Annotated in this window: 69 protein-coding genes and 4 pseudogenes; 4 read left to right on the forward strand and 69 right to left on the reverse strand. The window is 33.8% G+C overall.

The window, feature by feature from the left end; translation table 11 throughout:
• Nucleotides 1–52: 52 nt before the first annotated feature.
• From rny to ylqF, 45 genes and pseudogenes are all read right to left on the reverse strand, one after another.
• Nucleotides 53–1612 (reverse strand): ribonuclease Y, encoded by a 1560-nt coding sequence (rny, locus tag KA828_RS09530; RefSeq protein ID WP_070855547.1) that lies wholly within the window; start codon nucleotides 1610–1612, stop codon nucleotides 53–55.
• Nucleotides 1613–2225: 613 nt separating this feature from the next.
• Nucleotides 2226–3272 (reverse strand): recombinase RecA, encoded by a 1047-nt coding sequence (recA, locus tag KA828_RS09535; protein WP_053029340.1) that lies wholly within the window; start codon nucleotides 3270–3272, stop codon nucleotides 2226–2228.
• Between the two features lie 175 nt (nucleotides 3273–3447).
• Nucleotides 3448–4590, reverse strand: coding sequence for a CinA family nicotinamide mononucleotide deamidase-related protein (locus KA828_RS09540; RefSeq protein WP_210126127.1), 1143 nt, complete (start codon nucleotides 4588–4590; stop codon nucleotides 3448–3450).
• A 157-nt stretch (nucleotides 4591–4747) separates the two neighbouring features.
• Nucleotides 4748–5323: a CDP-diacylglycerol--glycerol-3-phosphate 3-phosphatidyltransferase gene (gene pgsA, locus KA828_RS09545; protein WP_053029338.1), complete on the reverse strand. Its 576-nt coding sequence runs from the start codon at nucleotides 5321–5323 to the stop codon at nucleotides 4748–4750.
• 33 nt (nucleotides 5324–5356) lie between these two features.
• Entirely contained in the window at nucleotides 5357–5749 is a 393-nt protein-coding gene (locus tag KA828_RS09550; RefSeq protein ID WP_075109161.1) for a helix-turn-helix domain-containing protein, read from the reverse strand.
• A gap of 21 nt (nucleotides 5750–5770) precedes the next feature.
• The gene (locus KA828_RS09555) at nucleotides 5771–6601 is read right to left on the reverse strand and encodes a YmfK family protein (RefSeq protein WP_016930681.1); all 831 of its coding nucleotides are present in this window, start codon (nucleotides 6599–6601) and stop codon (nucleotides 5771–5773) included.
• Nucleotides 6602–6729: 128 nt separating this feature from the next.
• Nucleotides 6730–7434, reverse strand: coding sequence for an elongation factor P 5-aminopentanone reductase (gene ymfI, locus KA828_RS09560; protein WP_210126128.1), 705 nt, complete (start codon nucleotides 7432–7434; stop codon nucleotides 6730–6732).
• On the reverse strand, nucleotides 7434–8723 hold the full coding sequence (gene yfmH / locus KA828_RS09565) for an EF-P 5-aminopentanol modification-associated protein YfmH (protein WP_210126129.1): 1290 nt from the start codon (nucleotides 8721–8723) through the stop codon (nucleotides 7434–7436). Before yfmH ends, ymfI begins: the two co-directional genes overlap by 1 nt.
• Nucleotides 8723–9997 carry an EF-P 5-aminopentanol modification-associated protein YfmF gene (gene yfmF / locus KA828_RS09570; protein WP_210126130.1) on the reverse strand — a complete coding sequence of 425 codons (1275 nt, stop codon included), beginning with the start codon at nucleotides 9995–9997 and terminating at the stop codon, nucleotides 8723–8725. The genes yfmH and yfmF overlap by 1 nt, the downstream gene beginning before the upstream one ends.
• Nucleotides 9998–10022: 25 nt before the next feature.
• Nucleotides 10023–10739 carry a GntR family transcriptional regulator gene (locus tag KA828_RS09575; RefSeq protein ID WP_210126131.1) on the reverse strand — a complete coding sequence of 239 codons (717 nt, stop codon included), beginning with the start codon at nucleotides 10737–10739 and terminating at the stop codon, nucleotides 10023–10025.
• A 3-nt stretch (nucleotides 10740–10742) separates the two neighbouring features.
• Nucleotides 10743–12425: pseudogene (locus KA828_RS09580) on the reverse strand (DNA translocase FtsK); the annotation flags it as partial.
• A 74-nt stretch (nucleotides 12426–12499) separates the two neighbouring features.
• Nucleotides 12500–13160, reverse strand: a pseudogene (locus KA828_RS13425) (cell division protein FtsK); the annotation flags it as partial.
• A gap of 239 nt (nucleotides 13161–13399) precedes the next feature.
• Entirely contained in the window at nucleotides 13400–15073 is a 1674-nt protein-coding gene (rnjB, locus tag KA828_RS09585) for a ribonuclease J2 (protein ID WP_053029332.1), read from the reverse strand.
• Nucleotides 15074–15459: 386 nt separating this feature from the next.
• Nucleotides 15460–17562 carry a polyribonucleotide nucleotidyltransferase gene (pnp, locus tag KA828_RS09590; RefSeq protein ID WP_053029331.1) on the reverse strand — a complete coding sequence of 701 codons (2103 nt, stop codon included), beginning with the start codon at nucleotides 17560–17562 and terminating at the stop codon, nucleotides 15460–15462.
• A gap of 135 nt (nucleotides 17563–17697) precedes the next feature.
• The gene (gene rpsO, locus KA828_RS09595; RefSeq protein ID WP_053018906.1) at nucleotides 17698–17967 is read right to left on the reverse strand and encodes a 30S ribosomal protein S15; all 270 of its coding nucleotides are present in this window, start codon (nucleotides 17965–17967) and stop codon (nucleotides 17698–17700) included.
• A 113-nt stretch (nucleotides 17968–18080) separates the two neighbouring features.
• On the reverse strand, nucleotides 18081–19052 hold the full coding sequence (gene ribF / locus KA828_RS09600) for a riboflavin biosynthesis protein RibF (protein WP_193839411.1): 972 nt from the start codon (nucleotides 19050–19052) through the stop codon (nucleotides 18081–18083).
• A gap of 14 nt (nucleotides 19053–19066) precedes the next feature.
• Nucleotides 19067–19984, reverse strand: a complete 918-nt coding sequence (gene truB, locus KA828_RS09605) for a tRNA pseudouridine(55) synthase TruB (protein WP_075109168.1) — start codon at nucleotides 19982–19984, stop codon at nucleotides 19067–19069.
• A gap of 316 nt (nucleotides 19985–20300) precedes the next feature.
• Entirely contained in the window at nucleotides 20301–20651 is a 351-nt protein-coding gene (rbfA, locus tag KA828_RS09610) for a 30S ribosome-binding factor RbfA (RefSeq protein ID WP_053029328.1), read from the reverse strand.
• 137 nt (nucleotides 20652–20788) lie between these two features.
• Nucleotides 20789–21385: a DUF5780 domain-containing protein gene (locus KA828_RS09615; protein ID WP_210126133.1), complete on the reverse strand. Its 597-nt coding sequence runs from the start codon at nucleotides 21383–21385 to the stop codon at nucleotides 20789–20791.
• A gap of 487 nt (nucleotides 21386–21872) precedes the next feature.
• Complete coding sequence (infB, locus tag KA828_RS09620) at nucleotides 21873–24026, reverse strand: translation initiation factor IF-2 (RefSeq protein WP_210126134.1); 2154 nt, start codon at nucleotides 24024–24026, stop codon at nucleotides 21873–21875.
• 4 nt (nucleotides 24027–24030) lie between these two features.
• A complete protein-coding gene (locus KA828_RS09625) occupies nucleotides 24031–24348 on the reverse strand; it encodes a YlxQ family RNA-binding protein (RefSeq protein ID WP_053029325.1) in 318 nt (105 codons plus the stop codon).
• Nucleotides 24345–24629, reverse strand: coding sequence for an RNase P modulator RnpM (rnpM, locus tag KA828_RS09630; protein ID WP_075108562.1), 285 nt, complete (start codon nucleotides 24627–24629; stop codon nucleotides 24345–24347). The genes KA828_RS09625 and rnpM overlap by 4 nt, the downstream gene beginning before the upstream one ends.
• A gap of 25 nt (nucleotides 24630–24654) precedes the next feature.
• A complete protein-coding gene (gene nusA / locus KA828_RS09635; protein ID WP_210126135.1) occupies nucleotides 24655–25887 on the reverse strand; it encodes a transcription termination factor NusA in 1233 nt (410 codons plus the stop codon).
• A 20-nt stretch (nucleotides 25888–25907) separates the two neighbouring features.
• Nucleotides 25908–26375, reverse strand: coding sequence for a ribosome maturation factor RimP (gene rimP, locus KA828_RS09640; RefSeq protein ID WP_210126136.1), 468 nt, complete (start codon nucleotides 26373–26375; stop codon nucleotides 25908–25910).
• A 175-nt stretch (nucleotides 26376–26550) separates the two neighbouring features.
• Nucleotides 26551–30867 carry a PolC-type DNA polymerase III gene (locus KA828_RS09645; protein ID WP_210126137.1) on the reverse strand — a complete coding sequence of 1439 codons (4317 nt, stop codon included), beginning with the start codon at nucleotides 30865–30867 and terminating at the stop codon, nucleotides 26551–26553.
• Nucleotides 30868–31124: 257 nt separating this feature from the next.
• Nucleotides 31125–32825: a proline--tRNA ligase gene (locus tag KA828_RS09650; RefSeq protein ID WP_210126138.1), complete on the reverse strand. Its 1701-nt coding sequence runs from the start codon at nucleotides 32823–32825 to the stop codon at nucleotides 31125–31127.
• A gap of 18 nt (nucleotides 32826–32843) precedes the next feature.
• Nucleotides 32844–34130: an RIP metalloprotease RseP gene (rseP, locus tag KA828_RS09655; protein ID WP_075108557.1), complete on the reverse strand. Its 1287-nt coding sequence runs from the start codon at nucleotides 34128–34130 to the stop codon at nucleotides 32844–32846.
• A gap of 210 nt (nucleotides 34131–34340) precedes the next feature.
• Nucleotides 34341–35123, reverse strand: a complete 783-nt coding sequence (locus KA828_RS09660) for a phosphatidate cytidylyltransferase (protein ID WP_053029303.1) — start codon at nucleotides 35121–35123, stop codon at nucleotides 34341–34343.
• A gap of 3 nt (nucleotides 35124–35126) precedes the next feature.
• Complete coding sequence (locus tag KA828_RS09665; protein WP_210126139.1) at nucleotides 35127–35897, reverse strand: isoprenyl transferase; 771 nt, start codon at nucleotides 35895–35897, stop codon at nucleotides 35127–35129.
• A 225-nt stretch (nucleotides 35898–36122) separates the two neighbouring features.
• A complete protein-coding gene (frr, locus tag KA828_RS09670; RefSeq protein ID WP_210126140.1) occupies nucleotides 36123–36677 on the reverse strand; it encodes a ribosome recycling factor in 555 nt (184 codons plus the stop codon).
• Between the two features lie 17 nt (nucleotides 36678–36694).
• Complete coding sequence (gene pyrH / locus KA828_RS09675) at nucleotides 36695–37417, reverse strand: UMP kinase (RefSeq protein WP_053029298.1); 723 nt, start codon at nucleotides 37415–37417, stop codon at nucleotides 36695–36697.
• 136 nt (nucleotides 37418–37553) lie between these two features.
• A complete protein-coding gene (tsf, locus tag KA828_RS09680) occupies nucleotides 37554–38432 on the reverse strand; it encodes a translation elongation factor Ts (protein ID WP_053029296.1) in 879 nt (292 codons plus the stop codon).
• A 164-nt stretch (nucleotides 38433–38596) separates the two neighbouring features.
• Entirely contained in the window at nucleotides 38597–39385 is a 789-nt protein-coding gene (gene rpsB, locus KA828_RS09685) for a 30S ribosomal protein S2 (RefSeq protein ID WP_011275944.1), read from the reverse strand.
• 278 nt (nucleotides 39386–39663) lie between these two features.
• Nucleotides 39664–40437: a GTP-sensing pleiotropic transcriptional regulator CodY gene (codY, locus tag KA828_RS09690; RefSeq protein WP_075108553.1), complete on the reverse strand. Its 774-nt coding sequence runs from the start codon at nucleotides 40435–40437 to the stop codon at nucleotides 39664–39666.
• Nucleotides 40438–40458: 21 nt separating this feature from the next.
• The gene (hslU, locus tag KA828_RS09695; protein ID WP_075108552.1) at nucleotides 40459–41862 is read right to left on the reverse strand and encodes an ATP-dependent protease ATPase subunit HslU; all 1404 of its coding nucleotides are present in this window, start codon (nucleotides 41860–41862) and stop codon (nucleotides 40459–40461) included.
• Between the two features lie 57 nt (nucleotides 41863–41919).
• Nucleotides 41920–42465, reverse strand: a complete 546-nt coding sequence (hslV, locus tag KA828_RS09700; RefSeq protein ID WP_053029290.1) for an ATP-dependent protease subunit HslV — start codon at nucleotides 42463–42465, stop codon at nucleotides 41920–41922.
• A complete protein-coding gene (xerC, locus tag KA828_RS09705) occupies nucleotides 42466–43329 on the reverse strand; it encodes a tyrosine recombinase XerC (protein WP_228480623.1) in 864 nt (287 codons plus the stop codon).
• A 174-nt stretch (nucleotides 43330–43503) separates the two neighbouring features.
• Nucleotides 43504–44811 (reverse strand): FADH(2)-oxidizing methylenetetrahydrofolate--tRNA-(uracil(54)-C(5))-methyltransferase TrmFO, encoded by a 1308-nt coding sequence (gene trmFO, locus KA828_RS09710; RefSeq protein WP_075108550.1) that lies wholly within the window; start codon nucleotides 44809–44811, stop codon nucleotides 43504–43506.
• A gap of 24 nt (nucleotides 44812–44835) precedes the next feature.
• Complete coding sequence (topA, locus tag KA828_RS09715; protein ID WP_075108549.1) at nucleotides 44836–46905, reverse strand: type I DNA topoisomerase; 2070 nt, start codon at nucleotides 46903–46905, stop codon at nucleotides 44836–44838.
• 179 nt (nucleotides 46906–47084) lie between these two features.
• The gene (gene dprA, locus KA828_RS09720) at nucleotides 47085–47948 is read right to left on the reverse strand and encodes a DNA-processing protein DprA (RefSeq protein ID WP_210126141.1); all 864 of its coding nucleotides are present in this window, start codon (nucleotides 47946–47948) and stop codon (nucleotides 47085–47087) included.
• A gap of 262 nt (nucleotides 47949–48210) precedes the next feature.
• Nucleotides 48211–49440, reverse strand: a complete 1230-nt coding sequence (locus KA828_RS09725) for an aminoacyltransferase (RefSeq protein WP_210126142.1) — start codon at nucleotides 49438–49440, stop codon at nucleotides 48211–48213.
• A gap of 293 nt (nucleotides 49441–49733) precedes the next feature.
• A complete protein-coding gene (sucD, locus tag KA828_RS09730) occupies nucleotides 49734–50639 on the reverse strand; it encodes a succinate--CoA ligase subunit alpha (RefSeq protein WP_053029278.1) in 906 nt (301 codons plus the stop codon).
• Between the two features lie 21 nt (nucleotides 50640–50660).
• Nucleotides 50661–51827, reverse strand: a complete 1167-nt coding sequence (sucC, locus tag KA828_RS09735; RefSeq protein ID WP_075108546.1) for an ADP-forming succinate--CoA ligase subunit beta — start codon at nucleotides 51825–51827, stop codon at nucleotides 50661–50663.
• Nucleotides 51828–51938: 111 nt separating this feature from the next.
• Nucleotides 51939–52706, reverse strand: a complete 768-nt coding sequence (locus KA828_RS09740) for a ribonuclease HII (protein ID WP_075108545.1) — start codon at nucleotides 52704–52706, stop codon at nucleotides 51939–51941.
• Entirely contained in the window at nucleotides 52687–53574 is an 888-nt protein-coding gene (ylqF, locus tag KA828_RS09745; protein ID WP_075108544.1) for a ribosome biogenesis GTPase YlqF, read from the reverse strand. The genes KA828_RS09740 and ylqF overlap by 20 nt, the downstream gene beginning before the upstream one ends.
• Nucleotides 53575–53809: 235 nt before the next feature.
• On the opposite strand from ylqF, the gene KA828_RS09750 reads away from it, so the two are divergent.
• Together KA828_RS09750 and KA828_RS09755 are read left to right on the forward strand one after the other, a co-directional pair.
• Nucleotides 53810–56404, forward strand: a complete 2595-nt coding sequence (locus tag KA828_RS09750; RefSeq protein ID WP_210126143.1) for a YfhO family protein — start codon at nucleotides 53810–53812, stop codon at nucleotides 56402–56404.
• Between the two features lies 1 nt (nucleotide 56405).
• On the forward strand, nucleotides 56406–59015 hold the full coding sequence (locus KA828_RS09755) for a YfhO family protein (RefSeq protein ID WP_075108542.1): 2610 nt from the start codon (nucleotides 56406–56408) through the stop codon (nucleotides 59013–59015).
• A 160-nt stretch (nucleotides 59016–59175) separates the two neighbouring features.
• Here the strand turns inward: KA828_RS09755 and rplS are convergent, their stop codons facing one another.
• From rplS to KA828_RS13190, 16 genes are all read right to left on the reverse strand, one after another.
• Nucleotides 59176–59526: a 50S ribosomal protein L19 gene (gene rplS / locus KA828_RS09760; RefSeq protein ID WP_002448843.1), complete on the reverse strand. Its 351-nt coding sequence runs from the start codon at nucleotides 59524–59526 to the stop codon at nucleotides 59176–59178.
• A gap of 104 nt (nucleotides 59527–59630) precedes the next feature.
• Nucleotides 59631–60368 (reverse strand): tRNA (guanosine(37)-N1)-methyltransferase TrmD, encoded by a 738-nt coding sequence (gene trmD, locus KA828_RS09765; protein ID WP_075108540.1) that lies wholly within the window; start codon nucleotides 60366–60368, stop codon nucleotides 59631–59633.
• Nucleotides 60368–60871, reverse strand: a complete 504-nt coding sequence (gene rimM / locus KA828_RS09770) for a ribosome maturation factor RimM (protein WP_070855509.1) — start codon at nucleotides 60869–60871, stop codon at nucleotides 60368–60370. Before rimM ends, trmD begins: the two co-directional genes overlap by 1 nt.
• Before the next feature lie 119 nt (nucleotides 60872–60990).
• On the reverse strand, nucleotides 60991–61266 hold the full coding sequence (gene rpsP, locus KA828_RS09775) for a 30S ribosomal protein S16 (protein WP_011275962.1): 276 nt from the start codon (nucleotides 61264–61266) through the stop codon (nucleotides 60991–60993).
• Between the two features lie 451 nt (nucleotides 61267–61717).
• Complete coding sequence (gene ffh / locus KA828_RS09780) at nucleotides 61718–63088, reverse strand: signal recognition particle protein (RefSeq protein ID WP_070855507.1); 1371 nt, start codon at nucleotides 63086–63088, stop codon at nucleotides 61718–61720.
• Nucleotides 63089–63115: 27 nt separating this feature from the next.
• Entirely contained in the window at nucleotides 63116–63448 is a 333-nt protein-coding gene (locus KA828_RS09785; protein ID WP_053029260.1) for a putative DNA-binding protein, read from the reverse strand.
• Nucleotides 63435–64661, reverse strand: a complete 1227-nt coding sequence (gene ftsY, locus KA828_RS09790; RefSeq protein ID WP_210126144.1) for a signal recognition particle-docking protein FtsY — start codon at nucleotides 64659–64661, stop codon at nucleotides 63435–63437. Before ftsY ends, KA828_RS09785 begins: the two co-directional genes overlap by 14 nt.
• Nucleotides 64658–68227 (reverse strand): chromosome segregation protein SMC, encoded by a 3570-nt coding sequence (gene smc / locus KA828_RS09795; RefSeq protein ID WP_210126145.1) that lies wholly within the window; start codon nucleotides 68225–68227, stop codon nucleotides 64658–64660. Before smc ends, ftsY begins: the two co-directional genes overlap by 4 nt.
• A gap of 73 nt (nucleotides 68228–68300) precedes the next feature.
• The gene (gene rnc / locus KA828_RS09800) at nucleotides 68301–69053 is read right to left on the reverse strand and encodes a ribonuclease III (RefSeq protein WP_228480599.1); all 753 of its coding nucleotides are present in this window, start codon (nucleotides 69051–69053) and stop codon (nucleotides 68301–68303) included.
• A gap of 71 nt (nucleotides 69054–69124) precedes the next feature.
• Complete coding sequence (locus KA828_RS09805) at nucleotides 69125–69358, reverse strand: acyl carrier protein (protein ID WP_001830184.1); 234 nt, start codon at nucleotides 69356–69358, stop codon at nucleotides 69125–69127.
• Between the two features lie 177 nt (nucleotides 69359–69535).
• Entirely contained in the window at nucleotides 69536–70273 is a 738-nt protein-coding gene (gene fabG, locus KA828_RS09810) for a 3-oxoacyl-[acyl-carrier-protein] reductase (protein WP_053029252.1), read from the reverse strand.
• Nucleotides 70263–71192: an ACP S-malonyltransferase gene (gene fabD / locus KA828_RS09815; RefSeq protein WP_210126146.1), complete on the reverse strand. Its 930-nt coding sequence runs from the start codon at nucleotides 71190–71192 to the stop codon at nucleotides 70263–70265. The genes fabG and fabD overlap by 11 nt, the downstream gene beginning before the upstream one ends.
• On the reverse strand, nucleotides 71185–72171 hold the full coding sequence (gene plsX, locus KA828_RS09820) for a phosphate acyltransferase PlsX (protein ID WP_053029247.1): 987 nt from the start codon (nucleotides 72169–72171) through the stop codon (nucleotides 71185–71187). Before plsX ends, fabD begins: the two co-directional genes overlap by 8 nt.
• 1 nt (nucleotide 72172) lies before the next feature.
• The gene (gene fapR / locus KA828_RS09825) at nucleotides 72173–72733 is read right to left on the reverse strand and encodes a transcription factor FapR (protein WP_075108534.1); all 561 of its coding nucleotides are present in this window, start codon (nucleotides 72731–72733) and stop codon (nucleotides 72173–72175) included.
• Nucleotides 72734–72868: 135 nt separating this feature from the next.
• Complete coding sequence (recG, locus tag KA828_RS09830) at nucleotides 72869–74920, reverse strand: ATP-dependent DNA helicase RecG (RefSeq protein WP_210126147.1); 2052 nt, start codon at nucleotides 74918–74920, stop codon at nucleotides 72869–72871.
• Between the two features lie 244 nt (nucleotides 74921–75164).
• Complete coding sequence (locus KA828_RS13190) at nucleotides 75165–75980, reverse strand: thermonuclease family protein (protein ID WP_210126148.1); 816 nt, start codon at nucleotides 75978–75980, stop codon at nucleotides 75165–75167.
• Between the two features lie 127 nt (nucleotides 75981–76107).
• Here KA828_RS13190 and KA828_RS09840 point away from each other — a divergent pair.
• Nucleotides 76108–76625 (forward strand): annotated as a pseudogene (locus tag KA828_RS09840) (transposase); the annotation flags it as partial.
• Here the strand turns inward: KA828_RS09840 and fakA are convergent.
• Entirely contained in the window at nucleotides 76601–78259 is a 1659-nt protein-coding gene (fakA, locus tag KA828_RS09845) for a fatty acid kinase catalytic subunit FakA (RefSeq protein ID WP_210126149.1), read from the reverse strand. The pseudogene KA828_RS09840 and the gene fakA sit on opposite strands and share 25 nt — an antisense overlap.
• A 20-nt stretch (nucleotides 78260–78279) precedes the next feature.
• Nucleotides 78280–78648, reverse strand: coding sequence for an Asp23/Gls24 family envelope stress response protein (locus KA828_RS09850; RefSeq protein ID WP_011275975.1), 369 nt, complete (start codon nucleotides 78646–78648; stop codon nucleotides 78280–78282).
• A gap of 282 nt (nucleotides 78649–78930) precedes the next feature.
• On the opposite strand from KA828_RS09850, the gene rpmB reads away from it, so the two are divergent.
• Nucleotides 78931–79119: a 50S ribosomal protein L28 gene (gene rpmB / locus KA828_RS09855; RefSeq protein ID WP_011275976.1), complete on the forward strand. Its 189-nt coding sequence runs from the start codon at nucleotides 78931–78933 to the stop codon at nucleotides 79117–79119.
• Nucleotides 79120–79180: 61 nt separating this feature from the next.
• Here the strand turns inward: rpmB and KA828_RS09860 are convergent, their stop codons facing one another.
• The 6 genes and pseudogenes from KA828_RS09860 to KA828_RS09885 form a co-directional block, all read right to left on the reverse strand.
• A complete protein-coding gene (locus KA828_RS09860; protein WP_075108529.1) occupies nucleotides 79181–79822 on the reverse strand; it encodes a thiamine diphosphokinase in 642 nt (213 codons plus the stop codon).
• 7 nt (nucleotides 79823–79829) lie between these two features.
• Nucleotides 79830–80474, reverse strand: a complete 645-nt coding sequence (gene rpe, locus KA828_RS09865) for a ribulose-phosphate 3-epimerase (RefSeq protein ID WP_075108528.1) — start codon at nucleotides 80472–80474, stop codon at nucleotides 79830–79832.
• On the reverse strand, nucleotides 80474–81349 hold the full coding sequence (gene rsgA / locus KA828_RS09870) for a ribosome small subunit-dependent GTPase A (RefSeq protein WP_193839436.1): 876 nt from the start codon (nucleotides 81347–81349) through the stop codon (nucleotides 80474–80476). The genes rpe and rsgA overlap by 1 nt, the downstream gene beginning before the upstream one ends.
• 203 nt (nucleotides 81350–81552) lie before the next feature.
• A complete protein-coding gene (pknB, locus tag KA828_RS09875; RefSeq protein ID WP_210126150.1) occupies nucleotides 81553–83580 on the reverse strand; it encodes a Stk1 family PASTA domain-containing Ser/Thr kinase in 2028 nt (675 codons plus the stop codon).
• Nucleotides 83577–84320 (reverse strand): Stp1/IreP family PP2C-type Ser/Thr phosphatase, encoded by a 744-nt coding sequence (locus KA828_RS09880; RefSeq protein WP_053029229.1) that lies wholly within the window; start codon nucleotides 84318–84320, stop codon nucleotides 83577–83579. The genes pknB and KA828_RS09880 overlap by 4 nt, the downstream gene beginning before the upstream one ends.
• A gap of 5 nt (nucleotides 84321–84325) precedes the next feature.
• A pseudogene (locus tag KA828_RS09885) lies at nucleotides 84326–84560 on the reverse strand (dual-specificity RNA methyltransferase RlmN); the annotation flags it as partial.

The raw sequence follows: 84560 nt of genomic DNA on the forward strand, positions 1-84560 counted from the left end.
CAATTTATTATAGAGCCAAAAAAACAGATCCAAAAATTGGATCTGTTAAAAATTATTTCGCATACTCTACTGCTCTTGTCTCTCTTACAACTGTCACTTTGATGTGACCAGGATATTGTAGTTCATCTTCAATTTGTGATTTAATGTCTCTAGCCAACCTGTGTGACTTCAAGTCGTCTATTTCCTCAGGTGATACAATGACTCTTATTTCTCGACCTGCTTGGATTGCGAATGCTTTTTCAACACCATCATAACCTTCAGAAAGTGTTTCTAAACGTTCCAATCTACGTATATAATTCTCTAATGTCTCTTTACGAGCACCTGGTCTTGCTGCAGATAATGCATCAGCAGCTGCTACCAAAATAGATATGATTGACGTAGGTTCTACATCACCGTGATGTGAATGAATTGCATTAATGACAGTGTCATTTTCTGCATATTTCTTAGCTAGTTCAACACCAATTTCTACGTGACTTCCTTCAACTTCATGATCGATGGCTTTACCTACATCATGAAGCAATCCAGCACGTTTGGCTAAGCTGACATCTTCCCCTAGTTCAGCAGCTAACATTCCTGATAAATGCGCTACTTCAATTGAATGTTTTAAGACGTTTTGACCATAGCTTGTTCTATAATTAAGACGACCTAAAACTTTAACTAAGTCTGGGTGCATGTTATGAACATTAATTTCAAATGTGGCTTGTTCACCAGCATCTCTTATAATGTCATCTACTTCTTTTCTAGCTTTATCAACCATTTCTTCTATTCTGCCTGGATGGATACGTCCATCTGAGACTAAATTAACTAATGCAGTACGCGCGATTTCACGTCTAATTGGATCAAAACCAGATAAAATGACTGCTTCTGGTGTATCATCAATGATTAAATCAATACCTGTTAATGTTTCTAAAGTTCTAATATTTCTACCTTCTCTACCAATTATGCGACCTTTCATCTCATCATTTGGTAAATTAACTACTGAAACTGTTGATTCTGTCGTATGATCAGCAGCTAAACGTTGTACGGTAGTAGCCAATAATTCTTTTGCTTTTTTATCAACTTTCTCTTTAGCTTCTTTTTCTTTTTCTTTAACAAGTACAGCAATATCTTGTGACAGTTCTTGTTCAACCCTTTGAAGTTGTTCATTTACAGCTTCTTCTTGAGTGAGACCGGAGATGCGTTCTAATTCTTGTTCATGCTTCATTATTAATGTCTGAACACTACTCTCTTTTGCATCTACTTGTTGTTGTCTTTCTTCAAGTTTAGATTCTTTTTGCTCTAAAATCTCATCTTTTTTATCAAGAAGATCAGATTTTCGATCTAAATTTTCCTCTTTTTGAAGAAGTCGGGCTTCTTGTCTTTGAAGCTCACCACGTCTTTCACGTAGTTCTGATTCAGTTTGTTCTCTTATGATTTGGTTTTCTTCTTTTGCCTCTAATAATTTTTCTTTTTTGATATTATCAGCTTCTTTTTGACCTTGCTTAATAATATCATCAGCAGTTTGTCTAGCTTGTAATTGCTTTTGATGCAATAAATTTCGGGCTACAATATACCCCACAACAACCCCTAGAATAATCCCCAGCAAAATGAGTAGGAGGTTTAATAAATTCACATAAACACCTCCTTTTTCTAGGTATTTGCTTTGTATATCAAAATCTCTTCATGATTTTTATGAATGTATAATAATTATACATATCAATTGTACGTTTATTAACTTGTTAGTGTCAAGATATGAAATTGCACTGGTGTGGTGGTCATTCATTCCAAGCCCCGATCCCCACCTTGCTTTGCTTGTTGAATTTCTAATGGAAATTCTCTTTGCTGGGGCCCCGATCCCCACCTTGCTTTGCTTGTTGAATTTCTTGGTGTGATTTCTTGTGTTGGGTCATATACAACCGGGATATCTATTTAATTGAATTCATTTTATTTAAGTGTTTGCTAAATTCAATGCCATACAGCAAATTGCTATGACTATTTATAACGTTTTCTCAAACTATGTATTCATTGAAAGTTCTATTTTTATATAACAAAAAAGTCTACTACATTTTCACTGATACACTACTTCTGTTGACACTTTTTTCATTGTCCATAACGAAAGTAGCTTATCAAATGTAGAAGACTCTTTTCATGTTTCAAGCAACTATTTAAATGAATCGTTTTGTTTACTCATACGTTTCAAGTAAATTAATATACATGTGTTTAATTCAAAATTAAAGTTTTAAACGCTATTCTTCATCAAATAATGTTTGAGGCGCATCTTCTTCTTTATCCTCAACATCACCATCAAAAATACCAAGTTTTTCTCGTAATTTACGATCAATTTCTTCTTTAACTTGTGGATTTTCTTTAAGATACGTTTTTACATTTTCTTTACCTTGACCCATGCGATCACCGTTATAAGAATACCATGCACCTGATTTATCTACGATATCATTTTCAACACCAAGATCAATCAGTTCACCTTCTTTAGAGATACCTTGACCATACATGATGTCTACTTCAGCAACTCTAAATGGAGGTGCAACTTTATTTTTTACGACTTTAATCTTAGTTCTATTACCAACAATTTCTTGTCCTTGTTTTAACTGTTCAGCACGACGAACTTCTAAACGTACAGAGCTATAGAATTTTAACGCACGTCCACCTGGTGTAGTTTCAGGGTTACCAAACATAACCCCAACTTTTTCACGTATTTGGTTAATGAATATAGCCGTAGTATTCGATTTCGAAATGGCACCAGATAATTTACGTAGTGCTTGTGACATTAAACGGGCTTGAAGTCCCACATGTGTATCACCCATCTCACCTTCAATTTCTGCTTTAGGTGTTAATGCTGCAACAGAGTCAACTACTACTATATCTACTGCACCACTTCGAACAAAAGCTTCGGCAATTTCTAAACCTTGTTCACCATGGTCTGGTTGTGATAGATATAAATTATCAATATCTACACCTAGTGCTTCAGCATATACTGGATCCAATGCGTGTTCGGCATCGATGAATGCAGCAACGCCACCATTCTTCTGTACTTCAGCAATAGCATGTAAAGCTACTGTAGTTTTACCAGAACTTTCTGGACCATAAATCTCAATGATTCTACCTTTAGGATAACCTCCTACACCAAGTGCATTATCTAAAGTAACTGAGCCACTTGATACACTTGAAACACGACGTCCTTTGTTGTCGCCTAGTTTCATAACGGCACCTTTACCGAAAGATTTTTCCATATTTTTTATAACTGTATCTAAAGCTTTTTGACGATCATTATCCAAAGCGAAACCTCCTATTAATGAGTTAATCCTCGTATTAATATCTTAACTAATACTATACATTCATTTGAATCTAATTACAAGTTTTTCGCGAATATTTGTTCGCTTTTATTGAAGTGTCCTACCACAAAATCGAACAAACGTACTCAATAAGTGCTCATATTTTCAAAAAGAAACATTATTTAAACCAATTTAATAATTTTATCATGGCATAATTTTGACTTCTGTTTTGTAATATATTTCGTTTTAACGGCATTTTAAATGTTTCAAATTTAAATATACGTTCATCGCTATACCCAAGATAAACTTGCTCTTGATCATGTAATAACGCTATACCCAATTTAGTTTTATATAAATCTTTTACATATTGTGTTGCGTATTTAAGTTTATCTTCAATATTATCTATCTCAGAGATAAAGACACGTGAATCTGGTAATTGTCCCTCTAGAAGATGATTGGTATCATAATTTTTTAATCGTGTGTACAGTGCGCCATTAGTCACACCATCATATAGACTAAAGCGTGTATCCATAGCATTCATTAGTGCTTGTTCAATTACAATATCATCTGAACCATAATAATATTTACCAATTCTATCAAGAATTGCATTCTTAGTAGGTTCAATTAAGTTTTTACACTCGTTTTTCGTATCGGCATTGGCAGTCAATCTTATATATACTTCATGCGTACCAGCTAACGGTGCGATGGTTGGGTTATCTTGATGATCAATTAAATCCATTAATTCAGTTTCAACTTTAGATTCTCCAATTCCAGCAAATCTCAATTGTTCTGAAAAAATAACGCTATCATCATCCATTAAACAAGGTAATAATTCATTTTTGGCCATTGGTTTCATTTCACTTGGCGGACCAGGTAACAAAATAACTTTCTTATCTTCTATTTCCACTAACATACCTGGTGCCATTCCATAGTGATTTTGTAATACTTTAGCACCTTCAATAACTAACGCTTGTTGTTTATTATTCGGCGTCATTTCTTGACCTTGTTCTTTAAAATAATTTTCTATATATTCTAATGCTGTAGCATCAGTTACTAGATTTTTACCAAGCACTTTTGCAACAGTATGCTTTGTTAAATCGTCTTTCGTAGGTCCTAATCCTCCAGTGAACACAATTGTGTCATATCGTTTTAACCCGTCTTTAATCACACGTTCTAATCTTTGCGGATTGTCTCCAATAACCGTATGTTCAACGACACTTTTTCCAATACTGTTAAATAATCTTGATAAATATTGTCCATTTGTATTGGCAATTTGACCCAATAAAAGTTCTGAACCTACAGCAATAATTGAAATATTCATGTTCATTTCTCCCTATAGTGATAATTCTTACACGACATCTATTATTATAATGTATCGAATGACGCTTATTCTAAAATTTAAACTTAAAAAACCAAGAATAACTAGGAATAGCGTTGTCTTTCTATTCACTAGTATTCTTGGTTATATTTTCACTAATTTAATGTTTAAAAACATCTCTACCTTTATAAAAGTATTCAATACCAGATAAAATCGTAAATAAAACACCAATATAAAGTAATACTTGGCCTATTTGAATACCTATCCAAGTTGCTAATAAATCACCCAGTAAAATCCAGATAATTGCAACCATAGTCACAGCAGTTTTAATTTTGCCTAATTGTCCTGCCGCACTTACAAAACCTTGCTCAATTTGTAATAATCGTAATCCTGTAACTGCAAATTCACGTGCAATAATAATAATGGCTACGACAGAATTCGTAAGTCCTAATTGGACCATAACAATTAATGCACTTGAAACGAGTAATTTGTCAGCTAAAGGATCTAAAAATTTACCCATATTCGTTACAAGTTGCCATTTTCTAGCTAAGTATCCATCAAGAAAGTCACTTAAAGAGGCTACAATAAAAATAATTGCAGCAATAAGTTGCTCAATGCGAATGTCAAATCCACCTAAAATAGATACATTGCCAAATCCAAAGTTCACTAGAGCAAATAAAATGAAAACTGGAATTAATATTACCCTAAAAATCGTGATTTGATTTGGTATATTCATGTTAAAGCCTCATTTCTAATTTTATCTCTTACTTTATAATAGTAACACAGCTAAGACCCATAAGATAAACGTAATGACAATGATACCGCCAATTAATATCATTAATTGAAGAGGTTCTTTATCTTTAGTGCGATATGTAGGTGCTTCATCGTTATGGTATCTGTTCAGAAGTTCATTTAATTGATGTTGACTATCCGGTATTTCCTCACGATGCGCTTGTATCAATTGATATGAATCTATATTTACTACACTCGCATAACGGCGAATAAATCCCTCTGCATAGTCCACTTTCGCTAATTCATCAAAGCGGTTTTCTTCGATTAATTTAAGCGTATCACGTTTAATTTGAGTACGTTCTTCTAACTCTGCTAAAGTCATACCTAACCTTTCGCGTCTACCTTTCAATGTTTCACCAATTGTCTTCACTTTCAAAAGCCTCCACAACCACTATTCAAAAAATCCAAAACCTCCGCCAAACATGTCTTCTCCAAAGTCTAGCGAATTTTTACTTTTAACTGTTTGTTGCTTCATTTGATCATATTCAATTTCTTGATTTTCATTCTCTCTCAATTCAATAATATAATCAAAATCATCCATGCTATAGTTCCCTGATTCTACAAATAAATCAGGATGTTCAACCACCTTAATTGATGGTAATGTCATGACTTCACGAACTAATTCTTGATGCTTAGGATTTGATTCTCTAGCAGTGACAGCGCCATCAATAATATAGACATGATTTGAATCATATTCCCCTTTAATAAGTGAACTGCGAACAGTTTGCTTAATTAAAGTAGAGCTTATAAATAACCAACGTTTATGAGCACATACGCTTCCAGCTACTATAGATTCTGTTTTTCCTACACGTGGCATCCCTCTGATACCAATCAACTTATGACCTTCCTCTTTGAAAAGTTCAGCCAAAAAATCAACTAATAATCCTAAATCTTCACGTTCAAAACGAAATGTCTTTTTATCATCAGCATCTTGTTCAATATAACGTCCATGCCTTACAGCTAATCTATCACGCAATTCAGGTACTCTTAATTTGGTTATTTCTATTTCACTCAGTTCATTGATTATATGTTCAAAGCGATTAACTTTTTCGAGACTATCTGTTTTAATTAATAAACCTCGTCGGCCTTGATCTACCCCATTAATCGTAACAATACTTATGCCTAACATGCCAAGTAAACTTGAAATATCACCTAGTAACCCTGCTCGGTTAACCGTGATTTCATACTCAAGATACCATTCTTTTTTTTCGGCTACTGTCATCAATATCCGCCCCTTGTTTTAAATGGTAACCTACCATTGGAATATTAAAAATTAGTAATCATATTATAGCATTTAGAACTTAATACAAACACTAATTTTTTCATTCTGCGTTTTCAATCTGTCTCAAATTAGATATACCAAGCACCATTGACTTTTTGAATTGTTCCAGTAACACTTTTTGCAAGTGGACTCCACAAATAAGCACATGTATGAGCAATTTCATCAGGAGTTATCATTCGCTGTTGTGGTAACTCTGCTAAAATAGACGACATATCTTCTGAATTAAATGATTCTGCCATATTACCACTTACAAAACCAGGCGTAACTGCATTGACAGTGACATTCGTCATTGCTAATTCCTGGCTTAGCGCTTTAACAAAGCCAATTTGAGCACTCTTCATTGTAGAATAAATGGTCTCCATACTTGCACCTGTTTCCCCCCAAATGGACGAAATAACAATAATTCGACCAAATTCACTATGACGTATTGTATCTATAAAATAACGACAACATCGTATTAATTGCTTAACATGAATATTGTAGCTATGATCAATATCTTCATCAGACATATCTTGTAATAAGCCGTACAAAGCTGTACCACTACTATAAATCAAGCAATCAATATGTTTCACATGGCCAAAAGTTTCTTCCAAATCAATATCTTGTGATAAATCAGCTTGTATAAATTCAACAGCTTCTCCTTCATACTTAGCTTGTAACGTACTTATATCAGATTGAAAATATTGAACAATGACTTCGTTACCTTCCTCTAATAACCGTTCTACAATTGCTGTACCAATACTTCCTGAGCCACCAAGTACTAATGCTCTCATTAAGATTTAAGCTCCAAACGACTATCAACCATATTATCAATATTTAAAAACTTAGATGCTGTTTCATTAATACTATCTAATGTTATATTCTCAATAATATCTAACATATCGAACACACTGACACCCTCAAAATATAATTTAGCATATTGATTCGCTATATATTCAGGAGAATTTAAACTTGAAATATATTCACCAATAAATTGTTTTTTCAATAAATCAAATGCTTCTTGGTCTTTCAATTTACCGCGATGCATGTTGAGTTCATTTAATAACACTTCTTTTAACTTATTTGGATGTTGTGTCGCACTCGTAATGATTGAGAAACAATAGGTAGGTTCGAGCACAAATTGATAGCCAAATGATTCATCAATCAAATCTTCATTCAATAATGTTTGATAGAAATCCGTTTCTTCACCAAATACTAATTCGAAAAATAGTGTCATTTCTAAATCATGTTGTACATATTGTTGTGGCGATGCCTTAGTTGGTTCATTTTTAAATCCTAACATTAACCTAGGTGACTGTAGCTTCATTTCTTCAGTTACAAATGGTGTTATCACTTTAGTTGGCTCATCAATAGTTGCTCTTTCAATTTTAGGTTGATTCGTTTTATCTCTTTTATTTTCATGCGTTTCAACAATATCGCGTATATTTTCTGGATTCACATCGCCAACTACAAATAACACCATATTCGATGGATGATAAAATGTTTCATAACATAGATATAAGTCATCTTTTGTAATATTATAGATACTCTCTACGCTACCAGCTATATCCACTTTAATTGGATGATCTTGATACATTGCACGTAGCGTATTAAACATAATTTTATAGCCAGGTTGTTCTTGATACATTTTTATTTCTTCAGCGATAATCCCTTTTTCTTTATCAACCGTTTCCTTTGAAAAGAATGGTGTCTCTACCATTTCTAATAATCTTAGAATATTACTTTCAACATTATCTGTGGCACTGAATAAATAACTAGTACGATCAAAACTAGTAAATGCATTGACTTGCGCATTATCACTTGCAAATGCAGTAAATAAATCTTCAGTGTCATCCTTTTCAAATAATTTATGCTCTAAAAAGTGAGCGACGCCATCTGGTACAGTTACAAACGCATCTTGATTATGTGGTTTAAAAGTATTATCTAGAGAGCCAAATTGAGTCGTATACGTTACGAATGTTTTTTGAAACCCTTTTTTTGGAATAACGAATAAACGTAACCCATTAGCTAATTCATGTTCAAATACACGCTCATCAATGAGTTCATAATATGTTTCTTTCATTAAGAATGACCACCCTTCGTAAGTGCATAAATTGTATCAAGTTTAGCTTTATTGGCCATAGTTACCACATCTTCTTTAGTAACTTTTTGGATGTGATTAATATAGTTTTCATCTGTTTGCACACATTCTAAAAGTAACTGATTTTGCATAACTTCGATAATACTTTTAGGTCGATCGGCAATCTCATGTCTATGGGAGATGATAATTTTTTTGGCGAGTTCTAATTTATTTTCGTCAAATTCACCACGTTTAAATTTATCAAACTCTTCCAAAATTGTATCTTTAGCAAGTTCAAATTTATCTGCTGATACACCACTTAATACAAAGAGATAACCATTTTTACCATCTAATTGTGAATGGATTGAATAGGCTAGACTTTGTTTTTCACGTACTTCATTAAATAAAACGGATGATGGGTCCCCACCAAACATCGTATTTAATACTACTAATGCATAATAATCTTGTGCCCCAAAACGCGTTGGAAAGCGATAGCCCATATTTAATTTTGCTTGGTCCACTTCATCCTCTTCAACAATATATTGTGGTTCTGAGTTTGAATCCATTAAATACGGTTCATTAGATTGCGTCATTTCAAATGGTTTAATTATAAATTTCGACTTAATTAATTGCTTAACTTCTTGTTCATCTACATTGCCAACAACATAAACCGAACATTGATCATTGTTAATCATATTTTGATATGTATGATATAAGCTTTTAGGTGTAATTGTATTTATTTTCTCAATTTGCCCTGTCGCTAAATAGCGATACGGTTCATCTTTAAACATGTATTTTAATAAATTTAAAAATGAATATTGCGCCTTATTATCGATAATAGCTTCAATTTTTTTAGTTAGTAGAGATTTTTCTTGATTGACAAATGTTTCATTAAACGCACTATTTTCAATGAGTGGTTGATTGATTACTTCATATAAGACATTCAATCCTTTTTCAAAAAGTGGTGTTGAATCTTTGAGGTAACGTTCATTAACAATTTCTAATGAGATAGTGATCACATGTTTATCTTTAAATTTAGAAACAAAACTATGTATGTAAGCACCATATAATTCTGACAGTTGTTTACTAAACGCTTTATCAGTTGACCATTTTTGTGTAGCACGAACTAATAATTTACTAAGTAAAGATCGTGCTGTGATGGTTTCGTAATCTAAAGGTGCCATAAATTTGAAAGTAATCATAGTTGTCTTAAATTTATCTGTAGGTAACACATCGATATGTATGTGTTGATCTTGATTGATTTGTTGTTCTAACATTCATCCACACTCCTTAATATCAAATCTATATTTTTGTACGTGTCAGTTTAAATTTAACTAAACTGCTCTTCACATAATTTAAAGAATATAAAATAGGTTTACCCAATTCATCATAATGTACAACCTTTAATAACATTAAACCTTCATGTGGAGAAGCGTTCAGAATATCAGAAATATGTGGCTCATAACTAATTGCTTCAACTTCTGTTTCAGCAGAAGCAACTTTATGACCGGTATTCGTCTCAATTGCATTTAGCATGGAACCATCACTGATTTGATAATCAGTACAGGTAAGATAATCTTTTGAAATTTTATCCAAACAATAAATAACTGGCTGATGATTTGCAGTGCGTAGACGCTCAATAATTGTAATTGGTTGTTTATCTTCAATGCCTAACATTTGTGCATCTAATATGGAGGCAGGTTGTTCCTCTAAACTCAAATATTCAGTTCCTGAGTGGTAACCTGCTTCTTGAATCATATCGTTTATGCTGAATAATTTATTTAATGGATAGAAGAAGGGGTGTAATGACTTTACACTTGGTCCTTCTTCAAAGTTATCAGTCAAAACTTGTTCAGTAATAAGTTCACCAATTGCATCATAGACATCGTCTGTTTTCACATTCAATTCTCTGGCAATAGATAAATTGCTAGGTAGTTTATCACCAGGTTTTAAAGATTTTTCTTTAATTTGCTTTAGAATATACTCCTTAACTTTAAAAGCTGCATTTATCTCTGTCATCATTTACACCTCTTCATCATCTAAATTTACTAATACTTGTCTTGGTTTACTACCTTTTTGCGGTCCGATAACTTGGTTTCGTTCTAAATCATCCATTAATCTAGAAGCACGATTATAGCCAATTCTAAATTGTCGTTGTAATAGCGACGTACTTGCTTTTTGTTGCTCAATAACAAATATATAGGCATCATCATACAGAGTATCTTCACTCTTCATTTCTGATTTGTCTACAGGTGCATCTGGTTCCATTTCTTTCACGTAATTCGCTTTTTGTTGTTCAACAACATAATTAACAACATCTTGAACTTCTTGGTCACTTAAGAAAGCACCTTGTACACGCGTTTGAGATGACTCTCCATTACCTACATAGAGCATATCACCTTTGCCGAGTAACTTTTCGGCTCCACCAGAGCCAATAATTGTTCTAGAATCAGTTTGAGAACTTACGGCAAATGCAATACGTGAAGGAATATTATTTTTAATGATACCAGTGATTACATCTACTGATGGTCTTTGAGTTGCAACGATTAAATGAATGCCTGCTGCTCTGGCCATTTGAGTAATACGTTGAATGGCATTCTCAACTTCTTTACCTGCAACCATCATCAGATCAGCTAATTCATCTACAATAACTACGATATATGGTAATTCTGCTTGTTTCTCATCGAGTTCTTCATTTTGACGACGTATAAATTTATTATACCCTTCAATGTTACGTGTAGACGAATGTTGGAATAAATCATAGCGTCGTTCCATTTCTGCCACTACTTTTTCTAAGGCTTGAGAGGCTTTATGTGGATTGGTCACTACTGGTATTAATAAATGTGGCACCCCATTATACACATTTAATTCTACCATCTTAGGGTCAATCAACATGAGCTTGACCTCATGTGGTTTAGCGTTTAATAGAATACTAGTTATAATACCGTTAATACATACAGACTTACCGCTACCTGTTGAACCGGCAACAAGAAGGTGTGGCATTTCATTTAATTGAATTGTCATTGGTTCACCAGAAATATCTCTACCAAGACCTACTTCTAATTTGTTACTTGCTGGAAATTTAGATTCAAGCACTTCCTTAAGGGTAACTAATGAAATCTTATCATTTGGCACTTCAATACCTACTGCTGAACGTCCAGGTATTGGCGCTTCAATACGTACATCTTTTGCTGCTAATGCAAGTGCAATATCATTATGTAAGTTCACAATTTTGCTTACTTTAACGCCTTGAGCAGGTTGAATTTCATATTGTGTTACGGCTGGCCCAATTTTAATCTGTTTCACTTTAGCATTAACACCAAAGTTTTTCATTGTAGATTCAAGTATTTGGCCTTTACGTTGAACTTCAGCCTTAGAAGTTGTTTGTTGTTTAGCTGGCTGATTAAGTAATGATAATGGCGGAATGTGATATGCAGCATTAGCCTCTTCTCCCGCTTCAGAAATCGAACCGTTCATTTGATGATCATCATTAGAAGCTGAATCTGACTTTGTATTATGGCGTTGATGCCTTTCGTTATTTTGATTTACTTCTTTAGCATGATCTTCGTTATTAATACCAAATTGTCTTTTCTTGCGCTTGTTAACAGGAGGTTGCTTATTTTCTTGCGACTCACTATGACCATAAATAGGAATGTCTTCCGCTTCTGGATTAACTTCTGGAAAATCACTTACATCTTTAATTTGCTCTGACTCAAGTTGTTCTTGCTCAAATTCATTTTGTCTTTGACGCTCACGCTCTACTTCTTTTTCACGTTGGCGCGCTTCTTTTTTGAGTTTATTTTGTGCTCTTTTTTCTTTCAAATTAGATGACGCACTTTGACTCGAATTTTTCATTTTATCAATTAAAGATTTGACAACATCTCTATGTCTAAGTTTAAGCAATAGTATAATACTTGAACTTAATAAGATTAATGTGAGGATGATGACACCTGCAATGGAAATAAGTGGAATAAATATTTTAAGTAAATAGAATCCTATTAAACCCCCACCGAAATTTGGAAAATGACTATGTTCATAAGCCTTATAGACATAAGATAGAACTGGTTCTCTTTGAGATACCGCCCCTTTTTGAAAATGGTAAATAATTTGTGTTGTAATCAATAACACAAATTGTAGCGATATCAATCCGAAAGTACGTCTTGTCTTAGGGAATTGCTTTTGCATTGCTATATAAACCGTAATTAAACTGAGTAATATGTATGTTAAATAGCGACTCATTCCAAACAAATAATTGAAAAAGCTATCTATCATTCGACCCACAATGCCTAATTGGAACATTCCTAAAATCGACAAAATGACTATTATGATTGCAATAACATAGCGTAAAGAACTGTCCTTCTTCTGTTGCTTTTTTTTAGTCGATTTACGGGTTGTTGCGCCCTTTTTACGGGTTGTAGTTTTTTTCTTAGTTTGTGGCAAAATCGTACACCTTCTTTATTTCTCACTTAGTAACTCTTTGTAAAACATCTAATTCTCATTTTTCCGATATGTATTATTAATATTATTAAAAGTACGAAAGAGGTTGGAACAATACATACCACATTTAGACTCAAAGTGTCATAAAATAAAGTGAATAATTAAGGCTATTCTCAAACGTTGCCTTTAAAATTATTACACAACTGTGATGTTGTCCCGACCTCTTTTTGATTGTATATATCTTATATTTCAGAAATAACTGGTATAATCATTGGACGACGTTTCGTACTTTCAAATAACAATTTACTGATTTGATCTCGCATATTTTGTTTAATGTCAGACCATTCAATACGTTTTTCTTGAAGACCTGCTTCAACAATTTCACGAACCTTTTCTTCTGCTTCCTTCATTAATTCTTCACTCTCACGGACATATACAAATCCACGTGATTGAATTTCTGGACCAGCAGCAATTCGTCTGTTTTTCGGATCCAATGTAACAACTGCGATAAAAATACCGTCTTCTGCAAGTAAATGACGATCTCTTAAAACGATATTACCAACATCTCCTACACCGATACCATCGATGAGAATATTGCCAGAATTAACTTTTTCGTTTAATACCATGTCTTTACCGTCGTAGTGTATAACGTCACCTTTTTCAACTAAGAAAATTTTCTCCGGTGCTACGCCTGTTTCATTAGCTAATTTAGCATGTGCAATCTGCATTTTAAATTCACCTTGAACAGGGATAAAGTATTCAGGTTTCATGATATTAATCATCATTTTTAATTCTTCCATGCAACCATGACTAGATGCATGAATTTTTTTATTATTAGGAATAATATATGCACCTGCACGCACTAATTCATTTAATGTATCAGCAATAATTACTTCCATATTCGCTGATGCAGTAATCGCTAAATATACAGAATCTCCTTCTTCGATATTCATAATTTTATGCTTATGTTGCGCCATTTGACTCAATGCCTCGATAGGTTCGCCTTCCATACCAGTAGCTATAATTACCACTTCGTTTTTAGGGTAATTTCCTACTTCATTAATTGGAATTAGTAAGTCTTTAGGAATATCAAAATATCCCATTTTACGTGCAATATTAAAAGAACTTTCTAATGAACGACCTAAAAATGAAACTTTACGGTTCAATTTACTTGCTGTATTTAATACTTGTTGAATTCTAATAAAATTAGAAGCATAACAAGACACAATTAAACGACCTTTCACTTTCGCAAACGCATCATAAATATGCGATTCAATTACATTCTCAGGTGTATTATAGCCTGGTTTCTCAGCTTCTGTAGAATCACTAATTAATGCGAAGACACCCTCTTCACCAATTTCAGCCATACGTTTGATATCAGGTGCATAGTGTCCTTGTAAACTTTGGTCAAATTTAAATTCACCAGTATATACGATAGAACCGTATGACGTGTGAATACAAATACCTAAACTATCAGGAATACTATGTGTAGTATTAAAGAACGTAATATTAACATTTTTAAATCGCATAACTGAATCGTGATTAACTGTATAATAACGAACTTTCTTCTTAACGTTACGAGACTTCATATTTTCTTTAACAAGCGCTAACGTTAATTTAGAGCCATACACAGGTGCATCAATTTGTTCTAAAATATAGCTAACCGCACCGATAGCATGTTCATGACCATGGCTTAAAAAGATTCCTTTTAATTTATCTTTATTATCAATGACATATTGGATGTCAGGAATAACGATATCTACACCTAACATTTCATCTTCTGGGAACATTAACCCCGCATCTAACATAAACATTTCATCGTCTACTTCAACGATATACATATTTTTTGCGATTTCGCCCACACCACCAAGTGGAATGATACGAATATCGTCATTCTTTTTTTTCACTAAACTCAAAATGTTACCTCCTATTATAAAAATCCCCGTCCATATAAACTCATAATTTATTATAATTTAATTTATGTTGGATGTACACTATTAAAGTGTTTCTCAGGGCATTATAGTCATGATTGAATTTAGTATTTAATAAAAAATAAGGATTGATTTATTAAATCGCGCAAAATAAAAGAAAGTGGGACAGAATTTTTCTTAAATTCGAGTCCCACCCCCGTATGGATGACTAGAACAGAGAAAAACTTGATCTAAATGCCTTCTCAGTTCTGTCAGCTACTTTGAATTTGCAAAATAGCATTATTATATTTTTTATATCCTAGACGCTCATACTAGTAAAACAACAGGTATTGACTAAGTTAAAAATGCGTTTCTAACAAGCACTTTACTGTTTATTTATTTTCATCTAATACTTTGTGAGATGCGTTAACGCGACCTTGTTTATCAATTTCAGTAATTTTAACTTCGATTGTATCTCCAATACTCAATACATCTTCTACTTTATTAATGCGTTCTTTTGAAATTTGAGAAATGTGTAGTAACGCATCTTTACCAGCAAATAATTCAACAAATGCTCCATATTTTTCAATACGTTTAACTTTTGCGTTATAAACTTGACCTACTTCAGCCTCACGTGTAATTTCTTCAATAATTTCACGCGCACGATTGATCATGTCTTGATCAACTGCACCAATAAAGATTGTACCATCTTGCTCAATGTCTAATTTAACACCAGTTTCATCGATGATTTCGTTAATTTTCTTACCACCTGGTCCAATAACGTCTCTAATCTTTTCAGGTTTAATATGCATGATTTCCACTTTAGGTGCATAAGCACTTAGTTCTTTACGTGGTTGATCAATCGTTTGTAGCATGTGATCCATAATTGCCAAACGACCTTGTCTAGCTTGCTCTAAAGCCTCTTCAATGACTTCACGTGTTAAACCGTCAATTTTAATATCCATTTGAATCGCAGTGATACCATCTTTCGTACCAGCCACTTTGAAATCCATATCGCCTAATGCATCTTCCATGCCTTGAATATCTGTAAGTATGGTATAACTATCTTCTCGTGTTACTAACCCCATAGCTATACCAGCAACAGGTGCTTTAATTGGCACACCTGCATCCATTAAAGCTAATGTTGAACCACAAATAGATGCTTGTGATGATGAACCATTAGATTCTAATACTTCACTTACAATACGAACAGTATATGGGAATTCAGATGTATCTGGAATAATGTATTTTAATGCTCTTTCACCTAAAGCACCATGTCCAATTTCTCGACGACCTGGTGCTCTCACTGGACCAGTTTCACCTACTGAGAAATTAGGAAAATTATAATGATGCATGAAACGTTTTTCTTGTTCTGGTCCTAAACCATCAATTAATTGATAATCGCCTAAGGCACCCAATGTGAGCACAGATAAAGCTTGAGTTTGTCCACGTGTGAACAGCCCTGAACCATGTGCACGTGGTAATAATCCAACTTCTGATTCAAGCGGTCGAATTTCATCTGGTTTTCGTCCATCTGGTCTAATCTTTTCATCAGCGATAAGACGACGCACTTCTTCTTTAACTAAATCATTTAAAATTGCATAAACTTCGTCAATTAACAATTCATTTTCAGGATCTGCTTCGTCAATAAATTCAGTTGCAATCTCAGCTTTTAACGTGTCTAAATTTTCATCACGTTGTTGCTTATCAAAAGTTAAAACAGTTTCTTTTAGACCTTTTTCTTCAGTTAATGCTTTAACTCTTGATACTAATGCTTCATCACGTTCTACAGGCACGAATTCTTTCTTAACTGGTTGAATGTGTGCTATCACTTCTTCTTGGAATGCTACTAAACGTTTGATTTCGTCATGACCAAAGAAGATGGCTTCTAACATTTCTTTCTCAGTTATTTCGCTTGCACCAGCTTCTACCATGTTTACTGCATCTTTATGACCAGCAACTTCTAAATCTAGGCGCGAAACTTCTTTCTCTGCGACAGTAGGATTAATGACATATTTACCATCTACATAACCTACATTCACACCAGCAATTGGTCCTTGGAATGGGATATCTGAAACACTTAATGCCATTGAAGAACCTATCATTGCTGCCATTTCTGGTGAACAATCTGGGTCTGCACTAAGCACCGTGTTCATAATTTGAACATCATGACGGTATCCTTTTGGGAATAGTGGTCGAATCGGTCTATCGATTAGACGTGCTGTTAATGTTGCTTCATCTCCTGGACGACCTTCACGTTTTTTAAATCCTCCTGGAATTTTACCAGCAGCATACATTTTTTCTTCATAGTTAACTGTTAATGGGAAAAAGTCACCATCACGTGGTTCTTTAGATGCAACAGCAGTTGATAATACGACAGTATCTCCGTAGCGTACTAGCACTGCACCATTAGCTTGTTTAGCTAGTTGCCCTGTCTCAATCGTTAACGATCTTCCAGCCCACTCAGTTTTAAATACTTTTTTTTCTTGAGACATTATGAATCTCCTCTCTGAAATCTATTAACTACATCATATCATTTATTTTTAAAATTTTATATTAGTGTTTAATATTAAACGATAAAAAAAGGAAAGTACCAAACTAAATGGTGCTTTCCTCTTAATATATTAGAATTAACGACGAATACCTAATGATTTAATTAATTCACGGTAACGTTGAATATCTTTACTACGTAAGTAGTTTAATAAGTGACGACGACGACCTACCATTTTTAATAATCCACGACGTGAATGGTGATCTTTTTTGTGTTCACGTAAATGTTCGTTTAATGCAGCGATTTCTGCAGTTAAAACAGCGATTTGTACTTCTGGTGAACCAGTGTCAGTTTCGTGCACGCGATATTCTTTGATAATTTCGTTTTTACGTTCTTGTGTAATTGCCATAATTAAATTCCTCCTAAAATTTGTATACACCTTAATCTGAGCTAGGCGTCGGAGTCTCAACCCGCCAAGATAAAGGAATAATAGTAGTGAATTCTATTTCTTAGAACTCAACTTTAGATATTATACGATACATCATCACCAAAATCAACCGATAGTAGGTATTTAGCTTTTTCTTTATCATTGTTCATTTGTTCAACTAAAGGATCGATACCATCGAATTTCACTTCTGGTCTCAAGTAATGATGCCAATATACTATGACACGCTCACCATATATATTGTCATTAAAATCAAAAATGTTAACTTCAATTACTACTTCAGCTTTTGATGGGTCATGGAAAGTAGGTTTCACACCAACATTAGCGACACCACGATAGATTTTATTTTCGGCACCAATTGCCATACTTACAGCGTAAACACCTTTTTTAGGTAATACATAGTCATCACTTGGTTGAACATTTGCGGTTGGGAATCCAATAGTACGACCTCGTTTTTCCCCTTGTACTACTGTCCCTTTAATTCTGTAAAGATAACCTAATTGCTCATTGGCTTTTTTTAAATTACCTTCTTTCAAAGCTTCCCTAATCGCTGTAGTAGAAATTTTTTCGGTTTCCATCTCTTGTTTACCAACAATGGTTGTGCTAAATTCATCCATTTCATTTAATACAGACATGTTACCTTTTCCGAATTTACCATATGTAAAATCAAATCCAGCAACTACTTCTTGCACATGATTATTAATAATATAATCTTGGACAAATTCTTCTGCGGTTACACTCGCAAAACGTGATGAAAAATTGATTACAATACAATAATCTACATCATGTTGTTCAATCATCTCAAGTTTATCTGAAAGTGGTGTTAAATAGTCCGTACGTTTACGTTCTGGATTTAACACGACAGAAGGGTGAGGATCAAATGTTGTAACTGCCTTTTTTAGATTTTTCGCTGCAGCACGCTCATCCAATGCTTCGAACACTTTATGATGACCACGATGCATGCCATCAAAAAAGCCAAATGCCATCGCAACGTCTTCTTTTATCAATTGATCTTCTTGAATTGGATGGGTTACTTCTATCACTTTCATAACTTTTGACTCCTTTAATTAAATACTTTTTTAGGTTTTATTTCATATTTTTTATCTGGATGTTGAACATAAATTGCCATTACTTTCTGAGTTTCAGAATCAACAAAAACTAATTGTTCGTCAATGATTTGATTAAAAAGTCTTTTATTAAACTTTTGTCCATTTAATATTCTTTTTTTCATATTCTCATCAGAAATGTTGATTTTTGGCAAACTTTTCAAACCATATTCTATAGGAAAAAGTTGCGATTGTAATGCGTCTTGCTCATGTAATTGAGAAATTTGCTCTAATGTGAGACTATTCTCAACATCAAAACCACCTGAATTCGTTCGTGTTAATAAAGACATGTGTGCCGGATAACCTAATTGTTTACCGATGTCCGTAGCAAGTGTACGAATATAAGTTCCTTTACCACATTTCACCTTAATATTAAAATGACATTTTTTATCTTCAAATTGGAGATCAGATGTACGCTCAATCAAATCAATTTTCACTTGACGCACTGGCCTTTCAACTGTTTCACCATTTCTTGCGTATTCATATAACTTTTTCCCATTGACTTTAACAGATGAATACATGGGTGGAATTTGTTCTATAAGACCTTCAAAAGTTTTCAAAACGTCATCTATGTCGGTTGTATTAATCTCATCTTCAAGAACCTCAACTTTATCTATAACTTCACCCGTCTGGTCTTCAGTAGTAGTACTTTCTCCTAATGTAATAGTAGCATGATAGGATTTACCCATGTCCATGACATAATCACTTACACGCGTTGCAGGACCAATACATATAGGCAATACACCTGACACTTCAGGATCTAAGGTTCCAGTATGACCAATCTTCTTAGTTTTTAAAATCTTTCTTAGTTTGAAGACGACATCATGACTCGTCAATCCACGTTCTTTATAAACGGGTAAAATACCGTTATACATTTTTTCACGTCCTTCATTTTAACTACCTCTATGTATCATAACTTATCTGACTGAATATGTGTTATGAAAATTAATTGTCATAACTTAAATTGACTTAGCAAATCACACTTTTCACATACCATCAATATGCCCTTGAAACTCAAAATGAGACGGGAGTGGAACATCATTCGATTTGAATTTATTGTCCCACCCCCGTATAAGCGACGATTATTTTGAATAGCTTAAAAATTAGTGTTTACTCTATTTCTCGTTCAATTTGTGTTTGTAATGGCAATAAAATAACTAAGTTTATTGCTATAACTTAGTTAATAGATAATTATCTATCTTGCTTATGCAAATCTTGAATCATTTTCTCAATTTTATTACCATACTCAATTGATTCATCATATTCAAAGAATAATTCTGGAATAATTCGTAGTCTCATTCTTGAACCTAATTCAGATTTAATGAATCCTTTTGCTTTATCTAAAGCTTTGAATGTATCATTAACCTCTTTTTCACTACCTAACACAGTAAGGTACACTTTAGCTTGTGATAAGTCGTTTGTTAATTCAACATCCGTAATTGTGATAAAGCCCACTCTAGGATCTTTAACTTTATTATTTACGATATCCATAATTTCTTTCTTCATTTGTTCGCCCACGCGTTCTGCTCTCATGTTACTCATGGATATTTCACCTCTTTAAAAAATTTGTCTTTTTATTATACCCTTATAACTATGCTCGTAAAGACATAGAAACTAAATTTATCATAAAAATTTATTCATTATTTCATTATATCTTATTGGCGCTAAAAACAAAATTTCTAATGTTCTTTATCAATTGAAATCGTTGAGTTTTTGCTTCCTTTAATATCTTTTAATCGTTTTTGACCATAAATTTTCTCAAATTTATCATAAAGTGGATTCTTCCAAGTGTGGCCTTCAAAATCTTTATATTCAGAAACAATAAACTTATATGTTTCAATATCTTTATCATCTTTTAAATTAAATATTTCTTTCTTACTATCTCCATGGCCGGTCAAATTAATTTCTTCATCTATGTAATTATTAATATAAGATTCACCACTAAGAGCCATAGCAAACTCAGGTTTAACCGGCAAGCCGTTTTTATCCCATGCTGCTACTGCTACAGTCACTTCTTTAATATCTTTATTACTCTCATTTACTATAATTGGATTTAATTGATCAAACGCGCGTACATATCCATCATTAGTGTCTTTATCAATAAATTTTACTGTCCCGACGTGCACATCTTGATTATTTAATTTTTTATCAAGTGATGTTGCATTATATGAAGTTAACATTCCACCTTCTTTTCCAGCTTTTACAGAACTACATCCTGATAATAGTATAACCCCACTCAAGCAACAGCCTATTGTTAAATTTGCAATTTTTTTCATAGTTTTCCCCTTTGAAATCTCAAAATTTTTATTTTTTATAATGAATATATAATATCAAAATTTTCATTTTGATTATTATATAACTTTTTCTTTTTTGTTTACTTTTTTATCTTAAAATATAAATAGATAAGAAAGTTTTAAAGTGATTTTTCTATTTTGAGATTTGAGAACTTAGATTTTGTCTATGCATAAAGAAGCATTTTGTAGAGACTGTTTTTCAGGAGCATTAACTTCATGAAAATAAGCACACTAGTACTTAAGTAATTAAATCTAAATGATAATGAAATGTCGTTGAACGCGAGCTCCAATATAAAAAATCTTGAAAAGAGATTTCACAAACTAAACAAATTGGGCAAGCGCGCCTATCATACGAGGTATTGTAAAATGAAAAAGCCAGTAAATGAATTTATAAAAACTCATTTACTGGCTATTTTGCTATTTTGATGAAATTATGTCACAGACTCAGTCCACTTCATAACTCATCGTTTTATCTTTCGATTTCAACCATCTCGAATGCTTCGATAATGTCGCCTTCTTTAATATCATTGAATTTTTCAATTGTGATACCACATTCATAACCTTGGGCTACTTCTTTAGCATCATCTTTGAAACGTTTCAATGTGTCTAATTCACCTTCGAATAACACAATACCGTCTCTAATAATACGTACACCTGCGTTACGAGTAATCTTACCTTCAGTAACATAACTACCTGCAATTGTACCAACTTTAGACACTTTGAATGTTTGACGTACTTCAGCTTGTCCAATGACTTGTTCTTCAAATTCAGGATCAAGTAAACCTTTCATAGCTGATTCAATTTCTTCAATAACGTTATAAATAACACGATGAAGTCTCATATCAACATTTTCAGCTTCTGCAGCACGTTTAGCACCTGCGTCAGGACGCACATTGAAACCAATGATAATACCATTTGACGCATTAGCTAATGTAACGTCTGATTCATTAATTGCACCAACTGCTGTATGAATAATGCGCACGTTAACGCCTTCAACATCAATCTTCATAAGAGAAGCTGCAAGTGCTTCAACTGAACCTTGAACGTCACCTTTGATAATAACATTAAGGTCTTTCATTTCACCTTGTTTCATTTGTTCGAATAAATTATCTAATGATACATTTTTGCTTTCTTGACGTTGTTGAATAACGCTAGCTTCATGGCGCGCTTCACCAATACGACGCGCTTGTTTCTCATCTTTGAAGACAACAAAGCGGTCTCCGGCTAACGGTACATCATTAATTCCTGTAATTTCAACAGGTGTAGAAGGACCAGCTGATTTAATTCTTTGTCCCAAATCATTAACCATTGCACGAATTCGTCCAAATGTATTACCTACTACGATAGAATCTCCAACGTTTAAAGTACCATTTTGAACTAATAATGAAGCGGCAGGACCACGAGATTTATCTAATTCTGCTTCAATTACTGTACCAATCGCTTGTTTATTAGGATTCGCTTTTAATTCTTGTACTTCAGCAACTAAACCAATCATTTCTAATAAATCATCAATACCGTCACCACTTAATGCTGAAAGTGGAACAAAGATTGTTTCACCGCCCCAATCTTCAGGAATTAAACCATATTCTGTTAATTCTTGCATTACACGATCAGGGTTTGCAGTTGGTTTATCAATTTTATTCACTGCTACAATTGTAGGAACATTAGCTTCTTTAGCATGGTTAATTGCCTCAATTGTTTGTGGCATTACACCATCATCGGCTGCAACAACTAGAATTGTGATGTCTGTTACTTGCGCACCACGCGCACGCATTGTAGTAAATGCAGCGTGTCCTGGCGTATCAAGGAATGTGATTTTTTTGCCTGCATTTTCAATTTGATAAGCACCGATATGTTGTGTGATACCACCTGCTTCTCCTGCTGTTACTTTAGTGTGGCGAATTGAATCAAGTAATGTTGTTTTACCATGGTCAACGTGTCCCATAATAGTAACTACCGCTGGACGTTCAATTGCATCAGGATCATCTTCTTCTTCATCAAAATAAATTGATAAATCTTCTTCGTTCACTACGACTTCTTTCTCTAGTTCAACACCATAATCGTCGGCAATTAATTCTAATGTTTCTTCATCTAACGCTTGGTTAATATTAGCAACAATACCTAATAAGAATAACTTTTTAATAATTCCTGATGATTCAATATTAAGTTTATCAGCTAATTCGCCAACTGTGATACCTTCTTCATATGTGATTTTAGAAGACATTTCTTTTGGTTCTGCTGCCGGCTTGTTATTTTTGTTACCTTTATTATTTTTGTTGTTCTTGTTATTCTTGTTGTTTTTATTATTTTTGTTATTGCCTTTGTTATTGTTATTTTTGTTGTTATGATTGCCTTTTTGATTCTCGTTACCTTTGTTGTTTTGTTTATTATTTTTATTATTGTTATTGTTTTGTTGTTTTTGGTGATTATTTTGAGTGTTTTGTTTCGTATCATTACCACTTTCTTGTGGTTTAAACTTTTTATCAAGCGATTTAATTTGATCGTCCTCTAACGCTTGCATATGGTTAGAAACTTCAACATTCATACTTTTTAACTCATCTATAATCTCTTTACTCTTAACATTTAATTCTTTCGCATATTCGTAAATTCTTTTTTTACTCATATAATCACTCCTTACAATATTCATCTATCATCGACGTAAGCTTAGACGCAAACCCAGAGTCTATCACTCCTATGTTTACACGTTCCGACTTACCTAAAGATTGTCCTAATTCTGCTCTTGTACTAAAAATCCTAAATGGGACATGATACGTTTCACATTTATTTTTTATATTTTTCAAGGTGTTTTCTGAGGCATCCGATGCCATGATAACAAGTTTAATATTATTTTTCTTAATCTCAGTAAGCAATACAGATTCGCCAGATTTCACTTTACGCGCTCTCATTGCTAAACCTAAAAAATTTAAAATTTGTTCTTTATTCATTTAGGAATCTCTTCTCTATAAATCAAACGTATAATTTCTTTATAAACAGGGTCTAGCTTTGCAGAATCTGCATTGAAATATCTTTCAAGTACGCCCTTTTCTTGAGCTGCTTCTACACTGTGTACATCTTTTGAAACATAAGCGCCTCTACCTTGTTGTTTGCCAGTACCATCAGCAAAAATGTCGCCTTCTTTGTTAATAACAACGCGAATCATATCTTTCTTGGGACGCATTTCATTTGTAATAATACATTTGCGCATTGGAATCTTTTTCTTCTTCACTTAATTACTCACCCCAATTATTTGCTTATACGTCTTTGTCTTCACTGTCTACTTCATCAATATTTTCAGAAGGTTGATCGATTTCTGCTGCTAATTCTGTAGTAGTTAAATTCGATTCTTCTAAATCAACATCATCAATTTCAATATCTTCATCATTAGAATCAGATAAAACAATATCATCTGCTAATGCTTCTGATTCAATCACAGGATAAATTCCCGCTTCGCGCGCATCAGTTTCAGATTTAATGTCAATTTTCCATCCAGTCAATTTCGCAGCTAATCGTGCATTTTGACCTCTTTTACCAATAGCTAATGATAATTGATAGTCAGGAACAACAACAACAGTAGATTGATTTTCTTCGTCAACGATAACTTCTAATACTTGTGAAGGACTTAAAGCATTACGTACAAATACTTTTGGATCTTCATTCCATTGAACAATATCAATTTTTTCTCCACCAAGTTCTTCAACTACAGCTTCAACACGTGCACCTTTAGCACCTACACATGCGCCTACAGCATCAATGTCTGGATTATCAGAATAAACACTAATCTTAGAACGATCACCGGCTTCACGAGCTACTGATTTTACAATCACTGTACCATCATAAATTTCAGGTACTTCTTGTTCAAATAAACGTTTTAATAAGCCAGGATGACTTCTAGAAACATAAATTTGTGGTCCTTTAGTTGTTTGTTCTACTTTGTTAACATAAACTTTGATGCGTTCATTAGGAATATATTTTTCATTCGGACTTCTTTCAGCTTCAGATAAAACCGCTTCAATTCTACCTAAATTTACATATACATAACGATGATCAACTCGGTCGATAACACCTGTTAAAATATCGTCTTCTTTGTCAATAAATTCAGTGTATAAAATTTCTCTTTCCGCATCACGTAATCGTTGCATTACAGCTTGTTTAGCTGCTTGTGCACCAACACGGCCAAAATCTTTTGGTGTAACATCTTCTTCGTAAATATCGCCAACTTCATAAGCTGGATTTTTAACGAGTGCAGTACTTAAATCTACTTCATCTCTATCATCAAATACTTCTTCGACAACATCTTTACGTGCAATAACTTTAAATGTACCTTCATCCATATTTAACTCTACACGTACGTTTCTAGCACTATCATAGTTCTTTTTATATGCAGTAATTAAAGCTGCTTCAATCGCATCAATTAATACTTCTCTTGGAATTTTCTTTTCTTTTTCTAAATATTCAGTTGCTAATAAAAGTTCATTACTTGCCACAATTATTCCTCCTCATCACGTTAAATCATAACAGCGTGACGTGCTTTTGCAATTTTATTTCTTGGTATTTCAATTTGTTTTGTTTTAGCTTTTTCTTTAACTTCCATCGTAATTACATCATCATTAACAGCTTTTAAAATACCGAGCCATTCTTTATCGCCTTCAATTGGCGCATATAATGATACAAACACTGGTTTTTCAATTGCATTTTGATAATCTTTTTCTTTTTTTATTGGACGTTCTGCACCTGGTGATGCAACGTCTAAGTAGTACATTTCTGGAATTGGATCATTTTCATCCATTACTTCGCTGATTTTTTCAGAGGCAAGTGTGCAATCATTTAAATCGACACCGCCGTCTTTATCAATTGAGATTCTTAAGAAATGATCTTTCCCCTCTTTAGTGTATTCAACTTCTACTAATTCAAAATTCAATTCGTCTAAAACAGGAGTTATGATTGTTTCTACTTCCTCAGTGATTTTACTCATACAGGCCTCCTTTTTCGGCAAATAGAAAAGAGCGGGTATATGCCCACTCTTTCTGCCTGAGTCTAATTTTTTACGCACAATAAGTATATCACACTTTAATTCCTTAAACAAATGTCTACTCACTGTGTCAATAGGAATAACGAAATGAAATCAAATGTTCACAACATAAGTTCGTTTACATATCAAAGATAGATAACTGTGCTTTGTCAGGTAGGTCAGGTAACGAACCTAAATCATCAAGGTACTCGATGATTTTTTGAGATAATCCAGCTTTCTTATTTAAATCTTCTTTAGATAAGAAAGGACCATCTTCTCGTGCTTCTACAATACGTTTAGCAACGTTCTCTCCAAGTCCAGGCACAGAAATAAATGGCGGGATTAACGTATCCCCTTCAATAATAAAGTCAAATGCCTGACTTTTCTCGAGACTAATCGGTTGCATACGGAACCCACGATGCGCCATTTCGTTCATGATTTCTAACACAGTAAGCACATCTTTCTCTTTTTTACCTAGGTCCATGTATCTTGAATACATATCTTTCACTGTATTCTTAATACTTTCTTTATCTTTAATCATCGTAATCAAATCAAAGTCTGAAGCACGAATTGTAAAGTATGCTGCATAATAATAAAGTGGATGATGCACTTTAAAGTATGCAATTCTCACTGCCATTAATACATATGCAGCCGCATGGGCTTTAGGGAACATGTATTTAATTTTCAAGCAAGAATCTAAATACCAGTCTGGTACATCATTCTCTTTCATAGCGTCTATCATTTCATCAGTTAACCCTTTACCTTTACGCACTGACTCCATCGTTTTGAAGGCCATAGAGGGTTCTAATCCTGCATACATTAAATAAACCATTATATCGTCACGACAGCCTATAACGCTTGATAAATCACAAATACCTGTTCGGATTAATTCTTGTGCATTACCTAACCATACATCGGTACCATGAGATAATCCTGAGATTTGAACTAATTCTGAAAACGTCGTTGGCTTAGTATCTTCCAGCATTTGTCGAACAAACCCTGTTCCGAATTCAGGCACACCAAATGTCCCTGTCTTACAAAGAATATCTTCTTCAGTTACACCCAATGATTCCGGACTACTAAAGATTTGCATCGTTTCTTTATCATCGACCGGAATGGTCTTTGGATCTATACCTGATAAATCTTGTAGCATACGAATCATTGTAGGGTCATCGTGTCCAAGTATATCTAGTTTCAACACATTATCGTGGATAGAATGGAAGTCGAAATGTGTCGTCATCCAAGAAGCACTTTGATCATCTGCTGGAAATTGGATTGGCGTAAAATCATAAATGTCCATATAATCTGGAACAACAATAATACCACCAGGGTGTTGGCCGGTTGTACGTTTGACACCTGTACATCCTTTAACAAGACGATCGATTTCAGCACCTCGTTTATGGATACCTTGATCATTTAAATAGCCTTTAACATAACCGAACGCTGTCTTTTCAGCAACAGTACCTATTGTTCCAGCACGGAATACCTTGTCTTCTCCGAACAGCACTTTAGTGTAGTTATGTGCGTTAGGTTGATATTCACCACTAAAGTTCAAGTCAATATCAGGCACTTTATCCCCTTTAAATCCTAAGAAAGTTTCGAACGGAATATCTTGTCCTTCTTTGATAAGATCGGCACCACAAGTACTACATTTTTTATCAGGTAAATCAAATCCTGAACCTACAGAACCATCATCAAAGAACTCACTTGTTTTACAATTAGGGCAAATGTAGTGAGGTGGAAGCGGATTAACTTCAGTAATTTCTGTCATCGTCGCCACAAAACTTGAGCCTACCGAACCACGTGAACCTACTAAATAGCCATCATCCAATGATTTTTTCACAAGACGTTGAGAGATTAAATAAATAACTGAGAATCCATTACCGATAATACTTGCAAGTTCTTTTTCAAGTCGATCAATTACAATTTGTGGTAAATCCTCACCATATAATTTTTTAGCATTTGTATAGCTTAATTCACGTATCTCTTCATTCGCACCATCCATGCGTGGTGTGAATAGCTGATCTTTAATCGGAATAACTTTATCTATTCGGTCTGCTAAGTCATTGGTGTTTTTAACTACAATTTCGTATGCTTTTTCTTCACCTAAGAAGTGGAACTCATCTAGCATCTCATCTGTCGTTCTAAAATGTGCTTCAGGTAATGTTGAGCGATTTAGAGGATTGCCGGGTTGTGAGGCAATCAATATTTTACGTGCAATGGCATCATGCTCATATAAATAATGTGCGTTACCTGTTGCTAAAACAGGAATACCAGTACTTTCTCCAGCTTTCAAAATACGGTCATAGATTTCGTATAGTGTTTCTGTATCTCTAATCAGCTCTCTATCAATCAGATCTTGATAAAGTTTTGGTGGTTGGACTTCAATAAAGTCATAATACTTAGCAATTTTTTCAACTTCCGACTGATCTCTTTGCATAACAGCCGTGAATAATTCACCTTCATCACATGCAGTTCCTACCAAGATACCTTCACGATATTCATTTAATAATGATCGTGGAATTCTTGGTGTACGATAATAATATTTAACTAAAGAAGCACTTACAATCTTAAATAAGTTTTTTAGACCTTCTTGTGTTTGAACAATTAATGTTACATGTGTTGGTCGTGCACGTTTATATGCATCTTCATTCGATAGTTTTTGGTTGATGTCTTTGTGGTTTGTTACGCCTAATTCTTTCATTTGTTGGACCATTTTAATGAAAATATATGCCGTAGCTTCAGTATCATAAATGGCTCTATGGTGCTGAGTTAGTTCTACACCATATTTTTTAGCTAAAAAGTTTAAACCGTGTTTACCATATTCAGTATTAATCGTACGTGATAATTCTAATGTATCAATGACACCATTCGTTGATGGGCCAAACCCAAGTCTTTCATATCCTGTGTCGATGAAGCCCATATCGAATGATGCATTATGCGCTACAAATATAGCGTCGTCAACCCACGTTTTAAATTCTGTTAGTACTTCATCAATTTCAGGCGCATCTGTTAACATATCATCAGTAATATGCGTTAAATTTATAATCGTTTCTGATAATTTCTCATGTGGATTACTGAAACGTTCAAATTTATCAATAATTTCTCCATCTTTTACTTTAACAGCAGCCAATTCTATAATTTGGTCATATTGGTTTGACAGTCCTGTCGTTTCAACGTCAAACACGACATATGTAGCTTCTTTAAGATCTCGGTCTGTAGGTTTATAAGCAATAGGTACTCCATCGTCTACAAGCATACCTTCCATACCATAAATCATTTTGATGCCGTTTTTTTCAGCTGCGCCATGCGCATCGGGAAATGCTTGCACGACATTATGGTCAGTAACTGCTATCGCTTTATGTCCCCATTTAGCAGCTTGATCAACATACGCACTTATATTAGGAATGCCATCCATTTGGCTCATTGATGTATGCAAATGAAATTCTACTCGTTTTTCTTCTGCTTTATCTTGCTTTGGCGCCTTTTTGATTTCTTCAATATCAGACATCATCATAACCAAATCTCTGACAAATGTGTCTTCTTCAATACGTCCTTGAGCACGAACCCATTTACCAACACTAAGTGCCTTAAAGTGATCTAAATCGTCTTTATTTTTTCGTGTAAACATTTTAAGCACTAAAGAGTCCGTATAGTCTGTCACTTTTAATTCAACAATGTGACGGCCACTCTTCAATTCTTTAAGGTTAATATCAAATATAACACCCTCAATTGCAACTTTGAATTCTTCTTCAACAATTGACTCAATAGGTTTAATATTTTCAATTTGTATTGGTTTACCAATTTGGCATTTTTCAACATTGCTTTCGTTATTATCTTGTTGTTTCGCTTTCTCAGCTTTCATTTTTTCGATTTTTTCGGTAGCTTCACGCGCACTCTTCTCATCTTCTTCTTGAATATGCGCTTCTAGTGAGGCTAAATCATCATAAGAACTTGAGTCATCTGTTTCAAATACGACTTTATCTATATCAAAACCACATTTACGAAATGCTTTTACTAAGCTACCATTACACACTTTATCAAAGTGATTTCTTTCGATGTCATTTGAGGTCATTACTTTGAGCACGTTACCTGACATAATTAAACGTTTCTGTTTAAGTTGACCTTTCACTTTAGGCGATAATGCAGTGTGTTCAATACAATGACCAAAATATTTAATGGCATGTTCATCTTGGTTACTTGTATCTTGAATTGTAAAATGCCAATCGACTTTGGCAATGTCTTTAAATTCTTCAGTAATTGCATTTGTAAAAATTAAATAATCTTCGTGTGATAGAAAATATGGCAATGTAATTTGAAATTCCCACGTTCTATTTTTATTTGACACATCCACTCGCGTTAATTCACCTTGTTCAATAATTGTTTGATCAAGTTGATTGGAAACTTTAATTTGGTCCGCAAGTACTTTAAATTTTTCTTGATTCGTCATTGCCATGACAGATAACCACCCTTATATTTAACTCTTTTCTCAATTTTGTTTTAACGTAAAGTGTTATGTTCTAACTACAAACTTGATATCTATTATACTACTTTGAGTGATGCATTTCATTTGCTGCGTTTAATTATTTTAATAAAAAAGAGGCTTAGACAACTATGAAATTGTCCTAACCTCATTTCGATAAGTGCATTGATTACTATATTAACTCAGCAATGACTAAGACACTTAAATCATACGTCAAAGCGTTCACCATATTATAATTGACTGTATAATGTGGCGATATAGTCATTTAAATCATTTATATGAACATCTTCACTCTCACCAGTTTGACGCACTTTGACTTCAACGATACCATCACTTGCATTTTTACCTACGACAATTCGTATAGGTAAACCAATTAAATCTGCATCGTTGAATTTAACGCCTGCACGATCTTTACGGTCATCATAAAGTACATCATATTGTTGTTGCAATGTTTCATACAATTGATTACCTAATTCAAGTTGTTCATCTTTTTTAGGATTTATTGTTATTAAGTGTAAATCAAACGGTGTTACTGATTTTGGCCAAATAATACCATTTTCATCATTATTTTGTTCGACAATAGCACTTAATGTTCTTGATACACCAATACCGTAACATCCCATGATTAATGGTTTAGCTTTACCTTGATTATCTAAGAATGTTGCGTTCATTGCTTCTGAGTATTTTGTTCCCAATTTGAATACTTGACCAACTTCAATACCTTCAGCAAATTTTGCTTCACCAGAGCCATCACTTAATGGTTCACCTTCTAAGATAAAGCGGAAATCACCATATTCATCAACATTAAAGTCGCGTCCAATATTGGCATTTACATAATGGTAGCCATTTTCATTTGCACCTACAACTAAATTATTTAAATCCTTAACAAAATTATCAGCGTAAATTTTAATTTCTTTATCATGAATTGGTCCTAATGATCCTGGACTTGCACTTAATAAATTAATAATTTCATCTTCAGTTGCCATCTCAACTTGATCTGTTCCGAAGTACGCTTTAACTTTGACATCATTTAACTCATGGTGACCTCTGATTAAGAACATGATAAATTCACCATCAATTTTGAATATCATCGTTTTCACAATTTCATCCAATGGACGATTTAAAAAGTCTGCTAATTCTTGAGCAGTTTTAACATTAGGTGTTTCAATCTTTTCAAGTGCTGCAACTTCAGTATGTTTTTCATTTGGATAATATGCAACTTCAGCTTTTTCAATGTTAGCTGCATAATCACTATGTTCACTATAAACAATCGTATCTTCACCAATTTCACTTAGCGCCATAAATTCATGTGTATGATTACCGCCAATTGCACCTGAATCTGCAACTACTGGACGTGCATTAATACCAACGCGTTTGAATATACGACCGTAAGCGTTGTACATATCTTGATACGTATCATCAAGTGATGCTTCATCAGCATGGAATGAATAAGCATCTTTCATAATAAACTCTCTACCACGTAATAACCCGAAACGTGGACGCTTTTCATCACGGAATTTAGACTGAATTTGGAATAAAGTTAATGGTAATTGTTTATATGACTTAAGTTCATCTCTCACGATAGAAGTGACTACTTCCTCATGCGTTGGTCCTAGTGCAAATTCACGACCATTACGGTCTTTTAATCGCATAAGTTCTGGACCATATGCACCCCAACGACCTGACTCTTCCCAAAGTTCTGCTTGTTGAAGCGCAGGCATTAAAATTTCAACAGCATCTATACGTTCCATTTCTTCACGAATAATTTTAGAAATATTATTTAAGACACGAGAAGCGAGTGGCAAATAGCTATAAATACCACTTGTGCTTTGTTTAATTAACCCTGCTTTTAATAATAATTGATGACTTAATGCTTCTGCTTCAGCAGGTACATCTCTCATTGTTGGAATGAAAACTTTTGATTGTTTCATCACTTACTCCTCCTTAATTTATAAGAAATAACGTTGTATGTCGTTCCAAGTTACTAGAACCATGATAATTAAGACAAATATAGCACCAGCTGCTATTATCATTGTTTCAGCTTTCTTATTCACTGGTCTTCTAAAGATGGCTTCATAAAGTACGAATAAGATTCGACCACCATCTAGTGCTGGGATTGGTAACAAGTTCATTATACCTAAGTTAACACTTAACAGTGCAGTGTAATACGTTAATGCAATAACACCCTGTTTCACAACAGAATCGACATTATGATAAATACCCACTGGACCATTTAACATGTCAAATGAAAATTGACCAGTAAATATACTTGCAATCATTGTACCTACTGCTTTAAATATTAACGTACTCGCACTTACAAACTGATCAAACCCTAAAGCTATTGGTTTAATTAATGTATGTTCTTTTTCCGGCTGGAAACCTAAAATGTATGTCGTTTCAGAATTTAATTTCGTTTGTTTAATTACTTGTTTCTTAGGTGTTATATCAACTGACTTGATTTGATTATCTCTTTCAAATTTTATCGTTGTTTTGTTATCTTTAATTTTATTCGCAGCAGATTGTATATCATCAAAATCCTTTGTTTTATACGGACCTACTTGAACAATTTTATCCCCAGCTTTTAATCCTGCTTGTTGTGCAGGGTAGTTATCAGCTAATTGCGCTACTGAAGTAGTAGGTGTACCTTGGAAATAAGCTAATGCAATAAATAAAACCAAAGCCAATATAAAGTTAAACAAAGGTCCTGCAAATAATGTTAAAAATTTTGGTAATGGTTTCTTGTGTGCAAATTGGCGATGGCGTGGTGCAATTTGGATTAAGCTTCCATTTTCAACGAAATAGGCCGTCTCAGCAATGTTAAAGTGATGGCGCTCATTGTCATATGATGTAATACCTTCTATATATAAATCATCTTTAAAGTCACATTTTTTGACTTCGATTGCTTCTATTTTTTGGAATTTATGTTGATCATCTAAAATAATATGCGTAATTTCATCTTTATCATTAAGCTTAACTTTAACATTCATTCCTGGTTCAACTGGCGGTTCTTCTAAACCATCCCCAGCCATTCTTACATATCCACCGACTGGTAATAGACGGATTGTGTATAACGTTTCATTCTTTCGGAAACTAAAGATTTTGGGTCCCATACCTATCGCAAATTCAGGACACATTATTCCAGCACGCTTAGCAAAGAACATGTGACCATATTCATGTACTGTAACCAGTACACCAAACACGATTATAAATGAGACAATAGTGATTAAATAACTCACGTGTTACACCTCAATTAAATTAATTTTCTACTTTATTCATAAGAATGATGTAGATTATCTATGATTTAGTTAAATTATTCAAGAATTTTACTTTTAATAAAAGGAGTTAAGAATTACATCATCTACTATATCTAGTCAAATGTGCACTCAATAACTCCTCAATTATAGCACTATACATTTTTCATATATAAATAAAACATTAAAATCATACTACATTTGTATTAATAAAATGTTGAGTAATGGTAAAACAAACATAAAGCTATCAAAACGGTCTAATATGCCGCCATGACCTGGTAAAATTCGTCCAGAATCTTTAACACCAAAATGACGTTTAAATCCTGATTCAACTAAATCACCTAGTTGACCAAAAATACTTAAGATGATTGTTACTAATAATAGTAACCAAATGTTTAAATTAAAATCAACAAACCATAACATAACAATTGGTACTATTAAACTACAAATTAAGCCACCAATAAAGCCTTCGATTGTTTTATTTGGACTGATAACTGGCCACAATTTATGTTTCCCCATTAAACGACCGAAAATATAAGCCCCTGTATCAGTTAACCATACCACTAAAAATGCATAAAGTATGTAATGTAAACCATCTGAACGTGTTGCATAGAAATACATAAATCCAATGCCTACGTATGCAACTGACATCAGACAAAATGCTGCGTCCATAAAACTAAATCTATTCTTAGACAATACAGTATAACTTAATAAAATAAAACTCATTGCGATTAAACTTTTTAACTGAATATCACTAACCCAGTCACCTGCTGATTGAGGCAACATAATAATGATTAATGCTAACGCACTAAAAATGCCAGGGACTGAAAGTAATTTAATCATATTCATATTTAAGAGTTCTTTTAAAGCAATTAAAGCGAGTAAGTACGCAAACAACATGAGTGTTGTTCCACCCATTAATAAAATTGGGAGAAATATTATCAAAGCAATAATTGCGGTTAAAGTTCTAACTTTCATACGCTACTCCTTACTTAACCCTCCAAAGCGTCTTTGGCGAGATTGATATATTTTTAAACATTTTTTAAATTCTTCACCGTCAAAGTCTGGCCATAATTTCTCATTGAATATAAATTCACTATAAGAAGACTGCCAAATAAGGAAATTACTAATACGTTGTTCGCCAGAAGTACGAATTAATAATTCAGGATCTGGGTATGAATGTGTCATTAAATGCTTGGTTATCATTGATTCGTCAATATCTTTACTGCCTTGACCGTTATGTTGAAGTTCATCATAAATTGATTTCATACTTTGTACAATTTCAGCACGTCCACCGTAATTAATAGCAAATATCAATTTTAAACCTGTATTATTTTTAGTTTTTTCTTTTGCGTGTTCAATCGCTTCTATCGTCGATTTAGGAACGGCTTCCAGAAATCCAATTGTTTCAATTTGAACATTTTTTTCAATGAGTTCTGGTAAGAATGTTTCCAAAAAATTTACAGGCAAATTCATGATATAATTTACTTCATTTTCAGGTCTAGACCAGTTTTCAGTTGAAAAAGCGTATAAGGTTAAGTATTTAATGCCCAAATCACTTGCTTCTCGCGTTACCGTTTTAATCGTTTGCATACCTTCATAGTGGCCTTTTATTCTAGGCATTTTACGCTTTTTGGCCCAACGTCCATTGCCATCCATGATAATCGCTACATGTTCAGGTAAATTATGTAAATCTAAATCATCGTTCTGACTGATTTTAGTCTTATTTCTTTTTATTAGCTTTTTAAACATGGTCTTTCCTCCGAGCCTGATCATCTCTATTATATTATATTAGTTATTTAAGAAATCATCTATCATTTTATCATACTCGATAATGGCATTGAATAAGCAAATGAAAAAACTGTACCAAAGTCTGAATTGGCACAGTTTAGACTAAAATAATTTATAGTAATGTATAAAGTACACTTTGAATACAACTTACACATTATTAAATGAATTAATTTATTGTCGAACTCATTAAACAGACATAATGTCTTTTTCTTTGTTTTCTACTAATTGATCAATTTCCTTAATAGAATTATCAGTCGCTTTTTGTACATCTTCTGTTTGACTTCTTAAGTCGTCTTCAGTAATGTCTCCATTTTTTTCATCTTTTTTCAATTGGTCGTTAATATCGCGACGAATGTTTCGAATTGAAACTTTCGCATCTTCACCAATTTTCTTAACATTTTTCACTAACTCTTTACGACGTTCTTCAGTTAAAGCAGGAACTGTGATACGAATAACTTCGCCATCACTTGTAGGATTTACACCTAAGTTCGCAGCGTTAATTGCTTTTTCGATATCAGCCACTGAAGTTTTATCATATGGAGAAATAACTAATAAACGTGCTTCTGGCACATTGATACTAGCTAATTGTTGAACTGGAGTTGGAGCTCCATAATAATCAACTGTTACGCCACTTAATAAATTTGAATTTGCTCTTCCAGCACTGATATTTGCTAATTCACGTGATAAATTATCAATAGATTTACTCATTCTAGCTTTAGTGTCTTGAATAATGTCACTCATACTAATTACACCTCTAATTATTTAGTTATTAATGTACCTATTTTCTCGCCCATAACTGCACGTTTAATATTTCCTTCTTCCATAATTGAGAATACATTTAATGGAATATTATTATCCATGCAGAATGATGAAGCTGTTGAATCCATCACTTGTAATCCTTCTTGTAACATTTGGATATGTGTTAAGTGATCATACTTAACCGCATTTTTATCTACTTTAGGGTCTGCTGAATATACACCATCAACATTATTTTTACCCATTAAAATAACATCGGCTTCGACTTCTGCTGCACGTAACGCTGCAGTTGTATCTGTAGAGAAGTAAGGATTACCAATACCTGCTGCGAAAATTACAACACGTTTCTTCTCTAAATGTCTAATAGCTCGTCGACGAATATAAGGTTCAGCTACTTGTTTCATTTCAATAGAAGTTAACACGCGAGTGTCACATTCTAATTGTTCTAAACTGTCTTGAAGTGCAAGAGCGTTCATAACTGTAGCAAGCATACCCATGTAATCTGCTGTACCACGGTCCATACCTAAGTCACTACCAGTTTTTCCTCTCCAAATATTACCGCCACCAACGATAACTGCGATTTCACAATCCATCTTAGCAACTTCAGCTACTTGCTGTGCTACACTTTTAATAATGATTGGATTAATACCAAAACCTTTGTCTCCTGCGAGTGCCTCACCACTAAGTTTTAATACTACACGTTTATATTTAGAAGTTTGCGCCATTGTTTTTTCCTCTCTATTGTAAAAATATGTAATATATACAAGTAAAGAAGACACTGACGCGCCTTCTAACATAAAGTATGACTTTATAATAGAAAACCTCAAAGGTGTCTTCTTTCTTGTAAATCCTGTCGACAGATTATTTCATTTGACCTTTAACTTCATCTGCGAAGTTTTCTTCACGTTTTTCCATACCTTCGCCTACTTCATAGCGAACGAAGTCAACAAGTTTACCACCTTTAGATTTTAAGAAAGCTTCAACTGTTTGATCTGGATCTTTAACAAAGTTTTGATCAACTGCACAAATTTCTTGAAGATATTTACGCAAACGACCTTCAACCATTTTTTCAACGATTTTTTCTGGTTTACCTTCATTTAATGCTTGTTGTTTTAATACTTCTTTTTCGTGGTTAATTTCTTCTTCTTTAACTTGTTCAGAAGAAACATATTTTGGATTGATAGCTGCGATGTGCATTGCTACATCTTTAGCAGCTTCTTCATCAGTAGAACCTTCAACTACAGTTAACACACCAATGCGTCCACCCATGTGTAAGTATGCACCAAATGCATCGTTATCAGATTTAGTTCTGATTTCGAAACGACGGATGCTTAATTTTTCACCGATTGTTGAGATTGCTTCTTTCATTCTTTCATCAACTGTTTTACCACTTGATAATTTAGTTTCTAATAAAGCATCTACTGTTTCAGCTTTGCTATCAAGAATTTGATTAGCAATTTCTTTAACTAATTCTTGGAAGCCTTCATTACGAGCTACGAAGTCAGTTTCAGAGTTGATTTCAACGATAGCAGCTTCGTTTCCTTTAACTTCAACATGTACTAAACCTTCAGCTGCAATACGGTCTGCTTTTTTAGCTGCTTTAGCGATACCTTTTTCACGTAAGTAATCAATCGCTTTATCGATGTCACCATCAGTTTCTGTTAGCGCTTTTTTACAATCCATCATACCAGCGCCAGTTCTTTCACGTAATTCTTTAACAAGTTTTGCTGAAATTGCCATTAATTATTCCTCCAATATTTCTAATTGTAATAATAGATGATACCTAAATATTACCATTAAAGTCACTATAATTTCCAATACTCTAGTTAACTTTAATTATTATTTTTTATTATTTGAAAAAAGGGCGATAAGCATTACATCTTATCACCCATTTAAACTATATCTTAGTTTGATTCAACAGTAGTATTTTCTTCAGTTGATTCTGCTTCTTGAGATTCTTCTTTTTCATCTAAATTGATGTTTTGCTCTGCAGCTACTTCATCGTTAGAAACACCTTGTTGACCTTCTAAGACAGCGTCAGCCATTTTACCAGTTAATAATTTAACGGCACGAATAGCGTCGTCGTTCGCTGGGATAACATAATCAATTTCATCTGGATCACAGTTAGTGTCAACAATACCAACGATTGGAATATTTAATTTACGTGCTTCAGCAATCGCGTTGCGCTCTTTACGAGGGTCAACTACGAATAATGCTTGAGGCATTGATTTCATATCACGAATACCGCCTAAGAATTTAATTAAACGGTCGTATTCTTTTTTAAGTTCAACAACTTCTTTTTTAGGTAAAACGTCGAATAAACCGTCTTCTTCCATTTTCTCGATTTCAGAAATACGTTTAATACGTTTAGAAATTGTTTTATAGTTAGTTAAAATTCCGCCTAACCATCTTTGGTTAACGTAGAATTGACCAGCACGTTCTGCTTCAGCTTTAACTGATTCTTGTGCTTGTTTTTTAGTACCAACGAATAAGACTCTACCGCCATCTTCTGATACTTGTTTGATGAAGTTATAAGCTTCTTCAACTTTTTTCACTGTTTTTTGTAAGTCAATGATATAGATACCATTTCTTTCAGTGAAGATATATTTTTTCATTTTTGGGTTCCAACGGCGTGTTTGGTGACCGAAGTGAACACCGGCTTCTAGTAATTGTTTCATTGAAATTACTGCCATTTTAAATTCCTCCTAGTGGTTATTTACCTCCATAATAAACTCATATAAAGACAATGATTGAATTGCACCCTCTACATGTGCGTTTATTATGTGTGTATTGGCTTTATAGCCGACAATAATAATATCATACTTTTAATTGCCGTGCAACGTTAATTTATTGAATACGTCAATACGTAACACTTTCGATATTTCGAGCAATTAAAAAACTGCTGCAGATACATGTTTTAGCCTCGCAGCAGTTAAACTTCAATTTATTAGAATAATTATGCTAATACTAATTATTTATTACGTTCTAATTCTTCAAGGAATTTTTCTTTTTTAACTTTAATAAAGGTACCTTTCATCCCTAAGGATCGTGATTCGATTACACCAGCACTTTCAAGTTTACGTAATGCGTTAACGATAACTGAACGTGTGATACCTACTCTATCTGCTACTTTAGAAGCAATAAGTAAGCCTTCATTACCACCTAATTCTTCAAAGATATGCTCAATAGCTTCTTTTTCTGAATAAGATAATGAATTAATTGCCATTGTAATAGCTGCTTTATCACGCGCTTCTTTTTCAACTTCATTATGCTTCTCACGTAAAATTTCCATTCCAATTACTGTAGCAGCATATTCACCTAATACTAAATCATTTTCGTTAAAGTCATCTTTAACACGACCAAGTACTAATGTACCTAATCTTTCTCCCCCACCAAGAATAGGGAATACAGTCGTACGACTATCGTTAAATAATTCTTTGTCTTCTGGAGGGAATACTGTTAATTCATTATTAATATCAATATTTGATTCAGTTTGTCTAACATCCATTAATAGTTCAGTATACTCACTAGGAATATGTTTACTTTCTAACATGTCATTGATTCTTTGACTCTTTAAAAGTTCATTTAAACTTGAACCTAAAATTTTGCCTCTACGTGAAACAATAAATACGTTCGTTACAGTAACGCTACTAATTGTTTGAGCCACGTCTTTAAAGTCAACGGCAATACCCTTATGTTTTTGTAATAGTGTATTTAATTCTCTAGTTTTAGATAATAAGCTCATAAAATTTCTCCTTTATTTATATTATAAAATAAATGCACTTAAATCTTTATTTGTTGAAATAGATTTCAACTTATCATCAACATATTGTGGTGTTATATCTACTACAGCATTTGGCATGCTAGGTGCCTCAAATGATAAATCTTCAAGCATTTTTTCTAGGATTGTGTGTAAACGACGCGCACCAATGTTATCAGTGTCTTGGTTTACTTGATAAGCCATTTCAGCTAATCTTGTAATCGCTTCCTCGGTAAAGTTCACAGTGACCTCTTCAGTTTGGAGTAGTGCCTCATATTGCTTAATTAGTGATAGTTTAGGTTCTGTTAATATTCTGTAGAAATCATCCACAGTTAAGCTTTCTAATTCTACTCTAATCGGGAAACGACCTTGCAATTCAGGTATTAAATCGCTAGGTTTAGATACGTGGAATGCCCCCGCACCAATAAATAGCATATGTTCAGTATTTACAGTACCATACTTAGTTTGAATCATGCTACCTTCTAAGATTGGCAAGATATCTCGTTGAACACCTTGTCTTGAAACATCTTGACCACTATTAGCATTATTCGTTGCTACTTTGTCAATTTCATCAATGAAGATAATACCCATTTGTTCTGCCAACTCTAATGCCTCTTGATTCGCCGTCTCTTGGTCTATTAACTCATCCGCGAAATCATCAGCTAAAATCTTACGTGCTGTTTTAACAGGCACTTCACGTTCAACCTTACGTTTAGGCATGAGTTGATTCATCATATCTTGCATTTGCTGATTTTGATTAGTACCTAGCATTCCAAGTGCACCTGGATCTTGTTCAACTTTAATTCTAACTTTCTCTTCTTCAAGTTTACCATCTAATAATTGTTTTTTGATTTCTGAACGCTTCGTTTTAATTTCTTCAGTTGGTGTTTCTTCTTCGTCATCATCATTATTACCAAAGTTTGGAATTGCGCCACCAAATAATGACTCTAATGGATTGTTGTTATTTGATGCTTTTTTCTTCATACTTGGCACTAATAATTTAACTAATTTTTCATTTGCTTTATTAAGCGCTTCATCTTTGACCAAGTCTTTTTTTTGATCTTTAACTAGTCTTACTGCCACATCGACTAAATCACGAACCATACTCTCAACATCTCGTCCAACGTAACCTACTTCAGTAAACTTAGTGGCCTCCACTTTGATAAATGGGGCGCCAACAACTTTAGCCATACGTCTAGCTATTTCCGTTTTACCAACCCCAGTTGGACCAATCATTAAAATATTCTTAGGTGCGATTTCTTGTTTAGTTTCTTCGTCAAGCAAACTTCTTCTATAACGATTTCTTAACGCAATGGCAACTTTACGTTTAGCATCATCTTGCCCAACTATATATTCATTTAATTTAGATACGATATCTTTAGGTGTTAATTTTATACCATTTGCATCCATATCTTTTACCTCCAACCTAATATACGTCCATTTATATTCATTTCCATTTGTTTAACGTTAAAGTGTTTCCACTATAATATTATCATTAGTGAACACACAAATGTCAGATGCAACTTTCAAACTTTCATAAGCCATTTCTTTTGCTGACAAATGACTAGCATGGCGTTTCAATGCTCTTCCAGCACTTAATGCGTAGTTTCCACCTGAACCAATTGCAATTAAATCATCATCTGGTGCAATCACTTCTCCAGTTCCGCTCACCACTAATATTGCATCTTTGTCCATTACAATTAGCATTGCTTCCAATTGACGCAGTTGTTTATCCCCACGCCATTCTTGTGCTAGCTCAACAGCTGCACGTTCTAAGTTACCACTGAATTGTTGTAACTTTGTTTCGAATTTCTCGAACAATGTGAAAGCATCTGCAACACTTCCAGCAAATCCAGCAAGTACTTTCCCTTCGTATAATCTACGAACCTTACGTGCTGTTTGTTTCATAATGACTTGCTCACCAAGTGTCACTTGTCCATCACCAGCCATTGCCGCTTCACCATTGTGTCTAACAGCATAAATCGTTGTTGCATGTAATGATGTTTTACTCATTTATTTACTCTCCTTTTTCGCTCGAGGATGTGCATTTAAATATACTTTACGTAATTGTTGATTAGATACATGTGTATATCGTCCAGTGGTTGAAAGATTTACATGTCCTAATAAAGATTGTACCGTTCTCAAATCCGCTCCTTGATTAAGTAAGTGTGTTGCAAACGTATGTCTAAGTTTATGGGGATGAATTTCTGTCACTCCTGCTGTACGTTTTACAACATCATTTAATACATACCTAACGCCCCTTTCAGTTATAGGTGCGCCATTCATATTAACTAATAAATATGAATGTTTGGCATGTTGTATCGGTTTGAATTCACTTAAATATTGTTCAATACTTTGGCGACAAAATTCTCCAAACGGAACAAATCGCTCTTTGTTTCCCTTTCCTAGTACCTTGACACCAGGTAAAGACATATCAATATCTTTAAGTTGTATATTTACTAGTTCTGAAACACGTATACCAGTTGCATATAATAATTCTAAAATAACTCGATCTCGTAATCCCTTTTTAGAATCTTGAGCTACAGTTTTAAATAAAGCCTCCATCTCTTCTTCATAAAAAAACTGTGGTAAATAGTTTTCCTTCTTAGGATGAACCAGTTGAACAAAAGGATTGATGATTGTCTCATCTTGTGTCATCCAAAACTCATAGAAAGTTCTTAACGTTGAAATCTTCCTTGATACAGTAGTACGTTTCAAATTTTGCGAATATAAATAACTTAAATAATTTCGAGCATCTTTATATTCAAATTTTTTTAGGCTTAACAACTCTTGATCTAAAAAACGATTAAATTGTACTAAATCATCATGATATGATTTTAAAGTATGGTCGGAGAAATTCCTTTCAACTTTGAGCATATTTAAGAATGTAACTTGGATTTCTTCCACTTAAAAATCCCCTCCATCATATGCATTGTAGCATATAACATGAAAGGGACTAAAACAATTAGCTATAGAATTCAAAATCTTTTGAGAATTCTTTAAAACTTTGAATTGACACATTTTCTATCAATTATAAAGTTTATATTATTTTTAAAGTGTTTTCTTATAATTTTCTAAATATTCGAGTGCTCTATTTGCTTGTGCCTCGTAACGTTCTTTTTTATCTTTGATACGTTTTTCAAGTGATGGGAGTAAACCAAAATTAGCATTCATAGGTTGGAAATTCTTTTCATTTTTGGCATGTGAGATGTAATATGCCATACTGCCTATCATTGTCTCTCTTGGGAATATTACTTCACCTTTATCTAATATTTTATGAGCTAGATTGATGCCAGCAACAAGGCCACTTGCTGCACTCTCAACATAGCCTTCAACACCTGTCATTTGACCTGCAAATTGAATTCGATTTTCTTTAATCAATTCATACTTTTCATTTAACACATCAGGAGAGTTAATAAAAGTATTTCGATGCATGACACCATATCGAACGATATCTACATTTTCTAAACCAGGGATAAGGCGAATGACTTCTTTTTGAGCACCCCATTTTAAGTGTGTTTGGAAACCAACAATATTATATAGCGTGCCTGCAGCATCATCTTGTCTTAATTGAACAACAGCAAATGGACGTTTGCCTGTTTTTGGATCTTCAAGTCCCACTGGTTTCATGGGTCCAAATAATAATGTTTTACGTCCGCGTTCAGCCATTACTTCAAAAGGCATACATCCTTCAAAGTATTTTTCTTTTTCGAATTCATTTGTTGGTGCAACCTCAGCTTCAAGTACTGCATCATAAAAGCGATTGAATTCTTCTTCTGTCATTGGACAATTAAGATAAGCTGCTTCACCTTTATCATAACGTGATTTCAAATACACTTTATCCATATCTATGGATTCTTTTTCTATTATTGGAGCAGCAGCATCATAAAAATAAAGTTGATCTTTACCAGTAATGTCTACGATTTCTTTAGCTAAATTTTCAGTAGTTAATGGGCCCGTAGCAATAATCGTATACCCTTCAGGAATACTATTTATTTCTTCATTAATTACTGTAACGTTTGGATGATTTCTTAAAGTTTCAGTAATGTAACCAGAAAAATCATGTCGATCAACTGCTAATGCACCACCGGCAGGCACTCTCGCTTTATCAGCAGCAGAAATAATTAACGAGTCTAATCGTCTCATTTCTTCTTTTAGTACACCTACACCATTTGTTAAAGCATTACCACGAAGTGAGTTAGAACATACTAGTTCTGCAAATTTATCAGTATGATGCGCTGGTGTTTGTTTAACAGGACGCATTTCAATCAAATTAACCTTGATTCCTCGTTGAGCTAATTGGTAAGCAGCTTCTGAACCAGCTAAGCCTGCGCCAACAATATTTACAGTTTGACTCATGGTTTTCCTCCTTTTAATTTCTATCTATTTTTGAACTTCTTCTTTGTAATCACAGTTAGAACATATAACTTGTGAGCTACGTCCTTTTTTATGTTCCATTAAGTAATGATTACACTTAGGACAATCACGGCCAACAGGTTTATCCCAAGAAATAAAATCACATTCGGGATAATTTGAGCAACCATAGAATAATCTATTTTTCTTAGATTTTCTTTCAACAACATCTCCATCTTTACATTTAGGACATGTAACACCAATCGTTTTAATAATCGCTTTCGTATTTCTACAATCTGGGAAGTTTGAACATGCCATGAATTTACCATAGCGTCCCATTTTAATTACCATAGGCGAACCACAAACTTCGCAATCTTCACCGGCTGGTTCATCTTTAATTTCAACTTTTTCCATTTCTTCCTCAGCACGTTCAACGTCTAATTTGAAACTTCCATAAAAGTTATCAATTACTTTTCTCCACCCGATATCTCCTTCAGCAATTTTATCCAATAATGTTTCCATATTAACCGTAAATTCCACATCAATAATTTCAGGGAAATAGTCCTTTACTTGTTCGTAAACGATTTCACCTAATTCTGTAGGAACAAATCGTTTGCTTTCAAGTTTGACGTAATTACGTTTTTGGATTGTATCAATAGTAGGTGCGTAAGTTGATGGTCTACCGATTTTTAGTTCTTCTAATGTTTTGACTAAACGTGCTTCTGTATATCGTGGCGGTGGTTGTGTGAAGTGTTGTGCTGGCTCAATTTGCGTCGCAGTTACTTCATCACCTTTACTTAAATTTGGTAATTTGTTTTCTTTTTCATTATCTTTATCGTCTTTGGCCTCAACATAAAGTGTCATGAAACCTTTAAATTTAATTGTTTGACCGTTCGCTCTAAATTTAATGTTATTTTGAGTAACATCTAAAGCAACCGTGTCTAGGATTGCTGGTGCCATTTGACTTGCCACAAAACGTTCCCAAATCAATTTATATAAACGATGCTGATCTCTCGTTAAGTACGATTTCATTTCATCAGGTGTGCGTAAAGTACTTGTTGGACGAATTGCCTCATGGGCATCTTGATCACCTTGTTTACCTTTCGCTGTTCGATTAGAAATATAATCTTTACCATACTTATCTTCAATATATTTTTTTGCTTCGTCTTTTGCTGTTTGTGAAATACGAGTAGAATCCGTTCGCATATATGTGATTAATCCAACTGTGCCTTGTCGTTTTAGATCGATACCTTCATATAATTGTTGTGCAAGCATCATTGTTTTTCTCGCTTTAAAATTCAACTTACGCGCTGCTTCTTGTTGTAATGTTGATGTTGTAAACGGATTAGCAGGATTTCTAGTTTTTTCCTTTTTATTCACATTTGTTATTTCAAACTTATCGCCGTCTAGTTCAGTTGTGATTTTTTCAACATCTTTTTTAGTTTTTAACTTAAATGGTTTGTTTTTATAATGAAGAAACTTAGCAGTAAATTTTGATTTTTTATATCTAAATTCACCTTCTATAGACCAATATTCTTCAGGCTTAAAGTTACGAATCTCATTTTCTCTATCGATAACTAATCTTAAAGCAACAGATTGAACACGTCCTGCTGAAAGTCCTTTTTTCACTTTCTTCCATAAAACTGGTGAAATGTTATAACCAACTAATCTATCTAAAATACGGCGTGCCTGTTGTGCATCTACTAAATTCATTTCAATGCCACGAGGGTGTTTGAAACTTTCTTTTACCGCATCTTTTGTAATTTCATTAAATACTACTCTGTTTTCTTTTGTATCATCAAGTTCTAAAATTTTTGATAAATGCCAAGCAATCGCTTCACCTTCACGGTCAGGGTCACTCGCAAGAAAGACATTTTTAGCTTTCTTAGCGTATTTTTTTAAATCTTTTACTACTGGACCTTTACCGCGAATTGTAATATATTTCGGTTCAAAATTATCTTCTACATCGACACCCATTTGACTTCTTGGTAAATCTCTAACGTGTCCCATAGAAGCTATCACTTTATACTTTTTACCTAAATATTTTTCAATGGTTTTAGCTTTTGCAGGCGACTCAACTATGACTAAATTATCTGCCAAAGTGAATTCCCCCTTGCTATTTCAATTACTAAAGATAAATGATAAACGGTCAATTTTGATTTTGTCAATGTTTAAATTCTATTTATGTGTTTTTTAAACTTATTTTAATAATATTTTTAGCTATATATTAGAAATAAATGTACATTATTTATACAATAAAACGGCTATATTTAAGAATGTTAATAATCACAAGTGATATCTTCTGCTTTAGTAACAATCATCGCTCCTTCTTGTGCACGTCTCAAATTCCCTTTCGTTAATGGGTTGAAAATTGAGCCTGGCAGTACGTATACATTTCTATTTTGTTCTAGTGCACAATCAATAGTAATTTGACTACCACTCTTAACCCGAGCTTCAGTAATTAATACACCTTTAGAAAGACCACTTATCAATCGATTGCGTTGCGGAAAGTAATAGCATCTGATACGTTCAAAGGGTGGATATTCACTTATGACTAATCCTTTTTCTTCAATTATATTGCGTAATTTTTGAGTTTCTTTGGGATAATGATGTAAATGGCCATAACCTAAGATAGCTATAGTTGGAAGATGGTATTTCAATGCGAATTGATGCGCCATACTATCGGCACCTTTCGCCAAACCAGAAATGATTGTTAAAGGAATATGCGTAAATTGTGGAAATAAGTATTGAATCGCTTTAGCAGAATACTGTGTTGCGCTTCTTGAGCCTACAACGCCTAATGTATTTAACGATGTTAGCAAGTTAATCTTACCGCGGTAAAATAATACAAATGGATAATCGTAAATTTCTTTTAATAGTTTAGGATAGTTCCCATGAAATATTGTTATAAAATTTATATTATATTGGTTAAGAAATGATAGAATATCTTTCTCGTCTAGATCATAGAATTTATTGTAACAATGGCCTTGGTGATATAGAGTATCCCAGGTTTTAATTGTGCCAATTTGGTCATTATTAGAGTAGCTAAAAAAGTCAGGATACAATCTTAATAAATGATGAAGATGTTGTGTCGTATATCCCGCCCATATCAATTTCAAAAGTATCATATCGTTGTTAATCATGAAGTCGTCTCCTTTGATAACATTATAGAATAAATATGTCTTGGCGCACATTTCAATTACAATACAATTTAGCACAAATATTCATTAACACTTAATGAGTAATTTCTACATTGAATTATGTAAACTATCCAATATAAATTAAAACAAATAAAATAATCTGAAACTTAAAAGTCTCAGATTATTTTGAAGTTATCAAGTTACATGTGTCCGCAGACGAAACGTTCAAGTTGACGTTAATTTAGTTGTTCCCAATGAGTTTTACTCATTTTCGGTATAGCTTGTATAAACATTTATTGACTGGCTTAATAAAATCCCCTACGTATTCCTCAATAAAGGCATTAAATCCTTTTTTAAATTGTTGCACACCATAATCTTCTGCTTCATTGCCAAAGTCACCAGTAATACCATAGAAATTGTACCGATGAATACCTAGTTGTTTCGCGTGACATATCATATCCCATTGTAATCGATATGCCCCCATAAATTCATTATATTTAGGATTTGAGCCACTTGATAAATAATACATTTCGTGATTGTTATAAATAAACAATGCAGCAGCTAAATCAAGTAAAGTACCATCTGTAATGATTAATTGCTCAGTTTTTGCTATTTTGTTATAAAGGCTCTCTAACTGTTGATTTAATTGGTGATATTTTGTTTTTGTCTTTTTTGAATTTGCATTTACTTTTAATGATTGTTTAATTTCAGTCATTTCCTCTTCTAATTCTATCGCATGTTGTTTTAATAGATTTATATACTTATTTAAATCAATATAAGCTAACTTTATACATGCTTTATCGCCATAAATTTCAAGCATTTGTTTGAAATAAGGTTCTTCTTGAAAATGAAAACCATGTTTTTCTTCAGCCATGTGAAACAGTCGATAAAATCTACTCGTTTCTTTAATTGATAAAGTTTTAATTTGTACACCCATTTCAATTGTCTTCATAATGTTACGTCTTGTTTGATATGACATGTCTTTTAATAATTGTTGTTCACTTTTATCTTTTAAATCTAATATAGAATGCCATCTTATTTGACTCATCGATGAATAACCAGTTGTAAAACCTTGATGTTGGTATCCTAATTTATGCATTACCTTAAACCACTGTTTATTGTTAAAGTGTTCTATAATCTCACCATCAGCACTTCTTATATTCTCCAAGACATAAGGATCAACGAGTATGAAAACACCTCTTCGCATACGTACATAATGCGTTAATTTTCTAAAGAAAAATTCAACTAACGCTAAATTAGTATAATCCATCACCGGTCCTCGATGGGTATAAAAATATTTAAACACCTTAAATATACGAGCATCAGTTAATAAACAGGCAGCAATAACAGTGTTATTTTCCTTTACTCCGACAAGGTGAGCACCTAAATGTCGGTCCTTACGATATATGTATAAATCATTTACCTGTGTATAATGTGAAAAATGATGATCTACGAATGTATTAAATTCTTCTATGCTAAGCTTTGTAAAAATCATATTTAAAACTCACTTCCAATCATTTATGATGGCCCTAATATAAGATACGTCTTCAGTACAAATCATAAATTCAAAGTGGTCTTATTATTAAATGTTGTCGTTTCATGTTGTTCTCTCCTATCATTCATACACTATAAATATAATATCGCTATTAAATAAAAAAACAAATAAATTTCTCGAAATTTATTATAAAAAGAGATGTATTTTAAAACAAAATAACTCCGTTCAAAGTATTTAGAAGTTATAATACTTTGAACGGAGTATAGTGGATCATTTATTGATTTACAATCTCATTATTTAATTGTTAATAATTCTTCATAGATACCAGCGTCTTTAGCTGCTTCGATTAATGTTGTACCGATTTCTGAAGGTGTATCAGCAGTTTTGACACCACAATCATTTAATGTTTTAATCTTTTCGGCTGCTGTACCTTTACCACCAGAGATGATTGCACCAGCGTGACCCATACGTTTGCCTGGAGGCGCTGTTTGACCGCCAATAAATCCAACAACTGGTTTATTCATATTAGCTTTAATCCATTCAGCAGCTTCTTCTTCCGCTGTACCACCGATTTCACCAATCATTACTACAGCTTTCGTGTCTTCATCTTCATTAAATGCTTTAAGCACGTCGATAAAGTTTGTACCATTGACTGGGTCGCCACCAATACCTACAGCTGTAGTTTGACCAATACCTTCTTCAGTCAATTGATGAACTGCTTCATATGTTAATGTACCAGAACGAGATACAACACCAACGTGACCTTTTTTATGAATATAGCCTGGCATAATACCAATTTTACATTCATCAGCAGTAATAACACCTGGACAGTTAGGTCCTACTAAACGTGTTTTTCTACCTTCTAAATAACGTTTAACTTTGACCATGTCTACAACAGGAATATGTTCAGTGATACAAATTACCATATCTAAATCTGCATCCGCAGCTTCTAAAATAGAGTCCGCAGCAAATGGCGCTGGAACATATACTACAGATACATTAGCACCTGTTTCTTCTTTAGCTTCAGCAACAGTGTTATAAACAGGCACGCCTTCAACCACTTGTCCACCTTTACCTGGTGTTACCCCTGCGACAATTTGTGTGCCATAATCAAGCATTTGTTTTGTATGGAAAAGGGCAGTAGACCCTGTAATACCTTGTACCATTACTTTAGTATTCTTATCTATAAATACACTCATCTTAGTGTTCCCATCCTTTCCTTACGCTTCTTTAACAAGCTTAACAATTTTTTGTGCACCTTCAGCCATAGTAGCTGCTGGTTCAATTGCTAAACCTGATTCATTTAAGATTTCTTTACCGCGTTCTACATTTGTTCCTTCTAAACGGACAACTAGTGGTAAAGTTAATTCAACTTCTTTAACTGCTGCCACAATACCTTCAGCGATAACATCACATTTCATGATTCCACCGAAGATGTTTACAAAGATACCTTTAACATTGTCGTCACCTAAGATGATTTTGAATGCTTCAGTAACTTTTTCTTTTGTAGCACCGCCCCCTACGTCTAGGAAGTTAGCCGGATTTCCACCAAAATGATTAATTGTATCCATTGTAGCCATAGCTAAACCAGCACCATTAACCATACAACCAATATCTCCATCTAATGCAATGTATGATAAGTCATATTTAGATGCTTCGATTTCTTTTGGATCTTCTTCTTCTAAGTCTCGTAATTCTTGAATATCTTTATGTCTAAATAATGCGTTATCATCGAAATTAATTTTAGCATCTAACGCTAAAACCTCACCGTCTCCAGTAGTAACTAATGGGTTAATTTCAACGATTGAGCAGTCTTTTTCAATAAATACATTGTATAGAGAAATTAAAAATTTCGCTGCTTTGTTAATTGATTCTTTTGGAATATTAATATTGAAAGCAATACGACGCGCTTGATATGGTGATAAACCAACAACTGGATCGATTGTTTCTTTGAATATTTTTTCTGGTGTTTTAGCAGCAACTTCTTCAATTTCAGTACCGCCTTCTTCTGAAGCCATTAAAGTAATGCGATCAGTTGCACGATCAATAACAAAACCTACGTAATATTCTTTTTGAATATCGCAACCTTGTTCAATGTACAAACGTTTTACTTCTTTACCTTCAGGACCAGTTTGATGTGTGACTAATTGCTTACCTAATAATTCATTGGCATAAGTTTCAACCTCAGATAATGATTTAGCAATTTTAACTCCACCTGCTTTACCTCTACCCCCAGCGTGGATTTGTGCTTTAACCACATAAACCTCAGTGTCTAATTCTTTTGCCTTCTCCACTGCTTCTTCAGCAGTAAATGCAACTCGTCCTTCTGGAACGGCTACGCCCATAGAACGAAATATTTCTTTACCTTGATACTCGTGGATATTCATCTTCCATCCTCCTACTTCTTAGGTTAAGTTCAGTTATAATTATAGAAAATGAAAGCGCTATTGTAAACTGAAAGTATTCTACTTTTTGCAATTAATTTAAAATTCAAATAATTACGTCATAGATTTGATTGGTTCGAAGCTGCGTCGATGATGAGGCGTAATGCCATAGTTATCTAAACCTTCTAAGTGTGCTTTCGTTCCATAACCAACATTTTTTTCAAATTCATAACCTGGATATTCCTCAGCAATTTCTCTCATCAAATCATCTCGATATTCTTTTGCCATTATACTCGCTGCAGCAATTGATACACTCTTAGCATCACCTTTAATAATCGATGTTTGAGGGATTTGAGTGTCTAAAGCCATTGCATCAATGAGTAAATGGTCTGGCTGATTTACCAGTTGGGTCAAAGCTCGATTCATTGCTATTTTGGTTGCATTATAAATATTGAATTGATCAATTTCTTCAGGACTTGCTATACCATAGGCATATTCAAGTACACCCTCTTTTAGTTGTGCATTTAGCACTCGTCTTTTAGTCGCTGATACTTTCTTAGAGTCATCTAAACCTAAATAGCGATGACCTTGATTTAATATAACCGCACACGCAACCACGGGTCCTGCAAGCGGACCGCGACCCACTTCGTCAATCCCACAGATTAATGTTTGAGGATTGGTAGCTAACAACGCATCCTCAAATTGATTCATTTGATCATAGTGGTCGACAATGTCTTGTTCTTTAAGCAGTTGTTTACGACGTCTTGATATAGCTTGGTGTACACCTTTACGGGTGTCTTGGTTAAATTCATGCTGCTCTAATTCATCTAATGAATGTATGTCAGCTAATATACGTTTAATTTCATTTATTGTCTGTGTCATTTTCTAATTCACACTTCATTTCTGAATATAAGTCGAAACAATATGTACCAATTTTAGCATTGCGTACATCGTTAATGATAAGTTCAATAACCGCTTCATAATCGACTTCATTTCCTCTTTGTAAAAGACCGCGTCGACGACCAATGTCATCAAACCATTCTAATATTTCGGCATCTGCAGGTACATCAATTTTATAATGTTGTTTAAATCCATCTAAATCATGATGAATTAAAAATTGTAGACCATAGATTGCAACTTCATCTAAATGTACGATGCTATCTTTAATCGCACCCGTTAGACTTAATTTCTTCCCAACCGTTTCATCTTCAAATTTAGGCCATAAGATACCAGGTGTATCTAACAATTGTAGCGACTGTCCTACTTTAATCCATTGTTGTTGTTTTGTCACACCAGGTTTATTACCAGTTTGAGCAATATTCTTTCTTGCTAATTTATTAATTAATGTCGATTTACCCACGTTAGGTATCCCCACAATCATAGCTCTAATGGCCCTTGGTTTAAGACCTTTAGCTTTTTCACGCTCAAACTTTTCTTTTGTTGCAGCAATCGCCGCAGTTTCGACGCCCTTTAAATTTTTACCATGTTTTGCATCGACTGCAACAGGATAATATCCTTTGTCTATAAAGAAGCTTTCCCATTTCTGCATCTCATTTAAATTAGCCATATCTTTTTTATTGAGAATAACCACACGTGGTTTCTGTTTAATTACTTCATCAATCATTGGATTACGAGAACTATATGGAATTCGTGCATCAACTAATTCAAATACAACGTCTACTTTCTTCAGTTGTTCTGTAACTTCTCTTTTAGCTTTTGCCATATGTCCTGGATACCATTGTATTGTCATTGATTGTCACCTTACTTTCTTTATATTTTACTTTAACTTGTTGATTATAATTGAAATTATAAATAAGAGCCACTGTTTAATTGGTTCACCCTTTATTTTAGCATTCATCATTTAAAACGAGAAAGTGCAATAAAAGGAATCATGATAAAAAGCATAATTACTTTTATTCATATGAACTATCCCCTACAATTTAAATGTACTATTTTAATTTCAATCCGATTATTAGAGGTAAGTTATGAAGAAAATATTTATATATATAGGTATATTTTTTACTTTGTCACTCTTAGGACATAGCTATATTATTTACCGCTTCATTCATGACGGTATATTATTTACAGGGCCAAATGATGGTATTGAACAGATGGTACCGATTCAGATGTTTTTATTTGAAAAGTGGAGTCACGGTAACCTCTTTTATGCTTCTGATTTTGGATTAGGTGGAGACTTTTTCACTGATTTAAGTTATTACTTTTCAACGAACATACTATTTATTATCAATGTTCTATGTATCATACTATTAAAAACGATCATACATATAAACACACAAGGCTTACTATTTTGGATGGTAAATGCACTCGTTATCTCTATAATTAAAGCTGCAATTGCAATGTATTGTACCTATCTTTATAGCAAGTACTTATCACGTAATACGTGGATAAGTCTTATTATGGCGTTTTTATTTGTCATGTCGCCACTATATTATCGCTTTACAGTGTATTGGCCATTCTTTAGTGATGTCTTCATTTGGTTGCCGTTACTCATGCTCTCGATTGAACGCGTGCTTCAAAAACAGAAATTGGGTCTTTTCATTGTTACAGTCACACTGATCATGATAAATAATTTCTATTTTGCATATTACCTTTGTCTAATAGGTGCAGGTTACATTCTTATTCGTATCATCTTTAGACATTCAAAAGATATTATTTCACGCGGTAAAGCGATAATATTATTTGTAATTAGTGCTATTTTAGGGTTAGGTAACAGTTTATTTATGTTTTTCCATGGTGTTCAAAGCTTCCTAAACAATCGTCGTGTCCCCTTCTCTGGAACGGTGGATACCTTTGAAAAGCTGAATATTAATACAAATATCTTCTTTGATAACTATTTAATTGTGTTACTCTTCTTAACAATTCAAGCGCTATTATGCTTTAAGCTTTATAAACATTACTACTATCGCTTATTCGCCATGTTAACACTAGTGTTTATCTTACTCAGCTTTGTGCCATTTATTGATCAGGTGTTTAATGGATTTTCCGCACCACAAAAACGCTGGCATTTTATACTTTCATTCAATTCAGCAATGTTAATTGGGTTATTCATGAAATATTTTAGAACATTAAAAATTAAAACTTACGTATTTAGTAATATTATTGCTGAACTCATCATTTTTGCCAGTGCGATTACGTATCATAAATTTGTAGCTTGGCTTATCCTTGTACCAATCGTTTCAATTATAGGTTTACTTATTTTAATTTTAAAAGACAGATATTACCGTATTAATTTAAGTTATATTTTTGGAATATCTATTCTCTTACTCAACATAATGGTTTCTTTCGTCTTTATTAAAAATCAAATTTATTTTAAAGATCATGAAGAACGTGCGAATACGTTTTATATTAACTCAAGTTTATATAGTTCAGATTTACAACGTTCTTTAGTCAATATAATGAATAACAGTAAAAGGGAAGATGAACGTATTGATTGGCGTGTAAATGAACAGGATAATACACCGATGTATCAACACTTTAAGGGATTGAGTTTGTATTCTAGCATCTTCCATCATAATATTCTGGATTACTATTACGATGCCCTTAAAATCAATCTTGCCGAAGAATCGTTAAGTCGCTATCAATCAACAAATGGTCGACAAAATATCGCAAGCCTTTTCTCCGTACGCTATATGATGTTGAAAGATTACCAAGGCAATTTGCCTGCTTATTTTAAAAAAATTAAAACAAGTGGACAATACACTATATATGAAAATTCACTTAACTTACCAAGCGTAAAAGTAACAAACAACATCTATCATTCTAAATCTTTAAACACAGCTATCGATCGAGAACATGCAATGTTGGACGGTGTCGTAATGGATAATAAAGGTACGTCTTATAAATCATCGTCGCCGAATTTATTATCGAAAGTCGATATGCAACATCAGAATATTAAACTTAATGGTAAACATCGCTATAAAGTTACCGGTGAACAAGGTGGCACAATAAAACTACATTTACCGAAACATTTACGTGATAAATACGATGACTTTTATTTAACTATGAAGATTAAGCGAGGCAATCCTGATAGTAATTACACAGTTGCGATTAATAATTATGCTAATCATCGCTTATTTAACAACTCTACTTATCGTACAGGGGTAGATACGCAACTTTATCGAGCACAACCAGATAAAAATGGTGATATTACGATAACCCTTTCACCTGAGGGCGAATTTTATATCGATTTACAACAATTAAATGGTGAAAATTATGATACGCTTAAAAAGGCACATCGGGATGCTCATTTTAGTGCTGGTTATAAGGATATTAAAAATGGTGTTCAAGTCAATCTTAATCATCATGATGGTGGTATTGCTGCCATTAATATTCCTTACCGTAAAGGTATGCATGCGTACGTAGATGGTGCACCTGCCAAAGTTCAGAAAGTTAATTATATGATGACTGGTGTTTCAGTCAATAAAAATGCTAAGAAGATTGTCATCAAATATCAACCACCTTACTGGAATACTATGATTATCACATCACTCATAAGCATGCTTTTAAGTGCTATATTTATTAAAAATGGTAATTTAAAAAAACGAAAGATGAGGAAGTAAATTGATTAAAAAAATATGGTCGAAACCCTTATGGACATTTGGTTTTATTTTTATCATAGCTAATATCGTAACACTAACGATTTATTATCCGTTTATACGCGATTATCTTAAAGATGGTGTAGTGTTTAGTGGATCTGGCGATGGCTTTAGACAAATGATGCCATTTCAATTATATTTATATGAACATTACACACACTTAAAAGGATTTTACGATCACTCATTTGGACTGGGTGGGGATTATGTAAAAGGTTTAGCTTACTATTATTCCTTATCCCCCATCATGTGGGTTAATTTTATTTTTGTATGGATTGGCGAGCAATTATTTCATTGGCAACCGCACAATATCCGCTTTTGGCCAACAAACCAACTCATTGTAGCTTATGTCCGTACGATAATCACTTTTATTTGTGCATTTTATTATTTTAGATATTTAAGATTAAAATCTGTACCTCTATTAATAGCAACACTACTATATGGTGCATCAACAGTCGTATTATATTACAATTTCACATGGTCATTTTATGGCGACCTATTAATTGTATTACCATTATCTTTATGGGGAATGGAACGCTTTTTCCAACGTAAGAAGATTGGTTTGTTTATTTTTGCAGTAGCGATTACACTCTTTTCAAATTTCTATTTTACTTATTATCAAGCCATTGTGTTAGGTATTTATTTCATTTTGCGAGTTGTGTTTCAATATCGCTATGATATCGTATCACGCTGGCAAAAATGTTACTTATTAATTATTGGTGCTATGTTTGCGCTTTTATCAAGTATATTAGGATTTTACACTGGTGTATCATCATTCTTAAATAATGATCGTCAACAAAATTCAGAATTTAATATTTCTTTGTTTACTGATTTAACCAAAAATAATTATTACATATTTTCAAATGGTTTCTATGTCACAATTTCACTTGTCGCACTCGTGGCATTGTTAACGCCAAAATTATACAAACACTACTACTATAAAGTTTTTGCGATTATAACTTGGTTCTTACTTATTGGTTCATTATCACAATACTTTGATAGTGCTTTTAACGGTTTCTCTTTACCGCAACGTCGCTGGGTTTATTTCTTAGTGTTATCTACAAGTGGACTTATTGCGTTATATATTCATCATTTATCTGAAATAACAATGAAACAATATTTATTTGCTGCTATACCTGTATTTATTGCAGGATTGTGCCGATACATCATTGCCGATGATTTTGTGGATTGGATGCCTATAGCATTATTTATCATCATTGTATTAGGTTTAATCATTTATCGTAAATCTCTACTTAAGCAACCAATAATCATGTTATCGTTGATTGTGCTCTTTTTCGGTCAGCAAATTGTAATGACACATGATTCAAGACAAAGAACAATAAATCCATATGCAACGACAATCCATACTTTAAATGATCCATCATACTTTGATGACACAATTGCCAAAAAAATCGATACGATCACACAGCATCAAAATGACCCATTTCATCGTATCGATTATATGTCAGCATACGCACTAAATTCACCATTTATTTATCACTATAATGGTATATCGCTATATTCTAGCATTTTTGATGGCGATATATTGAAATATTATGATAAGTTAATGCAAATCAATATGCCTGTGGATAAAAATAGCACGTATCGCTTTTTGGGAAATCGTGTGAACTTAGCTGCGTTATGGAATGTTCAAGATCGTTTACGTCATCCTGAAGATCAAAATATGCCCTACGGATTTAAAAAGAAAGATACCATTTTGAATGGTAAAGATACGCTCATCCACTCCGAAAATACGATTGACTACCCAGCAGCTCATGTGACGAATCGAATTTATAATTCTAATGATTTAAAGTCACCATTAGATCGTGAACAAGCAATGTTAAAAGGCATCGTGTTAAATGGTCAGCCAGAGAAAGCGAATACTTCATTTAAATCAAATCAAAACTTGTTAGACAAAGCGAACATGTCGACAAATGATTCAACATGGCACAATCACAACCATCTTACTGTGCATAAGGATAATGGAGGTGTTACGTTATCTTTACCTAAATCAGTCGCTAATCAATATAAAGATATGTATGTGGAAATGGATGTCGAATTGCTGTCGCCTGACAAAGCGCATTCAGTCGGTGTAAACGAATATTCACAAAGCCGAAATAAACTAAGTTATAAATATCGACGTTTTGTCACTCCTGTTACAATGCGCGTAAAAGCATCTAATAAACTTAATATTCAACTATCTAAAGGTCATTATCGTTTATCTGTTAAAGGCATCTATGGTGAAGATTACAGTACTTTACAAAAAGCATCTAAAGACGTTACACCTGTGAAGGTTAAAAGCATGAGAAATGGTTATATTGTTCATAAACCCAAAAATGCATCAGGCTATGTTGTCCTACCAACTGTATATGTAAAAGGCATGCATGCACACGTAGATGGTAAAGATGTACCCGTACAACAAGCCAATGGTATGATGACGGCAATACCGGTAAATAAAGGCGATAAGGTGATTAAAGTCTCTTATACCCCGCCGCATTTTTATCTACTTACCATTTTAAGTATCATCGGCGTTATAGGTAGCGTACTATTTAGCTTATGGGTAAAAAGAAAACAATAAACTGAAATAAACAACTACGTCTAAGGTCAGACTTCAAAATTTTAAATACAATAAATAAAAGCTTCCAATCTCAACTTGAAAAAGAAGATGATTGGAAGCTTTGTTAGTAAGACAAACGTTGTAACTAACCTTTATCTTATTCATATACTCAATTTGCTGATTAACGAATTTCTTGGATTCTAGCAGCTTTACCACGTAAACTACGTAAGTAGTATAATTTAGCACGACGTACTTTACCACGACGTTTAACTTCGATTTTTTCGATTTTTGGAGTGTGTAATGGGAATGTACGTTCCACACCTACACCTGAAGAAATTTTACGAACTGTGAAAGTTTCAGAAATTCCTCCACCACGGCGTTTGATTACAACACCTTCGAAAACTTGGATACGTTCACGTGAACCCTCAACGATACGTACGTGTACACGTAAAGTGTCACCAGTACGGAATGTTGGTAAGTCTGTACGTAATTGTGATTTAGTAACTGCTTCGATTAACTTATGATTACTCATTGATATACTCTCCTTCAACCTATGTTCTTGCCTAGACATTCATATAGCAGCGGACCATAGTGATATTTAGTGTCTTTTCACACTTGATATATATTAGCATAATACTACTTGTTTTTCAATTGCTTTTTATAGCTTTCTATTATTTTTTTATCTTCTTCTGTTAGAGGATAATGATCAAGTAAGTCCGGTCGCTTATTAAACGTCCGAATTAATTTTTGTTCATGTCGCCATTGTTCGATATTTGCATGATTACCTGACAACAATACATCTGGAACAGTCATATCCTCAAATACTCTAGGACGTGTATATTGTGGAAACTCTAGAAGTCCATCTGAAAAAGAATCATCTTGATGTGACTGTTGATTACCTAATACGCCAGGAATTAATCGTACAATTGCATCTGTCATCGTCATGGCAGGCAATTCGCCTCCAGTTAACACATAATCTCCCATTGAAATTTCATCTGTCACAAGATGTTCTCTGATACGTTCATCATAACCTTCATAATGTCCGCAAATAAATACAATATGTTCTGCTTTACTTAGCTCTTGTGCAATACTTTGAGAGAATGGTCTACCTTGAGGACACATTAAAATCACACGCGTCTGTTCAGTACGTTGCAAGTCTTTCATAGCATTGAAAACCGGCTCTGGTTTTAATACCATACCTTGCCCGCCACCAAATGGATAATCATCTACTTGATTATGTTTATTGATAGCGTAATCTCTGAAATTAATTGTATTTACACTAATAATTTCTTTATCTTGCGCTCGTTTTAAAATGGAGTGATTGAGTACGCCATCAAACATCTCTGGAAATAAAGTTAAATAGTCAATTTTCATTAGTCTAACAACCCTTCCATAGGTGTTATGTGGATGGTTTTATTTTCAATGTCAATGGCCTTAACAACATCAGCTATATAAGGAATTAGGTATTCTTTATCACCTTTAACGACCCAAACATCATTTGCGCCAGTTTCAAAAATATTGATGACTCGCCCAATAGGTGTCTCTTCATCATCAAACACGGTGCATCCTATAATATCTGAATAGTAAAACTCATTCTCTGCTAATTCAATATCTTCGTGATCGCGTTCTTGATATAAGAAGTCACCTTTATACTGTTCAACTTCATTAATGTTATTAATGTCTTTAAATTTAAGCATATGGAAACCTTTGTGTACACGATACGATGTGACCGTTAATTGAATTTCATTGTTATTATGTTTTACTGTTAATACTTCACCAGGTTGAAAACGCGTTTCTGTAAAGTCAGAATTCGATTTGACTTTGACTTCACCTTTAATACCGTGAGTGTTTACAATTTGACCCACTTCAACTTGCATAGTCGCACCTCTCTTAATACATTAATTTATTTCTTTCATATTAACATGAATATTTCAGTATTGAAAAAGGCGCCACGAAATGGCGCCTTAAGAAACTTTGTATTAAAGTTTAAGCTAAATTATTTAGCGTGTTTTTGTTCATCAAAAGTTTTTAAAATACCTTGTTTAGATAAGATATTATGAACTGTATCAGTTGGTTTAGCACCGTCTTTTAACCATTTTAATGCTAATTCTTCGTCAATTTTAACTTCTGGAGCATTAACACTAGCTGGGTTGTAAGTACCGATTTGTTCGATAATACGACCATCACGTGGTGAACGTGCGTCTGCAACTACGATACGATAGAATGGATTTCTTTTTGAACCTAAACGAGTTAAACGAATTTTAACTGCCATATATAAAACTCTCCTTTAAATCTTTTACTTTTTATTTTCTACAAGAAATAATATTAACAGTAACTTGATTATTTGTAAAGACTTTTTTCTTTACCTAAAGCCCCACTTCTAAATTTATTTAGTTAGTGGGACTTACGCACTAGCTTTAGCTAGGGTGTTCCTTTATCTAGGTTTATGAAATAAACCGTAGATTTGGTTATGGGAGTGAGATAGAATTTTAAATTCGTCCACCCCAGATTGCTTAGCTTGTAGAATTTCTTAACGAAATTCTCTGTGCTGGGGCCCGGCCCCCCCTCGCACAGTTGATTAGGTGCTTGAAATATTTTATTTCAAGTCCAATCAACCACTGCGTTAGAGCTTTAGCTCAGGCGAACCTTTAGCTGGGTTTATGAAATAAATCGACATAAAAATATCGAGCGCTTATCAAAAAGCGTCCGATATTTTTGAATCACTAAAATGGTAAGTTCATGCCTTTTAACATATTTTCCATTTGACTTCGTTTACCTTTTTTACCTTTACGACCAACACCACTAAATTGTTTCATCATTTTCTTCATATCATTAAATTGTTTCATTAAGCGATTCACTTCTTGTAATGAACGACCTGAACCTTTAGCAATACGTTTTTTTCTAGAAACATTTAAGACTGCTGGATTTTCTCTTTCACTTGGTGTCATAGACTGGATAATCGCCTTAATATGGTCAATTTGTTTTTCATCCATATTAAGCTTATCCATGCCTTTCATTTTGTTCATTCCAGGAATCATTTTCATAATATCATCCAGTGGGCCAAGGTTTTTAACTTGATCCAATTGTTCAAGAAAATCATCCAATGTAAATGTTGAATTACGCATTTTTTGTTCTAAGTCTTTAGCTTTTTCTTGGTCAACATCTTGTTGTGCCTTTTCGATAAGACTTAGTACATCTCCCATACCAAGTATACGAGAAGCCATTCGCTCTGGGTGGAAGAGTTCAAGTCCATCCATCTTCTCACTCATACCAACAAACTTAATTGGCTTTTGTGTTACTGAACGAATTGATAACGCTGCACCACCACGCGTATCGCCATCTAATTTAGTCAATGTAACGCCAGTCACATCTAATTGATCATCGAATGATTGTGCAACATTAACTGCGTCTTGACCAGTCATTGCATCCACAACCAACATAATTTCATTTGGTTTAGAAATTTCTTTAACTTCTTGTAATTCATTCATCAATGCTTCATCAATATGCAAACGACCTGCTGTATCAATGATTACAAAATCTAAATGTTCTTCTTTAGCATGCTTTAATGCGTTTTCCACGATTTGTTGTGGTTTGACTTGATCACCTTCACTATATACAGGCACATCAAGTTGTTTACCTACAGTTTGTAATTGATTAATTGCAGCTGGGCGATAAATATCTGCAGCTACTAACATAGGTTTTTTATTGTATTTCTTACGCATTAATAATGCTAATTTACCGGCAGTAGTCGTTTTACCTGCACCTTGTAAACCAACCATCATCACAACAGTTGGTGGCTTGTTCGCCATTTTAATCGTTGCGTTTTCGCCACCCATTAATTGTGTTAATTCATCTTGTACAATTTTAATGACTTGTTGACCAGGTGTTAATGATTGCATTACATCTGATCCTAAGGCACGTTCTGACACAGTTTTCACAAATTCTTTAACTACTTTAAAGTTTACATCGGCTTCTAATAATGCTAATCGTACTTCTCTCATCATAGCTTTAATATCAGCTTCTGTGACTTTACCCTTACCACGCATTCTTTGCATCGTAGCTTGTAAGCGATCGGATAATCCTTCAAATGCCATACCAAATGCCCTCCTTTATATATCTGTTTATTCTAATTCTTCTAATTGATTAATATATTGTTCTAACGCTGTAGCATCATTTAAAGATTGTTTCATTGCTTCATAAATGTTACGACGTTGTTCGAATTTTTCATATAAATTCAACTTAGATTCATAATCTTCAACTAAATCGCCAGTTCTTCTTATATTATCATAAACTGCTTGTCTACTCACATCAAATGTCTCGGCAATTTCACTTAATGAATAGTCTTTTAAATAGAATAACTCTAAATAATTTCTTTGCTTATCAGTTAATAACGTTTGATAGAAATCAAACAAATAATTCATTCGTAATGTTTTAACTAAATCATTTTTCCCCATGTGGATGATCCTCGTTATTAAAATCTAATTCAGCAACTTCATCTGGAATATCTTCATTTTGTTCTATCATATCTGCAAATAATCCATAAACGTAGCTTTCTGGGTTAAATGGTTGCAAGTCGTCAAGTTTTTCACCTAAGCCTACATATTTAACTGGGATATGAAGTTCATTTCTAATTGCAAGCACAATACCACCTTTAGCCGTACCATCCAATTTAGTTAATACGATACCTGATACGTTTGTAACTTCTTTAAATGAACGTGCTTGAGATAGGGCGTTTTGGCCTGTTGTTGCATCTAAACACAATAAAGCTTCATGAGGTGCATCTGGTACAGCTCTGCTAATAACACGCTTCATTTTATCTAGTTCTTGCATTAAGTTTGATTTATTTTGTAAACGTCCTGCAGTATCACAAATTAAAATATCGACGCCTTTATTTTTAGCCGCATTGATTGCATCATAAACAACTGCTGCAGGGTCAGACCCCTCACTTTGGCGTATAACTTCAACACCTACTCGATCACCCCACACTTGTAATTGATCAATAGCACCAGCTCTGAATGTATCTCCAGCTGCAAGCATTACTTTTTTGCCTTCCATTTTATATCTATGTGCAAGTTTACCGATAGTAGTTGTTTTACCTACGCCGTTTACACCAACCATTAAAATGACGTTTAATCGGCCATCTTCAAGATTCATAGCTTCAGATTGATCGTCTTCTTGATGATATATTTCAACAATCTTTTCGACAATGACTTCACGTAAATCTTCCGTTTCCTTAATATTACGACGTTGTGCCTCCGTACGTAATTCTTCTGTTAATTGCATCACTGTGTTGAAACCAACGTCGGCAGTAATTAACATTTCTTCAAGTGCTTCGAAGAAATCTTCATCAACCGTTCTATAACGTGCGATTAAATTATTAAGTTGTTCTTGGAAGTTCTGACGTGATTTTTCAAGACCTGCTTTAAACTTAGCACCCATTTTTTGTGCTTCAATTTCTTCAAAATCTTCAATCGAGATTAAACCATCATCATCAAAATCTGCTTCACTTAACTTACGTGGTTTCTTCTTAGGTGCCGGTTGTGATATTTCTTCATTATCATCACGTGATGTGCTACTCTGCTCACTTTCATCTTGTGATAATTCTTGTTCTATATCTTCCGTTGATTTCGTAGAAAATTTATCTTTTAAACGTTTAAAGAAACTCATGCTTGTTCCTCCTTCATGACCTCATCAATAGTATTTAAGTTAACACTTACTAATTTTGAAACCCCTGATTCTTGCATTGTCACACCATACAAACGATCTGAATATTCCATTGTCCCTTTTCGATGCGTAATCACAATAAATTGTGTTTGCATTGATAACTCTTTTAGAAATTGTGCGTATCGAATGACATTTGCTTCATCAAGTGCCGCTTCTACTTCATCTAGTATAACAAATGGTGCAGATCGTACTTTCAAGATAGCAAATAGCAATGCGATTGCACTTAAAGCACGTTCACCACCACTTAACAACGACAAGTGTTGTAATTTTTTGCCTGGCGGTTGAACAATAATATCGACACCAGCTGATAAATAGTCATCATCTGTTAATTCTAATTTAGCATGTCCTCCACCAAATAACGACTGAAATACTGTCGTAAAATGAGATTGAACCTGTAAAAATGTCTCTTTAAAACGACCCTTTACTTCTTGATCCATCTCATTAATAATTTGCTCAAGTGTCTGTTTCGCTTCACGCAAGTCTGTGCGTTGTTCATCTAAGAAAGTATAGCGCTCATTTAACTCTTCAAATTGTTCAATCGCATTAATATTAACAGGGCCTAATTCATCGATTGACATTTTAGTTAATTTAACTTTCTTTCTTAGCGACTCAATTGGTGTTTCCGAGAAGAATTCATCTCTGGCACGTTCGACTGTTAATTGATATTCATCATTTAAATGATCAATGGCATGATGAATTAATACATCTAATTTTGATTGTTGCGCTTTGATATCCTGATAGAAACTTTCTATTGATAATAAATCTTGATGGCATTCTTGTAACTGTGCTTCATGTATTTCCACATCTTCATTGACATCTACACGTTGCTTTTTCAAATCTTTTAATTGATTAGTAATCGATTGTCGTGAATTTTCCTTAGATTTAATCTCTTGTTGTAATTTATCAAATGCTTGTTCACCCATCATTTCGTCAGAATTAAAGAGTTTAATCTTGTCTTCAACGTTCGTTAACTGTTGATTAATCGTTGCAATCCGTTTATCTGTACGGGTTAATGCCCCTTTTTGCGCATGAATTCGTTCTTTAATAACTGCTAAATCAGAGCGTTTTTGGTTTAATTGCTGTTGTACTTGCGTAGTCGTCTCTTTATCTTCCTTAGATAATTGCGTATAACGTTCAATGTCCGTTTCAAGTTGTTTTAACTTACCTTGAATAATAGATAAACGTGCTTGCTTTTCATTTAAAGTTACACGACTATTTTCACTTTGGTAACCGTCATTCTTTTCAAACTCAAATTCTTCATGCTCATCTTTAATATGTGCTTCTTGTGTTTTAAGACGGTCTAATGCTAACGCTTCGTTATGTGATTGTTCTTTCACTTCATTATATTGTTGACTCAAATTAAAATACGTTTCACTTAACTGCTCGACGTCATCTTTTTGATTTTGCAATTGTTTTTCAAAATCTTTAGTTTGCGATTCATAATTTTTTAATTGGTCACGCATTGTAGTGAGTTCATCTTTTTGTGATAAAATGCTCTTCGTCTTACGCGCACCACCACCAGTCATAGAACCTCCAGGATTGACAATATCGCCTTCTAAAGTAACGATACGTGTTTTATATTGAATCGCTCTCGCCAGTTCATTAGCATGCTTTAGATTATCTACAATAATAGTCGTACCAATTAAATTTTCAACTACGGCTTGATATTGCGCATTCACTGTTATTGCATCAGAAGCAACATTAATATAACCAGCTGTACTTTCAGCAATTTGACGAATATGATGAGATAGCTGTCTTGATTTAATGACATTTAATGGCAAGAATGTTGCTCTACCAAGTCCTTTTTGCTTTAAGAATTGGATTGCCTGGCGACTATCTTTTTCGTTGTCAACGATGATATGTTGCAATGAAGCGCCTAATGCGGTCTCAATTGCCTGTGTCAATTCTGATGGTACAGAAATCACTTCTGCAACTGCACCATGAATACCTTGTAAGCTATCATTTTTAGCTTTTAACACATGCTTAACGCCATTAAAGAAGTACGTATAGTCTTCCTCTTGTGTTTCCAAACTTTCAATTCGAGCTCTCATTTTATCCGTATAACGATATGCTTGATACAATTTATCTTCGTATTCAGTTTGAATTTGTTTCGCTTTTGATAATTGTTGCTCAATACGACTTATTTGGTCTTCTAAATTGCTCAATTGTTTAACTGTAGCTTGATGATGTTGTTCTGTAGAAGCAATTTCGCTTTGTAACGCCTTGAGTTGATTAAATGCTTCAACTAAACGTGAATCTAAGCGTGATTTCTTAGCTTCATTTTCTTTAATGGTATGCTCTAAGAAACGAATGTCATTATTGACATCTGATTGTTCAGACATTAATTCATAGTATTCATTTTTAATAGATTCGAGCTTTTCATCATGTTGTTCATCAGAAACGTAAAGTTGTGATTCTAGTTCATGAATATCATTATTTAACGTTTTCTGCTTTTCTTTTAACGTCTCAATTTGTTGCGTAATCTCATTTTTTTCATCTTGAGCGTTCTTTAATTCGTGATTTAAATTATCTAATTCTTCTTCAAAGCGCGCATTCGTTTCTGATTGATTACGTTTTCTTTCTTCTAAGACATTTAATTGACCTGTAAACTTCTCATATGCTTCTGTAGCTTTAATCAAATCATAATTCAATTGTTCAATGTCATTATCAATATGTTGACGTTGAGACTTTTGTTTTTGAATATATTGATTTATTTGTGCTTGTTTCGCCTCTTTATCTGCTTGTTGGCTTTTTAGGTCATTAAGTTTGACGTCTAATTCACGATTATCTTCCGAATACTGATCGATATCATGTACAGTAACAATGACATCGCTTTGTTTCATTTCTTCAGAGAGTTTCAAATATTCTTTTGCGCTGGACGCTTCTGCTTTTAATGGTTCTACGCGCCCTTCCAAGTCATATAAGATATCTTCAACTCGTGTAAGATTGTCTTCTGTTTGGTCTAATTTTTGTAGTGATTCAGCTTTTCGTTTTTTGTATTTTAATACACCAGCAGATTCTTCAAGAATTTGACGTCGATCAATCGGTTTGGCATTTAAAATTTCATCAACTCTACCTTGAGATATAATGCTAAATGCTTCTTTTCCCAAACCAGAATCCAAAAACAATTCAGTAATATCTCTTAAGCGTGCTTTATCATTATTAAGATAATATTCACTCTCACCACTGCGGTACAAGCGACGCGTTACAACAATATCATCTGAATCAACTTGTAATTTTCTGGCTTTATTATCAAGTTTCAATTGTACTTCTGCATAATTCTGAGCATTTCGATGTTCAGCTCCTGAAAAGATAATATCTTCCATTTTAGAGCCACGTAATGATTTTGCGGACTGTTCACCTAATACCCATTTGATAGCATCGGTAATGTTACTCTTGCCGCTACCATTAGGCCCAACTATTGCTGTCACACCTTTATCAAATTGAACATCTGTGTGATCTGCAAATGATTTAAAACCTATGGCATCAATTGATTTTAAATACACCATACTATTCTCCTTGCTAATCATTCCACTCATTCTAGTTGAGAGGAGGACAATATTTTAAAGATGATTGGTCATCTTAAACACTGCTATTATTCTTAAGTTCTGAGTAAGCACGCTCTGCTGCTTTTTGTTCAGATTCTTTTTTAGTTTTACCTTGACCTGTTGCAACTGCATGATTTTCCAAAATAACTTCCGATGTAAATAAACGGTGATGCGCTGGGCCTTCTTCCTTAATTAATCGATAAGTTACATCTCCACGATTTTGACTGTGAACATACTCTTGAAATTGTGTTTTAAAGTCGACAACACCAACTAATTCATCATCCTCTACATATGGGAAAATGACTTTCTCAGCAAATTGCCATACGACATCTAATCCTTGATCGAGATATAAAGCCCCAACAAAGGCTTCAAATGCGTCAGACACAAGTGAAGGGCGCGTTCTTCCACCCGTTTTTTCTTCACCTTTACCTAATAGGATGAGTTGATTTAGCTCGATTTTATTAGCAAATATTACAAGTGAGGGCTCACATACAATTGTTGCACGCATTTTTGTTAAGTTACCTTCAGGAAGATCAGGATGTTTATCAAAAAGGTAGCGTGATACCGTCAATTCTAATACCGCATCGCCTAAAAATTCGAGTCGCTCATTATGCGCTAAACGATCCATATTAAAGTCATTGATAAAACTTGAATGAGAAAATGCTTGTTGATATAACTCGATATTTGAATATGTAAATCCTAATTCATTCATTTTCTTCGCAAACTGTTGTTGAAAATCATTAACCATTTCTATTTTTTTTGGATTAGTCACATTAGAACCTCCCATATATTTATGCTTTGTTTGATTCTTAAGAAAAAAATCTGAGCCATCTTGTAGACGACTCAGATGTAAGTTTTTTATTTTTCAAGACTATTGATGTATTTAACTGCATCACCAACAGTGTTGATTTTTTCAGCTTCTTCATCAGGAATTTCAGTACCAAATTCGTCTTCTAATTCCATCACTAATTCAGCGATATCAAGTGAGTCAGCGCCTAAATCATCTTTGAAAGATGCGTCTTCAGTTACTTTGTCAGCATCTACACCTAAACGGTCAACGATGATATCTTTTACTTTATCGAAGTTTTCCACGTCGATTCACCTCCTTTGAAAGTGTCTATCCATAGACTATTATATTTTCCCATTTTAATGGGTAAAATACAAGCATTTCTTAAATACTCATTATAAATAGTATTTTGTTTAACAAAGCGATTTCTCATCAAAGTGTTATCGAAATAAAACTTATTTCAACTAACCAACTTTAGATGATTACATGTACATACCACCATTAACATGAATGGTTTGGCCAGTAATATATTTTGCTCTATCAGATGCTAAAAATGCAACTGTATTCGCTATATCTGTATCTTGACCAAATCGAGATAATGGAATTTGTTCTAACATTTGTGCTTTTAATTCATCACTAAGTGCATCTGTCATATCTGAAACGATAAATCCTGGTGCTACAGCATTTACAGTAATACCACGTGATGCAAGTTCACGTGCACTTGATTTAGTTAATCCTTCTATACCTGCTTTCGTAGCAACATAGTTTGCTTGACCTGGATTACCCATTGCACCAACAATACTTGATAAGTTAATAATTGCACCACCACGTTGACGAAGCATTTGTGGCGTCGCCTTTTGAATGCAATTGAAAGTGCCTTTTAAGTTTGTATTAATTACATCATCCCATTCATGCTCTTTCATACGCATTAACAAATTATCACGCGTGATACCAGCATTATTTACAAGTACATCTAATGAACCAAATTGACTAACGACTTCTTTAATCATCGCTTTAACTTCGTCGCCTTCAGCTACATTAGCTTGAATTGCAAAACTTTCAACGCCTTTTGCTTTAATTTCAGACACTACCGCTTCAGCCTTTTCTTTATTACCAGCATAGTTAACAGCTACATTGAAACCATCTTCAGCTAATTGTAATGCGATACTACGACCTATACCTCTTGAAGCACCAGTAACTAATGCATTTTTATTCGTCATGATTATTCCAACCTTTCACATCTTCTAATGTTTGAATTGATGTTAATTTAACATCACGATTGATTTTCTTAATTAAACCAGATAAAACTTTGCCTGGACCAATTTCTATAAAATGATCGACGCCTTGCTCAATTAACCATTCTGCAGAATTGATAAATTCAACTGGTGAATATAACTGTTTAATCATATTCTGTTTAATAGTTGCTGCGTCCGTTTCACCTTGCGCATTCACATTTTGCACAATAGGGAATGCTGCATCATGCCACTCAAATTGATTAATATACGACTCGAAGTCTTTTTCAATCACTTGCATCATTGACGAATGGAATGGGCCAGAAACCGCTAAAGGTAAAACACGTTTAGCGCCTAATGATTTACCTTCTTCAACTAATTTATCAATGAGTGGTTTATGACCTGATACTACAATTTGTCCAGGACAGTTAATATTTGCAGGTTCAATCAGTTCTTCAGATGTTGATAAGTCTTTGCAAATTTTATCCACTTCTTCATAGCTTAAACCTAATACAGCTGCCATACTACCTACACCGTTTGGAAAAGCTTGAGCCATGAGTTGACCACGTTTACGAACAATCTTAACTGCATCCTCAAACTTTAATACGCCTGCAGCGACTAAACTAGAGTATTCACCTAGACTATGTCCCATCGTGTAGTCAGCATTAAGTTGATTTAAGGCACGATATAAGGCGATGCTATGTGTTAATAAAGCTGGTTGTGTATGTTCAGTTTCGCCTAATTTGTTGTCACTATCCGTAAACATCGTTTCTAATAAATCGAAGTCTACGGCTTCTTGTGCTATGTTTAGAATCTCTGTTGCTTTTGTGTCTTCATTATATAAATCGCTAGCCATACCTACTTTTTGTGCACCTTGACCTGGGAAAATAATTGCTACTTTACTCATCCTTTTCACCTACCGTCTCTCTCATAATTTCGACAATTTTCTCATCACCGGCAATTTTAGCTTGTCGGATTGCAGAATAAAACGCGCGCGCATTAGAACCACCATGTGCTTTAACAACTGTACCATCTAGACCTAATAATACCGAACCACCGTATTCTGCATAATCCATTTTTTTAGTAAATGTGTCTAAGTCCTTTTTTAATACTAATGCTGCAAGTTTGTTTTTTAAACTTCCTAAGAAAGTCTCTTTCAACATTTTACCAATTGATTTTGCAGTACCTTCGATATTTTTCAGCACCATATTTCCAGTGTAGCCATCAGTTACAACAACGTCAGTGTTACCTTCCATTAATGTTTTAGCTTCAATGTTACCATCAAAATTAAAGCTTTGATCATCTTTTAGTAATTGATATGCTTTTTTAGTCAAAGTATTACCTTTAGCTGGTTCTGTACCGATGTTTAATAATGAGACCTTAGGGTTTTGAATGCCTCGAATTTTTTTAGCGTAGATATTACCAAGTTGCGCATACTGTAATAAATGTTCAGGTTTTGCATCAGCATTGGCACCAACATCTAAAAATACAAAACCTTTACCATCAATTGTTGGTAATGTTACTACAAGGGCTGGTCTGGCAACACCTTTAATACGTCCGACAATAAACAATCCAGCTGACATAAGCGCGCCTGTATTCCCTGCAGAAACACATCCGTCCGCTTCGCCATTTTTCACTGCTTCAGCCATTCTGACCATTGAACTATCTTTTTTACGTTTAATCGCTCTCACTGGTTCGTCTTCCATCTCTATTTTTTCAGAACAATGTCTAAATTCAATTCGTTCATGATTGAGTGTATATTGGTTTTTATCTCCAAATAAAATTATTTCTAAATCTTTAAAATCATTTACTGCTTTTTCAACAGCCTCTAACACGATACCAGGCGCGTCATCTCCGCCCATCATATCAATAGCAATCTTAACCATGTTATTCATCCTCGCTTATATAAAACATTTTAAACGTTCCTTTAAACACCAATGTATCTCTTACATATGAATTCACTTCAATAATATAATGCTGCGATGTTTTATTAACAACGCGTGCTTCAGCTCTTACAGTGTCATCCAGTTTTACTTTCTCGATAAAAGCGACATTACTTTCTTGTGTTAATACGGTTGATTTATGTATTAGAGCGACACAAAGCGAATTCGCTTGAGCAAATAAAACATGACCTCGTGCAATCTGTGTCTTTGCAAAAACTGATTCTTCAGTGATTTCAATGAGTGATTGTGCAGTTATGTCTGGTTCAACTTGAATTAAATCTCCAACCACTTCATTTGCTTCAAGCGCACGAATTTGTTCATAGTTTTGCTCAGCTACTAATTTAATACGCTTACGTAGTTCTGGAATATTTAGATTTGTTCTATCTAAACGTATCGTTTGAATACTTACTTCAAACTGTTCACATAATTCACTATCCGTAATAAAGGGGTTTTGCTCAATTGCTTTTTGAATCGCCTCACGACGTTCTGCTTTTTTTAATTTCATATATATCCCCCTTTAAATGCGAAATTAGTACCAAGTCTTAAACATTCCTCACATATCATAACACTTTCCGTTTAATAAGCTCAACAAATATCATAGTGCTATATTTTACTTTTTAAAAATAATTACCTTTAAACACTAATCAAAACTCATATGTAGTAAATTCTGATCAATAAAATCACGTAAATGTTGATATGCTTCTGTAAAGAATTCTCCCGATTGAATCAACGCTGCTGCTTCATCTCGAGCGACTTCAAGCATTCGATAATCTTCCACAATATTCGCTACCATGAAATCCGGTAAACCACTTTGTTTAACGCCGAAGAAATCTCCGGGTCCACGCATTTCTAAATCGCGTTCACTCAACTCAAAACCATCCGTTGTTTGCGTCATTATAGTCATTCGTTCTATTCCTGTTTCCGTCTTAGGTGACGCAATAAGTACGCAATAACTTTGATGTTCGCTTCGTCCAACACGACCTCTTAACTGATGTAAAGTAGATAGTCCAAATCGATCTGCATCATAAATCATCATAAACGTTGCGTTCGGTACATTAACACCAACTTCTACTACAGTTGTAGAGACAAGAATGTCTATATCATGTTGACTAAAACGCGTCATCACTTCATCTTTCTCTTCAGCAGACATTTTGCCATGTAATAAACCGACGCTCTCCTCTCCATAGTAGGCTTGAAGTGAGTCGTACAACTCAACTACATTTTGTACATCATCTAAATGTTCCGAACTTTCAATGAGCGGACAAATCACATAAGCTTGACGACCTTTTTTAAGTTCAGCTGTCATTTGAGACAGCACTTGTTCGTATTGCTCGTGTTTTGCCCAGTTCGTAATAATCGGTTTACGTCCTTTGGGTAACTGTTTAATAGATGAAACATCCATTTCACCAAATACTGAAATAGCTAGCGTTCTAGGAATCGGTGTCGCTGTCATGAAGAGGACGTTCGTCATCGCTCCTTTTTCTCTTAACAGTTGACGTTGATTGACCCCAAAACGGTGTTGTTCATCGGTAATAACAAGTCCTACATTTTGAAATGCTACATCATCTTGTATAAGCGCATGTGTGCCTATTAGACAATCAATGGTGCCATTCTCTAATTGTTCTAAGAGGACTTTTCTTTTTTTACCTTTAACGGATCCAGTTAATAAAGCGACGTTCATATAGTCTCCAAATAACTCAGTTAAACTATTTGCGTGTTGCTCTGCTAGAATTTCAGTAGGAACCATTAGCGCAGATTGATATCCAGCTGTTTTTAACGCATACATACATATAGCTGCAACAACTGTCTTCCCTGAACCTACATCACCTTGCAATAGTCGATGCATGCGAATCGGTGCTTTCAAATCTCTAAAGATTTCGTTCACACTCTTTTTTTGCGCATCCGTTAACTCAAAAGGTAACGTTTCTATAAACGCTTTTACCTTTTGGATGTCGTAGTTGATTTCAATGGCTTCGTCCGATGTCTTCTCTAAACGATTCAACCATTGCATTCGTAATTCAAACATGAATAATTCGGTAAAGGCATACGTCCGTCTAGCACGTAATAAGTCATGGCGATCTTTAGGATGGTGCAGTGCATGTATGGTATCAGATAAAGATTCTAATTTATACTTCTGTCTTAATTCATCTGTCAACCATTCATGTATCGTAACATCATCTAACGTTTGATAAATCATATCTCGCATTTGCTTTTGTTTAATGCCCTCTTTGATACGATACACAGGTTCTAATTTAACTTCAGATGCATCTTGAGACTGTGCATTAAAGAACATACGATTTCCGTTAATTTCTTGTTTCGCACGATTCCATTTTCCTTTAACAGTTACCGTTCCATGAAGTTCAATTTTCTTTTTTAAGTAAGGTTGATTAAAGAAGACACATTTAACTGCGATATTGTCCACCATCAAATGGACTGTTAACTTCGATTTATTTCTACCGAAAAAGGCAACCGTCGGCATAGAATAAACTTCTCCAACAACTGTCACTGTAGATTGATCTTCAGCCATATTTAAGTCTACAACTGTATTATCTTCATACCGACTCGGTAAATAAAGCATCAAGTCTTCTACCGTATTAATATTGAGTTCTTGCAATAAAGCAATTCGTTTTGGTCCTAGCCCTTTAATCTTTTGAAGCGGATATGGACTTTCTATTAAATTGACTTTAGACATAACTTCTCACCTAGTATTTATCATATTAATATTTATTTTATCATGATTAAGCAGAATAATTGATTGTTAAACCTTTGATATTTAAAAAGGCGGGAGTGGGACAGAATTCTTTTTGAATTCGTCGTCCCACCCCCAGCTTGATTTAAGCGTCTTCTCAGTACAGTCAGCTACTGCGAATTTGCAAAATAGCTTTATTATATTATTTATGTCCAAGCCTCACTCTAATTCACTGAACGATACATGTTTAACGTTCACATGCCCATCCATCTTTATCGCGGTCAAATTTTGTTTGATAAGCAGGATGACCCTTTTTCACTCCATTTGGATATTTCTTTCTCAATAAAGTGCAATTTTTATAATTTTCTGTTGATTGCTTTTTCGTTGTCTTTGAAGTTGACGACGTTGATGTTTTCGGTTTAGTTGATGATTTTACAGATGCTTTTGTAGATGATGTTTGACCCGTCTTAGCTTTCGTGTTCGACGTTGTTGTAGACCATATATTTAGCTTTTCAGCTTGTGCTTTGGATTGGCTTACCTTTAACATTTGTTCAAATGTATTGTTCGGCGGATAGATATAAGTCACTCTAGCTAATCCTTGTCTGACAACCGCTTCATTAACCATTCTACCATCTGCATAAACGTATGCTAAATAACGACCATATTTATCTGTTCGTTGACCACGATCAAATTGAACTTGTACCGTACGCGCATTAGCCAACATTCGTGTTGTAAATTGACTAGCCTCCGGACCATATTTTTGAACAGACTTTCGTGGATCCTTAGTTTCAGGTGTATCAATCAACAATAATCTAAAGGTTGATTTCTTCCCTTTATAAAGTAATTGAACAGTGTCTCCACCAATACCTTTAACAAATTTAACTTTCTCTTTAGTAAGTGCACTACTTTGTGCATTAACTCTATTGAGCGGCATTGCTATAAGTGTAGATGATGTTGTGATTAAAATCGCCAAAGCTGTAACTGCAATTGGTTTCTTTTTAAAAAGCATGAATATAAAACATATGATACTAAGACCAATAACTACTAAAAGTATATTTCCCATGTGCATACTCCTATTGTTTAATATACATATATTTTATACTAATACATATTAAAAATTCTATTAAAATTTTAATATTTTAACATTTGTATTTTTTGTAAGCATTAAACACATGTAGATATGAACTATTTTATGTTTTAAACGGTATACCTGTCGCCATGATAAGTATGGTTTTAAATGAAACTTCAAATTATATGAATGAAATGTTTGGTCAGAATGTCCGTTGAAGAATCAATGTATAAACTTCCATTCAAAAACAAATAAAAATAATGAAGCATTATAACTGGGAGTATTTTAAATCCCAAATTAACAAAAAGCTTTCAGAACTAGAAACGAAAATCATCTACAGTCAAAGGAAATTTGATGTGGTGCTGACTTTTGGATTTATGAAGGCAATTTTGGGTCTTACTCGAATGTCTGTATGAGGGATAAATAAAGTCAAAAGAGAACTTGGTTTTGTATGAATCACACTTAATATAAGAAAGGTAACAACTCAACGAGCTGAAAATAATCACAAAAATTATAAAAAAAGACAATTTCTATATTATTTCAATAGAAATTGTCTTAATTTACTCATCCAGGAACTTTATGTCTCGGATCCTTCATAGCTTTTCAATTGATATTTATTCGACTGAGAATAAATATTGATAGATAGGTTGACCACCGTCATGTTCTTCTACTTCAACGTCTGGATATTCACTTTCAACCCACGCTACTAATTTATCTGATGTTTCAGTATTTGCATCCTCACCAGCGATAATAGTCAAGATTTCACTATCTTCATTTAGCATCGCTTTAAGTAAACCTGTGATTGTCGCAAATTCATCATCATTACTTGTCACAATTTTACTTTCAGATAATCCCATGAATTCGCCTTTTTTAATCTCTACGCCATCAATTTTAGTGTCACGAACAGCAAATGTTACTGAGCCTGATTTTACACTATCTAAAGCGGTTGTCATATGAGATTGATTATCTTCAAGTGATGATGACGGATCGTATTGGAACAAGGCCGCAATACCTTGTGGAATAGATGTTGTAGGAATTACAACTGTATCTGCTTCAACTAAAGTTGCAGCTTGATCACTCGACATTCTTATATTTTTATTATTTGGTAAAATAATGGCACGTTTACATTGAGATTGTTCAATAACCTTTACAATGTCTTCAGTAGATGGATTCATTGTTTGTCCACCGCTTATAATATGTGTCGCACCCATAGATGTAAATAATTCTGAAATGCCATCACCCATAGAAATAGCAATAATTGCTCTTTCAACTGTTTTTGATTCTTCTTGTTGGTCTGATTGATGATTTTGCTTTTCTTTTCTAATGACTTCACGATGTTGTTCACGCATATTTTCAACTTTTAATTTAATAAGCTCACCATACTCTTGACCATAGTTAAACACATCACCTGGTGTTTCAGTATGTACATGGACTTTTACAATTTCATCGTCATTAATAACGAGTAATGAATCACCAAAATGACTCATATCTGTTCTAAATGTTTGCTCATCAAATTCTCTTTTATCTTTTCCAAAACGTACCATCATTTCAGTACAATAGCCATACTTAATGTCTTCAGTGTTAATTACGCCATGGAAGTCATGCTCTTCATGCACTAGCTCTTCTGTGTTTAATTTTTCTTTTTTCACTTCAATCGTTTGGCCTGTTAAACCTTTTAAGAAACCTTCATAAACACATAATAGCCCTTTACCACCACTATCAACTACGCCAACTTCTTTTAATACAGCAAGTAAATTGGGTGTATTATTTAATGACTTTTCTGCTTCTGCAATTGTATATTCCATAACTTCAACACAGTCATCTGTTTCTTCAGCTTTATTAACCGCTGCCTTGGCTGCATCTTTAGCAACAGTTAAGATTGTCCCTTCGACTGGTTTCATTACAGCTTTATAAGCAGTGTCAACACCTGCTTGGAAACTACTAGCAAGTTGTTGTGCATTAATTTCATTTTCAGTTTCAATATTTTTACAGAATCCTCTAAATAATTGAGAAAGAATTACACCTGAGTTACCTCGAGCACCCATAAGTAATCCTTTAGAGAATGTCTTCCCTAATTCACCAATACTTTGAGATAAATTATTTTCAACTTCCTCACGTCCAGAAGTAATTGTAAGATTCATATTAGTACCTGTATCACCATCTGGCACAGGGTATACATTTAAAGAATCTACTAAATCTGCATTATTAGATAAATTTTGTGCCCCTTGTATTATCATATTGGCAAATAATTTACCATTAATTTTGCTAATCATCCTGCTAAGTCCTCCTATACCTACTTGCCCTTATTATTAAGTCTTACACCTTGTACAAATATATTAATTGAATTCACTTTTACATTGAGTGAGTTTTCTAGTGTGTATTTTACTGATGATTGTACATTATTAGCTACTTCTGAGATTTTAACACCGTAGCTAACGATAATATACATATCTATATCAATGACACCATTGTTTTCTTTGACTTCGATGCCTCTAGCATAATTTTCATGTCCTAAAATTTCGGCAATACCATCTCGCACTTGTTGTCTAGATGCCATACCAACAATACCATAACTTTCAACAGCTTTACTGCCTACTACTGAAGCAATGACTTCATTTGAGATATCGATTTTACCATAATCATTTGAGATTTCTATTGTCATCTTTATATTCCTCCTGAATTTTGTTTAAAAATGACGAAACTATAAACATTTACAATTAAATTCATTGTAGAAATTAACCGATTCTTCCATAAATAAGTCTTTATAACCTAATTAAATGTACTACATAACTCCTCAGCTTACAATTATACCATAAATTATAAAATTCAAAACATTTTTAGAGAAATACCCTTTAATTTCATTGCTTTAAAAATTTATATATGGTATCTTATTTAAGTATATAAGTAGTCAAGTGTATTTATATTTATTAAAGGAGGTACTTTGATGGGTAAACAATGTTACGTAACAGGTCGTAAAGCATCGACTGGTAATAATCGTTCACACGCTTTAAATGCGAATAAACGCAGATTTAATGCTAACCTTCAAAAAGTTAGAATTTTAGTTGACGGAAAACCTAAAAAAGTTTGGGTTTCTGCTCGTGCTTTAAAATCTGGTAAAGTTACTAGAGTTTAATAAATATAATGCACTAAAAAATGCCTTCATATGTGGTGAAGGCATTTTTTTATGTTCTTTTTTAACTTGCATCCTTACTTCTCATTTGAAGTACTTGTCCGTTATGTAAGATAATTTCCGCGACAACTTCTTTTACTTCATTAGATAATGTAAGTGTCGATCCTTTTTCTAGAAGTTGCTTATTCAAATTATATTTAAAGCCCTTCAATGATAAAACAACATTTTCAGTAACTGGAATAAATGATACATATGGGAAATGAAGTGATTTTTGAATTTGATGGGCACCTTGTTTCAATAATTTAATTTCATTTTGATCATCTTCCACAATAATTGAAATATTTCGTTCTATATACTTTGGTTTTTGCAATATTTGCATGACACCCATAAAATGATCTAACCTACCACCAGTTGCGCCATAAATATGTATTTGCGTAAAGCCTCTATGAACAGCTTCTTCTACACCTAATGCTAAATCCGTATCATCTTTTTCAGCTTTGACCGGCTTAATATTCAACTGATGTTTGAGTTGGTGACGTTCTTCATCTGAAACAGAATCAAAGTCACCAATTGAGAACGTCGGTGTGATGGCATGGTTAACAAGAATCAGTGTTCCTCTATCAATACCACCCCAATGTTCATGCTTTTGAGTACTCAATACTTGTGGAGGTAAATGTCGGTCACTACATAATAAATTGATTCGCATAATAAAATCAGCCTTTCAGTAATTGTGTCACATTGCTATAATCCTTTTGATTAAAGAAATAAGAACCTGTAACAAACATAGTTGCCCCATTATCAGCACATAATTGGATAGTTTCATCATTGATGCCACCATCAACTTCAATATCAAAATTTAAATTTAAAGATTGTCTTAAATCTCTAAGTGACTTCACTTTTGATGCACATGCTTCAATAAATGATTGACCACCGAAACCTGGATTGACTGTCATCACTAATACATAATCTACAATCTCAAGAACTGGTAATAATACTTCAACTGGTGTACCAGGATTAATGACAACGCCTGCTTTTTTACCAGCATTCTTAATCATTTGAAGCGCTCTATGAATATGTTGCGTAGACTCGACATGCACGGATATCATGTCAGCACCGTGTTCAGCAAAGGTGTTAATATATTGCTCAGGTTGCTCAATCATTAAGTGAACATCAATTGGTAATTGAGTAGCAGTTCGAATTGAATCAAGAATTGGCAAACCAATCGAAATATTTGGTACAAATTGACCGTCCATCACATCAAAGTGTAAACCATCAACTTGTGCTTTTTCTAAAGCTTTAATTTCATCTTCTAAATTTAAAAAATCAGCGGATAAAAGTGATGGATAGATTTTTTTCATTAATATCTTACCTTTCTATTTGAAATTTCATTAAATAATTGAATGTAATGATCATAGCGGAATTGTGCTAAATGACCACTCTCCAATTGTTGCTTAACATGACAATGAGGTTCTTTAATATGATTACAGTTTCTAAATTTGCATGCCTCGCCATAGTGATTAATATCTATAAAATAGTGTTTCAATTCATCTTTTTCAATATGATCAAAATCTAATGCACTAAAGCCTGGTGTATCTGCAATAAAACCAGATTCCCTTTCGAATAATTCTACATGTCTCGTTGTATGTTTACCACGGTTAAGGGATTTTGATATATCATTGGTTTCTAAATTTAATTCTGGTTTAAACGCATTTATAAATGTCGACTTACCGACACCTGATTGACCACTTAGTACAATAAGTCCTTTCGGCCAAGAAGCGACTACTTCCTGTTTAGACGTATCTTTGCCAACAAATTGAGTATTGTAGCCAATAGTTTCATAAATGTTTAACCATTCATTAATTTTTTTAATGTCATCATCAGACGCTAAATCCTTTTTAGTCACTAGTATACTCGGTTCTAAATCATATGAGTGCGCAATAACTAGAAAACGATCCAACAATTGTGTTGAGAAATCTGGTTCTACAGCGCTCATCACGATGATTAAGCCGTCAATATTACTAACTGGTGGTCGTTTCAATGCATTATGACGATCGTGAACATGATGAATGTATCCTTCATTGGTATTTTGAATTTCAAAATCAACAATGTCCCCTACAATTGGTGAAAACTTCTTTTTTCTGAAAAGACCACGTGGTTTAGTATCATATAAAGTTCCATCTACATCTACTTGATATACACCACTAATTAATTTAATAATACGTCCAGTTTCCAAAATGACACCTCTTAATCATTATTTATATTTCACTATTATAGCAAAACCTTAGAGAATATTATATCCAGAACATATTTGTTTAAAGTCAATGTTATCAAAGCGAGTTCAATTTATGTTTACATAATATTTTTATAGTTCGATATAAAAATTAAAAAACCTTTTAGTGAATGTTTGATCGCTTTCATTCACTAAAAGGTTGAATTTTAATAATCTATATCTTTATCTGCAATAATATCGCCATCTACTCTAATGGTGTAACCCGCGTCAGATCCTTCTTCAATTTTAAGCGGAATCGTGATCGTTCTATCACCTTTTATACTAAACGTTTGACTCGCAGATGCGCCACTATTGTCTTTATCTCTTATATAAACTTGAACTTTTTGACTTTCATCGTCTCCCGTATATGGGATATGATATGTTTCGGTGTAATTTTTAACTTTCTTAGCGTCGTCGTCCTTATCTTTACTAGAATCATTAGATTTTTCGTCTTCTTTATCTTCGTCTTTAGAAGTTGATTTTCCTTTCGAAACAATCAGTTGAACTGTACTTCCTTCATCAATTTCTGTATTTTTTGGACTTTGTGAAATAATATTATCCTTTTTCTCATTATTACTTGATTCAGTCGTTATTTGTACTTTAAGACCATTTTTTTCAAGTTCTTTCTGAGCAGTTTCAACATTTTTATGTTCATAATTTTTCACGTATACTTTTTTAACACCTAAAGACTCAGTTAACGTGATTTGGTGATCATTCACACGAACATAACTATCCGGATTAACACTTTGTTTGGCAATAGCACCTTTAGGTATTTGATTATTGTATTCTTGATTCACTGTTACATGATCAAGCTTAAATTGTTTTAATTTATCAAGTGCATCAGCTTTTTTCATTCCTATAACATTCGGCATTTTAGCACGTTCCGGTCCTTTTGAAAGCACGATATCAACTTTTTCATGTTGATTCACTCTTTCACCTTGTTTCGGTTTTGTCTCGATGATTTTATTTTCTGGATAGTCATCACTATAGTCTCTAGAAATATTGCCAATTTCTAAATGAGATTGGCGTAATATTTTTTCTGCTTCTTTTTTAGTTTTACCCTTAAGATCTGGCATTTCTGAATACTTACTGCCAAACATGCCCATCGCAATAAACCCAAATAAACTTACGACTAATAACAGTAAAATCAACGCAATGGCAAATTTTTTCTTTTTAGAACGCTTTTTCTTTGGTGGCTCGTAAATTTGCGCCTCGTTAGTTTGGAAATGGTGCTCATTGACAATAGGTATTTGCATGGTTTGAGCGATTTGTTTCTGCTCATTTTCTTCCTTTATTTTACTTCTGATATCTTGTCTATCAATGGCAACGGTATTTGTATCATCTTCTTCAATTGAATGCTTTTTTTCATTAGCACGACTAGATACAAGGACACTACTTAAGTCTTCTTTCATATCATTGACACTTTGATAACGATCCGTTGCTTTCTTTTCTGTTGCTCTAAGGACAACGTTACTTAAGGATTGTGGTATATCAGATCTTAACTCGGTTACATTAGGTACGGAATCCTGAATATGTTTTATCGCTATACTAACAGCTGTTTCGCCATTAAAAGGGGGTTCCCCAACCAACATTTCAAAAAGTACAATACCTATGGAATAAATATCTGTCGCTTCATTCGTAGTTTCACCTTTGGCTTGTTCTGGTGAAAGGTATTGTACAGTACCGAGCACGTGGTTTGTTTGCGTCATAGATGTTTCACTTAAAGCTTTGGCAATTCCAAAATCGAAAATTTTAAGTGTCTTATTCTTATCAATTAAGATATTTTGAGGTTTAATATCTCTATGTATGATAAGTTTGTCATGCGCTTGCGCCACACCTTTTAAAATTTGATTGGTAAAGTCAATTGCTGTATCAATACTTAAAGGGCCATGACTATGTATGTATTCAGATAAAGTAGGTCCATCTATATATTCCATAATTAAAAAGAAGCACTCTTCATCTTCTTGAACATCATACACTTCAACAATGTTTTCATGTGAGAGTTGCGTTGCATTATTGACTTCTCGCTCGAAACGTTTCATTGTTTCTTCTTTTTCATTCTGAGGAATTGAGATTGCTTTAATCGCCACTTCACGATTTAAAATGGTATCTTCTGCTAAGTAAACGGTACTCATTCCTCCGCCACCAAGCTTATCCACTATCTTATATCGTTCACTAACTAACTTTCCAATCATAGATGATCACCTTCAATAGCTGCTATTAAAACGCTAATATTGTCTTTAGAATCATGGTTTAGTGCTAATTGAATAAGCTGTTCACCATGTTCTTCTAATGATAACGACGTATTGAACGCTTCAAGAATACGTTCACTTCTGACATAATCTGTTAAACCATCAGAATTCAACATTAAAAAGTCATAATAATTAAATCGTTTCGTAAATATATCTGGACTTACACGTTTATCTGTTCCCATCACTTTAGTAATAATATTACGTTGTGGGTGTGTGAATGCTTCCTCTTCAGTAATTTGACCTGACATAACTAAATGGTTAACAAATGAATGATCATACGTGATTTGTTCGATTTCTCTAGAATTAATAAGATATGCTCTAGAGTCCCCTATATTTGCCACAACTAAGTGCTTATCGAAGACAAGGGCACAAACACATGTTGTACCCATACCTTTATACGATTCATTTGTTTGAGCGTATTCAAATAGCTCACGATTAATCTCTTTTAAATTGAAACGCAACCAAGTTTCGGCTTGTTCATACTCAATAAAATTTTCAGCTTCAAAACGTTTTTGAAGCTCATACGTAACAAACTGACTTGCAATTTCCCCCGCTTTATGACCACCCATACCATCGCATAGTACTAATAATTGTTGGTGAGTTTGGTTATAAAAAATACCTCCTGCATCTTCATTTTTATTTCTATGTTGTCCAGTATCTGTGAAAAATTGTGCGTTTAGCATTGTGATTACCTCGTTTCTACTTGTCGTTCCTTCGCTCTTAATTGTCCACATGCCGCGTCAATATCTGATCCTTGTTCTCTTCTAATTGTAGCATTTATGCCCAATCGTTTTAATTCTTTTTCAAATTTGAAAATATCATCTTTAGGTGTTTTAACGTAATTACGTTCTGGAACATGGTTTACTGGTATTAAGTTAACATGACAGTTTAGATCTTTAATCGGTTCTAAGAGAAATGCGGTT

This window comes from Staphylococcus sp. GDY8P85P (assembly GCF_017892405.1).
Taxonomy (GTDB): domain Bacteria; phylum Bacillota; class Bacilli; order Staphylococcales; family Staphylococcaceae; genus Staphylococcus; species Staphylococcus borealis.

Bases quoted from the DNA above. Each gene is read 5' to 3' on its own strand.
- KA828_RS09540 (WP_210126127.1), bottom strand. From the start codon at position 4,590: ATGAATATTTCAATTATTGCTGTAGGTTCAGAACTTTTATTGGGTCAA.
- pgsA (WP_053029338.1), bottom strand. From the start codon at position 5,323: ATGAATATACCAAATCAAATCACGATTTTTAGGGTAATATTAATTCCA.
- KA828_RS09555 (WP_016930681.1), bottom strand. From the start codon at position 6,601: ATGACAGTAGCCGAAAAAAAAGAATGGTATCTTGAGTATGAAATCACG.
- ymfI (WP_210126128.1), bottom strand. From the start codon at position 7,434: ATGAGAGCATTAGTACTTGGTGGCTCAGGAAGTATTGGTACAGCAATT.
- yfmH (WP_210126129.1), bottom strand. From the start codon at position 8,723: ATGAAAGAAACATATTATGAACTCATTGATGAGCGTGTATTTGAACAT.
- yfmF (WP_210126130.1), bottom strand. From the start codon at position 9,997: ATGTTAGAACAACAAATCAATCAAGATCAACACATACATATCGATGTG.
- KA828_RS09575 (WP_210126131.1), bottom strand. From the start codon at position 10,739: ATGACAGAGATAAATGCAGCTTTTAAAGTTAAGGAGTATATTCTAAAG.
- pnp (WP_053029331.1), bottom strand. From the start codon at position 17,562: ATGTCTCAAGAAAAAAAAGTATTTAAAACTGAGTGGGCTGGAAGATCG.
- rpsO (WP_053018906.1), bottom strand. From the start codon at position 17,967: ATGGCAATTACACAAGAACGTAAAAACGAAATTATCAAAGAATATCGC.
- ribF (WP_193839411.1), bottom strand. From the start codon at position 19,052: ATGAAAGTGATAGAAGTAACCCATCCAATTCAAGAAGATCAATTGATA.
- truB (WP_075109168.1), bottom strand. From the start codon at position 19,984: ATGTATAACGGTATTTTACCCGTTTATAAAGAACGTGGATTGACGAGT.
- rbfA (WP_053029328.1), bottom strand. From the start codon at position 20,651: ATGAGTAACATGAGAGCAGAACGCGTGGGCGAACAAATGAAGAAAGAA.
- KA828_RS09615 (WP_210126133.1), bottom strand. From the start codon at position 21,385: ATGAAAAAAATTGCAAATTTAACAATAGGCTGTTGCTTGAGTGGGGTT.
- infB (WP_210126134.1), bottom strand. From the start codon at position 24,026: ATGAGTAAAAAAAGAATTTACGAATATGCGAAAGAATTAAATGTTAAG.
- KA828_RS09625 (WP_053029325.1), bottom strand. From the start codon at position 24,348: ATGAATAAAGAACAAATTTTAAATTTTTTAGGTTTAGCAATGAGAGCG.
- rimP (WP_210126136.1), bottom strand. From the start codon at position 26,375: ATGAGTAAAATCACTGAGGAAGTAGAAACAATCATAACTCCTGTTTTA.
- KA828_RS09645 (WP_210126137.1), bottom strand. From the start codon at position 30,867: ATGGCAATGACGAATCAAGAAAAATTTAAAGTACTTGCGGACCAAATT.
- KA828_RS09650 (WP_210126138.1), bottom strand. From the start codon at position 32,825: ATGAAACAATCAAAAGTTTTCATTCCAACAATGAGAGATGTACCTGCT.
- KA828_RS09660 (WP_053029303.1), bottom strand. From the start codon at position 35,123: ATGAAAGTTAGAACTTTAACCGCAATTATTGCTTTGATAATATTTCTC.
- KA828_RS09665 (WP_210126139.1), bottom strand. From the start codon at position 35,897: ATGTTTAAAAAGCTAATAAAAAGAAATAAGACTAAAATCAGTCAGAAC.
- frr (WP_210126140.1), bottom strand. From the start codon at position 36,677: ATGAGTGACATTATTCAAGACACTAAAGCTAGAATGAGTAAATCTATT.
- pyrH (WP_053029298.1), bottom strand. From the start codon at position 37,417: ATGGCGCAAACTTCTAAATATAAACGTGTAGTATTAAAACTTAGTGGT.
- tsf (WP_053029296.1), bottom strand. From the start codon at position 38,432: ATGGCAATTTCAGCAAAACTTGTTAAAGAATTACGTGAAAGAACTGGC.
- rpsB (WP_011275944.1), bottom strand. From the start codon at position 39,385: ATGGCAGTAATTTCAATGAAACAATTACTAGAAGCCGGTGTTCACTTC.
- codY (WP_075108553.1), bottom strand. From the start codon at position 40,437: ATGAGCTTATTATCTAAAACTAGAGAATTAAATACACTATTACAAAAA.
- hslU (WP_075108552.1), bottom strand. From the start codon at position 41,862: ATGGATGCAAATGGTATAAAATTAACACCTAAAGATATCGTATCTAAA.
- hslV (WP_053029290.1), bottom strand. From the start codon at position 42,465: ATGAGTAAAACATCATTACATGCAACAACGATTTATGCTGTTAGACAC.
- xerC (WP_228480623.1), bottom strand. From the start codon at position 43,329: ATGCTCAAAGTTGAAAGGAATTTCTCCGACCATACTTTAAAATCATAT.
- trmFO (WP_075108550.1), bottom strand. From the start codon at position 44,811: ATGAGTCAAACTGTAAATATTGTTGGCGCAGGCTTAGCTGGTTCAGAA.
- dprA (WP_210126141.1), bottom strand. From the start codon at position 47,948: ATGATTAACAACGATATGATACTTTTGAAATTGATATGGGCGGGATAT.
- KA828_RS09725 (WP_210126142.1), bottom strand. From the start codon at position 49,440: ATGATTTTTACAAAGCTTAGCATAGAAGAATTTAATACATTCGTAGAT.
- sucD (WP_053029278.1), bottom strand. From the start codon at position 50,639: ATGAGTGTATTTATAGATAAGAATACTAAAGTAATGGTACAAGGTATT.
- sucC (WP_075108546.1), bottom strand. From the start codon at position 51,827: ATGAATATCCACGAGTATCAAGGTAAAGAAATATTTCGTTCTATGGGC.
- KA828_RS09740 (WP_075108545.1), bottom strand. From the start codon at position 52,706: ATGACACAGACAATAAATGAAATTAAACGTATATTAGCTGACATACAT.
- ylqF (WP_075108544.1), bottom strand. From the start codon at position 53,574: ATGACAATACAATGGTATCCAGGACATATGGCAAAAGCTAAAAGAGAA.
- KA828_RS09750 (WP_210126143.1), top strand. From the start codon at position 53,810: ATGAAGAAAATATTTATATATATAGGTATATTTTTTACTTTGTCACTC.
- rplS (WP_002448843.1), bottom strand. From the start codon at position 59,526: ATGAGTAATCATAAGTTAATCGAAGCAGTTACTAAATCACAATTACGT.
- trmD (WP_075108540.1), bottom strand. From the start codon at position 60,368: ATGAAAATTGACTATTTAACTTTATTTCCAGAGATGTTTGATGGCGTA.
- rimM (WP_070855509.1), bottom strand. From the start codon at position 60,871: ATGCAAGTTGAAGTGGGTCAAATTGTAAACACTCACGGTATTAAAGGT.
- rpsP (WP_011275962.1), bottom strand. From the start codon at position 61,266: ATGGCAGTTAAAATTCGTTTAACTCGTTTAGGTTCAAAAAGAAATCCA.
- ffh (WP_070855507.1), bottom strand. From the start codon at position 63,088: ATGGCATTTGAAGGATTATCCGATCGCTTACAAGCTACGATGCAAAGA.
- KA828_RS09785 (WP_053029260.1), bottom strand. From the start codon at position 63,448: ATGGGGAAAAATGATTTAGTTAAAACATTACGAATGAATTATTTGTTT.
- ftsY (WP_210126144.1), bottom strand. From the start codon at position 64,661: ATGAGTTTCTTTAAACGTTTAAAAGATAAATTTTCTACGAAATCAACG.
- smc (WP_210126145.1), bottom strand. From the start codon at position 68,227: ATGGTGTATTTAAAATCAATTGATGCCATAGGTTTTAAATCATTTGCA.
- rnc (WP_228480599.1), bottom strand. From the start codon at position 69,053: ATGGGAGGTTCTAATGTGACTAATCCAAAAAAAATAGAAATGGTTAAT.
- fabG (WP_053029252.1), bottom strand. From the start codon at position 70,273: ATGACGAATAAAAATGCATTAGTTACTGGTGCTTCAAGAGGTATAGGT.
- fabD (WP_210126146.1), bottom strand. From the start codon at position 71,192: ATGAGTAAAGTAGCAATTATTTTCCCAGGTCAAGGTGCACAAAAAGTA.
- plsX (WP_053029247.1), bottom strand. From the start codon at position 72,171: ATGGTTAAGATTGCTATTGATATGATGGGCGGAGATGACGCGCCTGGT.
- fapR (WP_075108534.1), bottom strand. From the start codon at position 72,733: ATGAAATTAAAAAAAGCAGAACGTCGTGAGGCGATTCAAAAAGCAATT.
- recG (WP_210126147.1), bottom strand. From the start codon at position 74,920: ATGTCTAAAGTCAATTTAATAGAAAGTCCATATCCGCTTCAAAAGATT.
- KA828_RS13190 (WP_210126148.1), bottom strand. From the start codon at position 75,980: ATGGGAAATATACTTTTAGTAGTTATTGGTCTTAGTATCATATGTTTT.
- fakA (WP_210126149.1), bottom strand. From the start codon at position 78,259: ATGATTAGCAAAATTAATGGTAAATTATTTGCCAATATGATAATACAA.
- KA828_RS09850 (WP_011275975.1), bottom strand. From the start codon at position 78,648: ATGACAATAGAAATCTCAAATGATTATGGTAAAATCGATATCTCAAAT.
- rpmB (WP_011275976.1), top strand. From the start codon at position 78,931: ATGGGTAAACAATGTTACGTAACAGGTCGTAAAGCATCGACTGGTAAT.
- KA828_RS09860 (WP_075108529.1), bottom strand. From the start codon at position 79,822: ATGCGAATCAATTTATTATGTAGTGACCGACATTTACCTCCACAAGTA.
- rpe (WP_075108528.1), bottom strand. From the start codon at position 80,474: ATGAAAAAAATCTATCCATCACTTTTATCCGCTGATTTTTTAAATTTA.
- pknB (WP_210126150.1), bottom strand. From the start codon at position 83,580: ATGATTGGAAAGTTAGTTAGTGAACGATATAAGATAGTGGATAAGCTT.
- KA828_RS09880 (WP_053029229.1), bottom strand. From the start codon at position 84,320: ATGCTAAACGCACAATTTTTCACAGATACTGGACAACATAGAAATAAA.